Source organism: Nonomuraea sp. 3N208, assembly GCF_052245935.1.
Lineage (GTDB): Bacteria > Actinomycetota > Actinomycetes > Streptosporangiales > Streptosporangiaceae > Nonomuraea.
Window position 1 is genome coordinate 1 of the sequence record NZ_JBQQBR010000009.1, and the last position, 113,321, is coordinate 113,321.

Sequence of the window (113,321 nt, forward strand, 5' to 3'; positions counted from 1 at the left end):
CCACTCGCTCCGCAGGGACCGGCAACGTGCCCTCACGGAACCAGCGGTACGCAGTACGCGGGGCGATCCCCTGTGCGCGTGCCCATTCCGTCAGGTTCATGCACAAGATCATACAGCACTCGTGACACCTAAAAGACACTCATGGACACTTATCCGAGAGCAGTTCCTAACCCCGTTCCGGGTGATCGGGAGCGCAGCTTCTCGGAACGTAGGTACGTAGGTTCTCCGGAATAGGTACCTATATGGGGAGTTCTCACGTCTCGTGGTGGCACCTCACCGAGGCATTCTCGTGGTGTGAGCAATCAGCTCACTGGAAGCGAGGACCTAAGAGACACCATGGATCAGCATCAGCGCCGAATCCAGCCGACCGACGATCTCGATCGCGAGAGCACGTCGGGCGTGGTGCTGTGCGACCGGACCGCCTCGTGGTCGCTCGCACCCGACCTTCGCTCGGTGCGCTGGGCGCGCCGGCTGACCCGGGCGACGCTGGCCGAGTGGGGTTTCGAGGACCAGGTGCAGGTCGCGGAGCTGCTGGTGAGCGAGCTGGTCGGCAACGCCGTTGATCACGCGTACGGGCAGGTTCGCCTCGGCTTCTCCGCTGCGGATGGGCTGCTGCGGTGCGAGGTCGAGGATGAGGACCCTGAACTGCCGAGCATGCGTACCGTCGACGTGGACGCGGAGAGCGGGCGCGGGCTGTTCCTGGTCGACATGCTCTCCAACCGCTGGGGCGGTGTTTCCACGGCTCGGGGCAAGGCCATCTGGTTCGAGCTCCCGGCCTTCGCCGACGCCCCCGTCGAGTCCCTGGACGCTCTGGCGGCGGTCGCCGCCTGAGGCCCCGCCGTACGTACCTAGGCTTCCAGAATCACCTTGAGCCGTGTGACCTCGAGCTTCACCACCGCTCGTGCAGCCAACGCAGCGACGCCCGGGCGAGAGCGACCATCATGTCGAGCAGATAGCGATCCGCCATCCGCCCTGCCATGACGGCGGTCTTGAACAAGAACCCCGCCTGCAAAACCAACAGGTCGTCGATCTGCGCCGGAGCAAGATGACGGGTGAGCGGATGGGCGTCGGCAAGAGGTTGCGGATCCACGCCGCTCAAACGCGCGCTCGACAGCAACGTGACGACGTCACAGTACGGCGCTCCGACCCACGCATGCGGCCAATCGACGACCACCACGCGATCGCTATTCACCAAGATGTTGAACGGATACAGGTCCCCGTGGAGCAGTGTGTCTCCGGCGAAGGGCGACTCCGCCGCAGCCTCCACCGCGACCAGGTCATCGAGATGGTTCACCGCCCACGGCGCCACCGCCGCCAAGGCGTCGCGCTCGCGGCGAGGCGTCAACGCCTGCCACCCACCCAGCCGGGGCTGGGCCAGGATCCCCCGATCGATAGGGGACGGCGTGAGCAGTGCCACCAACTCGCCGACCGTCTCCAGAACCCGCTGCAACTCCTCCCCACGCCACGGCTGCGCGGGAAGATGGCCGGCGATCTCCTCGAAGGCCAGGGCGACCCAGTCGCCGTCGTCGTACGTGCCCAGCAAGCGTGGCACCGGCGCCTGCTCGGGAAGCCGCTCAGAGATCGCCGCCTCCCGGCGGTGGAACCCTGCCGCCGCCGGTGCCCGCGCCGACTGCGCGGCCTTGACGAACGCACCCCTGCCGTCGGCCAGCCGTACGCGAGCCGCCAACCCTTCCGAGAAGCCCCCTGACTGACCGGCTGCGGCGATCACCGTGGCGCCGAGCAGCCGCTCAACACCCACGACGACCTCGGTGGGCAAGTCCGCCCACGCCAACCTCCGACCCCCGGTGGCACGTGGCATCTCCAGACGCGGCCGGTCCCGATCTTCCCCCCACAAGGCGTCGGCCATCTCCACCCATCCCAGACACGCATACAGCTCACGAACACGAGCAGACCCATTCCACCAGCGGGAAACGATCATTTCCACGGCGCTCCTGACGGTGCCAGCCATTTCGGGGCGCGAGGTAGCGGCAGCGTCGGTGAACATCCCCCGCAGCATCTGGGCATTGTCAGCCGCCGGCATGCCCGGCGAGCCTGATCCCGCGCCAGATGGGGTAGCCGATTGCGGTGAGCGTGGTGAACAGGGGTGCGGCGTGCCCGAAGACGGCCTCGGCGAGCAGCAGATCCAGCACCGGCGCCAGCATCGTGAGGCGAATGACCCACCGGGGCGGTAGAGGGACGTCAAGGCGTGCTTCCGCCCATGGGGTGCGTTTCCACGGCTTTGCCACTGATAGCCAGGCCTGGAAGGCGATGGCCGAGGCCATGAGCACTGTGGCGACGAGCAGAGCGGGGTCGGAGCCGTGTACGCCCTCCGCCAGGGCGGTGAGCCGAGGGCTGAGGAGGAAGATGGCCGCGTAGAGCTGGGACATCGTGATGGCGAACTTGGTCAGCACCCACCAGTACCGGAAGAAACCCCACCTGGTCATCGCCGACAACATGATCCCGGTCAGGATCGACGCGTTGGCCAGATGGAGCAGCACGTGGGTGTCGAGCACGTGTGCCATCTCGTACCCGCTGCGATCGCCCGTGAGCGAGCTGTGGAGGGTTGAGCCGGCCGTTCGGCGGAGGTCGTCGCAGGCGCCCCCTTCATGCAGACCTCCGCGCCGGTCTATGGCACCTGGATGGACCGGTCCGCCGACTGGCTGCGTTCCCTCGGCCTCCTGGGCTCGCCATAACAGAGCTGCGGCTCCCCACCGGAAAATGGGAGCATGATCCGGTGACGACCACCTGGGACGAGACGTTCGCGAGCCACTACGAGGAATGGTCGGCTCACATGACGGCCGACGTCGCGTTCTACGTCGATCTCGCCCGCGAAGCGGACGGGCCGCTGGTCGAGCTCGCGGTTGGCAACGGGCGGGTCGCGATCCCGGTCGCGCAGGCGACCGGCCGGCGGGTCATCGGCATCGACACCTCGCCGGCGATGCTCGCCCAAGCCCGGACCCGTGCGGCCGACGCAGGAGTGGAGCTCGACCTGCGTGCGGGCGACATGCGCGACTTCGCGGTGGACCAGCCGGCCGCGCTGATCTACTGCCCGTTCCGATCGCTTCAACATCTGCCGACCTGGGCCGACCGCCGCCGCACCTTCGAGCGTGTCGCCGCCTCGCTCGCGCCGCAGGGACGCTTCGCTTGGAACGCCATCGCCTTCGACCATCGCATCGCCGCCCAGTTGGACGGCGAGCACCAGGACGAACCCGTACCGCACACGATCCGCTATGCCGTGGGCGACAACCGCATCGACATCGTCCTCGACGACGGCGCGACGAGCTCCTTCTGGTGGGGGACGAAGAACGAGTGGCTCGGGCTGATCGACATCGCCGGTCTCGAGCTGGAAGCGCTGTACGGCGGCTTCGCGCACGAGCCGTTCACCGAGGAAAGCCGCGAATACGTGTTCATCGCCCGCCGCCGGGAGCCGTGAATGTCGCACGCGGTACGCCTGGCCGCCTACCAGGCCGTTTCCACCCGGCTGTCGCTGCTCAGCGACCGCCAGATCATCGACCTCGTGAACGCCGCCACGCCGCACGGCTCCGGGATCGGCGGCAGATCGGCGGAACTGGACGTCGACGGCAGGCAGGTCTTCGTCAAGCGGGTCCCGCTGACGGACCTCGAAACCCGGCCGGAACACCTCCGATCGACGGCCAACCTCTTCGACCTGCCCACCTTCTACCAGTACGGCATCGGCTCGGCCGGATTCGGGGCCTGGCGGGAACTCGCGACCCACACCATGACCACCAACTGGGTCCTCGGTAACACCTACGACGGTTTCCCGCTGATGTACCACTGGCGGGTCATACCCGATTCCCCTCCGGCGGGATTCGCCGACGAGTTCGGGGGCATAGACGGGGCGGTCGAGCATTGGGAAGGCTCCCCTGCCGTGCGCGAGCGACTGGAGGCCATCGGCCGGTCCTCGCTCAGCTTGGTGCTCTTCCTCGAGCACATCCCCCAGACACTGGGCGCCTGGCTGCGCGACCGCCAGGACGGTGACGCGTACGCCTGGGCAGAACGTGCTCTCGCGCGCGGAACCGCCTTCATGGGCGCCAACGGCCTCGTTCACTTCGACGCGCATTTCCACAATGTCCTGACCGACGGCCGCCTCATCTATTTCGCGGACTTCGGGCTCGCGCTCTCTTCTCGATTCGACCTCTCGGCAGGCGAGGCCACGTTCCTGTCTGATCACCTCGCCTACGATCAGCACTACACCGCGGCCCATCTGCTGCGTTACCACCTCCCCGGTGGCGCTCAGGACCAGGCGTTCCTCCGCGACTGGATCGCGGGCGACACCCGGCCTGCGCACGTCCCGTCCGCTCTCGCCGCGATCATTGACCGGCAGGCCAGGACGGCACTCGTCATGAACGACTTCCACCGCCGCCTCATCACCGAGACCAAGCGGACGCCGTACCCGGTCGAGGAACTCAAGCGAGCTGCAGGACAGTGAGTGGACCGACGCCAGGCGATCAAGGTTGCGGTCAGGCCGTGAAGTGCTCCTTGGCGATGACTCCGTGCACGCCGGTCGTCCGGTCCACGACCTGCGACACCTCGAAATCGGCGGCGGCGGACAAATAGGCGTAGGCGACGGCGCGGTCCATGCCCTGGTCGTGTTCGAGGAAGTCGAGTGCGTTGACGACCGCCCGGCGCATGGCGATGTCGAGGTCGTTCACCTGCCCGTGCTGAGAGCCGTCGGGGTCGGACAGGCCGATCGGCACCCACGCCTGCGGGGTCTCGGCGAACGGGTAATGGAAGGCGACCGACGGTGCGTCGCCGGAGCCGGGCTTGCACACCGTGAGCCGGAACGTCGTACGCAGCGAGCCCTCCATCGCGGTCAGCGCGGCCTCGCCGCCGCCCATCGCGTGGTGCGGGTCGCCGGTGTAGAAGAGCGCGCCGTCGGCGAACACCGGCAGGTAGAAGGTCGCGCCCACGCCGAGCAGGTTGATGTCGATGTTGCCGCCGCCGAGGGTCGGCGGGATCGAGTTGAGCGCTGGATCGGTCGGCCGGTCCGCGGAGGCGAAGGCGACCCCCATCATCCCCATGAACGGGCGCAGCGGGAACGTCACCTCGCCGGAGGTTCCGCGTTTCATGACGCCGCTCGGCGCACCTTTCCGCCCGCGGCGTACCGGCGTGAACACCGACACGTTGCCGTAGCGGGTCGGGTCGCCGGTCGGTCGTCCGTCCGTCGCCACGGGCGGCATGACCTCGTCCACGGTGATCCCGTCCGGTGCCCCGCCGTTGGACGTGCGGGCCAGCGCACCCTTGCCGTGCCGGCTGGACACGACCCCGTACGGGACGCGGGGCAGGATCGACAGCATTTCGATCTTGAGTACGTCGCCGCGCTGCGCACCGTCCACGTAGATCGGACCCGTCACGACATGCGGCCCGTCGACGTCGAAGTTCCGTGTCGTCCGCGAATAGTCGCGGGCGATCGTGATCGCGTCCTGGAGTACGTTCGCGCGGGGCACGCCGTGCTCGCCGAAGTACGCGATCGGGTCGCGGCCCTGGTCCTCCAGGATGCCCTCGTGGGAGACCGAGTCGATGGTGACCGTCTCACCCGACTTCATGCGGAGCACCGGCCGGCTGCCCACGGCCGGCACATATCCCCACAGGACCTGCTCGACCGCGGACGGCAGGTAGTGCTTGCCGTGGATCGGGCCCTTGTGAGGCTGGAGTATTTCCCTGGGCAGGCTCGTCGGCGGGGTGGCAGAGGCGGCGGAACGCGCGCCGAGCAACGCCCCGCCGGTACCGGTGACGACTGCCGCGGCGCGGAGGAAGTGCCGCCGCTCCAGCCTCGCGATCAGGGCCTCGCGTACGTCGGTCGGGCTCTTCGGCACTCTCATGTCTCTCCTCGCAATGCGGCCGCCACCGATAGTGGAGGACGCCGGTTACATCCCGGTATGCAGGACGTTTCCGCGAGCGCGAGGAGTGCTTAGCGGACGTCCGGAGAGAGGCGGAAGACGCGGAGTTCGCGGCCGGAGCGGTCGGTGTAGCCCTGGTAGAGGGGCCAGAAGCCGGTAAGCGCCTGCCAGGCCTGCTCGCGTTCGGCGCCCGCCAGCAAGGCGGCCGTCACGGGGATGACGCGGCCATGGAACCTCACGGTGGCCTGCGGGGTCTTGAGGAGGTTGCCGCTCCAGGCGGGGTGGTGCTCCCTGCCGAAGTTGCTGCCGACCACGAGGAACGTGCCGCCGTCCTCGGGCAGGCAGGCGAGCGGGGTCTCGCGGGGCTGCCCCGACTTGCTGCCGGTCGTGGTGAGCAGCAGATGGGGGATCAACTGGTCGCCCATGAGGGCGCGGCCGCCGGTCATCCGGTTGACGAGGCGGTCCAGGGGCGGCACGATCTTGGGCGCGATCAGGGCGAAGCCCCTGGTGCCCGCGAGCCACTGGAAGAACGGGCGCAGCGCACTGCTGACGCGTGCTTTGAACCCGCCGCTGGACTGCTGCTGCTCGACCACGGTGACCTCACGTCCGGATCCGGTAAGCGCTGGTGAGGGGCCAAGGATAGTTCCCTAGCAAGCGTTTGGTCTACTCAGACTTGCCCGCTTCTTGCGCCGCCTGCTCCAGGCGGCTCCGGTACGTCTCCCACCACGTCTCATCGCCGGACGGTAGGTTGCTGCTGTCCGCGCGCAGTCCGGTGGTGCCATCGATCAGTTCCCTGACGATGTCGGCGTGGCCCGCATGGCGGTTGGTCTCGGCGATCACGTGGATCATGATCCGGTTCAGGGTGGCTTCGCGACGTTCGGCCGGCCACCATGCGACGCGGCCGATCGTGTCCAGCGGCAGCGCGTCGATCGTGGCGTCCGCGTGCGCCCAGGCCCGGTGGTACAGGCCGATGATCTGCTCGCGGGACTCGTCGGGCGTCGCCCACATGTCCGCGTTGGGCTCCGCGTCGTCCTCGAACCAGGGCAGCGGCTCACCGGACGGGCGGCCGAAGGTGTCGCCGAAGTAAGCGAGCTCGACGCTGGCCACGTGTTTGATCAGGCCCAGGAGGTTGGTGCCGGTCGGGGTCATGGGGCGGCGGACGTCGTACTCGGAGAGGCTGTCGAGCTTCCACAGCAGGGCCTCTCGGGCGAGCTGCAAATAGCGGTGGAGGTCAGCTTTGGGGTCCGATACCGTCATGCCGATCATTGTGTCATTTCGGGGGATGGGCTTCGTGCGAACGCGACAGGGTGCCGGATGGGCCGCGCGTGCTGCGTGCGTGAGCGCGTGTCAGCGGCGGGGCCACATCGCGTTGAGGCGGTCCGCGGTCGCCTGGTAAGCCTCCTCGACCGCCGGCGTGAGCACCACGTCGGCGCCGGGGCCGGCGGCGGCCAGGCGTTCGCGCAGCACGATGGACTCGGCCGTGTCGGCCAGGTCCAGCAGGCCGCTGATGCTGGCGGCGGTGGCGACCAGATCGGTGCCGGACGGGTTCGCGCCACCGGCTTCCAAGGCGTCGCGTACCACGCCTGGGCCCGCCGCGCTCATGCCCAGCGCGGCGGCGGCGGCTGACAGCGTCACCACGTCGATCGGGTTGACGTCCACCAGGCGCAGGGGAACGTGCTCCGTCCGGCCGCCCGGCGCGTACAGCCGGCCCGCCATTCTGGCGGCCGCGGCGCGCTGGCCCTGGGTCGGGGCGAGTGCTCGCCACAGCCTGCGCAGTGCGGTCAGCGCGGTGCCGTTCGCCAAGGGGCCGGGTAACGTCGCGCCGGCGTCCTCGGCGGCCTGCAACGTCAGGAGCAGCCGCTCCAACTCCTCGATCGCGCGCGCCAGGTCCTCACCCAGATCGGGGACCAAGGCCACGCGCGTGCCCACGCCGGTCATGCGCCGCTCCGGGTGAGCGTGTAGGCAGGCGGGCCATCGCAGGGCAGGAGTGCAAAAGCGGGGTGGGCGTCGCCGGGCAGGAGTGCGCGAGCGGGGTGGGCGTCGCCGGGTGAGGGTGCGGCGGGGCCATTGGCTAAGTGCGAGCGAGCCTCGACGGCAGCGCCGGCCGGCGGGTGTGCCGGGGACAGCGGGTGCTGAAGGGGGGTCACATTCGCGAGGGTACGCCGCACTTCGGGCGTTCGCCTGGTTCTGTGGTGGATTGTGTTGGTTGTTCGCGTTCAGGACTCCGCAGCGGAGGGCGGAGTGACCGGGGCTCAGGGGTCGTGCGCCCGATCCCGTCCTGCATGCTCGGCGTCGTACGCCGCCACGGCGCGCTTGCCCGCCGTCATCCGCCACGCCTGCTCCAGCAGTGCGCCGATCTCCGCCCAGTCGGGCTCGACCTCGTGCAGGTCCACGCCGACCCACGACTTGACATAGGCGGGCCGGAAGTAACGTGCCGGGTCGGCGGCCATCAGCGTTTCCAGCTCGCCTGGCGGCGCCTTCACGGCGAGCGTCAGCCGCCCGTCCCCGTGGTGGTCGATGAGCACCCACGCGATCCGCTTGCGTCCCACCATGAACCCGACGTGCCCGAAGGAGTCCTCTGCGACCACTCCGGGCAGCCCGCCGACCAGCTCGGTCAGCCGCCCGCACACCCGCTCGACGTCCGCATCCGTCCAACCGTCTGCCATGCCAGGCAGCCTAGAACCCGGCACCGACAGTTCACGCCCCGGCGCCCAGCGCGATCGGCCAGACCACGAGCAGGTACGACTCGCCGGGCCGGTTCGACGGCCGCTCGCCCCGGCGCGAACGGCCGTGGACGCGCAGGCCGTAGCGGCCGGCGCCCTGGTAGGTCAGGTTCGGCGGCTCCTCGTCGTGGTAGGTCGACATGCCCTCGACCCGCATGATGCCGGTCGTCGTGACGAACTCGATCTCTTCGGCCTCCTCCCACCTCGAGACGGGCCTGCCGGCCCCGGACTGCTCCCACCGCACGTGCACTCCCACCATGCCCCGGCCCTTGAGCGTCCTGATGACCACCGCGTCGGGCACCGCGCCGACCAGCCCCTCGGGCAACGCCGGCTCGGCGGCCGGGGTCTGGTACGGGTTGGCGATGCGTAACCGATGCTCCGACGCCCTGGCCATGCCGAGGACGGGCGAGGGCGGCGGGGGACTTGAGGTCTCCCTGGCGCGGCGTCCCGGCTGGTGCTCCGGTTGAGCGTGCTCGCTGGCCCACCGCCGGATCTCGCTGCTCTTGTCCGGCAGCCCCAGCTCTTCGGCGACGCCCACGCCGAGCTTGGCGCGCGCCTGCGCCCCCACCTCGATGGGCCAGACGGTGACCAGGTAGAACTCGAACGGCACGGCCGGCACCGCGGCGGGATCGAGGTCGCGGCCACGGACGTGGACGCGCATGCCGTAGCGACCAGGCCCCAGCGGGGTGAGGTTGGGGAGCGCCTCCGGCAGGTCACTCATCAGGCCGCACACCCGCATCTCGCCGGTGAAGGTGATCAGCTCGACCTCCTCCACCTCGTCCCATCCCTCGGCCGTGGTGGCAGGAGGCGAGTCGGTGAGCTGGACCGTGACGTCCACGACCCCGGTATGAATGCCGGTAAGGATCACGGCCGCTCCGGGGGCCGACGCCGTCAGCCCGTTGGGGACGCGCGTGGGGTGGTCCGCGCCCGACCTGTCCGTCACGAGCATCTGGTGGTAGCTCACGTGCACGTCCGCCCGGGCGGATTTGGGAGATGGCGTGCTCATCCAGATCCCTTCTCGAGGTGAGGTGGACGAGCGTGCCAGGCGGATCCGACAGAAACGGCGCGGGCTCAGAGCCGGCCCATGTCGCGGGCCCGGCGGACGGCGGCGTGGCGGTTCTCGACGGCCGGCTTCACCACCTGCCGAGGGCAGGCAGTTACATACCGTAGGGAATTTCGCGGGGATCAGGGATGACATTTGTCATGGCCGCGAAGGCTCAGCCGGGCCGTACCGGAACAGCTCGAGCGGCATGGGCCAGAAAATTGCATCTAGCATTCGTTACCGCCGGGGCCCTATTCTCACGCTTCGTGAAACTATTGAAGAGCGCTGCGCTGGCCTGCGTCCTGACGGCGTCGATCGCGGTCACGGCCCCCACCTCGGCGGCCGCGTATCCCGTAAAAGACCCCCAGCTCACCAAGAACCCGCTCTACGAGGCAGGTGCGCTGCCGACGACCACGTGCGAGGAATCCGAGCTCAAGCGGAACAATCTCAAATTGGCCCGCGCGTATCTGGACGCGGTCGTCGCCTGCCTGGAAACGACGTGGGAGCAGCATCTCACGAACGCCGGACTGAGTTACGAGAAGGTCAAGGTCCGGCACATGAGCCGGATTCCCAAGAACTACTGCGGCTTCGACATAGGAAAAGAGGACTCGCAGGCGTGGTACTGCGGCCGTAATGGCACGCTGGTCTTCCAGCTCGGCAAGGGATGGCTCGAGGACCCTTACGACCTGTGGCTGTTCAACACGGCGTCCTCCATGTATGGCTACCACGTGCAGAAGCTCCTCGGCATCTCCGCCGCCTACGACAAATTGCGCTATCGCAACAAGACGGAATACGACGAGCAGGAGCGCCGCCAGAGCCTGCAGGCTGAATGCCTCGGTGGCGCGTTCATGAAGAGCGTGTGGCCGATCGAAGGCAGGACCACGAACGACTGGAACGAATTGCTGGACATCGTCCAGGGTGACGAGCCCGGCGACAGGCGGTGGTTCGGCAAGACGTCCACCATCAAGTCGTGGATGAGGCGTGGTTTCGCCACCGGCGATCCGGGATCGTGCAACACCTGGACCGCGCCGTCGTCCAAGGTAGCGTGATCCTCAGCCGGCCTTCGCGGGAGGAGCGGGCATGCGTGCACTGGTCGTGTGGCTGCTCGCCGGCCTCATGACGGTCGCGGCCTGTGGTGACGACCCGCCCTCCCATCCCGGCTTACGCGCCGAGCTGCTGCAGATGTTGAAGGTCGACCAGGAGGTCCGGACCCTGGAGGCGTCCGAGGAGGACTGGAACCGGGTGGAGAAGGCCAACACCGACCGCATGCGCCAGATCCTCGACGCGCACGGCTGGCCGGGCCACTCGATGGTTGGCAAGGACGGCGCGCACGCCGCCTGGGCGCTGATCCAGCACGCCGACCGCGACCTCGACCTGCAGCGCCGCGGCCTGGAGCTGATGCGCCAGGCCGTGGAGAAGGACGAGGCGGATCCCTCCGACCTGGCCTATCTCGTGGATCGGGTGCGGGTGGCGGAGAAGAAGCCGCAGGTCTACGGCACGCAGTGGGAGACAGATCCGCAGGGGAACTGGCGCCCCCGCACCCCGATCGAGGACGAGGCGGAGGTGGACGAGCGGCGCGCGGACGTCGGGCTGAAGCCGCTCAAGGAGTACGTGGAGGAGCTCAAGTCGCTCGAGTGACGGCTAATATATAAGTGCTGTTACATTCGTGGAGAGGAGCCATCCGCTTGTATCCCCCGATTGAGCCGTACGACCACGGCATGCTCGACGTCGGCGACGGCAACCTCGTCTACTGGGAGGTCTGCGGCAATCCCGAGGGCAAGCCCGCGCTCGTCGTGCACGGCGGGCCGGGCTCGGGCTGCTCGGTCAGCATGCGCAAGACCTTCGACCCGGAGCGTTACCGGATCGTCCTGTTCGACCAGCGCAACTGCGGCCGCAGCCGGCCGCACGCCAGTGACCCGGCGACCGACCTGACCGCCAACACCACGCATCACCTGATCGCCGACATGGAGCGGCTGCGCGAGCATCTGGGCATCGGCAAGTGGCTGCTGTACGGGGGCTCGTGGGGCTCGACGCTGATCCTGGCCTACGCCGAGGCGCATCCCGGGCGCGTGTCGGAGATCGTCATCCCCTCGGTGACGACCACTCGCCGCTTCGAGATCGACTGGCTCTACCGAGGCGTCGGCAGGTTCTTTCCCGAGGAATGCGAGCGGTTCTGGCAGGGCGTTCCGGAGGGCGACCGCGACGGCGACACCTTCGCGTTGCTGGCGGCGTACTCGCGGCTCCTGGCCGACCCGGACCCCGCCGTCCGTGAGAAGGCCGCCCGCGACTGGGTCATCTGGGAGGACACCGTGATCTCCCTGGAGACCAACGGCAAGCCGAACGCCTACAGCGACCGGCCCGCCGAGGCCGTGATGGCGATGACGCGGATCTGCTCACACTACTTCTCCAACGGCGCCTGGCTGGAGGAAGGCGTGTTGCTGCGCGAGGCCGGGCGGCTGGCCGGGATCCCCGGCGTGCTCATCCACGGCCGCCTGGACCTGGGCGGGCCGGTTGACACGGCATGGCACCTGGCCCAGGAGTGGCCCGACGCCCGGCTGGTCGTGGTGGACGACTCCGGGCACACCGGCAGCGAGACGATGCGAAAAGAGATCTTCGCGGCGCTGGACGCCTTCGCCGACCGGTGAAATGGGGAACCCTGCGGCTCGCGATCATCTGAGGGCTGAGGACGGTGCCCGGTGACCATCGCCGCGCCGTCGGTCGATTCCGTACGGTGAGCCGCGGGTTCGCACGATCACGACGGTAATCGCGGCCCCCATTCGGCCACCACCTATTTAACGTTTCCGGCTCGTACGGCGACCGGAAGGGGCCTGCAGTGTCTTGAAAATGTCGCATATTGTGTCTCGAAATCAAGGCCCGGAAAGATGCCGGTAGAGCGTCGCGCGGGAGACGCCGAGCCTGCGGGCGATCTCGGCGGCGGTGTGCTCGCCTGAGGCGTGCATGCGCCGAGCCGTCTCGACCGCCTCCGGGCCCAGCGCCCCCGGCCGGCCGCGCCTGCGTCCTGCCGGCCGTGGGGTCGCGCGGCTCGGGGGCGGCTCTTCCATCAGGCGTTTCACCCCTGACAGGACGGCGGGTCGCAGCAAGTCGGCGGGTAGGTCCGCGAACATCACGACGGGGTCGCTGAGCATGGCGAACGCCTGCACCGCCCGGATCCTCACCACGTGATCGGCGAGCGGCCCGGCGATGATGTGCTCGGCCAGGACGGCGGCGTCTCGAAAACGCTCGAAGATGGGCTCCTCTGACGCCAGCGCCAGGTCCCTCAGTTGCAGCCTGAGCAGGTACCGGTGGGTCAGCCACACGTCCAGGAGGCCCTCGATGACGGCCCACCGCCGCCGGTGCTCGTCGCCGGCCGGCAGGCGGTTGGCCGCGTCGAGCGCCGCCTCCATGTCGGTCAGCATCGGCTCGGCCAGCGCCGCGATGAGGGCGCCCTTGCTGGGGAAATGGTAGAGAACCGCGGTCTTGGTCAGCTCCAGGCGCTCGGCGATCTCGCGGATCGAGGTGGCGTGGTAACCGCGCGCGGCGAACAGGTCGAGCGCCACCTGGAGGATCCGCGAGCGGGTGTCGTCCGTCACGCCGCCGATTCTACGCACTTGCCTGACCCCGGGTCTGGAGCCTAGAGTGACGCACTGACCGATGGTCAGGGAGGAAACGATGAACGGGCGAATTCTGATCGCAGGGGCGAGCATCGCGGGGACGACGCTGGCGTACTGGCTGGCCAGGCACGGGCTGCGGCCCACTCTGGTCGAGCGAGCCCCGGAGCTGCGCACCGGCGGGCAAGGAGTCGACCTGCGGGATCAGGCGATGGCGGTGGCCGAGCGGATGGGGATCATGCCGCGGGTCGTGGAGACGGCGGCGGACGTGCGGGGCATCAAGTTCGTCGACGCCGACGACCGGGCCGCGGCCCGCATCGACATGCGACGTCTGCAGAGCGGGGGCGGCGAGGTCGAGATCATGCGCGGCGACCTGGTGAGGCTGCTTCACGAAGCGGGCGGATCGGGTGTCGAGCACCTCTTCGGCACCGCGGTGCAGGGCATCGAGCAGGACCAGGACGGGGTGACGGTGTCCTTCGACAGGGGCGTGCGCAGACGGTTCGACCTGGTGGTCGGGGCGGACGGGCTGCACTCCACGGTGCGGCGGCTGGCCTTCGGGCTCGAGCGCGGGTTCATGCGGCACATGGGGCACTACTTCGCCTTCGCCAAGACGGACGCGGCGCTGGGGGAGGACCGTTACGTGACGATGTACAACCTGCCGGGGAAGATGGCGGGCATCTACCGGTCGGGCACCCACACGCAGGCCATGGCGTACTTCATGTTCCGGTCGGGGCCGCTGACCTACGACCACCGCGACGTGGGGGAGCACAAGCGGCTGGTACGGGAGGCGTTCGGGCACGAGACGTCGTGGCGGGTGCGCGAGCTGCTGGCCGCCGCGCTCGACGATCCCGACTTCTACTTCGACGCGCTGAGTCAGGTACGCATGCCGTCGTGGTCGTCGGGGCGGGTGGTGCTCGTCGGCGACGCCGCCTACTGCGCCTCGCCGGCCTCGGGGGCGGGAGCGGAGCTGGCGATCGTGGGGGCGTACCGGCTCGCGGAGGCGCTCGCGGCCGTCCCCGACCACACGGCGGCCTTCCGGCGCTACCAGGAAGGGCACCGGGGCCTGGTCAGGAGCAAGCAACGGATCGGACCCAACGTGCGGATGATGGTGCCCAAGAACCGCCTGGGGATGTGGACCAGGAACGTGCTGGTCCGGTCGCCGCTCGTCAGCAGGAGCACGTGAAAGGCCCGTCAGAGCGGGGCCAGGCGGGCGGCGAGCAGGGCAGCGAAGACGATCAGGGAGAGCCCGCAGGCACCCTCCAGGAGGCGTACCGCCAGCGGCGGCAGCGCTCGGCGGAGCAGGGCGATGAGGCCCGCGGAGATGAAGCACCAGGCCAGAGAGGAGGTCATGAAACCAGTGAAGAAGACGGCGAGTCCGGTCACGCCCGCGTCCCGCCCCAGGACGGAGCCGACCGCCCCGGCCGCTCCCGACCAGTAGACGACGTTCCAGGGGTTGCCGAGCGACATGGCCGCGCCGACGGAGAGCGCGCCCCGCCGTGACGGGCCACTGGAGGCCGCCTCGGCACGCGGGAAGGCGGCGTCCCGCAGGGCCGTCACCCCGAGCCAGCCCAGCAGCAGGCACCCGGACACCGTCAGCGGGACGCGCAGAGCAGGCACCGCGAACAGCGCCCCGACCCCGGCCAACCCGAGCAGCGCCCATACGGCGTCGCCCGCCAGCGACCCGACCTGCACGGCGAACGCCGGACCGAACCCGCCTCGCACGCCCCGCCGCAGCGACTCGCTGAAGACCGCACCCGGTGCCGCGTTGAACAACAACCCGACCCAGAAGGCCAGCAGGAAGATCTCGGACATGACGTTCAATCTGGCGGTAACGGCCTCGGGGCGTCTTGTCAGATGTTGACGCGACGGTAGCGGCCGGGGGTGACGGCGTACGCGGCCGCGAAGTGCCGGTGGAAATGTGCCTGGTCGGCGAACCCCAAGGCGTGGGCCACGTCGGCGACCGGCTCGCCGTGCCGCAGCCGCCGACGCCCCTCCGCCAGCCGCGCCTGCAGGTGCCAAGCGTACGGCGGGCAGCCGGTGGCCCGGGTGAACGAGCGGATGAGGTGTTCACGGGACATTCCGGCGTCCTCGGCGAGGGCGGCCAGGGACGGCGGGCTGGACAGATCGCCGCGGAGCCGGTCGAGCACGGCCGCGATCCTGGCGTCGCCGGAAGCGGCCCCGTCGCCGGCGGCCCAGTTCCCGGCGCCGCAGTTCCCGGCGCCGCAGTTCCCTGCGGCGCCGGAGCCGCGACGGCGGGCGGCACTCGTTCCGGTGAGGTCCAGCAGGCGCAGCAGGAGCACGGTCAGGCGTTCCTCGATCAGCGCCGGGTCGCCGCCCGGCAGGTCCCTCGCCGCCCGCAGCAGCTCCGCACGCAGCGGGGCGGAGCGGACGAGCGGGCGCTCGAAGTCCACCGGTACGCCGCCGGTCAGCGCGGTGAGCATGGCAGGCGGCACGTACCAGCTCACGCACGCGAACGCCGTCCCGTCAGGCGTCCGCGTCGTGCAGGACTGGACCTGGCCGGGGTTGTAGACGGTCACCTCGTCCAGGTCCACGTCGAACGAGGCACGGTCCAGGCGCACCGCCTCGCGGCCGCACAGGTTGGTGCTGATGACGTACTCGTCGTGGCTGTGCCGCGGGAACCCGCCGGACGCCGGCCTGACCACGGCCAACTGCGTGCCGTTGACGTCCCTGACCTGCTGCATATCGGAAAGGTTAGGTCATATGGGAGGAACCAGGACGAAGTAGCGATCGATCAAGTCCTTGTCGCCCTGGACGTCGAGGTCGCCGGCCGGGATCCGCTGCCAGAGGTACAACATCAGGTCCGACGCCGTACCGGCCAGCTCGACGTCGAAGCCGCCGTCCATCAGGCGTACCTGCTCGCCCTCGAAATGCACCGTCCACAGACCTGGCCCGTCCGTCCGGCGGAACCGATACCGCTCGCCCGCTCCGGCGGGTGCTTGTTTCCAGGCCCGCCGAGCCGGCGCCATGACCTGGAACGTCTGCGTGACCGCGTCCGCCGCGACCTCGCCGGGGATCGGCGCGGGTGTGCCGATCGTGTTCTCGGCGTCCCAGCGATGGATGGCGGCCTCGATGATCTGCATCCGTACCCAGAACCCGACCGTCTGCTCCTCGGACCAGGTCCACACGGGCTCGTCGGGCGCGCTGTCCCTGAGCAGCGTCCCGAGCCGGTCCGCCCCCTCCTCGAACCAGTTCAGCAGGCTGTCCGGGATAGGCCCGAGGTTGGGTGCCCGCTCGGGCGCGGGCCAGCCGCGGCGACGTTCGCAAACCCCTGGAGCCGGTCCCTGATGATGACGTCCACGCCGCGGTGGACGTTGCCCAGGTGAAGCACCAGGTCGGACATCGACCAGCCGGGACAGGACGGCACCGTGGGCGCGCCGCTGCCCTTGGCCGCCTCGCGGGCGGCCGCTTGGAACGCTCTGACTTCCCGCTGGAAATACGAGATACGGTCCATGGCTTTCACTGTGCCCCCAGGGCTTGATCGGTCTCCACCTGATTACCACCCTCGCGCCGCGCCGAGCGCCGACCGGTGAGTGCGGCGCCACCGGCCAGGAGCAGCGCGGCGATCACCAGCAGCGCGCTGACCCACAGCGGCGACCGGTAGCCGAACCCGGCGCCGATGGCCAGGCCGCCGAGCCAGGGACCCGCCGTGGCGCCCACGTTGAGCGCGGCCGTGGCGGACGCCCCGCTCAGGGTGGGGGCGCCGGTCGCCGCGTACAGTGCCTGCGAGATCAGTGTGGAGCCGACGGCGAACGACAGCGTTCCCTGGACGAAAATGAGCACGAAGGCGGCGGCCGGGACTCCGGCGACCAGCGCTAAGGCGGCCCAGCCGAGCGACAGGGCGGGCCCGCCGATGACCAGGAGCCGCACGGGCCGCACGTCGGCGATCCGGCCGCTGATGGTCACCCCGGCGAACGAGCCCAGCCCGAACAGCGCCAGCATGGCGGGCATCCAGGCCGACTCGAGACCGGTGACCTCGGTGAGCAGCGGCGCGAGGTACGTGAACGTGCAGAAGGTCGCGCCGTTCACCAGAGCGCCCAGGACCAGCATCACCAGCAGCCGTGGCCGGCGCAACGACCGCAACTCCGCACGCTCGCTCGCACGGCGCTCGCTCGGATGGCGGGCGCTCGGATGGCGGGCTTCCCCCGGCTCTCCCGAATCTCCGCCCGCGTCGGTGCAGGCCGGAGGACCGTCGGTGGGCACGGATTTCAGCACCGCGATGATGACCGGGATTAGGGCGATGGACACCGCCCAGAACGCCGACCGCCACCCCCACACCTCCCCGAGCACCGCACCCCCGGGCACGCCAGCGACGCACGCCATCGTGATCCCGCCGAGCAGGACGGCGGTGGCCCGCCCTTTGGCGTTCGGCGCGACCATGCCGATGGCGGTCGCCATGGCCACGGCCAGGAAGCCGGCGTTGGCCAGCGCCGCGACGACCCGAGTGACGAGCAGCACGCCGTAGCTGGTGGTGACCGCGCCGACGACGTGGACGAGAAGGAACGTGACGAGGAACACCAGCAACGCGTTCCGCCGAGGCCAGCGCAGGCCGAGCACCGCCATGAGCGGCGCCCCCACCACCATCCCGGCGGCGAAAGCCGAGGTCAGCAGCCCCGCGGCCGGGATGGACACGTGCAGGTCCCGCGCGATCCCGGGCACCAGCCCGGACAACATGAACTCGGACGTCCCTTGGGCGAAGATCGCTAGTCCGAGCAGGTAAACAGCGAATGGCATGAGAAAGACTCCGCGACCACATCGTGGATCGACGACAAGGAAGCGGGCAGGCCGGATGGACGTCGCCCTGCCGCGCTGGAAGAACCCCGGGAAACGGTGATCCGAGTGGCGAGAGCGGTCGCGAACGGCGAGAAGCCCGGCCTCAAGGGCGGGCGCGCCTGCGGGGCGACAACGCGAGATCAGCCACCGGACGACCGGTGGCTAGCGTCTTGACGCCTCGGGGCTGGACATGGAAGCACCGTAACACTCGGGCCGGCCCGAGTGCCGCCCGTTTATCGCGCTTGAAGTATCGCGCTTGAAGCGCCGCCCCATCGCGATCGCGGACGCCGCGATGGTGTCGTGTTCCAGCCAGGTGACTTGAACTCGCCACCCCCGAGGCAACCCATGCCAGACCGGCCCGCGGACGGAAAAACCGCAGCTAGCTGCCCCTTTTTGGGGCTCACACGGAGAGAGGAGCCCTTCGGTCACGAATGTTAAATCTCGTTTCCCGCTCTTGCGACCGAACACATGATCCACTCACGATGCTGCCCGGTGGGTTCACAAGATCCCACCAACACCCGAGGGCACTCTTCAAGGAGATCGTGTGTTCATTTCCCGGCCTTGGCGAGCGCTCCTGATCGGGACCGCGCTCGCCATGACGGCCATCCAGACCCCCGCGGTCGCACAGGCCCCACCGGAGTCCAGCAAGATCGATCGGGCGGTCCAGGCCGATCTGGCCGCCGACGACAAGGCCACCTTCTGGGTAAGGCTGAAGGACAAGGCCGATCTGCGATCGGCGCGTACCGCCAAGACCAAGGCCGACAAGGGCCGGCAGGTCTACCGGATGAAGACGGAGACCGCCACCGCCTCCCAAGCCAACGTGCGCAAGCTGCTCAAGTCGGCGCGCGCCGATTTCACCCCGTTCTGGATCGTCAACACGATCAAGGTGACCGGTGACGCCGCTCTGGCGGCCGAGATCGCCAAGCTTCCCGAGGTGGAAGAGATCACCCCGGACGAGGTCGTCGAGTTACCGGAGCCGAAGGCAGGTGTCGCCCAGGCGACGGCCGGCTCGGTCGAGTGGAACGTCGACCGCGTCAACGCCCCCAAGGTCTGGGACGAGCTGGGCGACCGCGGCGAGGGCATCGTCGTCGCCACCCTCGACAGCGGCGCGCAGTGGGACCACCCGGCATTGATGGCGAGCTACCGCGGCACGCGGGCCGACGGCACCGTGGACCACAACTACAACTGGTACGACCCGGCCGGCGCATGCCCGGACCGGACGCCCTGCGACGACCGTACCCACGGCACCCACGTCATGGGCACCATCGTCGGCGCCGAGGGCATCGGCGTGGCGCCCGGCGCCACGTGGATCACGGCGAAGGCGTGCGGCGTCGGCGGCTGCCCCGGCTACACGTTGCTGGCGGCCGGCGAGTGGATTCTCGCCCCCACCGACCTCACCCTCCAGAACCCGCGCCCTGACCTCGCGCCCGACATCGTCAACAACTCCTGGGGCAGCGTCGGCCTGAACCTTTGGTACAAGGAGATCGTCGAGGCGTGGGTGGCCGCGGGCATCTTCCCCGCCTTCTCCAACGGCAACAACGGGCCCGAGTGCACCACCACCGGCTCGCCCGGCGGCTACGCGGCCTCCTACAGCGCGGGATCGTTCGACGTCAACGGCGCCATCATGCCCGAATCCTCCCGCGGCCCCGGCGAGAACGGCGAGATCAAGCCGAACATCTCCGCGCCCGGCGTCAACGTGCGCTCGGCCGTGCCTGGCAACGCGTACGGGATCAAGAGTGGTACCTCAATGGCCAGCCCGCACGTCGCCGCGACGGTGGCGCTGATGTGGTCGGCGTCCCCCGCGCTGCGCAATGACGTCGAGGCGACGCGGGTGCTGCTCGACGGCACGGCCTCCGATGTCGACGCCACGTATTGCGGCGGCACCGCCGCCGACAACTTCATGTGGGGCGAGGGCAGGCTCGACACTTATGCCGCTGTCAAGGCGACCCCGGCCGGCGAACTCGGCACGCTGACCGGCAAGGTCACCTCCGAGGGATCCCCTGTGGCCGGGGCGACCGTCAGCGTCTCAGGGCCGCTGGGTCGTACGGTGCCCACCGGCCAGGACGGGACGTACACGCTGCCCCGCCTGCTGAGCGGCGAGTACCAGATCACCGTCAAGAAGTTCGCCTACGACGACGCCGCCGCAACGGTCACCGTCGCCGACAACCAGACGTCCACCAAGGACCTGACGATGACACCGCAGCCCTTGAGCACGGTGTCGGGCACGGTCTCCAGCACCGGCGCGCCCGAGGCGGGCGCCACGGTGAAGGCGGTCGGCACCCCGGCGACGGCCGTCACCGACGTCGGCGGCCGCTACGAGCTCAAGCTGCCTCACAAGGAATACGACCTCAACGTCACGCCGGCCTCCCGATGCTCGAACGAGAAGACCGTGCCGGTCGCGGTGACCGGGGCGATGACCAAGGACATCGAACTCCCCGCCAACGCCGACGCCTTCGGCCACACGTGCAGGAGCGGCAAGGAGCCGTATGTCGAGGCGACCGACCAGCAGCCGCTGACCGGCGACGACGACGTCCAGACGGTCGACCTGCCGTTCGCCTTCCCGTTCTACGGCAAGACCTACACCAGGGGCACGGCCAGCACCAACGGATACCTGGCTTTCAGCCCCCATTGGCACTCCTTCCCGAACAACGCCCCGCTGCCGACCACGAACGATCCCAACACCGGCATCTACCCCTATTGGGACGACCTCGCCTTCGACGAGAAGGGCGGCCTCTACACCGCCACGCTCGGCACCGCGCCGAACCGCACGTTCGTCATCGAATGGCGCAACGCGCGCTTCTACAACGGCAACGAGTGGTTCTCCTTCGAGACGCTGCTCGGCGAGGACGGCTCCGTCGGGTTCCGCTACCGCGGGATCGCCAGCACGCGTGCGGCCGGTGAGGGCGCCACGATCGGCATCGAGAACGGCGACGGCACCGACGCGCTGCAGTACTCCGCCGACCTCGCCGCCATCGCCGACGGCCAGAGCCTCGGCTTCGCCGCACGGCAGCACGGCCTGGTGAGCGGCACTGTCACGGACGCCAACGACGGCAAGCCGCTGGCGGGCGCGACGGTCAAGGTGGGCGGGGCCGCCTCGTTCACCACCGGAGCCGACGGCACGTTCCTCGGCCAGGCGCCGGCCGGCGACCATCTGGTGGAGGTCGGGGCGGACAACTACGGCACCCTCGCCAAGGAGGTCACGGTCAAGGCGGGCGAGCGCAACCTGCTCGACACCGCGCTGACCACCGGCCGGGTGAGCGCCTCCACGGGGCAGCTCACCCTGGTCATGCCGGCCTCGGCGAGCAGGAAGGGCACCGTCGAGCTGACCAACACGGGCGCGGGCACGACGTACACGATCGAGATCGATCCCGGCCAGAGCGGCTGGCTGAGCGTAACCCCGGCGAGCGGCGAGATCGCGGCGGGCAAGTCCGCGGCCCTGGAGGTCACCGCGTCCAGCGCTGGCATGGAGCCTGGGAGCGTGCGTACCGGCGTGCTGGTGGTGCGCTCGGCCAGCGGGCGAAACCCGGCGTTCCCGGTGCTGGTGTCCGTGGTCGTGCCCAAGCACCAGGTGGCCGTGGACGCGGGTGGCGGCCGGAGCGTGACCGACGCGGCCGGCGACACCTGGACGGCCGACCGCAAGTACACCGCCGGCGGGCACGGCTACCTGGCCGCGTCCGACAGGACGAGCACCACGGGCAAGACGATCGAGGGCACGAACGAGCAGAAGTTGTTCGGCAGCGTGCGTGAGGGCATGCGTGAGTACCGCTTCGACAACGTCCCCGACGGGGTCTACACCGTCGAGCTGGGTTTCGCCGAGATCCGGCACAAGGTGCCCGGCAAGCGGGTCTTCGACGTCGCCATCGAAGGCGCGCCCGTCATGTGGGCGTTCGACCCAGTCCGCGAGGCCGGTCCGAACACCGCGATCAGCCGCCAGTTCACGGTGAGGGTCGTTGACGGGCACCTCAACGTGAGATTCCACGAACGGATCGGCGACCCCAACCTGAGCTTCATCCGGGTCACCGAACGTCCTGACAAGGCAGCCTCCTAGAATTCCGGCTCCCGTGGCCCGTCCCTCCTGAGGGGGCGGGCCACGCTCGTTCAGCGCCGTGTACCAGGTGATGGGAGGGGGTAGCAGGCGGCTGTAGCGCCAGTACAGCCACCCGTCCGCCCGCTGGGCCTGGACACCATTTCGGCATGCTAACTTGGAATAATCGTTCCAAGATTGGGAAGAGCCGATGCCGGATGTGAAGCACTTCGATCCCGATGCCGTGCTGGGGCAGGTGGAGCGCCTGTTCTGGCAGCGCGGCGCCGCGTCCACGGGGATCGCGGAGGTCGTGGCGGCCACCGGGCTCAGCCGCTCCAGCCTGTACGCCACTTTCGGCGGCAAGCAGCAGTTGTACGTGAAGGCGCTGCGCCGCTACGTCGAGCGGCGCTCGCAGCCGGCTTTCCAGGCCCTGGCCGACGACGGGCGCGGCCTGGCGGCCGTCGAGGGCTTCTTCGACCGGCTGATCGAGGCCCGGTGCGCCGGCGAGCACGCCCGCTGGGGATGCATGGTGTCCAACGCCCACGCGGGCGGGGAAGGCGGCGACCCGGAGGTGCGTGGCGTGCTGGACCAGCACCAGGACCGGCTGCGCACGGCGATGCGCGCCGCCCTGGAGTCCGCGGACCTCCGTCCGGACCTGGACCTCGACGCCACCGCCGAGATGCTCGCCCTGCTGGCTTACGGAGTGAACCTGCGCTCGCGTGCCGGCGCGGATGCGGCCGCCCTGCGGCGGGGCGTGTCCGCGTCCATGGTCGCGCTCCGGCCGCACTCGATTCGCTGAAAGACCCCAAGGAGCAGAGATGACCAGACCGCAGGCCGTGATCTTCGACGTGAACGAGACGCTCACCGACATGGAGCCGCTGCGGGCCAGGTTCGAGGAGGTCGGGCTGCCCGGCCACCTGATGGACACCTGGTTCGCGAGCGTGCTGCGCGACGGCTTCGCGCTGACGGCGGCCGGCGGGTACGCCGAGTTCGCCGCGATCGCACGGGACGTGCTCATGGGGATGAGTTTGGAGGACAAGGCGATCGGCCACGTGCTGAGCGGGTTCGCCGAGTTGCGGGTGCATCCCGACGTACCGGAGGGGATGCGGATGTTGCGCGAGAGCGGCATCCGGCTGTTCACGATGACCAACGGGGCCGCGGCCATGACCGAGGGCATCCTGGGCCGTGAAGGGCTGCTCGACCTGGTGGAGGCCAGGCTGGACGTGAGCGGCCCGAGGGTGTGGAAGCCCGCCCGCGGCGCCTACGACTACGCCGTCGGCCGCGCGGGCGTGCGCCCCGAGCAGGCGGCTCTGGTCGCGGTGCACCCCTGGGACATCGACGGAGCCCAGCGTGCCGGGCTGGTGGGTGCGTATCTGGAGCGGCGCGGCACGCCGTACCCGGGCGTGATGGGCGCCCCGGCGGTGTCCGCCCCGGATCTGCGGGCACTGGCCGCGCTCTGGAGCTGACCTTCACGGCCTGCCGGGGAAGAAGTCCGCACCCTGGACGTACTCCATCGCCTTGGTGAACTCCGGGTCGCTCCAGCGGCGCGTCAGCTCCTCCGGCGTGAGGTCCTCGATGTGGGTCTGGATCCACCACAGGTTCCCGAAGGGGTCGCGTACCCGGCCCACCAGGTCGCCGAAGGCCAGGTGGGTGACCTCGGTGACCGACGTGCCGCCGGCCTCGACGGCCCGGCGGTGGGTGGCGTGGGCGTCGGGCACGTACAGGCGCAGGAATCCCGGCGTCGGCGGCCAGTCCGGGTTCGCGTCGAACAACATCACGATCGCGTCCGCGATCCGCACCTCGGCGTGCCCGATGCGGCCCTGGTCGTCGGTGACGCGGCCCAGCTCCACGGCGTCGAAGGCGCTCTTGATCCAGTCGATGAGCCCGGCCGTGTCGTGCGAGATGAGCCACGGCGTGACGGTGGTGTAGCCCTCGGGGATCGGCTTGACGGTCATGTTTCCTCCTGGAAGGTGCGATGCCATCACGGTATTTCGGGAGTAGGTCAAGACCTGTCCTACATGGCACGGCATTCTGGGTTCCATGAGCGAATCCCGCCTCCTCAGCCTCCTGTCGCTGCTCCAGACCCCGCGCGAGTGGCCCGGCGGCGAGCTGGCCGAGCGCCTCGGCGTCAGCCGCCGCACGATCCGGCGCGACATCGAGCGCCTGCGCGCCCTCGGCTACCCGGTCGAGGCCACCATGGGCGCCGACGGGGGCTACCGCCTGGTCGCCGGCACGGCCATGCCGCCGCTGCTGCTGGACGATGAGGAGGCGGTGGCCATCGCGGTGGGGCTCGCCACCGCGGCCAGGCATCCGGTGCAGGGCATCGAGGAAGCGTCGGTACGGGCGCTGGCCAAGCTGGAGCAGGTGCTGCCGTCCCGCCTGCGGTACCGGGTGAGATCCCTGGGCGGCGCCACCGTCCCGCTGCCCGCTTTCGGGACGCCCGAGGTCGATCCCCAGCAGCTGACCACGCTGGCTACGGCCGTGGCCAACCGGGAGCGGGTGCGTTTCGGGTACCGGTCCAACGACGGCGTCACCAGCACGCGCCTGGTCGATCCGCACCGGCTGGTCGTGGCCGGGCGGCGCTGGTACCTGCTCGGGCACGATCGCGACCGCGACGACTGGCGGATCTTCCGCATCGACCGCATCGCGGACCTGCGGGCGACCGGCGCCCGGATCGTGCCACGCGAGCCGCCTGCCGAGGACGCCGCCGCGTACGTGATGGACAAGCTGTACTCGACGGCGCCCACCTACGAGGCCGTCGTCACGCTGCACGCGCCGGTCACAGAGGTGATCAGGGGAATGGGCGAGGTCACCCCGGTCGGTGACCGGACCTGCCGGCTACGCATGCCCGGCGACACCCTGGACTGGCTGGCGTTCCGGCTGCTGGCGCTGGGCTGCGAGTTCGAGGTGCACGAGCCGCCCGAGCTGGTCCCGCACCTGCGCGCGCTGGCCGGCCGCCTCACCCGAGCGACCGGCTAGCGCGGAAAAGTCCGGGCATGATGTCCGGTACGCCGTCCCGGCTCCGACGTCCCTCGTGAAAGCACCGAAGAGAGGACACCAACCCATGAAGTACATGATTCTTTCCTACGCTTCCCAGCAGGACTACGACGGCATGTCGGGCAAGGACGCCGGCGACGTGCCCGCATGGTCGCCGGAGGACATGGCGGCCATGGCCGAATTCATGACGACCGTCAACAAGGAGCTGGAGGAGTCCGGCGAACTGGTCGAGACCCGCGGCCTGGCCGCGCCCGTCCACACCCGCAGGCTCGGCTCCCGCGACGGCGTGCCGTTCGTCACCGACGGGCCGTACGCCGAGACCCAGGAAGTGCTGGCCGGCTACTGGGTCGTGGAGTGCGAGAGCATCGATCGGGCCACCGAGATCGCCGCCCGCCTCGGCCAGTGTCCCTATCCGGGCAACACCTACGACAACGCCTACGCCGACATCAGGCCCATCGCCGAGTCGGCCGAGGACATGGGGTTCTGATCGACGACTCTCCGGCCGAGGACCTGCTGCGCGAGCTGGCGCCGCAGGTCCTCGGCGCGCTCGTCCGGCGTTATGGGCATTTCGCCACCGCTGAGGACGCCGTGCAGGAGGCGTTGCTCGCCGCCGCCGTCCAGTGGCCGAAGGAGGGCAGGCCGGACGACCCGCGCGCTTGGCTGATCACGGTGGCCTCGCGCCGGCTGACCGACCTGCTGCGCAGCGAGCAGGCCCGCCGGCGGCGGGAGGACGCCGTGGCGGCGTGGACGCTGCCCGGCGATTGGCTGGCGCCCGCTGCCGACCAGCCGGCCGCCGCCGCGGACGACACGCTCGTGCTGCTGTTCATGTGCTGCCACCCGTCGCTGACGCCGCCCTCCCAGATCGCGCTCACGCTCCGCGCGGTCGGCGGTCTCACCACGGCGGAGATCGCCCGGGCGTTCCTGGTTCCCGAGGCGACGATGGCGCGCCGCATCACGCGGGCCAAGCAGCGGGTCAAGGACAGCGGGGTGCGGTTCCGCCTGCCGCGCGAGAACGAGCGCGCCGAACGGCTCGCCGCAGTGCTGCACGTGCTCTACCTGATCTTCAACGAGGGGTACGCCAGTACGTCCGGGCCCGATCTGCAACGCGCGGAGCTGGCCGCCGAGGCGATCAGGCTCGCCCGCATGGTCCACCGGCTGCTGCCCGGCGACGCCGAGGCGGCCGGGCTGCTCGCGCTCATGCTGCTCACCGACGCCCGCCGCCCGGCCCGCACCGGCTCCGACGGCGCGCTGATCCCGATGGCGGAGCAGGACCGCAGCCTGTGGAACGCTGCCCAGATCGAGGAGGGGGTCGCGCTCGTCACGGGGGCGCTCGCCCGGGGCAGGGCCGGGCCGTACCAGCTGCAGGCGGCCATCGCGGCGGTGCACGACGAGGCGCCGAGCGCGAAGGAGACCGATTGGCCGCAGATCACGGCACTGTACGAGCTGCTGATGCGCATGTCCGACAACCCCATGGTGGCGCTCAACCACGCCGTCGCCGTGGCCATGTCCCAGGGCCCGGCCGCCGGGCTGTCCCGGCTCGAACGGCTGGGCTCCGACGAGCGGATCGCCGGCGACCACCGGCTGCACGCGGTCCGGGCGCACCTGCTGGAGATGAGTGGGGACCACGCGGCCGCTGGGGAGGCGTACGAGGAGGCGGCCAGGCGCGCCATGAGCCTCCCACAGCAGCGTTACCTCCACGCCAGGGCCGCCCGCTTGAAAGGCTCAGGCTGATCCGCCCGGGCCGCTCGGCTGAATCGCTCAGGCTGATCTGCCGAGGCCGCTCGGCTGAATCGCTCAGGCTGATCCGCCGGGGCCGCTCGGTTGAATCGCTCAGGCCGAGCCGTCCGTCGCGGTGAAGGCCGTCAAGCTCTTCAGCTCGTGCCGCTTCACCTCGTCGAACAACTCCGACAGCCCTTCCTGGATCCGCACCAGCTTGTCCTCGGGCAGGCGCAGGCTGCGGGCGATCCTGGACGGGTCTCGGCCGCCGTGCCAGGCGATGACCACCCGGCCGCCGGGACGGGTGACGCGGCGCAGCTCCCGCAGGCCGTCCATCAGGTCCGGCCAGATGGCCACGGTGTTGACCGTGACCACGCAGTCGAAGCTCCCGTCGGGGAAGCCGATGTCGGAGGCGGTGCCCAGCCGCAGGTCGGCGCCGCCCGCCCGGCGGGCCGCCAGCTCCCGCATCTCAGGCGAGGGGTCGACCCCGCAGACCTGCCCTGCGCCGGTGCGGCCGAGCAGCCGGACGAGGGCGCCGGGGCCGTACCCGACCTCCAGGACGTGCTCTCCCGGACGCAGGTCCAGCAGGGCCAGGATTTGCTCCTGTCGGTTGGTGAAGAACATGAACCACCCCGCCAGCCGGCCGAGCAGTCCGGAAGGCGAGGCGAAGGGCGAGTTGACGGGGCCGCCCGTGACCCACGATCTGGTAGCCATACCTTTCACCCAAGCGGTTCAAGCCGACTTGACGTCAAATGGGGACATGGATCTCGTTCCCATCGGGGAAGCTGCCCGCCTCTTGGGCATGAATGCCTCCGCGCTGCGTTACTACGAGGAACGCGGCCTGGTCACCCCCGTGACCCGCAGCGGGGGCCGCCGGATGTACGGCAGGCAAGAGCTGCGACGCCTGGCCTTCCTACGGACGATGCAGCAGCTCGGCATCTCGCTGAACACCGCGGGAGCCGTGCTGGACGCGCCAGGGGAGGCGTGGCGGGCGGCCGCGGCCGAGCAGATCGACGTGCTGGAGGAGCTCGTCAACCGCGCCAGAGCGGCGCAGTGGGTGTTGCGGCACGCGATCGAGTGTCCGGCCGAGCACCCCGCCCGGGAGTGCGAGACCTGGATCGGCATGGTGGACCAGCTGCTCGAGGGCTACACGTTCGCCCAATTGGCGGCCGAGCACTTGACGGAGTGAATCGCCTGGCTCGGCGCGGTGGCGGGGCTGCTCGAGTTCGCCGCCGTCCTCCTCATGCGCGACGTCACCGTCATCGGCCCTGCCCGCGCGTAAGCCGCCGGAAAATTGTGCGGCGGGGCGGGGAATGTTCCGCCGCGGGGTGTGGTTACATAGATCGTGACCGGTGTGTCCAGTGTCCCCGGGCCTCACCTATTGCCTTCGCGGATTACCGTTCGGCTGGAGCCGCGTTGTGCCTTTCGCCGAGAGGCGACCTGCACACCGGTACGCACTCGTTGAGCGCCCGCCCTCCCAGAGGGCGGGCGCTCTCGTGTGTTCACGTCGAACGTCGGTTTCGTGAACGCAGATCGACTACTCTACGTAATCGGATAGCTCCCAGGGATCGTGCGCGCAGAAGACGGCGACTCCGTGGTCGTGGGCGAGCGCGCGCAGGCGTTCCTGGCTGGACACCCGGCGCTCGGCGTCTACCTGCGAGTCGAGCTGCACGATGTCCATCAGCGGATGGGACTGCGGATCTTTGGAGATTTCGCCGTGGTGGAAGTACGCGTCGCCGGCGTGCAGCAGCCACCGGTCACCGTCGTGGACCGCGACCCCGGCGTGCCCCTCCGTGTGCCCGTCGAGCGGCACGAGCAGGATCTCCTCCGGCAGGCCCGTGAGCGGCCTGACTCCCTCCACGCCCAGCCAGCGGGTGCCCGTACCGGGATAGGTGACCCAGTGCGGCCCGTGCGCCCAGTGGCCGGGCCGGTAGCGACGGCTCGGCGCCTGCGTGAGCGCGGCCTTCAGCTCCGCCTCCATGACGTGCACCTGGGCGCCGGGGAAGTCCGGCAGGCCGCCGCTGTGGTCCACGTCCAGGTGGGTGAGCACGATGTGGCGCACGTCGGCGGGGTCGTGGCCGAGCTCGGCGACCTGCCGCACGGCGGTCTCGGCAGGCGACAGGACCGGCTCGACGAGCTCCGTCCATTCGTGTTCAAGCAGCTCGCCCGGCCGGGTCACGTCGTCGGTGCCGAGCCCGGCTTCCACCAGCACCAGCCCGGAGGCCGGGGTCTCGATGAGCAGGGCGTGGCATACGGCCCGCGCGGCCGGGCCGCCGTCGAGCGCGTGGATCTCGCGCATGGAGCCGAGATTCAAATGGTGAATTCGCATGCGGCTAGACTGCGACTTGAAGCGCGGTTCAAGTCAAGGAGCCCAGATGGACACGTTGCTCGACATCGGCGAGGTGGCCAGGCGCAGCGGGCTGGCCGCCTCCGCGTTGCGGTTCTACGAGCGCAAGGGCCTCATTGAAGCCGACGGACGCAATGGGCTGCGGCGCGCTTACCGCCCGGAGACGCTGGAGCGCCTGGCGCTGATCACCTGCGCCCGCGACGCCGGGTTCACTCTCTCCGAGATCGCCGCGTTCCTGCGGGCCCGGCCGTCGGACACGCGGCTGCGCGAGCACCTGGCGGCCAAGGAACGTGAGGTGGACGCGCGGGTCGCGCAGCTGACCCGGCTGCGTGACAGCCTGCGCCACGCGGCGGTCTGCGAGCACGACCCGCTGGTCGAATGCCCCGAGTTCAAGCGGGCGGTCCGAAGGGTTCCAGAAGGTTGATCACCCAGAGCTCGTGCGCCGTCCCGAGCTGACGTACTTGCGCGGGCGCAGGGCATGGACGCGCAGGGCCGCCAGGGCGGCGAGTTGCCCCGGCCGGTCCATCCGGACCACCAGCTCGTCGCTGAACGCCAGCCCCAGCGCGGTCAGCTGGGCGACCAGGTCCACCACCGGCGCGGCGACGTCCTGCAGCCCTCTGGCCGGATGCCAGCCCTCGCCGCCGACCACCTCCGCGACCCGCTCGTGCAGCTTGGCCGGCGACATCAGGGTGCCGTCGGCGAGCAGCATGAGCGCGGCCTCCCTGGCCGACACCTCGAACTCGTGCTCGCCCTTGGCCAGCAGCAACCTGGTGACCGCCGACCACATGGCCTCGGGCGAGGTCAGCAGCCGCTTGCCATGGTCGGTGATGACCAGTTTCGCGCCGTCCCGGCTGATGGCGCCCAGCTCTCGCTCGGCGAGCTCGCGCAGCCTGAGTGCCTCGGGCGACGGCGCCAGCCGCAGCGGCAGCGTGCCCTCCCTGGCCGCCAGGGACAACAGCGCGTGCAGGGCGGGCAGGGGCTGCGGGGTCACGGGCGCGTGCAGGCGCACCTCGAACGGCTGGGCGAGTTCCCGCCTGGCCGGGCCGCGGCCCAGCACCCAGCGGTTGAGCCGCTCGCCGTGCACCCGGTTGAGCCAGCTGTCGCCGCCCAGCTCGGCGCGCGGCTCGGTGAGCCAGCGGCGGGTCAGCGCGGACCGGTCCACCGTCTCGCCGGAGACGATGGCCAGCTCCAGGGCCGCGGCGCAGGCGACGTGCGCGCCCAGCTCCTCCGGTCCCATGATCATGCTCCACTGGAGTTCCGGCACGTCGGGCGGGAGCACGCCCGTTGCGTCGAGCGCCTGCTGGTAGGCGCTGGTGCCCGCGTCCTCGCCCTCGCGGGCGTAGGTGCGCAGGATCTGCACGGTCGTCGGGGACACGCACATCGCGGCGTACCGCTCCATCCCACCCAGCTGGAGCAGTCGCCCGAGGGAGCGTGCCAATCGCTCGTGGTCGCCGCCGACCTTCAGCGGCAACGTGTACCAGAGGAACTCGCAGACGTCGAGCTGGGTCACCGTCTCGAGCGGCTCCCCACCCGTCAGCCAGCCGACGGCGGTCCTGGCATCCTCGGCCAGCTCCGGGTGAGAGCGCTCCAACTCGGCGAGAAGGGCGGTGACATCCGGTGCACTCATGCCTGGAAGTTTGCCGTATCGACCCCTGGCCTGACGATGACCGAATCCGGTCCTTATTGGGTCTTGCACAGCGACTACCCTAAGAAAGCACTATACGACAGGAAGTAACCGGATTAGATCCATCGTTTTTCGAACAACATGCGGGCCTTCCACTCCGTGTACGGGATCAGTTCGGCGGTCAGGATCGGATGCAGCCACCAGAAGTTGATCAACGCTAGCAGGGCGTAGGCGCCCACGATGGCCGCCCCCCAGGTGCGCCGCGCCGACACCAATCCTTCGGCCGTCCGCGTGGAAGGGCCTATCAGGAGCCCGGCGCACAAGGTGATGGCCAGCACCATGAACGGCACCATCGGGATGGCGTAGAACAGGAACATCGTGCGGTTGTCGGCGATGGCGAAGTAGAACCACGGCAGCCAGCCCATCGCGTAGGCCAGCAGCACGGCCCCGGCCCGCCAGTCCCGCGTGGAGACGTACCAGGCGATCAACGCCACGAGCGCCGCCACGGCACCGAACCAGATCACCGGCGTGCCGACGCCCAGCACCGCCTCCGAGCAATCCTTGACGCCGCAGGCGTTCTGCTTGCCCTCGTAGAAGAAGGCGACCGGGCGCAGCAGCAGGGGCCACTGCCACGGCTCGGACATGTACGGATGCGAGGTCTCCAGGTCGCTGTGGAAGGAGAAGACCTGCCACTGGTATTGGATCCACGACCGCATCGAGTCGAAGAGGAAGAAGAGCGGATTGTCCGCCGAGGTGGCCCGCTCCCAGTTGCGCCCATAGCCGGTGTCCGTCCCGAACCAGCCGATCCAGGTGGCCATGTACGCCACGAACGGCACGATCCCGAACGCCAGGACCCCCTGCGGCACGTCCTTGTTGAACGCGCCCGCGTACGGATGCCGCAACCCCACGGCCCGCCGCGCCCCGAAGTCCCACAGCAGCGACATGATCGCGAACGCTACCGCGAACGCCAGCCCCGACCACTTGACCGACATCGCGAAGGCCAGGCACACACCGGCGGCGATCCGCCACGGCCTGGCTCCCAGCCACGGGCCCTGTGGCGAGACGGGGGAGTTCTCGTACCAGGTGACCAGCCGCTCGCGGGCCTGGTCCCGGTCCACCACGAGGCACGCGAACGCGGCCAGCACCCAGAACATCAGGAAGATGTCGAGCAGCGCCGTCCGTGACAACACGAAGTGCAGTCCGTCCAGCGCCAGCAGCAGTCCGGCGAAGCAGCCCAGCAACGTCGAGCGGGTCATCCTGCGCGCCACCCTGGCCAGGATGAGGATGGACAGCGTGCCGATCACTGCCGCGCTGATCCGCCAGCCGATCGGGTTGAGCCCGAACAACCACTCGCCGACGCCGATCATCCACTTGCCCAGCGGCGGGTGCACCACGTAGGAGGCGCACTTGTCGAGCGTCTCCTGCGTGCACGACTGCCAGATGTTCGTGTTGCCGGCCAGGATCGCCTTGTCCGCGTCCTTGATCGTGACCCGCTCCACGCCCCACGTGATCAGCGAGAACGCGTCCTTCATGTAGTACGTCTCGTCGAACACCACGGCCTTCGGGTAGCCGAGGTTCATGAAACGCAGGAGCCCGCCGAAGGCGGTTACCAGCAACGGCCCGATCCACCCCCACAGCACACTGCCGCGCATCGGAGGTATGACCCGATCACGCACGGAGCGAGTCGGTGGCAGGCTCTCGCCGGCCTCCGACGTCTCGTAGGCCTGGTACGGGGAATCGGTCACCGCCATTCGGCCATCGTACGGGGCTCAAGACGTTAGGTAAGTCGAAACACGGTCTAATTGGGATGCCCTGCCACAATGGGCAGGTGGCAGGAGACGGCAAGTTGGTGCTGGCAGGGGCCCCCATAGGTCAGGCAGGCGACGTCTCTCCGCGGTTGCGCGAGGTGCTCGGGAGCGCCGACGTCGTGGCCGCGGAGGACACCAGGCGGCTACGCAGGCTCGCGGCCGAGCTGGGCGTCGTGATCGAGGGCCGGGTGGTGTCCTATTACGACCAGAACGAGGCCGGCCGGGCCCAGGAGCTCCTGGAGGTGCTCGAGCAGGGCCGCACGGTCGTGATCATCACGGACGCAGGCATGCCGGGCGTCTCCGACCCCGGCTACCGGCTGACGCGCCTCGCGGTCGAGGCGGGCATCACGGTCACCGCGCTGCCGGGGCCGAGCGCCGTCACCACCGCCCTGGCCGTGTCAGGGCTGCCCAGCGACCGGTTCTGCTTCGAGGGGTTCCCGCCGCGCAAGCCAGGCGACCGGGCCCGCCGCCTGGCGGCGCTGGCCGGCGAGGAGCGGACGATGGTCTTCTTCGAGGCCCCGCACCGGCTGGCGGACTCGCTGGCGGCCATGGCCGAGGCGTTCGGGGCGGACCGGGAAGCCGCCGTGTGCCGGGAGCTGACCAAGACGTACGAGGAGGTGCGCCGGGGCGGGCTCGGCGAGCTGGCCGAATGGGCGGCCGCGGGCGTCAAGGGCGAGATCACGATCGTGGTCGCCGGCCACGTGCACGTGGCCGGCGAGACGGACCCGGACGAGCTGGTCGCGGAGGTGGACCGAAGGGTGGCCGAGGGCGCGCAGCGCAAGCTGGCCATCGCCGACGTGGCCAAGGAGGCTGGCATCCCCAAGCGGGAGCTGTATGACCTGGTTCACAAACGCCTATAGTGCGCATCGTGAGGAACAGGGGGGTTTCGCCACAGCGGCTAGTCCCACCCTTTCAGGGGTCCGTCTTGCTGGGCTGGGTGGGGCCGCTCGTGGTCGCGTTGTTCGGCGGGATCCTGCGCTTCGTCAGGCTCGGCGAGCCCAAGGCCGTGGTCTTCGACGAGACCTACTACATCAAGGACGCGTACGCGCTGCTCAGGTACGGCGTCGAGCGGACCACCCTGGGTGACGCCAAGAATCCCGTCGCCGACAAGCGCTTGATCACCGGCAACCTGGACATCTTCCAGCAGTGCCCCGATCCGGTCGACTGTGCCTCGTTCGTGGCGCACCCGCCGCTGGGCAAGTGGATGATCGGCGTCGGCGAGTGGCTGTTCGGCATGAACCCGTTCGGCTGGCGCTTCGCCGCCGCCCTCGTGGGCACGCTGTCCATTCTGATCATCGCCAGGGTGGCGCGCAGGATGACGCGCTCGACGTTGCTGGGCTGCCTGGCCGGGCTGCTGCTGGCGCTGGACGGGCTGCACTTCGTGTTGTCGCGGACGGCGCTGCTGGACATCTTCCTGATGTTCTGGGTGCTGGCCGGGTTCGCGTGCCTGGTGGCCGACAGGGACTGGGCGCGGCGGCGGCTGGTGGACTGGTACGAGAGCGCGCCCATCACCGGGCTAGGCCCGCGGCTCGGGGCCCGGCCGTGGCGGCTGGCGGCTGGGGCCTGCCTGGGCGCGGCCTGCGCGGTCAAATGGTCGGGGATCTTCTTCCTCATCGCGTTCGCGGTGCTCAGCCTCATGTGGGACATGGGGGCCAGGCGGGCGCTGGGACTGCGGCAGCCGCACCGGGGGGCGCTGACGTACGACATGCCCGGCGGGCTGGCCGCGATGGCCCTCGTGCCGGCGGCGGTGTTCCTGGCGAGCTGGACGGGCTGGTTCGCCACCGCCGGCGGATGGGGCCGCAACTGGGAGCCGGCCACCTCGGCGAACAATCCGCTCTTCTTCGTCATCGACTCGATGCGGTCGTGGTTGGAGTACCAGAGCCAGGTCCTCGGCTACCACAGCGGCCTGGACGACTACCACCCCTACATGTCGGACCCGTGGACGTGGCCGCTGCTGTTGCGGCCTGTCTCGTTCCACTACCCGTCGAACCTGCCGTCGTCGGCATGCGGTGCCGACACGTGCTCCGAGGCCGTGCTCGGCGTCGGCACCCCCGCCCTGTGGTACGGCGCCCTGCTCGCCCTGCTCGGCCTCATCGCCTGGTACGTGTCCTCGCGCGACTGGCGGGCCGGGGCCGTGCTGCTGGCGTTCGCGGCCGGCTGGCTGCCGTGGTTCTACTACGCCATCGTCGGCAACCGCACGATGTACCTGTTCTACATGATCCCCGTGGTGCCGTTCATGGTGCTGGCGATCGTGCTGGTGGCCGGGCTGATCCTGGGCAAGGAGAACGCGCTCCCGGCCCGGCGGGCGACCGGGGCCGCGGCGGTCGGCGCGTTCGCGCTCATCGTGCTGATCAACTTCTGGTGGCTCTACCCAGTGCTGACCGCCGAGACCCTCACACAGGCAGAGTGGTGGGCTCGGATGCTGATGCGCTCCTGGGTGACCGCCGCCCCCAAGTGACGCCCTTGCGCAGCGTGATCGCCGCCGCGATGCAGGCCAGGGGGACGGCCGGAAGCACGTAGCGGTAGTCGAACTCGGCCGTCGCCGCCGGGGCCAGCAGCAGGCCGACCGCGCCCAGCCACGGCAGCACCACGGGGCCGCCGAACTTCCGCCAGCGCACGACGATGCCGTACAGGCCGATGAGCAGGATCCCGCCGAGCATGATGCCGCGCAGGTGGAACACCTTCTGGTAGCCACTCATGATGTCGGCCCACGGGTGCACGATCCGCGTCTCCGGCGGGCCCTGCTCGTAGCTGAACGCGTCGGTGTCGGTGAACCCGCCCCCGTATGAGGACCACTTCGGCAGCCGCTTGGGCCAGCCGTTCTCGTCGAGCGCCACGTACGGCTTGAACTGGTACATGTTGTACGTGTTCTCGTCCGGGAAGCGAGGCCGGGACCAGTGGAACGAGCGGAAGAAGTCACGCGCGACCACCTTCAGGTAGTCGCCGGGCTGCGAAAGGATCGCCCGGGTTGCGAACTTGCTCGCCGCGTCGTTGGTGATCTCGCTCCACTTCTTGTTGACGCCCCACCGGTGCAGCACCTCGCCGGTGGCCTCGCCGTTGTGGCTGCCCTGGCCCCAGAGGTACCACTGCGCGTACTCCTTGCGCTGGCTGACCGGCTCGTTGATGCACAGCAGCAGAAGCTGGACCTCTTTGTACTTGTCGATGTCCATCTTGTTGCAGTCGGCGAAGATCGCCGTCCGCATGTACAGGATGAGGCCGTCGCTGCTGGTCATCGCGAACTTGCCGTTCGCCGAGGCGAACCAGCCCATGTAGGCCATCACCGGGATCGCGCACGCCGTGATCACCGCCGTGATCGGCCGCCAGCCCGTCCGCTTGACCAGCAGGTAGAGCACCACCAGCGCCAGGATCGGCAGGCCGATCGAGCGCGTCAGCCACGTCAGCGCCAGCAGGAAGCCGACGACCGCGCCCGCCTGCCACGACAACCGCCGCTTCCACAACACCAGCGTGATCACGCCCACGACGAGCAGCGTGAACATGCTGTCCGACATCACCAGCTGCTCCAGCTGGATCTGGTAGGCGTCGAACAACACCGGCGCCGCCGCCAGCGTGGCGCCCCACTTCGGCAGCCGGAACTTGATCCGCAGCAGCGCGTAGATCAGGCAGGCCGTGGCCAGGCCCATCAGGTGCTGGGTGAACGTCACCAGCGCGAAGCTGTGGAACGGCTTCAACATCATCAGCCAGAAGCTGTAGCCGTCCGGCCTGATCGGGTGCGGCCTCGGGTGCAGCGCCACCGAGACGTACTCGTAGGAGTCGTTGAACCACATGGCCGGGCCGTATCCGAGCATGGTGATGAGCCGCAGCACGGCGCCCACGCCGAAGGCCGCGGCGAACACGCGATGCCGGCGCAGGAACGACAGCCAACGTGCTGCCCGGCCAGGAGCGGAGTGGTCCACAGGGGTAATCTCCGCGACGCTCACCATGATGTAAAGAATGCCAGTCGTTTTTGGGTCTTGACGCGAGCAGGCTCGGGCAGAGGGCATGATGGTTCACTGGAACAGCCTTAACTGAAGGGTAGACACGTGGAACTGACGGTGGTCATGCCCTGCCTCAATGAGGCGGAGACCGTGGAAGTCTGTGTACGCAAGGCGCTGGCGTGCATGGAGGAGCACGGCATCGAGGGCGAGGTCCTGATCGCCGACAACGGCAGCACGGATGGCTCTCAACAGCTTGCCCGCGACGCCGGCGCCCGCGTGGTCCACGTCGAGGAGAAGGGCTACGGCAACGCCCTCTTGGGCGGCATCAGGGCAGCGCGCGGCAAATTTGTCATCATGGGCGACGCCGACGACTCCTACGACTTCACTTCGCTGCTGCCGTTCGTCGAGCAGCTGCGTGACGGCGCCGACCTGGTCATGGGCAACCGGTTCAAGGGCGGCATCGCACGCGGGGCCATGCCCCCGCTGCACCGCTACCTGGGCAACCCGGTGTTGTCGTTCATCGGCCGGCTGTTCTTCCCGTCGGCGATCGGCGACTTCCACTGCGGCCTGCGCGGTTTCCGGCGCGACTCGATTCTGAAGCTGCAGCTGCAGACCGGCGGCATGGAGTTCGCCTCCGAGATGGTGGTCCGCTCCACGCTGTCCGGGCTCGACGTGCGCGAGGTGCCCACGACCCTCTCACCCGACGGCCGCTCCCGCCCGCCGCACCTGCGCTCCTGGCGCGACGGCTGGCGCCACCTGCGTTTCCTGCTGCTCTACAGCCCGAAGTGGCTGTTCTTCTACCCCGGCGTGCTGATGATGATCATCGGCCTGGTGGCGGGCACCGCGCTGACCTTCGGCCCCGTGGAGATCGGCGAGCTCGCCTTCGACGTCGACACCCTGGTCGGGTCGTCGGCGCTGGTGGTGATCGGCTTCCAGGCGGCGTTGTTCGCGCTGTTCACGAAGGTTTATGCGGCCGAGGAAGGATTCTTGCCGGAGTCGCCGCGGATCCGAAAGATCATCGATATCGTGACACTGGAGAAGGGGCTCGTCGTCGGTGGGGTGCTGGCGCTGGCCGGTCTGGTCGGACTGGTGATGTCGCTGGTGCACTGGCAGGTGCGCAGCTTCGGCGAGCTGGACCCGCGCGAGTCACTGCGCCTGGTGGTGCCGTCGGCGACGGCGTTGATCATGAGTTTCCAGACGATCTTCGCCACGCTCTTCGTCAGCATCCTCGGCATCCGGCGGTCCCGCGAAACCCCTATCGACCGCGCCGCCGCCGCCGCTGAGGAGGCCGCGGAGGCAGTTTCACGAGCAAAATCAAAAGCATAAGGATCTTTTACGCGCTGCCGTGGCCCGGCCAGTCGCCGCCGCTGGCTCGCGTCTGTCCAGGGAAACGGCCTCTGACCGGTCAGTGGCGCACCACCGTAACGACGCGCATCGTTGACCGAGTTCCGTGGCTCACCCCGGCCGCCAGCGACATGGCGCCGGACCCGCCCGCTCTCCGCCGACGCGGCGCTTGGTGGGCGGGGGGCCGTTGGTGCGGGATGGCGGGGCCGTTGGTGTGCGCCAACAGGCCACGGGCAGCGCGGAAGTCGGTTAACGTGGGCTCGCGTAACGGCGGGTGACTTGTGAAGGGTCAGAGGCCGTTCCCTGGAGGGCCATCAGCCGAAGTGTGGCGAGTGGCCGGCCACGGCAGCGCGTAAACAATGGTGAAGTTAGAGTCCCTTAGGCTAAGACCATGTCCCAGCACATTTTGACCGCCGTTGCTTGGCCGTATGCGAACGGCCCTCGTCACATCGGGCACGTGTCAGGTTTCGGCGTGCCGTCCGACGTTTTCAGCCGCTACCAGCGGATGGCGGGCAACAAGGTGCTGATGGTCTCCGGCACCGATGAGCACGGCACGCCCATTCAGGTGCAGGCCGACAAGGAAGGCGTCAGCGCCAGAGAGCTGGCCGACCGCTACAACCGCGTCATCGCCGAGGACCTCACCGGCCTGGGGCTGTCCTACGACCTGTTCACCAGGACCACCACGAACAACCACTACGCCGTCACGCAGCAGATCTTCAAGGGTCTCTACGACAACGGCTACATCTTCCCTAAGACCACGATGGGCGCCATCTCGCCCTCGACCGGCCGCACGCTGCCCGACCGCTACATCGAGGGCACCTGCCCCATCTGCGGCTACGACGGCGCGCGTGGCGACCAGTGCGACAACTGCGGCAACCAGCTGGACCCGATCCAGCTGATCAACCCCAAGAGCCGCATCAACGGCGAGACCCCGATCTTCGTCGAGACCGAGCACTTTATGCTCGACCTGCCCGCCTTCGCCGAGGTGCTCGGCTCCTACCTGCAGTCCAAGCAGGGCGAGTGGCGGCCCAACGTGCTGAAGTTCGCCCTCAACCTGCTCGGCGACCTGCAGCCGCGGGCGATCAGCCGCGACCTCGACTGGGGCGTGCCGATCCCGCTCGACGGCTGGCGCGACCAGCCCAACAAGCGGCTGTACGTGTGGTTCGACGCGGTCATCGGCTACCTGTCGGCCTCCATCGAGTGGGCCCGTCGCTCTGGCGACCCGGACGCCTGGCGCCAGTGGTGGCAGAACCCGGACGCCCGCGGCTACTACTTCATGGGCAAGGACAACATCGTCTTCCACGCCGAGATCTGGCCGGCGATGTTGTTCGGCTACAGCGGGCAGGGCGCCCGCGACGGCTCGCCGGGCTCCCTCGGTGCGCTCAACGTGCCGTCCGAGGTGGTCTCCAGCGAGTTCCTGACGATGGAGGGCAAGAAGTTCTCCTCCTCCCGCCAGGTCGTCATCTACGTTCGCGACTTCCTCGCGCGCTACGACGCCGACGCGCTGCGCTACTACATCGCGGTGGCCGGGCCGGAAAACCAGGACACCGACTTCACCTGGCAGGAGTTCGTCAACCGCAACAACGGCGAGCTCGTCGCGGCATGGGGCAACCTGGTCAACCGGTCGATCTCGATGGCGGCGAAGAACTTCGGCGCCGTCCCCGAGGCGGGCGACCTGACCGACGCCGACCGGGCGCTGCTTGAGCGCTCGCGCAACGCGTTCGGCCCAGTGGGCGCCGAGCTCAACAGGTCCAGGTTCAAGAACGCGATCACCGAGGCGTTCGACGTGGTCCGCGAGGCCAACAAATACCTGGCCGAGCAGGAGCCGTGGAAGCTCAAGGAGGACCCGGAGCGGCAGAAGTCGATCCTGCACGTCGCGCTCCAGGTGGTCGACGACGCCAAGACGCTGCTCACGCCGTTCCTGCCCAACTCGTCCAATAAGGTCTTCGCCATGCTCGGTGGCGAGGGCGTCTGGTCGGGCATGCCGGAGATCCACGAGGTCGACGAGGACGGCGGCAAGCCATACCCGGTGATCACCGGCGACTACGACGACGGGGCCCGCTGGGAGCACCGGCCGATCAAGCCGGGCACGCAGCTCGCGCCGCCCGTGCCGCTGTTCAAGAAGCTCGACCCGAAGGTCGTGGACGAGGAGCTGGCCCGGCTGGGCGAGTAACCACGTGAGCAAGATTCCCGCCGCCCCTGAGCCGCTTTCCGCACCCGTGTTCGACAGCCACTGCCACCTCGACATCATGGTCGGTAACCGGCAGGCATCCTCTGGCGACCCGGTGGCGCAGGCGGCTCAGGCCTCCGCGGCCACCGTACGGGGCATTCTGGAGGACGCCAGGGCGGTCGGCGTGACCAGGCTCGTGACGATCGGCTACGACCTGAAGTCCTCCCGGTGGAACGCGGAGACGGCGGCGGCGCAGGAAGGCGTGTACGCGGGGGTGGCGATCCACCCGAACGAGGCGCACGAGGCGACTCCCGACGTGCTGGCCGAGATCGAGGCGCTGGCGGGGCGGCCGGAGGTGCGGGCGGTGGGGGAGACCGGGCTCGACTACTACCGCGACTGGGCGAGCAAGGACGACCAGCACGCCAGTTTCCGCGCGCACATTGAGATCGCCAAGCGCACCGGCAAGGCGCTGGTCATCCACGACCGGGACGCGCACGACGACGTGCTGAAGGTGCTGGCCGATGAGGGCGCGCCGGACGAAGTGGTGTTCCACAGCTTCTCGGGCGACGCCGCAATGGCGAAAAAGTGCGTTGAGGCCGGATATTTCATGTCGTTCTCCGGGCCGGTCACCTACAAGAACGCCGCCTACCTCCGCGAGGCCGCCGCCGCGGCGCCCCTCGAGCTCATGCTGGTCGAGACCGACGCCCCTTACCTGCCGCCGGTCCCGCACCGCGGCAAGCCCAACGCCCCCTACCTCATTCCGCTCACCCTCCGCTGCCTCGCCGAGGTCAAAGGGATCCATCCGGACCAGTTGTGCGAGGCGATCAGCGCGAACGGAGTCACGGTCTTCGGCGAGTGGTGACCATGTTTTGGTGAACCGGTGGCTGTCGAAGCGTGCTCACGGCTAGCGTTCGGGCGGTCACTTACCGGAGGTGGTCCGTGCGAGGCAGGAGGCGCGCGCCGCGTCCGCCGATCCCGTGGCGTTCCTCATGGACGCCGGTGGTGTGCCTGGCGGGCGCCGTTGCCATAGGCGCGCTCGTGGCGGTGTCGTTCCTGGTCAAGGATGTGACCGTGGTGGTCGACGGCCGACCGATGGCGGTACGGAGCTTCGCCGGCTCCGTGCGCGAGGCGCTCGACGACGCCGGGGTCGCGTTGAGCTTCGGCGATGTCGTACAACCGAACACAGAAGAGGACGTCGCCGACGGATCCAGGATCGTGGTGCGCCGCGCCCGTCCCCTGGTCCTGACCCTGGACGGCCGCACCACTCAACACCTGGTCACCAGCACGAATGTCGCCGACGCCCTCAACGAGCTCGACATCCCGCCGACGGCCGGAAAGATCTCGGCGCCCCGCGACGGGGCGGTGCCCCTGTCGGGGATGTCGCTGACCGTCTACACCAGGCGCAAGGTGTACGTGGTCGCAGGGTCCACCCGGATCGCCTCCCGCACCACCGCCCGCACGGTACGCGAGGTGCTCCGCAGGAATCGAATCATCCCGAACGACGGTTACCGGGTGAGCCCGCCGCTCGGCAGCTTCCCCAAGGACGGCACGGTCATCACGGTCACGCCGCTCAGAACCACGCCGATCCAGCCGGACGTCCTGCGGCTGAACTGGCCGGCGCTGGCCGCGTGCCAGTCGGGCGGCAACCCGCTGGCATACAACCCGGAGGGGCCGTATTACGGCATGTACCAGTTCAGTCCGTCCGTGTGGAAGGCGGTCGGCGGCATGGGCCTGCCGAGCGCCTGGCCGGTGGAGGAGCAGACCTACCGGGCCCAGCTCCTCTACCAGCAGGTGGAGGGCAGATGGCAGGGGCCGTGGCCGAGCTGCGGCCACCGCCTGGCCGGCTGACGCGATTCAGCCGCCGCTAGCCCGACACGGACACCCCGAAGTCAGCGCCCTTCTGCGGCTGGAGCGGCTGGAGGCTCTCGGCGTTCCGCCCGGCCACCGCGACCTTCCCATACGGCTGCGCGTCCGGCTGCCCCACGAACAACTTGTTGCCGCTGAAGGCCACCGACCAGCCGAACAACCCGTCACCGGTCGTCAGCTTCCTGTCCTCGGAGGCGCTCTTCCACGACACGACCCGTACGCCGCCGCCGTACGGGGCGCCGATGGCCAGCCGGCCGTCCGCCGAGGCGGCCAGCGAGAACCCGAACGCCTGCCTGCCCCCCTGTGTCACCGTCCTGATAGGCTTTTTCGCGGGGTCGAGCAGCTGCACGGAGCCGGGTCCCGGGGAGCTCACGGCGTAGCCGGAGCCTTCGGAGTAGGCCACCGCGTACCCGTACCTGTCGCCGGAGGCCTTGGTCGGCGAGTCCAGCTTCAGGCTGGTGATCTGGGACGCGAACACGTCGTCGATGAACACGGCCGAGCCCGAGTCGATCTTGCCGGCCTCGATCTGGCGGCCCGCGCCGTCGTCGTTCTCGTACGGGACCCCGACCAGCAGCGCGTTCCCGGACCCGAACGCCATCGACCAGCCGAACTGGTCGCCCACCTCGCTGTTGCCGCGCACATCGACGCTCTCCTGGCTGATCCTGCGGAGCTCGCCCGTGCCCTTGCGCACGTAGATCGCGCCCACGTCGAGGAGCTGCCCCTCGTCCTCGTACGGAGCCCCGATGGACACCAGGTCCCCCCTGGCCGCCAGCGACCAGCCGAAGTGCGCGAACCGCTGCGGTTGCGCGGCCGTCAGGCGCTGCGGAGGCTTGGCGCCGCCGCCGTAGACCACGTACGCGGCCCCGGCGTCCTCGACGCCGTCCACGTCCGCGTACGGGACGCCGACCACCACGTCGGCACAGGCGTCCCCGTCGACCTTCGCCAGACGCGCCGCCCAGCCGAAGGCGTCACCCCTGACCAGGCCGGGCACGGAGACGGGGAGGACCTTGTTGCCGGACAACACGTGCACGGCGCCCTTCTGATCGTCCGCGAACGGGTCGCCCACCACCACGTCGTCCACGCCGTCACCGTCGAAGTCGACGGCGCCCGCGCAGGCCGCGGCGGCTGGCCCCGCGGCGGCACGCCCCACGGCGGCCGTGGCAGCGGTGGTCGGCGCCGCCGTCACGCCGGCCGCGAACAGCAGCGCCATGAGCGCCCCTCGGACCCTCACAGCGCCACCTCGATCTGCTTGCCGTTCTCGAGCATGGTCGCCGTCAACTTCACGGGCTTGCGGTAGTTGGCCAGGTCGAACACGAAGGCGCTGTCCACGCGGGCGCCCGGCAGGATGGCCGGGGGCAGCGTGACGGCGGCGGGGTCGTGCTCGGCGCCGCGGTCGTCGACCATGGTGACCACGGGCTGGATCAGCACTTTGCGCTCACCGCCCGGGTTGAGCATCGTCCAGCGGATCACGCAGAGCTGGCCCTGGGTCGCGGTCTTGCCCTCGTACTCCTTCAGCCCGCACTCCGGGGCGGCCGCCACGATCGCGACCGGGTCGTCGAAGTTGTTGCCCAGCGCGAACCTGCGGCCCACATCGTTGGGGCCTGCCGTGGTGGCGGCCTGGGACGGGTTGCCGGAGGTGGAGGTCACCGTGTTCCGGCCGGACGTGACGATCAGGACGGCCACCGTGACGACGATGGCCAGCACGGCCGCCGCGGCGGCGATGAGCCACCGGGTGCCCGAGGTCCTGGTGCCGCCTAAGGTATCGGGCTCACCCGGGAGCAGTTCCGGGGTGATGCGGATCGCCCGATCGCCCGGCCGCGTCTCGACGGCCGGCTGCCCGGGCAACGACGCTTGCCGCTCCTGCTGCCGCGATGGCCCTGCCGGCCCGCGCTGCGACAGCGGCTCCTGACCGGTTTGCCGCAGCGGCGTCTGGGACCCTTGCGCGTGCGCGCCTTGCGCCGACTCGCCTTGTGCCTGCGTCCCTTGTGGCTGGGCGCCTTGTGGCTGGGCGCCTTGCCCGGGAACCCCTTGAACGCCGGGGGCGGCCGTTTGCCGCGGTTGCGCCTCGGGCGCCGTAGGAGGCGCTTGCCGCATTTGCTGCTGCGCCTGGGCGTCCGGCGCTCCGGGAGCCGCTTGAGGCGTCTGAACCGGCCGTGCCTTCTTCCGATCACCTCGCCGGAACAGCCCACGGGGCCGAGCGTTCTCCTGACCAGGCGCTCCGCCCTGGGCCTCAATGGGCCAGCGGGCCAGCTCCTCCTTGGCCGCCTGCTCCTCCCTGCGCGCCAGCTCCTCGAACGACGTCGGGCCGCTCGCCGCCCTGCCCATGGTGTCGCTCGGCGGCGGCGTCGTGAACGTCGCCGTGATGTCGGGCTTGTCCACCACGTTCTGCGGCGGCTGCCAGTCGGTGAGCATCTCGTTCGCGACCAGAGTCGGCGGATTGACCGACGGTGGCGGCGTATTGCCTCCCACCAGCGCGATCAGCAGGTCCTGCGCCGTCGGACGCGACGCGGGATCCATCGAGGTGGCCTGCCGGGCCAGCTCATTCAGCGGCGCGGGCAGCGCACCCAGCTCCGGCGGGGCGTTCAGCACGCGGTGGGCCATCGTGATGGGGTCTCCACGGCCGAACGGGTGCCGCCCGGTGCCCGCGTACGCCACCAGGCAGCCCCAGGCGAAAATGTCGGCCGCCGGGCTGACCATCTCACCACGTACCTGCTCAGGCGCCCACCACCCCGGGCTGCCCAGCAACTCACCGGAAAGCGTGAACCCCGTCTCCCGGTCGAGCGCCCTGGCGATCCCGAAGTCGATCACCCGTGGCCCGGACAGCGAAAGGATCACGTTCGCGGGCTTGAGATCCCTGTGCACCAGCCCCGCCACGTGAATCGCGGCCAGCGCCGCCGCGACTCCCAGCCCGACACCGTGGAGCGGTCCCGGGTCCAGAGCCCCAAATTTGGCGATCTGATCGGACAGCGGGGTGCCCGCGATGTACTCGGTCACCATGTACGGCCGCCCGTCACCGGTGTTGCCGTTGTCCAGCACCTGAGCCGTGCAGAACGACGCCACCCGGCGAGCGTTCTCCACCTCCGCATGGAACCTGGCCGCGAACCCCTCCTGGTTGGCGAACTCCGCCTTCACGACCTTGAGCGCGACAAAACGACCCGTCGGCGCGCGTGCGAGGAAGACGGTCCCCATCCCGCCTTCGCCGAGCCTCCCCAGCAGGCGGTATGGCCCGATCTCCCGCAAGTCCGTCGGGCGGAGCGGCGCGGCGCCCGTTGGCTCCATGAGGGACGTCCCTTCCTGTTCCACGCCATCCTCTCCTTTGGTCTCCCCATATGCCATTGCACGTTCTTCGATGCGGGAGACTGGTTGGATGATGAGGCTGTTGGGCCCTGCAGAAATACGTATTTTGGCGGATAAGCTAGATCTTCGTCCCACAAAAAAGCTAGGCCAGAACTTCGTGATCGACGGCGGGACCGTCCGGCGCATCGTCCGCGTGGCCGATCTGGCGGAGGATGACGTGGTCATCGAGGTGGGACCGGGGCTCGGCTCGCTGACCCTCGCCCTGCTGCCGTCGGCCTCCCACGTGGTCGCCGTCGAGATCGACCCGGTGCTCGCCGCCCAACTCCCCATCACGGTCGCCGACCGCGGCCTGTCCGACAGGCTCACGGTCGTCAACGCCGACGCCATGAAGATCACCGCTGACGACCTGGCGGGCTTCGTCCCCACCGCCCTGGTCGCCAACCTCCCGTACAACGTGGCCGTCCCGGTGGTGCTCCATCTCCTGGAAGTGCTCCCGTCCCTGCGCAAGGGCCTGGTCATGGTGCAGTCCGAGGTGGCCGACCGCCTCGCCGCCGGACCCGGATCGAAGGTGTACGGGGTGCCGTCGGTCAAGGCCGCCTGGTACGCGGACGTACGCCGGGCGGGCGCGGTCGGGCGTACCGTCTTCTGGCCTGTGCCCAACGTCGACTCGGGCCTCGTCTCCCTCACCCGCCGCGAACCACCTGCCACGTCGGCCTCGCGAGAGAAGGTCTTCGCCGTGGTGGACGCCGCGTTCGCCCAACGCCGCAAGACCTTGCGCGCGGCTCTGGCGTCGTGGGCAGGCAGCGCGGCCGAGGCGGAGAACATCCTCAGGGCGGCCGGTGTGGACCCGTCGGCCCGCGGCGAGCAACTCGACATCGCCGCCTTCGCGCGCATCGCCGAGGTCCGCGCCTGACGTTGTCCACAGCGCCCACAGCCTCCACCCTCCCATCCACAGAACCACGTTCGGCCCACCCGGCGCTCAGCCTCGCGCACGATGCTGGCCTTCCTCATCCACCCGCCACGGACGGACCCGGAAGGCCACCCATGACGCACCCCTTCGCTCTCCTCTCGCTCACCTTCACGAGCGGCTTCTTCGCAACCTTCACTCCCCTCACCGGCACAACAGCCCCCACCGCCGGCCCCCATGCGGCAACCCAGATCTCGCTCCCGCAGCAGCAGGAGACAAAGCAGAAGAAACAGAAGGGGGGAAGAAAAGAGAAGACCACTCCCGGCGACATCGCCGCCTCCGCCGCGCTCGACCAACTAGGCGTCTCCTTCTCCTGGGGAGGAGGGTCGGCAAAAGGACCCACCCTCGGCATAGGCCGAGGAGCGAGCACAAGAGGCTTCGATTGCAGCGGCCTGACCCTCTACGCCTGGTCCAGGGCGGGGGTGACCCTGAGCCACTACACCGGCGCCCAGTTCCGCCAGGGCCGCAAGATCGCAGCCGGCGCCCGCCGCGTAGGCGACCTGCTCTTCTTCGGCGGCGGCACAGGCGACCCCACCCATGTTGCCCTCTACCTGGGCGGAGGACTCATGATCCACGCCCCCAAGACCGGCGACGTGGTCAGAAAGACCAGCTTCCTCACCTCGCCCTACTTCCGCGCCATATACCGAGGCACCGTACGCCCAGGCTGACCCTCACCGGCGGGCACAGGCCTGCACCAATCCGGCCAGGAGCCCGGACAGCAGTTCCCGATCCTCGTCCCGAGCGGGCGCGTACTCCATGAGCCCGAGCCCGACCACCTCAAACCGCTCCGCAATGGCCGTCACCGTGGAAAGGAGCCGCTCAGGATGCAACCCTCCTGGCACAGGACTCCCCTCACTCCGAAAGATCTCCGGATCCAGCACGTCGAAGTCGATGTGGACATACAGAACGGCGTCGGCACCGTCTGCCGCGGACGCGATTGCCTCCACAACGGCGTCCGGGTCCGCCCCACTCACTTGGGGGATTCCAGCGGCCGACACGAACGCGGCCTCAGGGGATCGAGATCCCGCACGCCTGCCAGCACGATCCGCCGCGGATCCACCGGCGTCTCGGGCGCCGCCACGGGCTCGAGCCCCATCGCGCAGCCGTTCTGCCGTACGCGATCCGGACCCTCGCCATCGCCCTACCTCGACAACCGGCACCCCGGACAAATGACCGCCAACCTGACTCTCCGTGTTGGGGAATTGATCGTTGCCCACGTCATGTTTCAAGAACAGCATGTCAGAGCTACATGCCCCGATAACATCGTGCGGGGTCAAGGACACTCGGTCACTCGCTCCCCGATCTGAAGGCTGAGGCCCAACGGCTTCGCTTACACCACCAAGAAGGAAGAACATCGGTGCGCACCCTGACGGCGGTTCGCCTGGCGACAAACCGCCTTTTCCTCCCCCGCCACGCGGGAGTCGGTTTCCTCTCCGGCCTCCAGACCGAAGTATCCACGGAGAAGGTCCGATGACTTCGGTGGCCGTACGTGTGCCAGCGAAGGTCAACGTGCAGCTTGCTGTCGGCCCGCTCAGGGAGGATGGCTACCACGACCTGGTCAATGTCTTCCACGCAGTGTCGATCTTCGATGAGGTGGTAGCGAAGGAGTCCGAGTCAATCTCGGTGTCGGTCACCGGGAAATGGTCCGATCAGGTGCCGGTCGACGACAGCAACCTGGCCATCCGGGCCGCCCGCGCGCTCGCCAAGCACGCGGGACGCACCTATGGCGCCGACCTGATCATCCACAAGGACATCCCGGTCGCGGGTGGGATGGCCGGCGGCAGCGCGGACGCCGCCGGAGCTCTCGTCGCCTGCAACGAGCTCTGGGGGCTGGGCCTGCCCTTCGACGACCTCATGGAGATCGCCGGAGATCTTGGCAGCGACGTGCCGTTCTCCCTGCTCGGCGGCACCGCGGTCGGCACCGGCCGGGGCGAGCAGCTGAGCGAGCTCCCCACCGGCGGCACGTTCCACTGGGTGTTCGCCTTGGCGAAAGGCGGCCTGTCCACAGCCAGTGTGTACGCCGAATGCGACCGGCTCCGCGCCGCCGAGGCGGCCGAGGTCCCCTGGCCCCAGCTGAACGACTCGCTCCTGGAGGCCCTGGGCACCGGTGACGCCTACGCCCTGGGCTCTCACCTGAGCAATGACCTCCAGCCCGCCGCGCTCAACCTCCGCCCAGAGCTGGCGCCGACCCTGGACGCCGGTCGCCAGCACGGAGCCCTGGGCGCGATCGTCTCCGGCTCGGGCCCTACCTGCGCCTTCCTGGCCATCGACGCCCTCCACGCCCGGGACCTGGCCCTCAGCCTGACAACCACGGGCGCCGCCCACACCGCCGTCCCCGCCCACGGCCCCGTCCGCGGCGCCACCCTCGTGTAGCCCCTTGCCTCCACGGGCCCCCATTGGTGGCGAGAACCCTCCTCCGGCCATCGCCCAGTGGCGGGACCCTCGCCCTGACGCAACGCCTCCACCGGCCCGGTCAGTGGCGGGACCCTCGCCCTGGCCCAACGCCTCTACCGGCCCGGTCAGTGGCGGGACCCTCGCCCTGACCCGACGCCTCCACCGGCCCTCGGGCCGGGGGTGGGCGGGCTGAGAGGACGGCGGGGTGTGGGCCGGGGAGCCTATACCCTGAGGGAGTCATGAATCTGGTCAATCTTGAGTCGGTTTCCCATGCCTACGGGCCCAAGCCGCTCCTCAGCGACGTGTCCCTAGGTGTTGAGGCCGGGGACAGGATCGGCGTCGTCGGGCGCAACGGGGGCGGCAAGACGACCCTGATGTCCGTCATCGCGGGCGACGTGCGCCCCGACAGCGGCCGGGTCACGCACACCCGTGGACTGCGGGTCGCATTCCTCTCCCAGCAGGACACGCTCGATCCGGCCGCCACCGTAGGAGAGACCGTCCTGGGCGGGATGGCCGAGCACGAGTGGGCTGGGGACCAGGGGGTTCGGGAGATCCTGGCCAACCTCATCGGGGATCTCGACCTCCACGCCACGGCCGGCGACCTCTCGGGTGGTGAGCGCAGGCGTACGGCGCTGGCGAAGCTGCTCATCGACGACCACGATCTGATCATGCTGGACGAGCCCACCAACCACCTCGACATCGAGGCCATCGCGTGGCTGGCCGGGCACCTGGCGGCCAGGAAGAGCGCACTGGTGGTGGTGACGCACGACCGGTGGTTCCTCGACGCCGTCTCCACCCGCACGTGGGAGGTCGTGGACGGGCGCGTCGAGCGGTACGAAGGAGGCTACGCCGCCTACGTGCTGGCCAAGGCCGAGCGGGCGCGCATCGCCCAGGCCGCCGAGGATCGCCGCCAGAACCTCATGCGCAAGGAGATCGCCTGGCTGCGCCGCGGCCCGCCCGCCCGCACATCCAAGCCGAAGTTCCGCATCGAGGCCGCCCAGACCCTGATCGCGAACGAGCCGCCGCCGCGCGAGGCGGTCGAGCTCATGCGGTTCGCCGCGGCCAGGCTCGGTAAGACCGTGTACGACCTGGAGGACATCACCCTGCACGCCGGCGGGCCGGCCACCGGCCCGCTGGTGCTCGACCGCTGCACGTGGCAGTTCGGGCCGGGCGATCGCATCGGGCTGATCGGGGTCAACGGGTCAGGTAAGTCGTCGGTGTTGCGGCTGCTCGCCGACACGATCAAGCCCGACTCCGGCCGCGTGGTCAGGGGCAAGACGGTACGTCTCGCGCACCTGTCCCAGGAGCTGGCCGAGCTCGATCCGACGCGGCGGGTGCTGGAGTCGGTCGAGGCAGTACGCAAGTACCTGCAGGTCGGCAAGAGGGAATGGACCGCCTCCCAGCTCCTCGAACGCCTAGGCTTCCGCGGCGACGCCCAGTGGAAGGTCGTCGGCGACCTGTCCGGTGGCGAACGCCGCCGGCTCCAGCTGCTCATACTGCTCATGGACGACCCCAACGTCCTGCTGCTCGACGAGCCGACCAACGACCTCGACATCGAGACGCTCAACGAGCTGGAAGACCTACTGGACGGCTGGCCCGGCACGCTGATCCTGGTGAGCCACGACCGCTACTTCCTGGAGCGGGTGACCGACCGCTCCGTCGCGCTGCTGGGCGACGGCAAGCTGTCGTTCCTGCCCGGCGGGGTGGACGAATACCTGGAACGCCGCGCGGCGGGCACCGCCCTGACCGCACGCCTGGCCTCCGCGACCGCGACGGGTGGCGGGTCCGGTTCTGCCGGTGTCGGCGGTGGGCCGGTGCCGGCATCGACCGCGGGGCCGGCGTCCGGCCAGATGCCGTCGGGGCTGTCGGCCAAGGAGGAGCGGGAACTCCGCAAGGAGCTCAACCGCCTGGAACGCCAGCTCGACAGGCTGACCGACCAGGAGACCCGCCTCCACACCGCCATGGCGGAGGCGGCCAGCGACTACGCCAGGCTGGGCAACCTGGACGCCGAACTCCGCGAGATCGCGGCCCAGAAGGACACCATCGAATCAGAGTGGCTCGACCTAGCCGACCGCCTCGGCAGCTGACCACCGCTCTTCCTGCGATGGCCGTCTTCCCCTACGGCCGTCTTCCCCCACGCCCGCCTTCTCCTACGGCCGTCTTCCCCCACGCCCGTCTTCCCCTACGCCCGCCTTCCCCTACGGCCGTGCCACGCGGACCGCACGTGCCACCAAGACAATCCTCCTTTTACGGCGGTGCCAAGTTGCCCGCACGCGCCGACGCTGGTTTCCGTCTGTCATGGCCAGTTGTGAAGGCTCACGGGGTTCTCGCCGTTACGAGCGCATTGTGGGCCGTCTTCTTCGCTGATCCGGCGGCCGTCCGGGGGATGGACGGCCGCTTGCCCTATGGCAGGACGGGGGGGCGGCGCAGATCAGAGGGGAGAGTCGAAGGGGGTGAGGAGCATGCGGAGGAGAGACGCGAGGGCGCGCTGATCGCCCAGGCCCAGCCCGGACAGGAGCTCACGCTCACGCCGCAGCAGGTCGGAGAAGGCGGCGTCGACGCGGGCCAGACCCGTGTCCGTCAGGGACACCAGCACGCCACGCCGATCCTCGGGATCGGGCCGCCGGCGGACGAGCCCCGCCTGGGCGAGGCGGTCGATGCGGTTGGTCATGGTCCCCGAGGTGACCAGTGTGGCGCGGAGCAGCGCTCCAGGGCTGAGCTCGTATGGCTTCCCGGCGCGTCGGAGCGCCGTCAGCACGTCGAACTCCCAGGGCTCCAGATCGTGCTCGGCGAACGCGGCACGGCGGGCCCGGTCGAGATGCTTGGCGAGTCGTGACACTCTAGAGAGCACCTGGAGCGGCTCGACGTCGAGGTCGGGGCGTTCCGTCCGCCAAGCCGCGACGAGGCGGTCGACCTCGTCTCTCGCATCCTCCGTCATGACACAGAAGTGTACTGTCTTGACATCGAGATATATCTCTCGATATCAATTATCTTCATGTCAAGAGATATCTGGGACCCGGTAACCTACGCGGTCTACGCTGACGAGCGGTCGCGGCCGTTCATCGAGCTGATCTCCAGAGTGGGGGCGGTCAACCCCGATTATGTCGTGGACGCCGGCTGTGGCAGCGGTGAACTCACCGTGGAGCTGGGCAATCGCTGGCCCGACGCGACGATCGAGGGCTTCGACTCCTCACCAGCGATGATCACCAAGGCTCGTCAGCTGAAGACCTCCGCCAGGTTCGCGGTCGCCGACGTGGCCACCTGGCGGCCGGACCGGCCGATGGACGTGATCGTCTCCAACGCCGTCCTGCAGTGGGTGCCCGCGCACCGTGACGTGCTGGAGCACTGGATGGAGGAGCTGGCACCGGGCGGCTGGCTGGCTTTCCAGGTGCCGGGCAACTTCGACGCGCCGAGCCACGTCGCGATCCGCGAGCTGTGCGCCTCGCGGACCTGGTCGGACAGGCTCAGCGATGTCATCAGGAGTAACCCGGTCGGCGACCCCGCCGAGTACCTGGACCTGCTCAACCAGGGCGGCACCCAGGTGGACGCCTGGGAGACGACGTACGTGCACGTGCTCCAAGGCGAGAACCCAGTGCTGGACTGGGTCTCCGGCACCGCCCTGCGCCCGATACTCGACCGGCTGGACCCGGACGAACAGCGGCGGTTCAAGGCCGATCTGGCCGGGCCGCTCGCCGATGCGTATCCGTCCAGGCGCTACGGCACGCCGTTTCCCTTCAGGAGGATCTTCGTGGTGGCCCAGAAATGATCAAAGCGCTGCATCACGTCCAGCTTGCCGCGCCCAAAGGCAGCGAGCCGCTCCTCAGAGAGTTCTACGCGGGCGTGCTCGGCCTGCGCGAGGTGTCAAAGCCGCCGGAACTCGCCGAACGCGGCGGAGCCTGGTTCCGGAGCGACGGCGTGGAGATCCGCCTCGGCATCGAGGACGACTTCAGGCCCGCACGCAAGGCCCATCCGGCCTTCCTGGTGGACGACCTCGACGCGTACGTCGCCAAGCTTTCCGACGCGGTCCCCGATGACCTTTTCCCGGGTTATCGGCGGATCTTTGTCTCCGATCCAGTCGGGAACAGAATCGAACTCCTGCAATTAGTGTGATGTTTACCTGGTGGTGGCATCATTGTCCGAAATCGGACACTTGTGAGGTGCAGTGGGCATCGAGATCGAGGACAAGTTTGACGTTCCTCAGGATTACGTGATCCCGGATCTGAGTGGTCTGGCCGACGTCGCGGGCCCGAAGAGCTACCAGCTCGTGGCCCTTTACTATGACACGCCCGACCTGCGGTTGGCCGCCCGAGGCGTGACGCTCCGGCGACGACGAGGCGGCGACGACCCCGGCTGGCACCTGAAGCTGCCCAAAGCCAAGGGCGTGCGGCAGGAGATCACCCATCCGCTCACCCGCAGCACCAAAATCGTGCCTCCGGAACTGGCCGAACTCGTCCGCGCCTACACCCGAGGCGCCGATCTCCAGGTGGTCGCCGAGCTTGACACTCGCAGGACGGTCACGGTCCTGCAAGACGGCGAGACCAAGCTGGTCGAGATCGCGGACGACCGCGTCAAAGGCACCGTCTACGCCCGCGAACCAGCCGAAAACGAGCCGGCCAACGGCAAGTCGGCCATAGCCGAACCAGCCGAAGAGGGGCCTGCCAAGAACGAAGACGCCGGCGTCAAAGTGGTGCGGTGGCGGGAGGTCGAGGCGGAGCTGCTCGACGACACCAAACTGGCGCTGCTGGCCAAGGTCGGTAAACGGCTCAGGAAGGCCGGCGCCACCCCCTCTGAAGCCACCAGCAAACTCGCCAAGCTGCTCGAACCCACCCCACCCGCCAGAGCCCATACTGTCCCGGGCTCGGCCGGCGAGACCGTCGTCGACTACCTGGCGAGCCAGGTGGCCGCGCTGCTCTCGCAGGACCCTCGGGTACGCCGGGCCGAGGACGACGCCGTGCACCAGATGCGCGTGGCGTGCCGCCGGCTGCGTAGCGCGCTGAAGGCGTTCAAGACCGTCGTCGTCGACACCGGCCAGCTCCAGGAGGAGCTGCAGTGGCTCGGTAACGTGCTCGGCGAGGCCCGCGACCTGGAGGTGACCAGGGCCAGGTTCGCCAAGCTGCTCGCTCGCGTGGCCCCCGAGCTGATCATCGGCCCCATCCACACCAGGCTCGGCTCGGACCTCCTCAAACGCGAGGAGGAGTCCTACGTGCGGATCAAGGAAGCGCTCAGCGGCGACCGCTACTACGCGCTGCTCAACGCGCTCGACGAGCTCGTCGCGGAGCCGAATCTGGGCAAGGCGGCGGCCAAGCCGGCACAGGAGCGGCTCAGCGCCATCGCGGCGGCCGGCTGGAACAGGGTGACCAGAGCGTACGACTTCGCCCAGGCCATCGAGGACCTCGAACGCCGCGAGATAGCCATGCACGACGTGCGCAAAGCGGCCAAACGCGCTCGATACACCGCCGAAGCGCTGCAACCCACCCTCGGCAGGGACATGGCCAAGCTGGCTAAGCTGGCGGAGGACATCCAGGAAGTACTGGGGACGCACCAGGACGGCGTGGTCGCACAGGAAACGTTGGCGAAGGAGGCGGAAAGCGCCCGTCAGGCAGGTGAGGACACCTTCACGTACGGGCTGCTGGTCGGGATAGAACGCAACATCGCAGACCGGGCACACGCCGACTTCCCCAGGGTATGGGCGGAAACTGTCAAAGCAGTGGGGAAGCTTCTATGAGCGATCTTCCGGTCATTCCCTTCGAACGCAGCGGCCTTCTCGAGGTGCCCCCGGCATACCGGGAGCTCCGCATCAAGGAGGGCATCGCCAAAGTACGCACCCGCATGGGCGACGAGGTCTGGCTCGTCAGCGGGTACGAGGACGCCCGCAAGCTGTTCAACGACAGCCGGCTGGGACGCTCTCATCCGGAGCCGGACAAGGCCGCACGGCTGTCGGGCTCGGCCCTGCTTGGCGGCCCGCAGGGCGACATCGCCACAGAGAAGACCGAGCACGACCGCATGCGCAAGCTGTTCGTGCCGGCGTTCTCGGCCCGGCGCATGAAGGCGCTCACCGATCACGTGGGCTCGCTGGTGGACGAGCGGCTCGACCACCTCGCCAAGCTGTCGCCCCCGGCGGACCTGCACGCGGAGTTCTCCTTCCCGCTGCCGGTGCTGGTCATCTGCCAGCTGCTCGGCGTGCCGTACGAGGACAGGGAGTACTTCGGCGGCGTGTCGCAGCGCATGGGTGACATGCTCGACCCGAACAAGAGCCAGGCCGCCAGGGAGGAGCTGAGCACGTACATGGCGGGCCTGATCGAACGCAAGCGGCACGAGCCCGCCGAGGACGTGCTGTCCGACCTGGCAGGCGAGCTGGACGACGACGGCAAGATCGCGGAGCTGGCCGGCGCGCTGCTGTTCGCCGGACACGAGACCACGGTCAACCGCATCGACTTCGGCGTGCTGCTCCTGCTGGCCAACCCTGATCAGCTCGAGCTCCTCAAGGCCGACCCCGGGCTGGCGCCGGGGGCGGTCGAGGAGATCCTGCGCATGGTCGTGACGAGCCTGCACGGCCTGCCCAGGTACGCTCACGAGGACATCGAGGTCGACGGCTGGACCATCCGCAGGGGCGAGGCGGTGGTGATCCTTCCAGGCGTGGCCAACCGGGACGAGCGGGTCTATCCGGATCCGGACGTGTTCGACATCAGACGCCCGCAAACGGACCCGCACCTGAGCTTCGGCTACGGCCCGCGCTTCTGCATCGGGGCCAGCCTGGCCAGGGTCGAGCTGATCGCCGTGTTCAGCAGGCTGTTCGAGCGCTTCCCTGATCTGCGGCTGGCGGTCCCCGCCGAGGACTTGCCGCGCACGGCGGGGAGGATCGCCGACGGGTTCGCGAAACTGCCCGTCACCTGGTGAATTACCTGCCCCAGAGCTTCCGGTACGCCTCGCGGTAGCCCTTCGGATCCCAGGAGGAGCCGCCGTCGCTGTTGGCCGCCCTGCTTGCCTGGCGCACGCAAGGCGGGGCGGCCGAACGAGGCCTTCGAGCCGGCCGCCGACCCGGCCCTCTCCTGCACGGTCCTGCTCGACTTCACCGCTCCCGGCGCGGCGTGACCAGGCCGCCCGCCGGTCCGGGTACCCCTGGTGGTAACCCTGAAGCTCTCGATGAAACGGAGCAGAGCATGTCCGGCACGCCCGCACCCCGCCCGCGCCTCGCGGTCTCCCGCGCCGACCTCCCGGGAGCCGCCGTCGCCCGGCTGACCACCCGCTACGACGTCACCGTCTGGGAGGGGACGGCGCCGCCCGCCCCTGCCGAGCTCGCCGAACTGGCCCGCGGCTGCGATGCCCTGCTCGCCGTCGGCAACGACCGGATCGACGCCGAGTTCCTGGACGCCGCCGGCCCGCGGCTGCACGTCGTGGCGCTGGCGTCGATGGGGTACGACAGCGTTGACGTGGCGGCGGCCGGCGAGCGCGGCGTCGTCGTCACGCACACGCCGGACGTGCTGGCCGACACCACCGCCGACGTGGCGATGGCGCTGATCCTCATGGCCCGGCGCCGCCTCGTCGCGAGCATGGACATCATGCGCCGCGGCGAATGGGGCTCGGCCGACACGAGCGTGTTCTTCGGTCTCGACGTCCATGGGGCGACTCTTGGGCTGATCGGCTACGGCCAGATCGCCCAGGCCCTGGCGCGCCGGGCGGCCGGGTTCGGCATGCGCGTGCAGCACCATCACCCGAGGCGCAAGGAGGATGACACGCTGTCGCGCTGGGTCCCTTTCGACGAGCTCCTGTCGACCAGCGACGTGGTCTCCATCCACACGCCACTGACGCCCGAGACCGCGGGCATGATCGGCCCTGCGGAGCTGGCTCGGATGAAGCCGACGGCGACCCTGGTCAACACCGCGAGGGGCGGGATCGTCGACGAGGACGCCCTGCTGTCGGCTCTGCGCAGGGGCGAGCTGCACTCGGCGGGGCTGGACGTGATGACCGCCGAGCCGCGTACGGACCCCGGCGATCCGCTGTTCGCCGAGCCGCGCCTTGTGGTGCTGCCCCACGTGGGCTCGGCGACCGAGGCGACGCGGGCGGCGATGACCGACCTCGCGGCTCGCAACATCGAAGCCGTACTGAACGGTGAGGCCGCACCGACCCCGCTGCCGGGAACCCGGAGCCGGCCGGGCCGTTGACTCCTCTCCGTTCTGCCAGATCGCAGTATGCGAGCCTGCCCGTCACCTGATGATCGATCAGGCGGCGTAGCGCTCCACGCTCACGACCTGCCCGCCCGTCTTGTGCAGCACGGCGAACGCGCCCTTGCGCAGGTGCACCTTCTTGCCGCTCAGCGCCTGGATCAGCTCAGGCAGCACCTTGCCGTGGCTGCACACGGCGGCGGGCACCGTGATCTCCCTGACCAGGGCCGGCGTCTTGTGCGGGTCCTGGCTCTCCTCGCTGAGCAGCGGCTCGACCTTGATCTCGCCGTCGGTGGCGTCACCGTACGGTTCTAACGTCTGCAGGCAGCGGGCGCTGGGCGAGCTCATCAGCATCTCGGGCCGGTAGGCGGGCAGCGCGGTGGCCAGAGTGGCCGCCTGGGAGCGGCCGTCGGTGTCCAGCGGCCGCAGTGCGTCGTCGCCGGTCCACTCGCTCCTGGAGCCGGCCGAACCGTGCCGGACGAGGACGAGGGGCACGGTCTCGAGCGGCGCCACCGTCAGGGCCCGCAACAGCCCCGCGTCCCATTCGTACGTCAGCAGTGCCTTGGCCTCCTCCAGCGGCATCCAGTGCAGCTCGTCCACTTCTTCGCCGGGAAGGAACCCGTCGTCGGCCACCGCGTGGGCGGTCCAGTAGTCGACCCGCTTGAGCCGGCCCCTGCTGATGTAGTGGACGGGCGGCAGGGCGCGGCCGAGCGCGACGGTCATGCCGGTCTCCTCGTGTACCTCGCGGAGGGCGGCGGCGATCACGTGTTCCCCGGTCTTCAGCTTGCCCTTGGGGAAGGTCCAGTCGTCGTAGGCGGGGCGGTGAATGACAGCGACCTCGGGGCTGCTCTCCACGCCCCTCCAGACCACGGCTCCGGCTGCGCGGAGCAGGTCAGTCATCAACGGTCCTCCAGCGGCGCGTACCGATGAGATGGCTCTGCAGGTCATCGCCGCGATGGCGGGCCCACGTGCCATCGGAGTTGAGCCACCACACGTTCGTGGTCTCGGCCATGGCCTTGTCCATCAGCTCGATGAGGTAGGCCTTGTGTTGCTGCGACGTCACCTTGACCAGGGCTTCGACGCGGCGATCGATGTTCCTGCGCATGAGGTCGGCGCTGCCGATCCAGACCTCGGGCCGCCGGCCCAGGCCGAACTCGTACACCCGGGAGTGCTCGAGAAAACGCCCCAGAATTGACCTTACGCGGATATTTTCGGACAGGTCCGGGACGCCGGGCCTGAGGATGCAAATGCCGCGCACCCACAGGTCCACCGGGACTCCCGCCCGGGACGCCCGGTAGAGCGCGTCGATGATCTGCTCGTCCACCAGCGAGTTGGTCTTGATCCGGATCCTGGCGGGGCGGCCGGCCTGCTGGTGGGCGATCTCCCGCTCGATCCTGGCCAGCAGCCCGGTGCGCATGGAGTGCGGCGCGACCAGCAGCCTGCGGTAGGCGGAGTGGTTGGAGTAGCCGGTCAGGTGGATGAACAGGTCGGTGACGTCCTCGCCGACCAGCGGGTCCGCCGTGAGCAGGCCGAAGTCCTCGTACTGACGGGCGGTCTTGGGGTTGTAGTTGCCGGTGCCGATGTGGCAGTAGCGGCGCAGCTCGCCCGAGGCCTCCTGGCGGACGACGAGGGCGAGCTTGCAGTGGGTCTTCAGGCCGACCACGCCGTAGACGACGTGGCAGCCGGCGCGCTCCAGCTTCCTGGCCCAGGAGATGTTGGCGTGCTCGTCGAAGCGGGCCTTGATCTCCACGACCACCACGACCTGCTTGCCTGCCTCGGCCGCGTCGATCAGGGCGTTGACGATGGGGGAGTCGCCGCTGGTCCGGTAGAGGGTCTGCTTGATCGCGAGCACCCTGGGGTCGTCCGCGGCCACCTCGATGAAGCGCTGCACGCTGGTGGCGAACGAGTCGTACGGGTGGTGCAGCAGCACGTCGCGCTCGCGCAGGACGGCGAAGAGGTCGTCCTCTGCGTTGATCACCTCCGCGGGCACGAAGGGCCGGTAGCTGAGCTCGCCACGCTCCAGATCGGCGATGGCGTGCAGGCCCGACAGGTCGAGCGGCCCGGACAGGCGGTAGATCTCGTGCGGCGCGAGCTCCAGCTCCTCCACGAGCGGTGCCAGCACCTCGGGCGTGATCGTGTTCTCGACCTCCAGCCGCACGGGCGGGCCGAAGCGCCGCTTGAGCAGCTCCTTCTCCAGGGCCTGCATGAGGTTCTCTGTGACGTCCTCGTCGACGTCGAGGTCCTCGTTCCTGGTCACGCGGAATGCGTGGTGCTGGAGGATCTCCATGCCCTTGAAGAGCTGGCCCAGATGGGCCGCGATCACGTCCTCCAGGGGGACGAACCGGTCCTTGGACGCTGGTACGAACCGCGGCAGCTGCGACGGGACCTTGACCCGCGCGAAGACCGTGTGATCAGTCACCGGGTTGCGCACGAGGACCGCCAGGTTCAGGCTGAGCCCGGAAATGTAAGGAAAGGGGTGTGCGGGGTCCACGGCCAGGGGCGTCAGCACCGGCCTGATCCGCTCCCTGAACAGCCTGCGCAGCTCCGTGCGCTCCTCGCGGCCCAGATCCTCCCACCGGACGATCTCGATGCCCTCGCCCGCCAGCTCCGGGGAGATCTTGTCGTGGAAGACCGCCGCGTGCCGCCTGGCCAGCTCGTCCGCGATCGCCGCGATCCTGACCAGCTCCTCGCGCGGCTTCAGCCCGCTCTTGGTCCGCAGCAGCAGGCCGGTCGCCATCCGCCGCTTGAGTCCGGCCACCCGCACGCGGAAGAACTCGTCCAGGTTGCTCGCGAAAATCGCCAGAAACCGTACCCGCTCGAGCAGCGGGAGCGTCGGATCTTCGGCCAGTTCCAGTACCCGCTCGTTGAACTGGAGCCAGCTCTCTTCACGATTGAGGAACCGCTCCTGTGGCAGCGGCAGGTCGTTGGTGGATTGCAGCGGTTCGGCGGACATATGACCTATATTGCCCTTATTGGTTGAACAGAACGTTAACGGAGTAGCAACGGCGCGCTCCTGTCGGTCATTCCCGACCGGCCACTCATGTCATTCTGACAGCGCGTGCGCTCCATGCCGTTACTCCGGCTGATCAACCTGTTCAAGACGGGCGGCGCGCTCGGCCAGCCTGGCCTCCCGCTGGCGGATCTTCTCCTCGCGATCGCGGACCTTCTCCGCCTCCTTCAAGAGCCGCTCGCGCTCCTTCAGCTCGCGCACCCGGGCCTTTTCCGCCTCCTTGAGCTCGCGCTGGCGGATCTTCTCCGCCTCCTTGGCCTCCTTCTCACGGGCCTTCTCGAACTCGCGCAGCTCCTTCTCGCCGGCGCGGGGCTTGGCTGGCGCGGGGGATAGCTCGCGGCTGACCGCGGTGATGGTGGGGTTGGCGTTGAGCCCGGTCAGGCCGTTCCAGGCCAGGTTGACGAGGTGGGCGGCGACCTCCTCGCGGCCCGGCTTGCGTACGTCCAGCCACCACTGGCCGGTCAGTGCCACCATGCCCACCAGCATCTGCGCGTACATCGGCGCGAGCTTGGGATCGTAGCCGCGGGCCGCGAATTCGTCGGCCAGGACGTCCTCGACCTGGCTGGCGATCTCGCTGATCAGACTCGCGAAGGAGCCGGTGCCCGACGCGGCGTGCGAGTCGCGCACCAGGATGCGGAAGCCCTCGCTGCTCTCCTCGATGTACTGCAGCAGCGCCAGCGCGGCGCGCTCCAGCTTGATGAGAGAGTGGGACGCTGCCAGGGCTTCGGTGATCATGGTGAGGAGCTTTTGCATCTCGCGGTCGACCACGACCGCGTAGACGCCCTCCTTGCCACCGAAATGCTCGTATACCACGGGTTTCGACACCTGTGCGGTAGCGGCGATTTCCTCGATAGAGGTCCCGTCGAACCCCTTCTCCGCGAAGAGCGTGCGGCTGATGCGGATCAGCTGCTCTCGTCGCTCGCTACCGGACATACGCCTGCGAGATCGGGGTTCGGTCACGGTTTCCATAATGACGGCCACAGATCCATGACCGTTCATCGGATTATTGTCGTCAGGCAATGCGCTTCGCCGCCAGGCGCTCCGGTGTCGGCCAGCGGACGTCGTACACCCAGCCCAGCTTCTCGAAGATCCTGATCAGGCCGGCGCTCAGGTCGATCTGGCCCTTGAGCGCTCCGTGGCGGGCGCAGGTCGGGTCGGAGTGGTGCAGGTTGTGCCACGACTCGCCGAAGGACGGGATGGCCAGCCACCACACGTTGCGGGACTTGTCGCGTACCTGGAAGTCCTCCTCACCGAAGACGTGGCAGATGGAGTTGATCGACCAGGTCACGTGGTGCAGCAGACCGATGCGGACGAGCGTGCCCCAGAACAGCGCGGTCAGCGCGCCCTGCCAGGACCAGGTGATGAGCCCGCCCAGCACGCCGGGCAGCACCATCGAGGCGATCGCGAGCCGGGGGAACCACTTGTGCAGCTTCTGGACGTCCTCGTCCTTGCACAGGTCCGGCGCGTACTTCTCCCTGTTGGTGCGCTCGCTCTCGAACAGCCAGCCCATGTGGGCGTAGAGCAGGCCCTTGGCCATATTCTTGAAGCCAGGGCCGAAGCGCCACGGCGAGTGCGGGTCGCCCTCCTTGTCGGAGAACTTGTGGTGCTTGCGGTGCGTGGCCACCCAGTCGAGCACGGACATCTCCAGCGACAGGCTGCCGGCGATGCCGAGTGCGATCTTCAGCGGCCGCTTGGCCTTGAACGAGCCGTGCGTGAAGTAGCGGTGCAGCCCGACGGTGACGCCGAGCCCCGAGACCATGTAGAAGACGAACGCGATCGCGATGTCCGTCCAGCCGAGCCCCCATCCCCACGCGAGCGGCACGGCGGCGGCGATCGCGATCAGCGGCAGTCCGACGACCAGACCGAAGATGATCACTTCTGAGCGGGATTTCGGCTCGGGTTCGAAGTCGGGCTTCGGGTTAGGTGCGGAACGCTCGGCGAGAACGGTCATGGGCGACCTCCAACGACATGTATGAGGATGAATGTCCGGGCTACGCAACCGTAACCTACGCCATCGTAAGTAAGGAAGACCTAAGCGAGCATGAGAGGAACGTGACGGTTCGCCGCGCAAGGCGAGTGGGGGTTCGTGGCTTGCCGCCTTAAGGGCGGTCTGTTATGGGGGTTCCTGTCGCCACCTGGGGAGTTCCGGCGTGGAGGTAATTACGGGCGCGCGCCGGGGTCCGGGATCGGTATCGTAGGGGTGTGTCGGACGCCACCTGTCCGAACTGTCCCGGATCGTCTAATCGGCAGGACAAGTGGTTTTGGTCCACTTTGTAGGGGTTCGAGTCCTCTTCCGGGAGCCTTGAGGTCGTCCCCGAGAGAATGTTTCGGGTTCGGCCAGGTATCCTCACGGTGTCGGGAGGGTAGCGGTGCGGTAGCCGTACCAAATGCCCTGATCCGTCCAGTCACAGGGAGCCTCAGTCCGTGAGTGTGCCGCGCCCGGCAGCTGTCATCGTCCTCGCCGCGGGCGAGGGCACCCGGATGAAGAGCCAGACCCCGAAAGTCCTGCACGAGCTGTGCGGCCGCGCACTGGTGGACCACATGCTCGCCGCCGCCCGCGACCTGGGGCCCGAGCGCCTCATCGTCGTCATCGGGCATGCGCTCGAGCAGGTCGGTGGTCACCTGGCCGCCACCAGCCCCGACGCGCGCGCCGTCGTCCAGCAGGAGCAGCGCGGCACCGGCCACGCGGTCCGCACCGTGCTCGAGGAGGTCGGCACGATCTCCGGCACAGTGCTGGTCACGTACGGCGATGTGCCGCTGCTGCGCACCCAGACCCTCGCCGCGCTGCTCGAACGGCACGCCGCCGACGGCAACGCGGTCACCGTGCTGACCGCCGAGGTGCCCGACCCGACCGGCTACGGGCGGATCATTCGCGACCAGAGCGGCGCCGTCCTGGAGATCGTCGAGGAGAAGGACGCCACGCCGGAGCAGCGTGCCCTCAAGGAGATGAACTCCGGCATCTACGCCTTCGACGGCGAATTGCTCGCCGACGCCGTCAAGCGCGTGTCCACCGACAACGCCCAGGGCGAGGAATACCTCACCGACGTCCTGTCCATCCTGCGCGGCGACGGCCATCGGGTCGGCGCCTGCGTGGCCGGCGACCACGTCGAGGTCGAGGGCGTCAACGACCGCGTACAGCTCGCTGCCGCCCGCAAGGTGCTCAACCAGCGCCTGCTCGAGGACCACATGCGGGCCGGCGTCACGATCATCGACCCGGCCAGCACGTGGATCGACGTGGGCGTGCGCATCGCACCCGACGCCGTCATCCATCCCGGCACGCAGCTGCACGGCGACACCGTCATCGAGACCGGCGCCGAGGTCGGCCCGGCCACCACGCTGACCGGCACCCGGGTGGGCGAGCGGGCCGTCGTGCGCAACGCCGTCTGCGACAGCGCCGAGATCGGCCCAGAGGCCAGCGTCGGCCCGTACGCCTACCTGCGGCCCGGCACCGTGCTCGGGCACAAGTCCAAGGCCGGCACGTTCGTCGAGATGAAGAACGCGAAGGTCGGCGACCGCTCGAAGGTCCCGCACCTGACCTATGCGGGCGACGCCACGATCGGCGAGGACGCCAACATCGGCGCCGCCACCGTCTTCGTCAACTACGACGGAGTCAACAAGCACCACACCACCGTGGGCGACGGTGTGTTCGTCGGCTGCGACACCATGCTCGTCGCCCCGGTGACCGTCAACGACGGCGCCTACACGGCGGCGGGCTCGGTCATCGTGGACGAGGTGCCCCCGGGCGCGATGGGAGTGGCGCGAGCGCGGCAGCGCAACGTCGAGAAATGGGTCTTGCGCAGGCGCGCGGGCACGAAGTCTGCCGCGGCCGCCGAACGGGCGCTGGCGCGGCAAGAGCAGCAGGAGAAGGAATCATGACCGAGCTTGCCGAGGTCATCAATAACAGCACCTCGGTCAGGAGACCGCCGAAGGAGGTCTCATGACCAGCATCAAGCAGCCAGGCGAGAAGAACCTCATGCTCTTCTCCGGGCGGGCCCACCCTGAGCTGGCGGAGGAGGTCGCCCGGCACGTCGGCGTCTCACTCACTCCCACCAAGCTCGTCGACTTCGCCAACGGCGAGATCTACACCCGCTACCTGGAGTCCGTACGCGGCTGCGACGCCTTCGTGATCCAGAGCCACACGGCCCCCATCAACAAGTGGATCATGGAGCACCTCATCATGGTCGACGCGCTGAAGCGGGCCTCCGCCAAGCGCATCACCGTGGTCATGCCGTTCTTCGGCTACGCCCGCCAGGACAAGAAGGGCCGCGGCCGCGAGCCCATCACGGCCCGGCTGATGGCCGACATGTTCAAGACCGCAGGCGCCGACCGGCTCATGTCGATCGACCTGCACACCTCGCAGATCCAGGGCTTCTTCGACGGCCCGGTGGACCACCTGTTCGCCATGCCGGTCCTGGAGAGCTACCTCAAGAACAAGCTGGACCTGGAGCACACGACCGTCGTCTCGCCCGACACCGGCCGCGTCCGCCTGTCGGAGCGCTGGGCGGACACGCTGGGCACGCCCATGGCCTTCATCCACAAGCGCCGTGACCTCGACGTGGCCAATCAGGTGAAGGTCAACGAGGTGGTCGGGGACGTCCGCGGCCGCACCTGCGTGGTGATCGACGACATGATCGACACCGCGGGCACCATCTGCAAGGCCGCCGACGCGCTTTACGAGCAGGGCGCCACCGACGTGATCACCGCCGCCACCCACGCGGTCTTCTCCGACCCCGCCGTGGACCGGCTGAAGAACTCCAGGATCTCCGAGGTCATCGTCACCAACACGCTGCCGTTGGCGCAGGCCAACAGGTTCGACAAGCTGACGGTCCTGTCCATCGCGCCGCTCATCGCGCGCGCCATCACCGAGATCTTCAACGACGGCTCGGTGACGAGCTTGTTCGAGGGCGACACCTGAGCTGACGTCCATCACAGCGCTTCGAGCGAAGCTGGGCAAGAGACGCAGTAGACTGAACAGGTTGTGCTCGTAACGCCTTCCGCTAGGGCGGGTGAGGGAGAGCGCGCACCACATCGATCCCCGATGCATCCCTAGGAGATGTCGTGTCTGAAGTACGTATCGCCGCCGAGTCCCGCACCGTGTTCGGCAAGGGCGCCGCTCGCAAGATCCGCCGCGCCGACAAGGTGCCCGCCGTTCTCTACGGGCACGGCATCGACCCCAAGCACCTGACCCTGCCCGGCCACGAGGTGCTGCTCGCGCTCCGCACGCCCAACGTGCTGATCCACCTCAAGGGTGAGGGCGTGGACGAGCTGGCCCTGCCCAAGGGCGTCCAGCGCGACCCGATCAAGGGCTTCGTCGAGCACGTCGACCTGCTCCTGGTCAAGCTCGGCGAGAAGGTCACCGTCGAGATCCCGGTCACCACCATCGGCGACGTGCACTCCGACGGCCTGCTCGACCAGCAGCTCGTCCAGGTCGCAGTGGAGGCCGAGGCCACCCACATCCCGACCGGCGTCGAGGTCGACGTCGAGGGCCTGGAGATCGGCACCGCCATCACCGCCGCCCAGCTCCAGCTGCCGCAGGGCACCACGCTGGTCGCCGACCCCGAGACCGTCATCCTTCAGGTCATCGGCAAGCCGGTCGAGGCTCCCGAGGAGGGTGAGGAGGCCGCCGCGGTCGAGGCCGCGGAGGCCGCCGAGGGCGAGACCGCCGAGGCCCCGGCCGCCGAATAACCACCGAAAACGGGGCGGCCGGCACACGGCCGCCCCGTTTTCGCGATCCAAGGGGAGCGCATGGACCGCTGGCTGATCGCCGGACTGGGCAACCCGGGGCCCGAATACGCCGGCAACCGGCACAACGCCGGATTCATGGTGCTCGACGAGCTGGCCGCCAGGGCGGGCGGGCGGTTCAAGGCGCACAAGAGCCGGGCCGAGGTGTGCGAGACCCGTGCCGCCATCCTGGCCAAGCCGCTGACGTACATGAACCTGTCCGGTGGGCCCGTCAAGGCGCTCTTCGACTTCTACAAGATCGGCCCGGACCGGCTGATCGTCGTGCACGACGAGCTCGACGTGCCCTATGGGGCGTTGCGTGCCAAGCTCGGCGGCGGCGACAACGGTCACAACGGTCTCAAGTCGATCACCAAGGTCCTGGGCACCCGCGACTACCTGCGGGTCCGGTTCGGCATCGGGCGGCCGCCCGGCCGGATGGACGCCGCGAGCTTCGTGCTGAGGGACTTCGCCACCGCCGAACGCAAGGATCTGCCCTTTCTCGTCGACCGGGCGGCCGACGTCGTGGATTCGCTGATGGCCCGCGGCCTGGAGACCACGCAGAACGAGTACCACCGGGCTGATCTGCACATTTCCGGCCCTCCTCGCTGACCACCGCATACGTTCTTTCGCCGGTTCTCGGCATTGCGTGTCGCTACGATCGGTGACTGTCTGCTCATGAATGGTCACCTTGGAGGCGTGCGTGCGCGGTGGGGGACTCATGACCGTCAGCCATGTGGTCTCATGGCGGGCCGGTCCCCGCACGCCTGCCTGGATCCGCTCCTATCGCCTGTGTGCCGTCGCGGCGGACCTGTGCGGCGCCGGCATCGGGTCCGCCGTGGCCTTCTGCGTTCGCTTCGGCGGGCTCACGCCGTACGCGCTGCCGTACCTGCTGGTCAGCCTGGCGCTGCCGGTGGCGTGGGCGTGCGCGGTGGCGCTGAACCGGGCCTATGAGCCGCGCATGATCGGCGTCGGCTCCGAGGAGTTCCGCAGGATCCTGCAGTGCGGAGTGGCGCTCACCGCCGGCACCGCCATCGGGTCCTACCTGACCAAGACCGACGTCGCCCGTGGCTACGTCGTGCTCGCGCTGCCCCTGGTCACGCTGCTCACGCTGGTCTTCAGGCACGCGTTGCGGCGCGCGCTGCACCGGCGCAGGGCGGCCGGCGCATGCATGCGCAAGGTGGTCGCGGCCGGCCACGCGGCCTCGATCGCCGAGCTGGTCGCGTTGTTCCGCAAGGAGCGTTACCACGGGATGGACGTCGTGGCCGCCTGCGTGCCGGAGCTCGCGCAGGCCACCTCCGGCGAGCGGGTGGCCGGAGTGCCGGTCGTGGGCGACCTCAGCGACGTACCGCTCGCGGTGGCACAGTTCGAGGCCGACACCGTGGCCGTGCTGGCCTGCCCCGAGATGGACGGGCAGGCGCTGCGGCGGCTGGCCTGGCGGCTGGAACGCACGCACACCGAGCTCGTGGTCGCCCCCGCGCTGATGGACGTGGCCGGGCCGCGCACCATGATCAGGCCCGCCGCCGGGCTGCCGCTCCTTCACGTGGAGCATCCCGAGCTGGGCGGGGTCAGGCAGCTGGTCAAGAACGTCTTCGACCGGCTGGTCGCCGTCGCGCTGCTGCTGCTGCTCGCGCCGGTGCTGGCCGGGCTCGCGGTGGCCGTACGCGTGACGAGCCCCGGACCCGCGTTGTTCCGGCAGACCCGGGTGGGCAGAGACGGGAAGTCGTTCACGATCCTGAAGTTCCGCACCATGCGGCGCGGCTCGGAGCAGCAGAAGATCACCCTGGTCAGTGACGGTGAAGGGGTGCTGTTCAAGATCCGTAACGATCCACGCGTCACGCCGCTCGGCACGCGGATGCGCCGCCACTCGCTCGACGAGCTGCCCCAGCTCATCAACGTCGTGCTCGGCCACATGTCGCTAGTGGGGCCCAGGCCGCCGTTGCCGGAGGAGGTCGCGCGTTACGGTGACGACGTGCGCAGACGGCTCCTCGTACGTCCTGGGCTGACTGGACTGTGGCAGGTCAGTGGTAGATCTGACCTATCTTGGGAGGAATCCGTACGTCTCGACCTGCGTTACGTGGAGAACTGGTCCCTCACGTTGGACTTGCAGATCCTGTGGAAGACTTGGTCGGCTGTCGCCCGCGGGCAAGGAGCATATTGATGACGATTCGCGACGACCACGCGCTCGCCGGCGACCTGGCGAGCGAGGCGGGCGAGCGGCTGCTGCGGATTAGGGAGCGTCTGGGGTTCGGCGACGCGCCCGCACTCAAGGCGGAAGGCGACCGGGCCTCCCACGTCTTCCTCATGGAGTCCCTGGCCCGGCTGCGGCCCAGTGACAGCGTGTTGTCGGAGGAGGCCACCCGCGAGGAGCGGCTAGACCCGCGCAGGCTCACGGCCGACCGCGTGTGGATTGTGGACCCGCTTGACGGCACTCGGGAGTTTTCGGAGCGGCGAGTAGGCCCCGGAAGCGGCAGCTTGCGTAACCAAGACGGGGCCGTAGGGAGCGCGACCATAAGCGCAGCAGAGGGCCGGAGCGACTGGGCGGTGCATGTGGCGTTGTGGGAGCGCGGGCGGCTGACCGCCGGCGCCGTGGCGCTGCCCGCCCAGGGCCGCACGCTGACCACCGCCGACCCGCCCAAGCCCCCCGCCTACGACGGAGGCCGCTTCCGCATTGCGGTCAGCCGCACCAGGCCGCCCGAGTTCGTCCAGAAACTCGCCATTCTCGTGGGCGCCGACCTCGTGCCGATCGGGTCCGCCGGGGCGAAGATCTCCGCGGTGCTCACCGGCGAGGTCGAGGCGTACGTGCACGCCGGTGGCCAGTACGAATGGGACTCCGCCGCGCCCGTCGCCGTCGCGCTGGCCGCCGGGGCCCACGCGAGCCGAATCGACGGCTCGGAGCTCACCTACAACCAAGCCGACCCGTCACTACCCGATATTCTGGTTTCCCTACCGGAGCTGGCGGCATCCCTGCTCGCCGGGATTCGGGACCTGCACCGCTGAAACGCCGGAGGAAGCACCCATGCTCCAGCGCGACTACACGACGTCGCAGCTCGACGTGCTCGAAGCCGAGGCCATCCACATCATGCGAGAGGTGGCCGCCGAGTTCGAGCGTCCGTGTCTGCTCTTCTCCGGGGGCAAGGACTCGATCGTCATGCTCCGCATCGCGGAGAAGGCGTTCTGGCCCGCGCCGATTCCGTTTCCCCTCATGCACGTGGACACCGGCCACAACTTCGACGAGGTCATCGAGTTCCGCGACCGCCGATCCGCGGAGCTGGGCGCGCGCCTGATCGTGGCCAGCGTGCAGGACTCCATCGACCAGGGCCGGGTCGTGGAGGAGACCGGGCGGCGCGCCTCGCGTAACCGGCTGCAGACCACCACGCTGCTGGACGCGATCGAGGAGCACGAGTTCGACTCCGTGTTCGGCGGCGCGCGCCGCGACGAGGAGAAGGCCCGCGCCAAGGAGCGGGTGTTCTCCTTCCGCGACGACTTCGGCCAGTGGGACCCGAAGAATCAGCGCCCCGAGTTGTGGAACCTCTACAACGCGCGCATCCGCAAGGGTGAGCACATCCGCGTCTTCCCGCTGTCCAACTGGACCGAGCTCGACGTCTGGGACTACATCAGGCGCGAGGGCATCGAGATCCCCTCCATCTACTTCGCCCACACCCGCAAGGTGTTCGAGCGCGACGGCATGCTGCTGCCCGACTCCGACGTCGTGCAGCGCGGCGACGACGAGCCGCTGTTCGAGGGCGTGGTGCGCTACCGCACGGTGGGCGACATGACCTGCACCGGCGCGGTGCAGTCCACGGCCGCCACGGTCGAGGAGATCATCGAGGAGATCGCGGCCACCCGGATCACCGAGCGCGGGGCCACCAGGGCCGACGACCGCTCGTCCGAGGCCGCCATGGAGGATCGCAAGCGAGAGGGCTACTTCTAAAATGGACATTCTTCGCTTTGCCACGGCGGGAAGCGTCGACGACGGCAAGTCCACCCTCATCGGACGCTTGCTCTACGACTCCAAGGCGATCTTCGAGGATCAGCTCGAGGCCGTCGAGCGGACCTCGCGCGACCGCGGCACCGAATACACCGACCTGTCGCTGCTGACCGACGGGCTGCGGGCCGAGCGGGAACAGGGCATCACGATCGACGTGGCCTACCGCTACTTCGCGACGCCGCGCCGGAAGTTCATCATCGCGGACACGCCGGGGCACATTCAGTACACCCGCAACATGGTCACCGGCGCCTCCACAGCCGACCTGGCGATCATCCTCATCGACGCCCGGAAGGGCGTGCTGGAGCAGTCGCGCCGGCACGCGTTCCTGACGTCGCTGCTGCGGGTGCCGCACCTGGTGCTGGCCGTCAACAAGATGGACCTGGTGGACTACTCACAGGAGCGGTTCGAGGAGATCAGGGAGGAGTTCACGGCGTTCGCGTCCAAGCTCAACGTCTCCGACCTGACGTTCATCCCGATCTCCGCGCTCAACGGCGACAACGTGGTCTCCCGTTCGGAGAACATGCCTTGGTATCTCGGCACGTCGCTGCTGCACCACCTGGAGAACGTGCACATCGCCTCCGACCGCAACCTGACCGACGTGCGCTTCCCCGTGCAATACGTCATCCGCCCCCAGCGCGCCACCGATCAGGCCTTCCATGACTATCGCGGCTACGCCGGCCAGGTGGCGGGCGGCGTACTGAAGCCGGGCGACGAGGTGGTGCACCTGCCATCGGGCTTGACCACCCGGATCGCCTCGATCGACACGTTCGACGGTCCGGTGGAGGAGGCGTTCGCGCCCATGTCGGTGACGCTGCGTTTCGAGGACGACCTCGACATCTCGCGCGGCGACATGATCGCCCGGCCCAACAACCAGCCGCACGTGGCGCAGGAGGTGGAGGCGATGGTCTGCTGGATGGCCGACGGACTCAAACTGACGCCGCGGTCCAAGCTGACCATCAAGCACACCACCCGTACGGCCCGCGCCCTCGTCCGTGACCTGCACTACCGGCTCGACGTCAACACGCTGCACCGGGACGAGGAGGCGACCTCGCTCGGCCTCAACGAGATCGGGCGGGTGTCGCTGCGGATCACGCAGCCGCTGTTCGTGGACGACTACGCGCGTAACCGGTTGACGGGCGGCTTCATCCTGGTGGACGAGGCCACGAACGGCACCGTCGGCGCCGGAATGATCATGGATGTCCGCTGAACGGTAGATCTTTTCGCTCTTCCCTTACTCACTGATTACTCTCAGCGATATGGTTTTCGCGTTCCGTGTTCGCGACGCGAAGGCCCTCCTCTGTGACCGACCCCGCAACCATCACCCGGGTGATCTACTTGGGCGGTTTGGGCCGTAGCGGCACCACTCTGCTCGAGAGGCTCCTTGGCGAGCTGCCCGGCGTGGTCGCGCTTGGGGAGGTAGTGCACCTGTGGGAGAGGGGAGTGCTTGCGAAGGAACCCTGTGGGTGCGGCGAGCCTTTCCCCGCCTGCGCCTTTTGGTGTCAGGTCGGGGAGCGTGCGTTCGGTGGTTGGGCGAGCGGGACGGCAAACCGGGTCCTGATGCTCCGGCGCCGGGTCGACCGCACCCGCAGGATCCCCCGCATCGCCCATCGCGACCTGGCCGAATACGTGCAGGCGTACCGGCTGGTCTATGCCGCCACCGGCGCCCGCGTCGTGATCGACTCCAGCAAGCACGCCTCCCTCGCCTGGTGTCTGGTGACGAGCGGCGTGGACGTCCATGTCGTCCATGTGGTCAGGGACCCCCGTGCCGTCGCCTACTCGTGGGGCAAGGCCGTGGCCCGGCCTGAGGACGGGCGGCCCATGACCCGCTGGGGGCCCGCCCGCACAGCGCTGCACTGGACGGCACAGAACGCCGCGCTGGAGCTGCTCGCACGGCGTGGGGCCCGCGTGACGACGGTCCGTTACGAGGACCTGCTGGCCACCCCTGCGCGCACGCTCACGGAGCTGGTCCGCGAGCTCGGGCTGACAGCCGTCCCCGAGCTCCCGTTCGTCGACGGCCACGCCGCCTGGCTGGGGCCGTCGCACACGGTTTCCGGCAACCCGATGCGGTTCCACGTGGGACGGGTGGAGCTACGGCGAGACGATTCGTGGGCGACAGGGTTGGGCGATGGCGACCGGCGGGTGGTCAACGCGCTGACATGGCCGCTCAGGGCCAGGTACGGCTACCGGAGGGCGGCGGGGTGACGCGGCTGCCATCCGTGGGCGTGGTGATACCCACGCGCGGCGACCGTCCCGGGCCTTTGCGTGAGGCCGTTGAGGCCGTGCTGGCTCAGGACTATGAGGGGGAGCTGGCGTTGGTCGTCGTGGCGGACACCACGACGACTCCAGGCGCGGTCGCAGGCGCGGGCCCTTCCACACTCGTTGTCCTGCCGAACACGCGCACCCCAGGGCTCCCGGGGGCTCGCAACACCGGCATCGCCGCCTGCGACACCGATCTCGTGGCCTTCTGCGACGACGACGACGTCTGGCTGCCTGGCAAGCTCACCGCCCAAGTGCAGGCGCTGCGGGACGTCGGCGGCGAGTTCGCCAGCTGCGGCATCGAGGTCGAGCACGGCCACCGCCGCGTGGCCCGGCTGGCCGGCGCCCAGTCCATCACCGCATACGATCTTCTGCGGTCGCGCATGGTGATGGTCCACTCCTCGACGTTCCTGTTCGTGCGTGGCGCGCTGTGGGTCGACGAGAGCGCGCCCGCGGGACAGAACGAGGACTGGGACCTGGCGCTCCGAGCGGCCAAGCGGCGGCCGATCGCGCACGTCGACCGACCGCTCGTCCGGGTGCGCTGGGGCGGGTCCCACTACGTCGCCCGCTGGGCGGACCGCATTGCCGGGCTCGACTGGATGCTCGCCCGGCACCCCGAACTGGCCGTGGACCCGCGCGGCGCGGCACGGGTCTACGGCCAGCTTGCCTTCAGCCACGCCGCGCTGGGGCGCCGGCGCGAGGCCGTGCGCTGGGCGCTGCGCACGTTCGCGGCCCGGCTCGCAGAGCCTCGGGCGCCGATCGCCCTGGCGGTGGCCGCCGGTCTCGTCTCGGCGCCGACCGTGCTGTCGATGTTGCACGACCGAGGACACGGAATTTGACCTTGCCGTACACAGAGATCGGGCCTTCGCCGGCTTCGGGATCCGGCGCGGTGGCACGCGAGGCCGCGTCCGACGTGCCCGAGTCCGGCACCATGTCCGCCAAGCGCGCCGCCGGCGGGCGAGTGCGGGTGGGCGGGGTCGCGGTGGATGCGCTCACCGAGGAGCAGGTGGTCCAGCGGGTGGCCGGCGAGCTGGAGTCAGGTAGCGGCGGCCGGATCGTCACCCCGAACGTCGACATTTGCCGGATCGCCGCCACCTGCCCCGAGCTGAACGCCCTGGTGTGCTCGGCCGAGCTGGTGGTGGCCGACGGGATGCCGTTGGTGTGGGCGGCCCGGCTGCTGGGCACGCCGCTGCCCGAGCGCGTCACCGGAGCCGACCTCCTGTGGGCGCTCAGCGAGCTGGCCGCCCACCGAGGCTGGCCCGTCTACTTGCTCGGCGGTGGCCCTCCAGACGTCCCGCAGCGGGCTGCCGGCGAGCTCATGAGCCGCTATCCACGGCTACGGGTCTGCGGCGCGCACGCGCCGCCCTACGGCTTCGACGCCACCCCGGAAGGACGCGAGCTCGTACGCCGCAGGCTCATCGCCGCACAGCCGCGGCTCGTCTTCGTCGGTCTCGGCTTCCCACGGCAGGACCAGCTCATCGTGGACCTGCGGAAAGAGCTGCCCGGGGCATGGTTCCTGGGATGCGGGGCGGCGATCGCCTTCGCGGCGGGCGCGGTGCCGAGAGCGCCGGGATGGATGCGGCAGACCGGGCTGGAGTGGGCCTATCGGCTGGCCGGCGAGCCGGGCCGGCTGGCGCGCCGCTACGTGGTCGACGATCTGCCGTTCGCGGCGGGGCTGCTGGGCCGCTGCATGGCGACCCGCCTCATGAGAAGAGCCGATCCAGCCCGCACGTGAGGGCACGGACGCGGGCCGCGTCTTCGTCGCCGAGGCCGCGGGCGGCCCCGTCGAGCGCGCGGCGCGAGTCCATGCGCCGGTAAGCCGTACGCGACAGGCCCGACCAGGCGAAAGCGCCCGTGACCCGCCCAGAGCCCCCTGTGCACGCCTTGGCGATGCGGCGTTCGGCGGCAGGCGTCCAGGGCAGGTCCGCGTAGGCGTACAGGCGGCGGAACCCGGCGATCGGGTCGGCGGCCAGCGACTCGTACGAGGTCACGAGCACGCCGGGCGCCCGGGTCAGGATCGTGTGGGCGACCCGCCACAGCGTGGCGGCTGTGGCGATGCGGTCATCCGAGCCGGTGAGGGCACGCAGCTCCAGCACCTCCGGATGGTCGCGGACCAGCAGCGGCTGGTCCAGGAGCTCACGAACGTCGATCGTCCACCCCAGCCGCTGCCAGCTGGCCACGAACGACACCGGATCCCGTACCAGCGCGACCACCCGGCACCCCAGCCGCCGTGCGAACCACCCCGCGCTCAGCACCGCGAACGGGTCGTCGAGCAACGCGCGCCGCCCCGCCAGGCGGCCCAGCGCGAAAGAGGTCCCGTAGCAGAGCAGGCGGGCCAGATCGTAGGGCGAGCGGTTCGCGCGCAGCTCGGCCAGCCAGTGGTAGCGCAGGGCAACCGTATCCCTGAAGGCAGGCAGCCAGGCGCCGGCGTTGTCGTCGCAGATGTACTGGAACCGGTGCGTCACCTCGGCCCTGAGCACACCTGGGCAGCGGCCGGGCGGGTGTTGCGGGTTGAGCGGCTCGTTCACGTAGACGAGGTCGCCGCCGGCCGTGAGCATCTTGCCCGTCCAGCTGGTGCCGCTGCGTGGGAGCCCGGTGACGAGGACGGGCGCGCTCATGCCGCCGCCCACCCACGCGACCGCAGCGCCGCCAGGGTGTGGCGGCCGAACGGGTGCAGCCCGTAGCGGCGGTGGAGCTGCCACAGCGGGAGCAGGTTCTTGACGAGCACGCCGCCCGACCAGCCGGCGACCGCGCCGAGCGCCCCGTGGGCGGGGATCAGCACCAGGTCCAGCGCCAGCGTGCACGCGACGGCCGCCAGCAGGTTGAGGAGGCTCGTCCCGGTATGCCCGGCGGCGGTGAGCACGACGTCCACCATCCCGCAGGCTGTGGCCACCATCATCGTCCCGGCCAGCACCAGCGCCACCGGCGCCGCCGACCCGTACGAGGGGCCGAACAGCCGCAGCAGCCACGGCGCCAGCGCGGCGTAGCTGAGCCACACCGGCCACGTCAGCAGGACCAGCCAGATGGTCGCGGCCTGGTACAGCTCCCGGGCGCGCGCAGACTCCCCGCTCGCGAGCGCGCCGACCAGCCGAGCCTGTACGGCCTGCGCCAGGCCTTGGTTCGCCAGCTGCCCGACGACCTTGAACCGCGTGGCGGCCGTGTAGACGGCGGCCTGCGCGGGCCCCGCGAGCAGCGCGACGACCACGATGTCCACCCGCTGGAACACCGCCTGGACCGCCCCCGCCACCGACCGGGGAGCCGTGTAGCGCCACAGATCCCGCCCCGTCCCCGGCAGGTACGGCCTCCGCGGCGCCCGCCCCCGCATCCCGGCCGCGGCCAGGACCAGCACCGGCACGTACGGCATCGCCCACGCGACCGGCAACCACTCGACCGCCCCGCCCACGGCCACCCCGGCGACCAGGACGAGCTGGGCGGCAGGCAGCAACATCCCGTCCAGGAGCACGGTCGGGCGCATGGTCCCGAAGCCGCGGGTGGCGGCCAGCAGCACATCCCCCAGCACAATGATCGGCACGACCACCGCCACCACCCCCACCTGCGGGTACAGCAGCGCCGCCGCGGCGCACGCCGCCACCGCGCAGGGCACGAGCGCCGCCCTGATATATCCGGAAATGCCGAGATAGCCGTACGTCTCCGCACGGGCGATGAAGTACACGAGCCCGTTGCCCACATCCAGCTTGGCGACCCCCGCCGCCATGAGCACCACGGCGGTCGCCGCGAAAAAGCCCCCGGCCTCCGCGGCCGTGAACGTCCTGGTCACGAGCATCACCAGCGCGAACTGCGCCAACGCGGAGAAGGCCGCCGCCACGACCCCCGCGATCCCGGCCCGCCCCGGCCCCTCGACCCGGTCCTGGGTCAGCGCCGCCACGATGGCTCCTCGCCCAGCCATCGCACCAGCCGCGCGTCGTACGGCTCGAAGCGCTCCCGCAGCGCCCGCCCGAGCGCAGGGGGCACCGGCCGCGGCAATGCGCGCCCGTTGTGCTGCTCGAACACCGGATACCCCAGATGCGGCACCCCCAGGAACTCCAGCACCCGGTCGTAGACCTGCTCCGGGTCTTGGAAGAACCGGTGGCTGTCCAGCACCAGCATCCGGTCCCGCCCGATCAGCGGCTCCAGCCGGTCGAGCTGGTCGGCGTAGCGGCCCCGGGCCACGTATGCATGATGGCGGTGCGAGTGGTGCAGCGCGTACGGCGACGCGCGCAGCAGCTCCTCGGCCCCCGCCAGCCGTCCTTCCTCCAGCTCGATCGCGTACTCGAGGTGCGACTCCGTCTCGAACCCCCTGGCCAGCTCGTGGGCGTGAGCCGAGCAGGCCCGCTCCACCGGATCGCGGACCAGGACGATCAGTTTCACCCCAGGCAGATCGGCCGCGATCCGCTCCCCGGCCAGCGGATGGAACAGGTAGTAAGGGGACGACTCGAACGCCAGCGGATGGCCGCCGTACCGGCGTCCGACCAGCGCCGCCCCCACCCGCAGCGGAAAGTGCCCCTGATACCAGGACAGCCCGTGCCAGTAGGCGACGTCGAAGTAGTGCACGCCCTTGTGCAGCACCGGCTTGAGCAGCAGCGGATGTTGCGCGAGCGCCCGGTACAGGGACGTGGTGCCGCACCGCTGCGCCCCCCCGATCAGGAACGACGGCAGCACACGTGCACTGGACGTGAGCCTGCCCGCGCCCCGCGACAGCGACAGCGCGGACCGCTTGGTGGTCCTCATGTCAGCAGCTCCTCGTGGTCGACGGCCGGATTGAGCCAGGTCTGCGGCGGCCCCAGCGGCGCGTGCCCGTCCGCGGCGTGCCGGTCGGCCAGCGCGATGAGGTAGCGCAGCGCGGTCTGCCTGGCCGTGGCCGCCGACAGCCCCAGGGGGGCCAGCTCCCGTGCCGCGCGCGCCACGCACGCCCGGGCCGCCGTAGGCGGATCCATCCTGTGCAGCGCCCGCTGGAAGAAGTGGTGCACGGCGTCGAACCCGTAGGGCACGTCGATCTCGTAGCGTTCCCAGTCCCACACGAGCAGCCGCCCGTCGGGCGCCGGGCACACGTTCCACGGCGCGAAGTCCCCGTGCCAGGCCGGGGTGCGCCCGCCGGTACGCGCGATCTCCGCGATCCCGGCCAACAGCAGCGGCTGGGGCACGCGGCGGCGCCGGACCGGCAGCGGCGACAGCACCAGCACCGCCAGCCCACGCCAGTCGCCGTGGTGGAGCACAGCGGGCGGGATCACGGTCCTCAGCCCGAGCCCCGCCAGCCTGCGTAGCGCCGCGGCCTCGGCGGTGATCAGCTCGCGCGCGCGGGGGCTGTCGCCGATCTTCACGAACGCGAGCGGCCGCCCGCCGGAGCGGGCCTCCAGTATCGGCTTGCGGTTGGCCCGCAGCGCGGGACGTACGTGGAGAACGGTCTCCACCGGCCGGTCGAAGACCTCGCTCAAATGTGTCGTGATGGATCCCCCACCCGGCACCACGACCTCGGACCACAGGTGCCACCAGCGGCGCGGCGCCAGCCGGCGGGGCACGGCGGCATGCGGCAGCAGGGTGTACGCCCGGGGCGAGCCAGGCCCCGGATACAGCAGCCGGACGGTCTCGGAGAGGTAGTCGAGGCGCGCGGCGGCATCATTCATGCGCCCTCCTTCGTCGGTCGCATGAATGACAATCGGCTGTGTTTGATCGGTCGCTCGCTTTGCGGGCTCATGCGTTCCTCCACAGCAGAGCAAACGAGACGAGGTAGAGGCCGAGCGGCGTGACCAGGCCGTCGTAGACGAACATGTAGAGCAGCACGAGTCCCATCACCAGCACCCCCGCCAGCCCGATGGGGCTGCGGTCGGACCAGTGGCGGCGGATGGCGCCGAGGAAGAACGCCACGTACAACGCCGCCCCCGTGAACCCCTGCGTGATGATCAGTAGCCAGAGTTGCCCGTCGCTGCCGAGCGGCGGGTGCCCACAGGTCGTGCACCACGCGGTACGGCCCGTGGTGATCGTGCGGTGGTTGCCCATCGCGTTGCGGGTGTTGCCGTAGCCGATCACCGGCGAGTGCCGAGCGGCCGCGAGGGTGGCGGTCACGGTGAAGGCTCTGATGTCGTTCGAGTGCGGCTTGTCCAGCCGCTGCGCGACGAGCGCGGCGAGCGGGCTGAGCGCGAACGCCAGCGCGGCCGCCGCCACGGCCCCGCACAACGCCACTCTGGTACGCCCGCCGACCCGGACGATCACGTAAACGACCGCCAGGCCGAGGCCGATCCACAGGCCGCGGTTGAGCGAGTACACGATGGGGATCGCGGCCAGGGCGATCGCGCCGGCCACGAAGAGCTTGTGCCGTGGCCCGCCGTACACCCACCAGCCGACCACGGCCCAGACCAGCAGCACCGACACGTTGCTGCCCCACGCGTTCGCCCATTCGAACGGGGCCTCCGGCCTTGGCATGGCGTAGCCGAGCACCTTCTGCGTCTGGGCGGCCGTGGGGTGGATCAGGTTCTGTACGAACGGGTTGTCGCCCAGCCACCGCGGCAGCAGCCACTCGACCGGCGAGGTGTAGGAGAAGCCGGGCAGGAACACGCCGAGCAGCCCGCCCGCGACCGTCGTGACGAACAGCACGCCGAGCATGCGCACCAGGCGGAGTTGCGGCAGCTCGCGCTCGGTCAGGTTGCCGAGGTAGAGCACCATGATCAGGATGGACGTGTACAGCGCCAGCCGCATGGCGTAGCCGACGATCCGGCCGGTGCCGAGCTCGCCGAACGTGCCCGGCGGCGTCTCGGCCAGCATGATCGCGCTCACCAGGTAGCCGGCGAGCAGCAACAGCCACAGCCCGAACCCGGGCGGCACCCTGATCGGGCGGCGCCGCCACAACAGCACCGCCATCGGCACGGCCAGGACGACCACCGCCAGGCCGCCGAAGCCGAGCGCCCACCAGAGCGGGTAGCCGACCAGCAACGCCGCGATGGGCCAGGCGGGTCCCCTCACGTCGGCTCGCCGGCCCGGGGCGGGCGCAGCGCCTGCATGGGCGTGGTCTCCGCCGACACACTCACCCCGAACTCGCCGGTGGCGACGAGCTTGCCGAGCGGCGTGTGCGGGCGCGGCTCCAGCAGCGGGACGAACGACGGCACCGCGTCGGCGGCGGTCACCACGCCGATGATCGGCACGCCGTGCCGGGCCAGGCGACCCGCGGCGGCCGTGACCTGGTCCGCGGTGACCCGGCCGAGCCCCACGAGCAGCAGGGCCGCGTCGGCCTTGGCAAGGTCGCGTACGTCAGAGCCGTCGAGCACCGACAGCGGCGCGCGGACCTCCAGCGGCTCCGCGGCGAACGCGGCGCCGAGGTCGGCAGGCAGCGACTTGACCAGCAGCCGCTTGCCCGGGCACGCGGCGACCACGGCGCAGGCCAGATCGTGCGCCACACCGTGCTCGCGTGGGCCCGACAGGTCGCCGAGCACGGGCAGGCCGGTCAGACGCTCGACGTCGGCGGCCGTACGCAGCCGGGTGTCGAGCCGGTCGCGGGCGTATGCGGCGGCGGAGCCGGTCAGAAGCCCTGCCATCAGCCCGGTGCCGAGGTAGAGCGGCAGGCTGGGGGAGCTGGGTGCGGCAGGCGGTGCGGCCCGGCTGATGATCGCGCCGGGCGTCACAGCGACCGTGCGCAATGCGTCGTACTTGAGCGCGAGGCTGGCGGCCTGCCGGTTGAGCACGCCCTGCCGCTGCAGCGCGATCGCCCGCTCGGGGCTGCCTTTGGGCAGTTGGACGAGCCCTTTGATGCCCGCGTCGATGCCGGCGTTGACCTGCTTGAGCTTGGTCAGCACCGCCTGCTGCTGCGCGGCGAGCGCGGCCAGCGCGCTCTCGCGCCGGTGCGCGAGGTAGGCCTCGGCGTAGGCGTGGGACTGGGCGGCGGAGACGGCGGGCTCGGCGGCGGTCACCGAAATCCACAGGACCGCCGAGTTCGGCGGCACCGAGACCGCGGCGGGCTCGGCCGCCTCGACCCCCAGTGCCTGCGCGGCGCGGGCGGCGACCACGGCCGACTGCGCGACCTGAGCCTCGGTGTCGAGGTTGAGCGGCTCGCGCTGGCGGGCGGTCACCGGGTTGCCCGGCTCCTGCGGCCCGACCGGCATGACGTGCACCTGCGTGACGGCGGTGTAGGCAGGCGGGGTGAGGCGCATCAGCGCGAGCCCGGCCGTGCCGCCGACGACCAGGCAGCCCACGAGCAGCAACCACCGCCTGCGCAACAGCGAGAGATGCTCGTCAAGGTCGGCGCCGGGGCGGCGGGCCTGGACGTCCGGCGACTGACTCATGGGGGCGGTCTCCTGGATGGTGTGCGTATTGTCGTCAGTTGACGACTCTGCGTCACATGCCGAGGCGTGCGCCCACTATAGGGCGCACGATCAGGGACCCAGGTCGAATACCCAAGATTTTCTCCTGTACGGCCGGAAAGAAGGGCCGTCATAAATCGAAATAGCGGGAAAATCCGGGCGCACTGTCACCCGGCGTGAACTGCGAAGACTTCCACGCAGGCGGCAATGACATGGCAAGGTTCAGGTGTGACAGGGCGGGGGTCCTTCGACAAGGGGGTTGAACGGCTTTGCTGCTACGGGGAATTAGGAATAGAACGACCGGGCTCGTCGTGGTCGCGGCGCTCGCCGCCTGCTCCGGCGCCGAGGGATCCGAGGCCTGGGCGCCGGTGACCCCAACCATCAAGGACAAGATCGCAGGGGTGCCGGCCTGCACAGCCACCGCCAGGCTCATCCCGTCGTGCGGCGCGTGGTGGGGCCTGGCGCCCGAGGTCTTCACCGGCGCCCCGGTCGAGCAGGCGCTGCGCGGGGCCGAGGCGCGCATGGGCGCTGCCGCGGACGTGCTGCACATCTACCACCGGGGCAGCGAGTTGTTCCCCACCCAAGCCGAACTCAGGCTGGCCCGCGATCCGGCGCGGCCGCGGCTGCTCATGATCAACTGGAAACCGTCGTTCGACCACACGTGGGCCGAGATCGCCGACGGGGCGCTGGACGGCAGGATCGACCGGCTGGCGGAGTACCTCCGGAGCACGTTCCCCGAGCGGTTCTTCCTCACCCTCCACCACGAGCCGGAGAACGACGTGGACGCCTCGTCCGGGTCGGGCATGCGGGCCGCCGACTATGCCGCGATGTACCGGCACATCGTGTTCAGGCTGCGCGAGCAGGGGGTTCGCAACGCCGTCACGGTCATGACGTACATGGGGGCGCCCAACTGGGCGGCCGAGCCCTGGTTCGAGGAGCTCTATCCGGGCGACGACGTGGTGGACTGGGTCGCCATGGACCCCTACGCCGACGATCGAGTCCAGAACTTCGACGGGCTGGTGAACAAGACCCGCGAGGAATACGCGCAGTGGCCGGGCTTCTACCGGTGGATGCAGATGCGCTTCCCCGGCAAGCCGGTCATGGTGGCCGAGTGGGGGGTGTTCGAGCGGTCCCGGGACCCCGGGTTCAAGCGGAAGTTCTTCGAGTCGGTGCGGCGGCAGGTCAAGCGCTATCCCCAGATCAAGGCGCTGCTGTACTTCGACTCGCCACGGGCGCCGCGCGGCGACACCAGCTTCGACTCCAATGCCGAAGCCGATCGGGCGTTCACCCGGCTCGCGCGCGATCGGTACTTCCGCTCGACCCCCGTCCCGCGCCCATAGACCGGCGCGCGGGAAGCGGCCCCTGCGGACGTGCGCTCAGTGCGTGCTCACGGTCTCGCCTTGCGGGGCGACTCGGTTGCCGGGGAGAAGGCGCCGCCACCTCCAGCCCGCGATGGTGATCGCGGTGGCCGCCACAAGCGCTCCGACGGTGAGCGTGTTGCTCGCGTCGAGCAGCTTGAGCGCGGAGGCGAGCAACACGATCGCCAGCAAGGACCTGATCAGTCCGCCCGGGGCGCGTGAGGAGATCCTGGCGCCGAGGTAGACGCCCGGGATCGAGCCGATGAGCAGCGACACGGTGAGGTCCATCTGGAAGTCGCCGAACAGCAGGTGGCCGAGCGCGGCCGCGGTGACCAGCGGCACGGCCTGGACCAGGTCGGTGCCGACGAGCTGGTTGGCCTTGAGCGCCGGATAGAGCACGAGCAGGGCCACGATGATCAGCGATCCCGAGCCGACGGATGAGACGCCGACCACCAATCCGCCTATCATACCGACCAGTAGGGTCGGAATTGGGCGCACGACGATGTCGTGGGCGCTCGTCGAACCTCCCCGCGTGCCGAGCCACGCCTTGACCGCCATGCCCGCCACGGCCAGCAGGAGCGCCACGCCCAGGGCATACTTGACCGCGTCGCTGACCGCGAACGCCCGCGCCAGGAACACCCCGCAGAACGCGGCCGGCACCGACCCCGCGCACAGCCAGCCCACCAGACGCAGATTGACCGTGCCCCGCCGCATGTGCACAACGCTCCCGACCGGTTTCATCACGGCGGAGGCGACCAGGTCGCTGGAGACCGCGGCCAGCGGCGGCACGTTGAAGAACAACATCATCATCGGCGTCATGAGGGCCCCGCCGCCCATGCCGGTCAGCCCGACCACAATGGCGACGAGGAAGGAGCCGGCGATCAGGGGGAAGTCGATCAACGGACCCAGCCTCCAGACCGCAGCGTCCCCAGCACCTGGGAGACGGCCGCGTCGATCGTCATGTGCGTGGTGTCGATCACCAGGTCGGCGTCGTCCGGCTCCTCGTAGGGGTCGGAGATGCCGGTGAACTCGGGGATGAGCCCGGCGCGGGCCTTGGCGTACAGGCCCTTGCGGTCGCGCCGCTCGCACTCCTCCAGCGGCGTCGCGACGTGTACGAGCAGGAAGTCGGCGCCGACCGACTCGACCATCTCGCGTACCTCGGCGCGGGTGGTCGCGTAGGGGGCGATGGGCGCGCAGATGGCCAGCCCGCCGTGGCGTGCGGCCTCGGCGGCCACGAAGCCGATGCGCCGGATGTTGAGGTCGCGGTCGCTCTTGGAGAACGTCAGGCCCTTGGACAGCAGCTGCCGGACCACGTCGCCGTCGAGGTAGGTCACCGTGCGGCTGCCGAGCTCCAGCAGCGCGTCGCGCAGGCCACGGGCGATCGTGGACTTGCCCGAGCCCGACAGGCCGGTGAAGAACACCACGAGCCCGCGCCGGTGCGGCGGCCCGGGGATGCTCACCGGCTCGGGCCCGGCCAGGTGCTCGGTCGCGCCGTAGGCGGTGGCGACGTGCTCGCGCAGCTCCAGGTCGATCTCGGGCTCGGCGCGCGGCGCCAGCGGCACGGAGACCACGATGGCGCCGTCGGGGAGCTGGTCCTTGGCGCGGAGCGCGGCGCGGACGACCGCGGGGCCGGGCTCGCCGTACGAGAGGGCGAGTAGCATGATCACCGCGTCGAGTTCCTTCGCGGTGTCGACGATCTCGGAGAGGTCGTCGAGAGGGCCCCGCATGGTGACGGCGAGCCCGCGACGTCCGCCGAGCTCCTCCTTCACCTCTGCCGGAGTACGCCGCAGGCGTGCGAACGGCCCGTGCTCAGGCGTGCCGAGGGGCTTGACGGGCCCGGCGGTCAGCCCGTCGGACTCCTGCGCGGTCACCGTGAGCACGGCGAGCGGCAGGCCCTCCGGGTCCAACAGCGTGACCTCATCGCCGGGGGAGACCTCGACCGGCAGATGGAGCGTGACGGGCGCGGGCCACGGGGTGCCGTCGGCGAGCGTGCCGCGCTCGTGGACCGTGTGGAGGTCGTCGTGGCCCAGGAACCCGGTCAGCGGGTCGAACGCCCCGGAAAGCAGCAGCTCGAGGTCGGCCAGCTCGTGCGGCTCGGGGGTCCACTCCACGGTTCCTGCATCCCAACTATTCCGATTGAATTGGTAGAGAATTGTAGGAAGAAGAGTCTACCCACTGGTGCCGGTGTGTCGCTAGATGACCCGGGCGAAGTGGTGCTGCGGCTTCCTGATCACCATGGTGATCTCGTCGTGGGAGGCGGGGTAGCGGCCGCTGGTCAGGCTGGCGACGGCTCTGACCGCCGCATCGGCGAGCCGGCTCTCGCGCGCAGGGCCGCTGACGTTCCGCTCGTCGTCGGTGATCATGAGGCCGCGGCTGAGGCAGAACGCGTGCATGCCGTCGCTCGACACCAGTGGCTCGTACACCTTCGGCAGCGGCCCTGGCGTGCCTTGGGTGACGAGCGGGCGCCACAGCAGGCGGCGCAGCCACGACGGCGTGATCCGGTCGAGGAGGCCGTACGCGGACCTGCGGTCGCGCATGCGCAGCAGGACCAGCCCGCCCGGGCGCAGGGACTGCAGGAGGCGGTCGAAGACGAGCTCGGCGTGCTTGACCCGCTCCAGCAGGAACGACACCTGGATCACGTCGTACGCCCTGGGCGGCAGCGGCACGCAGCGCAGGTCGCCCAGCGACCATGCGACCAGGTCGGGACGCTCCTCCACCGTGGCCCTGATCGCGGGGTGGTCCTCGTCGACTCCGGTGGCCCTGGTCTCGATCCGATCCAGCGTCAGCGGCTCGTCGTGGGCGCAGCCGGCGACCAGCACGTCGAGCCGTCTGCAGAGCTGGCTGGTCCAGTGCTCACGGAGCCGCTGTCCGAAGAGATCGCCTCGATGGGCGATGGATTGCACCTCACACATGTCACCTACAGTAGTCATTCGATCGGTATGAGTAAGGTATTTCCCTGCTAGCGTCCTGGTCTGTGAGCGATCACATCTACGTGGGCAACGCGGGCGTGGACGCGTCCGGCGACCGCGGGTGGCTGCTCGGCCATTTCAAGCCCCCTGGCGATCCCCGGCACAGCGACGAGGTCGAGATCAAGTGGGGCGTGCACCCGCCGGGCGATGAGCGGGCGCAGTGGGTGCGCGGGGAGGAGCGTACGGCCCTGCTCGTCCTCATCAGCGGCCGGTTCCGGGTCGAGCTGCCGGGTCGCAGCGTGCTGCTGGCCGAGCCGGGCGACTACGTGGTGTGGGGCAAGGGCGTCGACCATTCGTGGCGGGCGGAGGAGGCCTCCACCGTCCTGACCGTGCGCTGGCCGTCCGTGCCTGGTTACAGAGTCGGCTGAGGCTCGCGGCTAGTACTCTTGAAGAGGAACCCCCGCGACCTGAGAAGGCCGGGGGTAGTCGTGTTGCCGCATTTTGGGGCTGTGGGCGTATCTGATGAGTCTTTCCGGACTGCTTGACCTTGTTCGTGCTGACCCGAAACTGACCGCCGCGCTCGAAGAGGGCGGCGACGTCTCTCTGATCGCGCCGTCCGCATTGCGGCCGTTCGGCGTGGTCGCGCTGGCCGCGCACGACCAGCGGACCGTGCTCGCGGTCACCGCGACCGGGCGCGAGGCGGAAGACCTCGCCGCGGCACTGACCAGCCTGATCGAGCCCAACTCGGTGGCGGTGTTCCCGGCGTGGGAGACGCTGCCGCACGAGCGGCTCTCGCCGCGCAGCGACACCGTGGGGCAGCGGCTGGCCGTGCTCAGGAGGCTGGCGCACCCGGTCAAGGGTGACGCGGCGGCCGGGCCGCTCAGTGTGATCGTGACGCCGGTCAGGGCGCTGCTGCAGCCGATCGTGAAGGGTCTGGGCGACCTGGAGCCGATCAGGCTGCGCGCGGGCGACGACGCCGATCTCGAAGACGTCGTGGACCAGCTCGTCACCAATGGTTACCACCGGGTGGACATGGTGGAGAGGCGCGGCGAGGTGGCCGTGCGCGGCGGGCTGCTGGACGTGTTCCCGCCGACCGAGGAGCATCCGCTGCGGCTGGAGTTCTGGGGCGACACGGTCGAGGAGATCCGCTGGTTCAAGGTGGCCGACCAGCGCTCGCTGGAGGCGGCCGAGGACGGGTTGTTCGCGCCGCCGTGCCGTGAGCTGCTGCTGACCGGCGAGGTCAGGGCAAGGGCGCGGGAGCTCGCCGAGGAGCACCCCGCGCTGGCCGAAGTGCTCGACCAGCTCGCCGACGGCACGCCCATGGAGGGCATGGAGGCGTTCGCGCCCGTGCTGGCCGGGGAGATGGACCTGCTGCTCGATCACCTGCCGGTCAGGTCCGCCGTGTTCGTGTGCGACCCCGAGCGGATCAGAGGGCGGGCCGAGGAGCTCGTACGCACCTCGCAGGAGTTCCTGGAGGCCTCCTGGATCAACGCGGCGGCCGGCGGCGAGGCGCCGATCGACCTGGGCGCGGCCGCGTTCCGCTCGCTGGAGGAGATCCGCGACCACGCCGACGCGCTGGGGCAGCCGTGGTGGACGATGGCGCCGTTCGGCGGCGGGGTGGAGCTGGACGCGCAGGACTGCGAGGCTTACCGGGGCGACACGGCCAAGGCACTGGCCGACATCAAGGGCTGGCTGGCCGACGAGAAGGCGGTCGTGCTGCTCAGCGAGGGCCACGGGCCCGCTGAGCGCATGGTGGAGCTGCTCAAGGGCGTGGACGTGCCCGCCAGGCTCCAGCAGTTCCTGGACAAGGCGCCCGAGCCCAAGGTCGTGCACGTCACGACCGGCCTGATCGAGCATGGTTTCATCACGCCCAGCCTGGCCGTGCTCACCCATCTGGACCTGGTCGGGCAGAAGGCGTCCACCAAGGACATGCGGCGGCTGCCCTCGCGCCGTCGCAACATGGTCGACCCGCTCCAGCTCAAGGTCGGCGACCACGTCGTGCACGAGCAGCACGGCGTGGGCCGCTACGTCGAGATGGTGCAGCGCACGGTGCAGGGCGCCACCCGCGAATACCTCGTCATCGAGTACGCCAAGGGCGACCGCCTCTATGTGCCCACGGACCAGCTCGACGAGGTCACCCGCTACGTCGGCGGCGAGGCGCCCACGCTCAACCGCATGGGCGGCACCGACTGGGCCAAGGCCAAGTCGCGGGCGAAGAAGGCGGTCAAGGAGATCGCCGGCGAGCTGATCAGGCTCTACTCGGCCCGCATGGCCTCGCCCGGCCACCCGTTCGCCGACGACTCGCCGTGGCAGCGGGAGATGGAGGACGCCTTCCCGTACGCCGAGACCGGCGACCAGCTGGCGGCCATCGACGAGGTCAAGCGCGACATGGAGCGCGGCGTGCCGATGGACCGGCTGATCTGCGGCGACGTCGGTTACGGCAAGACCGAGATCGCGGTGCGGGCGGCGTTCAAGGCCGTGCAGGACGGCAAGCAGGTCGCGGTGCTGGTGCCGACGACCCTGCTGGTGCAGCAGCACATGTCGACGTTCACCGAGCGGTTCTCCAGTTTCCCCGTCACGCTCAAGCCTGTCTCCCGCTTCCAGAGCGACGGCGAGGTCAAGGGCACCCTCGAGGGGCTCAGGGCGGGCGCGGTCGACGTGGTGATCGGCACGCACCGGCTGCTCAGCCCCGAGGTCAGGTTCAAGGACCTCGGCCTGATCATCATCGACGAGGAGCAGCGGTTCGGCGTCGAGCACAAGGAGGCCATGAAGCACCTGCGCACGCAGGTGGACGTGCTGGCCATGTCGGCCACGCCGATCCCGCGCACGCTGGAGATGGGCCTGACCGGCATCCGCGAGATGTCGACGATCCTCACGCCGCCGGAGGAGCGGCACCCGATCCTCACGTTCGTGGGCCCGTACGAGGAGAAGCAGATCGGCGCGGCGATCAGGCGCGAGCTGATGCGCGACGGGCAGATCTTCTTCGTGCACAACCGGGTGGCGTCGATCAACAGGGTCGCCGCGCGGCTGCGCGAGCTGGTCCCCGAGGCCCGCATCGCGGTGGCGCACGGGCAGATGAACGAGCACCAGCTCGAGAAGATCATGGTGGGTTTCTGGGAGCGGGAGTACGACCTGCTCGTCTCCACCACGATCGTCGAGTCCGGCCTCGACGTGCCCAACGCCAACACGCTGATCGTGGACCGGGCCGACAACTACGGCCTGTCGCAGCTCCACCAGCTCAGGGGCCGGGTCGGGCGAGGCAGGGAACGCGGGTACGCGTACTTCCTCTATCCGCCGGAGAAGCCGCTGACCGAGACCGCGCACGAGCGGCTCGCCACGATCTCGCAGCACACCGAGATGGGCGCGGGCATGTACGTCGCGATGAAGGACCTGGAGATCCGCGGTGCGGGCAACGTGCTCGGCGCCGAGCAGTCGGGCTTCATCGCCGGCGTCGGGTTCGACCTGTACGTGCGCCTGATGACCGAGGCCGTGCAGGAGCAGAAGGCCAAGCTCGAGGGCAAGGAAGTGCGCGAGGAGGTGCACGACGTCAAGGTCGAGCTGCCGATCAACGCGCACATCCCGCACGACTACGTCACCTCTGAGCGGCTGCGCCTGGAGGCGTACAAGCGGATCGCGGCCATCGCCGGGGAGAGCGACATCGACGAGGTGCGCGAGGAGCTCACCGACCGCTACGGCAAGCCGCCGGTGGAGGTGGACAACCTGCTGGAGGTTGCCAAGTTCCGGATCAAGGCCCGGCGGGCCGGGCTCACGGACGTCACGTTGCAGGGGCAGAACATCAAGTTCGGCCCGGCCAGGCTGAAGGAGTCGCAGCAGGTGCGCCTGGACCGGCTCTACAAGAAGGCCATCTACAAGCAGGCCGCCGAGACGTTGCTGGTGCCGGTGCCCAAGACCAAGCCGCTGGGTGGGCAGCCGCTCCGTGATCTCGATCTGCTCAAATGGTGCGGTGACCTGGTCGAGGCGATGTTCCTCGAGCCCGCACGGGTAAGCTAGCGGCGGTTTTCGGTCGAAAGGGACACGTACGTGAAGTCGATACGAGTGGCTGTGGCCGCCGTGGCGGTGGGCATAACGCTGACCGCCTGCTCCTCGCCCATGCACGCCGGCGCCGCGGCCGTGGTCGGGAGCGAGCGCATCTCCGCAAGCCAGCTGAACGAGAACACGCAGGTCTATGTCACCGCGCTGAGGAACGCCAAGCTGGACGAGCAGACGAAGGCCGCACTCGCCGGCACCACTCTGGAACAGGCCGCGCTGCAAGGCACGTCGGCCAGCCAGGTCGTGCTGCGGAACATGGTTGAGATCAGCGCGTTCAGGCAGCTCATGGCGCGTTACAACGTTCAGGTGAGCCAGACGGAGATCGACAACGCGCTCAAGGATCCCGGCCAATACCCGTCCGCTGAGATCAGACTGCTGTTCAGCGGTGTTTCGCCGCAAAACGCGCGCGAATACGGCCGGGTGGTGGTCGGCGTGTCGAAGTTGCAGCAGCAGTTCGGCGGCGAGAGCGGACAGGAGCGGCTCGTCAAGGAGTTCAGCGCGTTCCAGCCGGTCTTCAGCCCTCGCTACGGCGTGCTCAACCCGCAGCGTTCGCAGGAGAACCCGGCGATGTTCCTCGACACCGGCAGGTTCGGCAAGCTCACCCCGCCACAGCCACAGCCACAGCCACAGCCACAGCAGCAGGGCTAGCCGATGCCGCTGATCCTCGTCACCTCCTCGCCCAGGGTCGCGCCGGGCCTGCTGAGCCACCAGGCCTGGCAGGCGCTGCGCTCGGGCCCGGTGCTGACCGGCTCCGCCGCGCACCCTCAGCTGCCCTATCTGGCCGAGGCCGGGGTCGAGGTCGAGGTCGTCGAGCCGGACCCGCGCGGGCTGGCCGCTCGGGCGGTCGGCGAGACCGTCGTGTGGCTGGCCGAGGATGATGAGGGCTTCATGCGCGCCGTGGGGCACGCCGCGGTCGCGCTCGAGGAGCCGCCGCTGATCGAGGTGGTGCCGGGCTCGTACGACCTGCCGGGCGCGCGGGTGCTCGACCTGGTCGCGGTGATGGACCGGTTGCGTACGGAATGCCCGTGGGATCGTAAGCAGACCCACGAGTCGCTGGTGCCGTACTTGCTCGAAGAGGCTTACGAGGTGCTGGAGACCATCGAGCAGGGCGACTATCCCGCGCTCCGCGAGGAGCTGGGCGACCTGCTGCTGCAGGTGGTCTTCCACGCCCGGGTGGCCGAGGACTTCGACATGGACGACGTGGCGGCCGGGATCGTGGAGAAGCTGGTGCGCCGCCATCCCCACGTTTTCGGCTCGGTGCGGGCCGAGAGCGCCGACGAGGTCAACGACAACTGGGAAGCGATCAAGGCGGCCGAGCGTGCGTCCAAGGGGCGCGAGTCGGTGCTCGAGGGCGTTCCCATGGGACAGCCGGCCCTGTCGCTGGCCGCGCAGCTGCTGCGCAGGGCCGGACGGGCGGGTGCACCCGAGGCGCTGTCCGCAGGGGTCGGCCAGGGCGTGGCGCGAGAGCTGTTCGACCTGGTGCGCCGCGCCGGCGACGCCGGAATCGACGCCGAGGCCGAGCTACGCGCGGCGGCTCGCGCGTACCGAGACCGCGTTCATTCGTGGGAGACGGGGACCGATAGGCTCTGAAGGCATATTGCCTTTCGACTTAGGAGCGCATCCCGTGGCTACCATCGAGGTCGTTTACGCTCGCGAGATCCTCGACTCCCGCGGCAACCCGACCGTCGAGGTCGAAGTGGTCCTCGACGACGGCAGCAGCGGCCGCGCGGCCGTGCCCAGCGGGGCGTCCACCGGCCAGTTCGAGGCGGTCGAGCTGCGTGACGGCGGCAAGCGTTACGGCGGCAAGGGCGTCGAGAAGGCCGTGCTCGCCGTGACCGACCAGATCTTCGAGGAGATCAACGGCATCGAGGCCGAAGACCAGCGCATCATCGACCAGATCATGATCGATCTGGACCGCACGCCCAACAAGGCCAACCTCGGCGCCAACGCCATCCTGGGTGTCTCGCTGGCCGTCGCGAAGGCCGCCGCGGACAGCGCCGACCTGCCGCTATTCCGCTACGTGGGCGGCCCCAACGCGCACGTGCTGCCGGTCCCGATGATGAACATCCTCAACGGCGGCGCCCACGCCGACACCAACGTCGACATCCAGGAGTTCATGATCGCGCCGATCGGGGCGGAGACGTTCCGCGAGGCCGTGCGCATGGGGACCGAGGTCTACCACGCGCTCAAGGGCGTGCTCAAGGAGAAGGGCTACGCCACCGGCCTGGGCGACGAGGGCGGCTTCGCGCCCAACCTGCCGTCCAACCGCGACGCGCTCGACCTGATCCTGGTCGCGATCGAGCGGGCCGGCTACACGCCGGGCGAGGACATCGCGCTCGCGCTCGACGTGGCCGCCTCCGAGTTCCACAACGACGGCGTCTACACGATCGACGGCAAGGGCCTGTCGGCATCCGAGCTCATCAACTTCTACGAGGACCTGGTCGCCAACTACCCTCTGGTCTCCATCGAGGACCCGCTCAACGAGGAGGACTGGGAGGGCTGGAAGGCCATCACCGTCTCCCTCGGCGACAAGGTGCAGCTCGTCGGCGACGACCTGTTCGTCACCAACCCCGAGCGGCTGGAGCGCGGCATCAAGGACGGCGCGGCCAACGCCCTGCTGGTCAAGGTCAACCAGATCGGCACGCTGTCGGAGACGCTCGACGCCGTGGATCTGGCTCACCGCAACGGCTACAAGTGCATGATGAGCCACCGTTCCGGCGAGACCGAGGACACGACGATCGCCGACCTGGCGGTGGCGGTCAACTGCGGCCAGATCAAGACCGGCGCGCCGGCCCGCTCGGACCGGGTGGCGAAGTACAACCAGCTGCTGCGCATCGAGGAGCTCCTCGATGACGCCGCTCGTTACGCGGGTCGCGCCGCGTTCCCGCGTTTCCGGCGCTAGTTTCGAGTACGGCTCGCGGTAACCCTCGCGTCTGACGACCGAGCCGCCTCACGGAGTGAGGCAAGTGGATACTGCGAGCCGTACCTCGAAGGGGGTGTGCAGCAAGTGGCGAAGAGACCGCAGCTGACCGGGCGGGCCGCCATCCTGGCCGTCGTGGTGTGCGCGATCGCGATGAGCCTGGCCTACCCTGTGCGCGAGTACATCAGCCTGCGTCGCAGCATCTCCGAGCTGCGGGCGGAGAAGGCCAGGGTCGAGGCGGAGAAGCAGGCGTTGCTGGCCCGCGACCAGCAGAGCAACGACCCTAACTGGATCAAGAAGACGGCCAAGGAACGGCTGCATTACTGCGGTCCCGGCGAGAAGTGCTTCGTGGTGATGGAGCCCGAGCAGGACAAGGCACAGGCGGCCGTGAAGCAGGCCGCGACGGTGCCGCCGTGGTACCAGACGCTCTGGGAGTCCGTGGAGGCCGCCGACAAGGGGACCGGGCGCAGGGCTGTCACGGGGAAGGAAAGTGTTGGAAAGTAACGACGTCGAGGTCGTGCGGAAGCAGCTCGGGCGGCCGCCCCGCGGACTGCGCGGGGTGGCGCATCGCTGCCCGTGCGGCAACCCCGACGTGGTGGAGACCGCGCCGCGGTTGCCCGACGGCTCACCCTTCCCGACCCTCTACTACCTGACCTGCCCCAAGGCGGCCTCGGCCATCGGCACCCTGGAAGGTTCCGGCCTGATGCGGGAGATGCAGGCCAGGCTGGCCACGGATCCCGACCTGGCCGCCGCCTACCAGGCGGCGCACGACGACTACGTGGCCAGGCGCGACAAGGCGGCGCAGGAAGAGGGCATGGCGCCGCTCCCGCGCAACATGCAGAGCACGGGCGGCATGCCGCAGCGGGTCAAGTGCCTGCACGCGCTCGTCGCGCACGAGCTGGCGGCGCCGGGGGTCAACCCGTTCGGCAGGGAGGCGCTCGACGCCCTCCCCGACTGGTGGAGTGACGGACCATGCGTGTAGCCGCCGTCGACTGCGGCACCAACTCCGTACGCCTGCTCATCGCGGACGTCGGCGACGAGCTGATCGACGACGTCGAGCGGCGGATGGAGATCGTCCGCCTCGGCCAGGGCGTCGACCGGACCGGCAGGCTCGCCCCCGACGCGCTTGAGCGCACGTTCAAGGCCATGCGGCACTACCGCGAGCTGATCGAGCGGCAGGGCGCCGTCGCCACCCGGGTCGTGGCCACGAGCGCCACCAGGGACGCGGCCAACCGGCAGGAGTTCGTGGATGGGGTACGCGAGATCTTCGGCGTGGAGCCGGAGGTCGTGTCGGGCGCCGAGGAAGCCGAGCTGTCCTTCGTCGGCGCGACCAAGGGCCTGCTCAGGCTGTCGCCCGAGACTGAGGTCCCGCAAGGGCCGCTGCCTCCCTACCTGGTGGTGGACATCGGCGGCGGGTCCACGGAGTTCGTGCTCGGCGCCGAGCACGCCGAGGCGGCGCTGTCGGTGGACATCGGCTGCGTACGCCTCACCGAGCGGCATCTCAAGGACGCCGGCGACCCGCCGTCCGCGCCCGCGCTGGAGGCCGTGGTGGCCGACATCGAGGCGGCGCTCGACCGGGTCCAGGCGGAGGTGCCGGTCCAGCGGGCGCACACGCTCGTCGGCCTGGCGGGATCCGTGACGACGGTCGCGGGCATGGCGCTCGACCTGCCGGCCTACGAGCCGGCGCGGATTCACCACTCCCGCATATCGGCCGAGCAGGTCCACGACGTTACGCGGCGATTGCTGGCGATGACCCATGGTGAGCGCGCCGCCGTTCCGGTCATGCACCCGGGGAGGGTTGACGTGATTGGCGCTGGTGCGCTAATTCTTGACCGGATCGTCCGTCGTTTCGCGTTTTCGCAGGTCGTTGTGAGTGAACACGACATCCTCGACGGCATTGCCTGGTCGCTGAGCCGATAGGGTGCCTAAATTCGGACATTTCCGATCTACGTCCTGTGTTGAGTGTGCAATCATTATTGTGCTTAGGTAATGGGGCATTACGGGGGCTTTGCCATATCGCTGTGTACGGAAGGTACTGGCGTGGCGACCGTTCCCGAGCGTGTCTTTTCCCTCACGGAATGGAGCACTCTCACATGAAGTTTGCTGGGTTAGCAGCACGCAAGGCGGCGGCCTTCGGCGCGTCCGCCGCTGTGCTGGCCGCCCTGACCGCGGGCCTGGTCGCCGGCCCCGCGCAGGCGGCGACCACGGCCAAGGGCGGACCGAAGGTCTCGGCGTCCGCGCCCAAGGCCACACCGAGCAAGTACGAAGGTTCCTGCCCGGTCAAGGTCAACTTCTCGGCCAAGATCAAGGTGCCGGTCAAGGGCAAGACCGAGCTGGCCTACCGCTGGCTGCACGGTGACGGGTCCAAGGGCAAGATCAACGTGATCAAGCTCAAGGGCAAGGGCGTCAAGACGGTGACGGTCAAGCAGTCCATCACCTTCAAGGAAGACGTCAAGGGCTGGGAGGCCGTTCAGGTCCTCGGGCCGAAGAAGTACACCTCGAAGAAGGGCTACTTCTCCGTCTCCTGTGAGAAGCCGGCCGAGCCCACGCCGGACGCGCGTACGCACCTGGACGTGTCGGTGTCGGCCCACGCCTGGGCCAGCCCCGACTCGTACGTCGGCGAGTGCACCCCGGGTGACAAGATCGACTTCACTGGCCTGATCAAGGTCAACCGGCCGAGCTGGGTGCGTTACCGCTGGGTGCTCAACGGTGACGTGGTCGACTACGGCAAGGTGAAGGTCTACGACGCCCGCAAGGTGGGCTTCGGCATCTCCCCGCGTCACAGCCAGCGCGGCTGGGCGCAGCTCGAGATCCTCGGCCCCGACAGCGCCTACTCCAACCGGGCCTACTACAAGGTCTGGTGCAAGGACCCGGCCCCCGCTCCCGTCACGAAGGTTTCGGCCTCCAGCCTGGTGACCGCTACCAACCACGACGGCTGCAAGGTCGGCGCCCACGCCACTGTCAGCGCGACCGGTGCCGCGAAGGTCCAGTGGACCTGGGCGGTGAACGGCTCCTCCGTGTCCAAGGGCGAGGCCGCCTTCAGCGGAGCAGGGTCGCAGACCGTCGCGTTCTCCGACATCCCGCTGACCGGTGACGCCGTCAAGGGCGGCACCGTCACGCTGACGGTCACCGGGCCGAACAACGGCGACGTGATCACGCAGAGCTACGCCGCGTGCAACGTCCCGGCTCCCGCCGCCCCGAGTGGCACGCCGAGCCCGTGAATGAGGGTCTGACCGAGTAACAACCGGGTGACGCTTCAACGCGTCACCCGGTTTTTCTTGTCGCGCCCTTTCTTGTTGTGCGGGTTCTTGTTGTGCGGGGCCCGGCCCCGTGAGCAGGGAAGTGGTGAACATCGGGCACCATCGATGTCATGAGCTTCGTACCTCCCGGCACCGGCTGGCCCGGCGACCCGGCGACCGAGGACACCCCGGTCGCGCTCGACCCCGCCGACGTGCGCCGTCTGGCCGCGGACAGCGGCACTCTCGCGGAGCTCACGGCCCGGCAGTCGGTCTGCCGCGCCTGCCCCCGCCTGGTGGAATGGCGGGAGAGGGTCGCCGGCGAGAAGCGGCGTGCGTTCGCGGACGAGACCTACTGGGGCCGTCCGGTCCCCGGCTGGGGTGACGAGCACCCGCGGATCATGCTGGTCGGCCTCGCCCCGGCCGCGCACGGGGGTAACAGGACCGGGCGGATCTTCACCGGTGACCGCAGCGGCGACTGGTTGTTCGCCTCGCTGTACCGCAGCGGCCTGGCGGCGCAGGAGACCAGCACGCACGCCGGCGACGGGCAGAAGCTCTTCGGCACGCGCGTGCTCGCCTCGGTGCGCTGCGCGCCGCCCGCCAACAAGCCCTCGCCGTCGGAGAAGAGCACCTGTTTCCCGTGGATGGCCCGTGAGCTGGCGCTGGCCGCACCGACCGTACGGGTGGTCGTGGCGCTCGGCGGATACGCCTGGCAGGCCATGTGGCCGGCGCTGAAGGACGCGGGCTACGAGCTGCCGCGCAGCCGGCCGCCCTTCGGGCACGGCGTCGAGGCCGAGGCCAAGCACGCCGGCGCCCCCGTCACGCTGATCGGCTGCTACCACCCCAGCCAGCAGAACACGTTCACCGGCCGCGTCACCGCCCAAATGCTGGACGACGTCTTCACCAGGGCCAGGTCACTGGCTGTGTGACGCGTTGCACCACGCCCGGATTGGATTCATCGAGTGTGCTTGACGTAAGCTTGTGAATGCTTTCACAAGCATTCCACGAGGGATGGGGCCTCAGGATGAACAAGCACATATTGATCGTCGGTGGCGGATACGTCGGTCTGTACACGGCGCTCCGGCTGCAGCGCAAGCTCCATCGGGAGCTGCGCGGTGGCGAGGTGCGCATCACGATCATCGACCCCCAGTCCTACATGACCTACCAGCCCTTCTTGCCTGAGGCGGCCGCGGGTAACCTGTCGCCCCGGCACCTGGTTGCCCCGCTGCGGCGGATCCTGCCGAAGGCACGCATACTCAACGGCATGGTCACCAAGGTCGACCACAACGAGCGCACCGTCACCTTCCAGCCGCCCGAGGGCGAGCCGCGCCAGATCGCCTACGACGTGATCGTGATGGCCGCCGGATCCATCTCGCGGACGCTGCCCATCCCCGGCCTGACCGACATCGGCATCGGCTTCAAGACCGTGGGGGAGGCCATCGCGCTGCGCAACCGCGTGCTGCACCTGCTCGACGTGGCCGAGTCCACCGACGACCCCGAGGTGAAGCGCAGGGCGCTCACGTTCGTCGTCGTCGGTGCGGGCTTCGCGGGTGTGGAGGCGCTCGCCGAGCTCGAGGACATGGCCAAGGACTCGGTGCGCTACTACCGCAACATCGAGCCGTCCGACGTCCGCTGGGTGCTCGTCGAGGCCACGAACCGGGTGCTGCCCGAGGTCGGCCCCGAGATGGGCAAGTGGACGCTGGAGCAGCTGCGCGAACGCGGCATCGACGTCAAGCTCGAGACCCGGCTCGAGTCGTGTGAGGGCGGGCGCGTGGTGCTCTCCGACGGCTCGGAGTTCGACGCGGAGACCCTCGTGTGGACCGCGGGCGTCAAGCCCAGCCCGGTGGTCAAGGAGGGCGACCTGCCCCTCGACGAGCGGGGCCGCATCAAGACCACCACCATGCTCACCGTCGCGGGAACGCGGGACGCCTTCGCCGCCGGCGACGCGGCGGGGGTGCCCGACGTGACGAACCCGGGACAGTACTGCGCGCCCAACGCCCAGCACGCGGTCCGGCAGGCCAAGGTGCTGGCAGACAACATCATCCGGCACCTGCGCGGACAGCAACTGGTCGAATACCGGCACAAGTATGTCGGATCGGTTGCCGGATTGGGCCTGCATCAGGGCGTCGCCAATGTCTATGGCGTCAAGCTTCGCGGATTCCCTGCGTGGTTCATGCACCGCACCTACCATCTGTCGCGGGTGCCGACGCTGAACCGCAAGGTCCGTGTCGTCGTCGACTGGACCCTGGCTCTGTTCTTCAAGCGAGAGACGATCTCGCTGGGTGAGATGGAGCACCCGCGCGAGGACTTCAGGGCCGCCGTCGCGACGATGCGCCGCTAGCCCGGGTACGGCAGCGCCCCGGTGATCCTCGCCGGGGCGGCTCGGCGCCCCCTGCGGCAAGCGGAAGGGGTAGCACGGGTGGGGCTCTCAGCGGTGACGGTGCTCGGCGTGGACAGGCCCGGCGTGATCGCCGCAGTCACCGGTTCGCTCGCCGACTGCGGGGCGAACATCCAGGACTCGACGATGACGCTGCTCGGCGGCCACGTGGCGATGATGCTCCTGGTCTCCGGCGACCTGGATTCCGCCGAGCTGCTCAAGCGGCTGCGGGCGCCCGACCTGGTGGTGACCGCCTCGGCCATCGAGGCCCGGCGCCACTTCTGCGAGGACGGGGGTGGGCTCGGCTACGTGCTGACCGTGCACGGGCCCGACCGGCCGGGGATCATCTCGGCTATCAGCGCCGTGCTGGCCGCGGACGGCGGGAACATCACCGGCATGAGCACTCGGCTCTCCGGGCGGCTGTACGTGCTCATCGCCGACGTCGAGCTGCCGAAGGAGGTGGACGTGGCGGCGCTCATGCGCAGGCTGGCGGCCGTCGGCGCCAGCCTCGACTCGGAGATCACCTTCCGCCCCGTCGAACCGGACTTGCTGTGAGTGAGCGGAGCGAGCGAACGAATAGACGCACCAGTGTGCTCACAGGACCGATGAAGGAGGGCCTGTGAGTGAGCGGAGCGAGCGGGCCATCAGACGCGGGAACGGGCCCCGGGGGACGCCGCGTGAGGTGCTCAGCGCTCCCCATCCGATCCTGTCCGCCGTGGCCGAGCCGGTGGACCCGACGGACCCCGATGTCGTGGCGGCCGCCGCCGATCTGCTGGCCACCCTCCGCCACGTGCCGTCCACGACCGGCCTGGCGGCCCCTCAGATCGGCCTGAGACTGCGCCTCATCGCCTTCGATACCCGGGTCCACCCCCGCGGCCGATCGTCGGCTGGAGAGCTCGTGGTGGCCAATCCGCGCCTCGCCAGAGCGTCCCACTGGGATCATGGACGGGAGGGGTGCGCCTCGATCGTGGGGCTGACGGCCGACGTCCTGCGAGCCACGCGTATCACCGTACATGGGCATTTGCCAGGCACGGGCGAGGCAGTCACCATCGAAGCTGATGCCTTCGAAGCCCGTTGCATTCAGCACCAACTGGACCATCTGGACGGTCTACTCTTCTTGGACAGAGTGCCAGGAGCCCTATCGCTTCACCGCAGACTTCACAGTTGTGACGCCTGATACGAAGTTGTGCTCCTCGGAAGCATGGTCCGTTTCGTATGATTGCGGCGCCCCCGTAGCCCAATGGCAGAGGCAAACCCCTTAAAAGGGTTGTAGTGCGGGTTCGAATCCCGCCGGGGGCACCTGCCCTTCTACCATTGGAAATGCGTTTTCCGTAGCCTGCATGACCTTGGGAACTCTCCGGTGGCCACGTTCGTTGTCAACGCTGCCGACGTCCCAAATGGACATCGATCTGAGCGCGAGTTGACCAAGGTGCCACCGGGCCCCTTAGGCTCGGTGTCACAGGAGGCAGCGATGGAGAGCAAGAACCCCGTATTCAGCAGGTCACGTCAGCAGGCGGGGGGTTGGGCGGGGCCCACCCCGTCTCCCGACCAGCTGCAGAACATGTACGACTCCCCGTCGTACGCCCCCCCGAGCCGGCCCGCGTACCGGGCCATGACCCTCGACGACGTAGTGGTGCGCGGGTTCATCACCCTCGGCACCCTCGTCGTTGCCGCCGCCGCGGCGTGGATACTGGAGGTCCCACCGACGGTCGCGATCGGCGCCGCGATCGTCGCGATGATCCTCGGGTTGATCGCCTCGTTCACGCAGAGCACCAACCCGGTCCTCATCCTGGCCTACGCGGCGTTCGAGGGCGTGTTCCTCGGCACGATCAGCCGCCTCTTCGATAGCTACTTCGGAGGCAGCGGCAGCATCGTGCTGCAGGCGGTCCTCGGCACGGCATTCGCCTTCGGCGCCGTGCTGACCGTTTACGCCCTACGCATCATCCGCGTGACACCCAAGCTGGTGAAGTATGGCATCGCCGCGGCGATCGCCGCGGTCGGGCTGATCCTCGTCAACCTGCTCGTCGGCATCTTCAACGGCGTCGGGCTCGGCCTGCGCACCGACAGCCCGCTCGGCTGGATCTTCAGCATCGCGATGATCCTCATCGGCTGCTTCTTCCTGCTGCTCGACTTCGACTCCATCGAGCAGGGGGTCAAGCAGGGCGCTCCGGAGAAGTTCGCCTGGCAGTGCGCGTTCGGGCTGACGCTCAGCCTGGTCTGGATCTATCTCGAGATCCTGCGCTTCGTCAGCTATTTCAGCAGCAGTGACTGATCGTTAACGCCAGCGTAACCACGGAGGGCCTCGCCGTTCAGGCGGGGCCCTCTCTTTGTGCGACCGAAAATCTACGTGCCGTCACGAAATGATGCCTGGTTGGGGGCTTGCTATTCGGACGGACGTGTTGCACTGTCAAGCAAAGGACCTTATCCGCGGAGGTGCCCATGTCCTTGAACCACTCACCGGAGATGCAGACGAAGCTCATCGCAAGGGTCCCGGCCATCACGGGACGCGAACTCCCAGAGTGGTTCCAAGCACTTGACAACGGCCCAAGCTTCCTGAGGTGCGACGAGCGGGCCAACTGGCTAGCCGACGAGCACGGGCTGACTCACGGCTACGCCGCCGCGATCGTCCTCGAGCACGAGCGGCAGCGCCGTAACCGCATGGGCTTCATCTAAGCCAAGCCCAGCCCATCCCCGCGCCCGTGCTCCAAGCACGGGCGCGTCATTATGAGGGGATGGATCTCGACAAGGCTCTCGCCTTTCTCCGCGCCAACCACAACGCCGTCCTGCTCACCCGGCATCCCGATGGGCGCCCGCAGCTGTCGCCGGTGACGGCCGGGGTTGAAGACGGCCGCATCGTCGTCAGCACCAGGGAGACGGCGGTCAAGGTCCGCAACGCCCGCCGCGACCCGCACGTCTCGTTGTGCGTCTTCACCAACGCCTTCTACGGCGACTGGATCCAGGTGGACGGCACGGCCGACATCATCTCCCTCCCCGAGGCCATGGACCACCTGGTTTCTTACTATCGCAACATCTCGGGCGAGCACCCTGACTGGGAGGACTACCGCGCCGCCATGATCCGCGACCGTCGCGTCATCCTCCGCATCACCCCAACCCACGCAGGCCCGGACCACCACGGGTAACGCGCCAGCGGTGCTCGGCGCATGGCGGTCGGCGCTCAGGATGGGGCACGGCACGGGGCAACGGGTCGCCACGGAAGCCGGGCAACGGGGGCTCGCGTAGCGGCGAGTCACCGTCACCCGGTCAGAGGCCGTTTCCCTGGACAGACGCCGGCCCACGATGGCGGGTGGCCGGCCACGGCAGCGCGTAAAATATGATCTTCTAAGAGAGACGCTCGACGATCATCGCCATCCCCTGGCCGCCGCCGACGCACATCGTCTCGAGCCCGATGCTCTTGTCGTGGTGGTGGAGGCTGTTGACGAGCGTGGACGTGATGCGCGCCCCGGTCATCCCGAACGGATGCCCCACCGCGATCGCGCCCCCGTTCACATTGAGCCGGTCCAGGTCGATCCCCAGCTCCCGATACGACGGGATCACCTGAGCGGCGAAGGCCTCGTTGATCTCGATCAGGTCGACGTCCTCGATGGCCATCCCCGCCCGCGACAGCGCCTGCCGGCTGGCCTCCACCGGCCCCAGCCCCATGATCTCGGGCGACAGCGCGGACACCCCGGTGGACACGATCCGGGCGAGCGGCGTGATCCCCAGTTCGGCGGCCTTGACGTCGCTCATCACGATCACGGCGGCCGCCCCGTCGTTGAGCGGGCAGCAGTTGCCGGCCGTGACAGTGCCGTCGGGCCGGAAGACCGGCTGCAGGGTGGCGACCTTCTCGTACGTGGTGCCCGCCCGCGGCCCGTCATCCTTGCTGACCACGGTCCCGTCGGGCATGGTCGCGGGCGTGATGTCCTTGGCCCAGAACCCGTCGGCCAGCGCCTTCTCGGCCAGGTTCTGTGACCGCACGCCGAACTCGTCCTGCTCCTGCCGGCTGACGCCCTTGAGCTGCGCGAGGTTCTCGGCGGTCTGGCCCATCGCAATGTAGATGTCCGGGATGGACCCATCTTCGCGCGGGTCGTGCCAGGTCTGCCCGCCCTCGGTGAACTTCTTGGAACGGGCCAGCGAGTCCAGGAAGATCGGGTTGTGGGTGTCAGGCAGCGAGTCGGAGCTGCCCTTTGTGAAGCGCGAGACGGTCTCCACTCCTGCGGACACGAACACGTCGCCCTCGCCCGCCTTGATCGCGTGGAAGGCCATCCGCGTGGTCTGCAGCGACGAGGAGCAGTAGCGCGTCACGGTGGTGCCGGGCACGTCGTCCAGGCCGAGCATGACGGACACCACCCGCGCCATGTTGAAGCCCTGTTCGCCGCCAGGCAGCCCGCAGCCCAGCATGATGTCGTCGATCGTGTGGGGGTCGAGCTGGGGCACCTTGGCCAGCGCCGCCTTGATCATCTGCACGGTCAGGTCGTCGGGCCTGATTTCCTTCAGCGAGCCCTTGAAGGCTCGTCCGATGGGGGAACGCGCGGTTGCGACGATGACTGCCTCGGGCATGGCCCCTCCTTTGTCGGCGCTAATAGTAGAACTATATTCCAGTCCTGCTGAAAAGCCCCGCGGGGTGGCCGGTCATACGCGACGTCGCTACCCGTACATGCCCGGCGCGGGCGCCGTCTGGTCGTTCACGGCATGCAGCGCCCCCTTCTCGTCCCGCCACAGCCGCCAGCCGTCCTGGCTGCCCGTGAACCAGGGCGGCGGCGCGCTCGCGGGGGAGATCCGCTTGCCGGTGCCGAGGTCGTACTCGCAGATGGCCGCCGTCGAGTAGAAGCCCGGAGGCTGTCCGCGCAGCGCCAGCGGCTTGGGGTCGGTGACGCAGAAGGACCAGCCGCGCTCCTTCTCCGCGGGCACGGCCTTGCCGGAGACCAGGTCGAAGGCCGTCCCCTTGGTGTTGTGCTTGAGGAAGCCCAGCTTGTCCATCCGGTCGGGGAAGGCCAGCCACCAGCCCGAGCCCGGCACCTCGGAGGCGGTGATCTGCCCGACCACCCGGCCGGACCCGGAGTCGAGCCGGGCGAAGCCGCCGTAGGCGCCCTGCCGGTCGACGGGGCGCACGACCGGGGCGTAGCCGGGGCTGCCGCTGGGATAGACGCGGACGACCGAGGGCCGGATCCAGTTGATCGTCCCGTCGGAGATCTTGACGGAGAACAATCCGAAGGTGGAGATCTTCTTCGTCTGGGTGTTGGTGTACGGGGCGACGTACCCGACCAGATTGTCCCCTGCCGCGCCGAACGCCCAGCCCCCCGACAGATCGACGCCGGGCCCGAGGGCCTGCTCGATCGGCTGCTGCCACTGCAGCTTGCCGGTCTTGAGCTCGTACGACTCGATCACGGGGTTGGCGGACAGCCTGAGCAGCAGCACCCGGGCCGGGTCGGACCATTCGACCTCGGAGATCCCGGGCAGCTTCCACAGTTGTTTCCCCGTGGCCGGATCGAGCACCACCATGCGTGCCTTCGCCAGGGCAGTGTGCTCGGACAGGCAGACGTAGGGGCCGCAGCGCTGCGGCCCGAACGTCGAATGCACCGGCCTGGTCCACTTCTGCACCCCGGAGTGAGCGTCTCGGGCGATGAGGGTGGCGCTCCACTGGTCTTTCTTGGCCGGGTCGAGCGCGACGACCACGCCCTGGTCCTTGCCCGTCTCCACGATCGCGGGGGCGGAGACGCCCATGCCGGGCAGGCGACCCACCATCGTGGCCGGGTAGGCCCACAGGCGTCTGCCGTCGCGCAGGCCGATCGCGACGGTCTCCAGCGTGCCGTCGGGCTTCATCGAGGTCGTGGTGACGACCCCGCCGGCCACCGCCATGCGGCTGACCGCGTTGACTTGGGTGTTGTGCCAGGTCGGGAACGTGTCGGTAGTGGCCGCGTCGCTGCCGGAGCAGGCGGCGGCGGCCAGGGTTCCGGCGAGGGCAATGGACGGTTTCCAGAGGGGCCTGAGCACGGGCAATACCCTCCAAAGGGACGATTAGCGACGACTTGGACGCAGAGGGTGACCGAGGCTGGGCGTCGTCGAGCGCTCGCCAAGCCTGAACCGGGGTCCGGACTCGCTGAATCCTCTTGGGGGTCAGGACTCGTTGAGCTGCTCGCCGAGCCGTCGGCGGAGCAACGACGCCCACTTCCCGTGCAGGCCCGTCGCTCGCCCGTCGACCCGGGTCGCGGTGACCTCGGTGCCGGGCTCCTCCGCGGCCGTAGCCGCCGCAAGGTAGATCGGTTGCAGTGCCTCGCCGCGCGCGGGGTGCGGCTCAGGCCACAGCTCCAACGCAGCGCACACTGAAGGTAGCACCGCGTAAGCGGCCTGCGCGTAACCTCGGGCAGATGGATGGAAACGATCCGGTCCGAACATTTCTGTCGGATTTGTCGCGAACTCCGGGCCCAGGACGTCCGCGAACGCGACCGTACGCCCGCCCGCGTCCACCACCGCCACCGTCTGCGCCGCCGCCAGCTGGCGGCTCCAGCGCCGGGCCACCCAGCGCAGCGGCTGTGAGATCGGGCGCACCGTGCCGAGGTCCGGGCAGGTGCCCACGACCACCTCGACCCCGGCGTCCCGCAGCCGCCGCACGGCCTTGGTCAGATGCCGTACGGCGATCGCGGGCGGCGTCTGCGTGATGATGTCGTTGGCCCCCACGAAGATCACCGCCACGTCGGGCTCCATGGTCAGGGCCTGATCCACCTGATCTCCCAGCTCGGCCGACGGGGTGCCCGACTTGGCGGCGACGAGCAGGCGCACCGGGCGCTCGGAGACCTCGGCCAGGCCGTTGGCGAGCAACACGCCGGGGGTGTCGGCCGGATCGGTCATGCCGAGGCCGATGGCCGTGGAGTCGCCGAGCATGGCCAGCTTGAGCGGCTCTCCGGGGAAGTCGCCGTACATGCCGTCGGACGGCGGGCCGTCCAGGCCGTGCGGTTGGCCTATGGCCTTGCGCGCGAGCAGCCCCTCGGCGATCAGCAGTGCGTACGCCGTGGCGCCGAGCGCCGTCAGCCCGCCCCCTCCGAGCGCTGCCGCAGTAGCGATCTTACGTGCCGCACGCGCCATCCCAGCTGGCCAGACCACCTGCGTGCCTCCCCCGGTCGAACTCGGCGGTAGCGTTTGCTTGAAAAACTAGCCGAGGGCCTGCCACCCCCACTGGATCTCGGCCACAGGCAAGCTGATCAAGCTTTGGCAAAGAAGGTGAACACCTCGGTGCGCGTTTACGATTCCCTGGTTGATCTGATGGGGAACACCCCGTTGGTTCGACTGCACAAGGTTTCCGCGGGACTCCCCGCCCAGGTGCTCGCCAAGGTCGAGTACTTCAATCCAGGCGGCTCGGTCAAGGACCGCATCGCGGTACGCATGATCGAGGCCGCCGAGAAGTCGGGCGAGCTGCGCCCCGGCGGCGTCATCGTCGAGCCGACGTCCGGCAACACCGGCGTGGGCCTGGCCATCGTGGCCCAGCGGAGGGGCTACCGGTGCCTGTTCGTGGTGCCGGACAAGGTGGCCCAGGACAAGATCGCGGTGCTGCGTGCGTACGGCGCCGAGGTCGTGGTCTGCCCGACCGCCGTCTCGCCCGACCACCCCGACTCCTACTACTCGGTCTCCGACCGGCTGGCCCGCGAGGTGCCCAACGCCTGGAAGCCCAACCAATACTCCAACGTCAACAACCCCGACTCCCACTACCACTCGACGGGTCCCGAGGTCTGGGAGGATACCGAGGGCCGGGTCACGCACTTCGTGGCGGGCATCGGCACCGGCGGCACGATCAGCGGCACGGGCCGCTACCTCAAGGACGTCTCCGGCGGCCGGGTGAAGATCATCGGCGCGGACCCGGTGGGCTCGGTCTACTCCGGCGGCTCCGGACGGCCGTACCTGGTGGAGGGGGTCGGCGAGGACATCTGGCCGGACACCTACGACACCACGATCTGCGACGAGATCATCGCGGTGTCCGACAAGGACTCCTTCAACATGACCCGCCGGCTCGCCCGCGAGGAGGGGCTGCTGGTCGGCGGCTCGTGCGGGATGGCGGTCGTGGCGGCGCTGGAGGTGGCGGCCAAGGCGGGCAAGGACGACGTGGTGGTCGTGCTGCTGCCCGACGGCGGCCGCGGCTACCTGTCGAAGATCTTCAACGACGACTGGATGGCCGACTACGGCTTCCTGACCGAGACCTCCGACGAGGGGCTGGTCGGCGACGTGCTGGCACGCAAGAGCCGCGCGATGCCGGAGTTCGTGCACGCGCACCCGCACGAGTCGGTGAGCACGGCCATCGCCATCATGCGCGAATACTCCGTGTCCCAGCTGCCGGTGATGAAGGAGGAACCGCCCGTCATGGCGGCCGAGGTCGTCGGCTCTATCGTCGAGCGCGATCTCCTCGAAGCCCTGTACCACGGCAGGCTCTCCTCCGACGACCCGATCGCCGACCATATGTCAGCACCGCTACCCACGATCGGCAGTGGTGAACCTGTGGCCCGTGCGGTAGAAGCGCTGGAGAAGGCCGATGCGGCCGTCGTGCTGGAAGAGGGCAAGCCCGCCGGGCTGATCACCCGGCAGGACCTGCTCGCCTTCCTCGCCAATCACTAGGGGCCTAGGGCTTCCTGATCGACTCGATCACGGTGCCGAGGCCCTCGTGGCCGCGGCCCTCGGCGTCGGCGCGCTCGAAGAGTCTCTTGAGCGCGCTCGGCACCGTCGTCTCGACACCGGCCTCCTCCAGCGCCTCGACGGCGTGGCCCAGGCCGACCGCCTGCATGTGCAGGGAGTTCTGCTCGCCCGGATACGTCTGGGCCTCGAACTCCTCCGCCAGGATCTTCGCGTAGCCCATAGGGCCGTCGCCGCCCAACTGCGTGAAGGTCTCCTGGACGAACGGCAGGAGCTCCAGCGGTGACACGCCCGCCGTGCGCAGCATGGCCATGGCGTGCATGTGGCTGGTCAGGCTGGACCAGAAGATCAGCAGCTGGGCCTGGTAGTACATCATCGCCAGGCCCTCGTCCTGGCCCACGTACGCGATCTCGCTCAGGGCCTCGAGCGTCGACGCATGCTGGTCGAGCACGTCTTTGGGGCCGCTGTAGAACGTGTACGCCCCGGGCTGCCCGATCCCGGGTGGCGGGACCATGATGCCGCCGGTGATCAGCGTGCCGCCGTGCCCGGCCACCCACCTGGCCGCCTCACGCAGCCGCTCCGGGCTGTCGGAGCTGAGGTTGACCACCACTTTCCCGTCCAGACGGGCGTCGCCGAGGCTGTCGTACATCGCCTGATAGCTGATCTGGCTGACCACCAGCAGCGCGCCGTCCACCGCTGTCGCCGCCCGCCCGGCGCCCTTGGCCAGCAGCGCCTCTGCCTTGCTCGCCGTGCGGTTCCACACCTTGACCTGGTGGCCCGCGGCCAGGAACGTCTCGGCCATCGTCGACCCCATCGGGCCGAGCCCCACAACCGTCACTTCACTCATGCCCCCACCTTGGGACACGCCGCTACGGAAATCCTTCCGGCCGGCTACGGGTTAGCAATGGGGTGGTGCGTTTCGGAGTGCTGGGGCCGCTGACCGTATGGGTGGACGGGCGGCCCGTTCACGTGGCCGAGGCCAAGGTCCGCGCGCTCCTCGCCGACCTGCTGGCCCATGGGGGTGGGCCGGTGCCGGTCGACCGGCTGGTGGAGGACCTGTGGGGTGCTCGGGCCGGCCGCAACCCGGTGGGGACCCTCCAAGCGCGGGTCTCCCAGCTGCGTCGCGCGCTCGGCGACCCCTCGTTGATCACGCATGGTCCCGCCGGGTACCGGCTGTCGGCCCACGACTGTGACGCCGCCCGCTTTCACGCCCTCGTCAGCCGGCGTTCGCCGGATCCCGCCACCCGGGCGGCGGAGCTGGAGCAGGCCCTGGGGCTGTGGCGCGGGCCCGCGTACGCCGACTTCCCGGACGCGGACTTCGTACGCGCCGAGGCCGCGAGCCTGGAGGAGACGCGCCTGGCGGCGCTGGAGGAGCAGGCGGAGGTAGGGCTGTCGCTCGGCGAACGGGTCGACCTGGCGGAGCTGGTCGCCCTGCATCCGCTGCGGGAGCGGCTGCGTGCCTCGTACATGCTGGCCTTGTACCGGGGCGGGCGGCAGGGCGAGGCGCTGGCCGCGTACGAGGATGTGCGGGAGCGGTTGCGGGACGAGCTCGGGGTGGACCCGTCGGCCGAGCTGAGCCGGCTGCACCAGGCGATTCTGCGGCAGGACCCTGCCCTGGACACGCCGGCGTTGCCGCGCACCAACCTGCCCGCGCCACTGACCCGGCTGGTGGGGCGGGAGGCGGCACTGGCCGAGGTCCGTGCGCTGCTCCGGCGCGGCCGGCTGGTCACGCTCACGGGTCCTGGAGGTGTCGGGAAGACCCGCCTGGCCCTGGCGGCCGCGGCAACCTGGGAACCGCCTACGGCGGCCGGCACCGTGGAGGCGGTCGCGCACGGCGCCTACGCCGGTGCGATCTCCCGAGCGGCAGGGTTCGGCGGAGGGGTGTGGCTGGTGGAGCTGGCCGCGTTGCGGCCGCACGCCGGGATCGACGAGGTGGCGGAGGCGATCGGCGGCGTCCTTGGGTTGCGGGACGATGTGGCGGGGTCCATGGCCGATCGGCTCGCCACAGCACTGCAGGGCACGCAGACGTTGCTGGTCCTCGACAACTGCGAGCACGTCGTGGAACGGGTGGCCACGCTGGCCGCGCGGCTGTTGCGGGCGGCGCCCGGGCTGCGGATCCTGGCCACCAGCCAGGAGTCGTTGCGCATTGAGGGCGAGAGCTTCTGGAGCGTGCCGCCGCTGGGGCCGGAGGCGGCGGTGGAGCTGTTCACGGCGCGGGCAGGGATCGAGCCGGACGCGGACGTGGCGGACGTCTGCGCCAGGCTGGACGGGCTCCCCCTGGCGTTGGAGCTGGCCGCCACCCGGGTGCGGGCACTGGGGGTGCGTGGGCTGGCCGATCGGCTGGACGACCGGTTCCGGGTGCTGACGGCGGGAATGCGGGACGCGCCGGAGCGGCAGCGTACGTTGCGGGCGATGATCGACTGGAGCTGGGAGCTCCTCGGCGAGGCCGAACGGGTGGTGTTGCGGCGGCTGGCGGTGCATGCGGGCGGGTGCACGCTGGAGGCGGCCGAGCAGGTGTGCGCGGAGCCCGGCGTGGAGGTGCTGGACACGCTGGCCCGGCTGGTGGACCGGTCACTGGTGGTGCGGGCGGGGCCGCGCTATCGGCTACTGGAATCGGTGGCCGCCTACTGCCGGGAACGGCTGGCCGAGGCGGGCGAGGACGACCTGATCAGAGCGCGGCATGCCCGCTACTACACCGAGCTGGCCGAACGCGCGCACCTCAGAGGGCCGAGGCAGCGGGAATGGTTCGCCCGGCTCGACGCCGAGCGCGCCAACCTGCGGCTCGCGCTCGCGGGGCCGGACGGGCTGCGGCTGGTCAACGCCCTCGCCTGGTACTGGATCCTGCGTGGCAGCCTCAGCGAGGCACGCAGGTCGCTGGCGACCGCCCTGGCGGCCGGCCCCGCCGGCGAGACGGACGACGCCCTGGCGGCGCGGGCGTCCGTCTGGCTGGCGGGGATCGAGTCGCTGCTCGGTGAGCCCGTCTCGCCGGTGCGCCGTGAGGGGCTCGATCGGGCGGGCGCGGCGCTGGCCGACTGGCTGCTGAGCCACGTTCGCTGGGCGTACGGCGACAGGGCGGCGCACGAGGCGGCGGCGGAGCGGGCGTTGGCAGCGTACGAGGAGATGGGTGATCGGTGGGGTGTGGCGGCGGCGCTGTGCTTGCGTGCCAAGCTCGCCGTCGGCCGGGCCGACCTGGTGGCGATGGAGCGCGACGGGGAGCGGGGGCTCGCGTTGTTCAGTGAGCTGGGCGACGAGTGGGGGCAGATCGAGGCGATGGACGTGCTCGATCGGGCGGCCGAGATCCGCGGCGACTACCGGAAGGCCGCGCGGCTGCGCGAGGAGGCGCTGCGCCTGGCCGAGGAGCTGGGCTTCGAGGTCTCGTTCCGGCTGGCGGCCATTGGGCGGATCGCGTTGCTGGCGGGCGACTACGAGCGGGCCGACGACTACCACGAGCGGGCCAGGCGGCTGGCGGTCGCGCAGTCCTACCGGTCTGCGGAGGAGAACGCGCTGCTCGGGCTGGCCATGAGCGCCCGGCGGCAGGGCCGGTACGAGGCGGCGGAGGCTTTCCTGCGGCCGGTGCTCGACTTCCTGCGGCGGGTGCGGGGGACGCCCGGGATCGCGTTCGTCATGGCGGAGCTGGGCTTCGTCGCCGAGCAGCGTGGTGATGCGGAGACGGCGCTGGCCAGGCAGCGGGAGGGGTACGAGGCGGCGCGGGCGACCGGCGACCCCAGGGCGATCGCGCTGTCCCTCGAAGGGCTGGCCGGGGCCCTGTCGCTTGGAGCACTGACCGAGGCCGGTTCGCTCCCGCCCATCGGCCAGGTTCCGGCGGGAGGCCCGGTCACGGAGGCGGCACGGATGATCGGGGCCGCCGTCGGCATCAGGCGGGCCGTTGGCGCGCCTCTACCCTCGGGTGAGCGGCGGGACGTGGATCGGATCATCGGCCGGCTGCGGGCGGCGATGGGGGATGACGCGTTCGAGCGGGCGTTCACCGAAGGCGTGGGCTCCGGCTTGGGAGAGCCCGGCTCAGGGCTGGGCAGATCCGGCTCGGAGGAGGGGGAACTCGGCGGCCACCTCCCAAGCGCCCTCCGGGGAGGGGCCGGCGTAGAGCCGGCCGCCCAGCGCCTCCACCCGCTCGCCCATGCCGACGAGCCCGAAGCCGCCACCAAGGTCGGCCACCCGGGGATCTGATGCGGAGGCCCCGAAGTTCCGCACCCGTAGCACCACGACCTTCTCGTACCTCCGCAAATCCGCCTCCACCCAGGCGGAGCGGGACGCGTGCTTGCGTACGTTCGTGAGCGACTCCTGCAGCACCCGGTGCAGGGTGGTCATGACCTCCGGCGGCAGCGTGCGATCGTCCAGTCCCTGCCCGATCTCGAACGCCACCTTGGGCCCGTCGGCCGAGAACCGGTCGGTCAGGATACGCAGGTCGGCCAGCGTGGTGCCGGGCTTGCGGCCCGCTTCGTCCTCGGTACGCAGAACCGCCACCATGCGCCGCATCGAGGTCAGCGCCTCCGACCCGGCCGTGGCGATTGCGTCGAGCGCGGGCGCCACCGCCTCCGGGCTGGTCTGCGCGACCGTGCGTGCGGCCTGGGCCTGGACCACGATGCCCGTGATGTAGTGGGCGACCAGGTCGTGCAGCTCCCTGGCCAGCTCCAGCCGCTCCGCCCGCCGTACGGAATGCACCGCTTCCGTGCGGCGCTCCTGCTGGAAGCGGAGGTAGCCGCCGATGCCGGCGGCCATCGACCACCCCGCGAACAACACGAACGAGAGCAGCAGCCCCGCACTCTGGTAGTCGCGGGCGATGCCCTCGGCCATCAGGACGATCAGCCCGACGCAGGCCAGCACCGCCGCCCGCCGTACCGGCTCGACGTGCCGCAGCACGCCGATGCTCAGGATGAGCAGCGACCCGGTCTCCGCCATGCCTGGGGCGCCGTCGAAGCCGCCGGCGCCGATCGTGAGGGAGATGCCGAACGACAGCGCCAGCATGATGCTGAACCCGTCCAGGCGATGCTTGCGCCGCAGCACCACGGCCGCGATGCCGCACGCCCCGCAGAACGGGACGAGCCACTGGAAGCCCCCGATGGTGGCGGCCAGCACGAGATCGAGCATGAGCAGCATGCCCAGCCAGCCGAGCATGGCGATCTCGCTCAGCCTCCGGATCCAGTACACGAGCCGCTTGGAATCACCCACGGCCCGAGCCTAGGCCGGAAGTCGGACAAGTCGTATCAACCGTTCGGCCGAGTGGGCCTGCCACAGACCCGTCCTTCAGTGGAGGCGGCGGCCTGGGAGATCGCGGATGCTGGATATATCGGAAAGGGGACAGAAATGGTTGCCATCGGGTTAGCACTACTGGGAGTCGGACTGGTCGTCGGGGTGCTGCTGGCGCTGGCCGACCCGGTGCTGCTCTCCCGCATCAACGGGGAGCCCGCGGAGGGCGGCAGCGGCCGATTCGTCAAGGCCGATCCACATAAGTCGCTCGTACGGCTGGCGCCCAGGTCGAGCGGGGGAGAGCGCCACGAGCCCAAGGCGGCCTGAGGATCCGGCTCGCGCGGGCATGGTGCGCGAGCCTCGCGGGCGGCCGTTGGGGGACGGCGCCCGCGCCGGCGGCCCGTGGTCCGTTGGGGAGCGGACCGCGGGCCGTACGGTCGGGACCGGAGCCCACGTGGTCTTCCGTTAACGTTGCCTCTATGAGCAACGGTTTTGAGACCCTGGCCATCCACGCAGGTCAAGAGCCCGACCCGCTGACGGGTGCGGTCGTGCCGCCGATCTACGCGACGTCCACGTACAAGCAGGACGGGGTGGGCGGCCTGCGTTCGGGATATGAGTACAGCCGCTCGGCCAACCCCACCAGGACCGCGCTCGAGCAGGCGCTGGCGGCCGTGGAGGGGGGAGCGCGCGGGCTCGCGTTCGCTTCGGGGCTGGCCGCCGAGGACACCTTCCTGCGTACGGTGTGCAAGCCGCAGGACCACGTGATCATCCCGAACGACGCGTACGGCGGGACGTACCGGCTGTTCGCCAAGGTCCACGAGCGGTGGGACCTCCACTACGACCCGGTCCCGCTGCACAACCTCGACGCCGTGGCCACGGCCATGACGCAGAAGACCAAGGTGGTCTGGGTCGAGACCCCCACCAACCCGCTGCTCGGCATCGCCGACATCGCGGCGCTCGCCCAGATGGCCCACGACAACGGGGCGTTGCTGGTGGTGGACAACACGTTCGCCTCGCCGTACCTGCAGCAGCCCTTGGCTTTGGGGGCGGACGTCGTCGTGCACTCCACGACCAAATACGTGGGCGGGCACTCCGACGTGGTCGGCGGGGCCCTGATCGCGGCCGACGCCGGGCTCGGCGAGGAGCTGGCTTACCACCAGAACGCGATGGGCGCAGTGGCCGGGCCGTTCGACGCCTGGCTGACGCTGCGCGGGCTCAAGACCCTGGGTGTGCGCATGGACCGTCACTGCGACAACGCCGAACGCGTCGTCGACCTGCTGCTGGCGCACCCGCGCGTCACCGAGGTGCTCTACCCGGGGCTGGCCGAGCACCCGGGGCATGAGGTGGCGGCCAAGCAGATGAAGCGGTTCGGGGGCATGGTGTCGTTCCGCGTCGCCGGCGGTGAGGCGGAGGCCGTGGAGGTGTGCAACCGGGCGAAGTTGTTCACGCTGGGCGAGTCGCTCGGCGGTGTCGAGTCGCTCGTCGAGCACCCCGGCAGGATGACCCACGCGTCGGCGGCGGGTTCGCCGCTGGAGGTGCCCGCCGACCTGGTGCGGCTGTCGGTCGGCATCGAGACCATCGACGACCTGCTTGCCGACCTCACCCAGGCGCTGGCCTGAGGACGCTGGAGCGGACCTGAGGACGCTGGAGCGGCCCCGTCATCCGGCGGGGCCGGGGACCACCATGAGGAACAGGATCACCAGCCAGATCACGGACAGCAGCCCGCTGATGGCGGCGATCCGCCCGTTCTGGACCTTGGCGTCGTCGGACGTGTCCTCGCTCCCCAGCACCCGTACGGCGGTGCGCAGGTCGCGGTCGATGATGACGAGCATCACGGCGGCCACGATGAACAACGTCATCGAGGCCGTCATGTACCACCGGCCCAGGACCCCGTTGCCGAGGACCGCGCCGAGCGCCAGCCCGAACACGAACACGCCGATCGAGCCGAGGCTGTAAACCCTCGTCATGCGCTGGATGTTCTGCAGCGCGGGCACGTTCTTGTTGCGGATGACGCGGGGCGCGGCCATCGTCGCGGCGGTGACCGGGCCGATGGTGAAGATGGCGAAGGCGATGTGCAGCCAGAGAAGCAGGGACGACATGCGGGAGAGACTAGTCCCCGGCGATCTCGGCGGGGGACTCGACACTCTCTTTACTCCGGGTGGAGCACCGCATGCAGAGCTCTGTGGCCGCCACCGCGACGACCATCAACACGATGAGGAGAATCGTGGCAATCATGGGCTCCCCTCCTTCCCCGTGCCGGACGTAAATATCGTCCTGAATGACTAGACGCTTGTGCAACGGAATAAGTTCGGTGCCGGTATGGTTGTTCACCGTCTCGTTTTTCTTACCGTTAGGGCACAAGGGGGTGCCGTCCGTGGCCATCAGGCACGTCGAGCCGTACACCGACGAGTGGCTGCAGCAGCCGATCAGCTACGTGCGCCAGGTCGTCGACCGGCTCGGAGCCGAGGTCGTGGATTGGTGGGAAGGCCCCTGCGACCCGCGTGACGCCACGCTCAAGCTGGCCGACGGGAGCGCGCTGGTGTGGGACGAGGAGAGCGGCTGGCGCCTGGGCAGATTCGTCTCGGGCGGCCGTGGTGACCACACCGAGCTGACCGGCGTCCGCTACCTGGGCCACGGCCTGCTCCCGAAACCGGAGCGCGTCCCCTCGGCCCTGGCAGAGGCGCGAGCCGGACTCGGCGCCAGCTCGGCCTGGCGCC

Annotated in this window: 106 protein-coding genes, 2 tRNA genes and 2 pseudogenes (1 of these 110 running past the window's edge); 65 read left to right on the forward strand and 45 right to left on the reverse strand. The window is 69.6% G+C overall.

Annotation, left to right across the window (positions count from 1 at the left end; genetic code table 11):
• Positions 1-100 (reverse strand): annotated as a pseudogene (locus ACTWPT_RS15205) (IS607 family transposase); the annotation flags it as partial.
• A 236-nt stretch (positions 101-336) separates the two neighbouring features.
• On the opposite strand from ACTWPT_RS15205, the gene ACTWPT_RS15210 reads away from it, so the two are divergent.
• Entirely contained in the window at positions 337-831 is a 495-nt protein-coding gene (locus ACTWPT_RS15210; RefSeq protein ID WP_443178005.1) for an ATP-binding protein, read from the forward strand.
• Positions 832-889: 58 nt separating this feature from the next.
• Here the strand turns inward: ACTWPT_RS15210 and ACTWPT_RS15215 are convergent, their stop codons facing one another.
• On the reverse strand, positions 890-2,041 hold the full coding sequence (locus tag ACTWPT_RS15215; RefSeq protein WP_443178006.1) for a phosphotransferase family protein: 1,152 nt from the start codon (positions 2,039-2,041) through the stop codon (positions 890-892).
• On the reverse strand, positions 2,028-2,513 hold the full coding sequence (locus ACTWPT_RS15220) for a hypothetical protein (protein WP_443178007.1): 486 nt from the start codon (positions 2,511-2,513) through the stop codon (positions 2,028-2,030). Before ACTWPT_RS15220 ends, ACTWPT_RS15215 begins: the two co-directional genes overlap by 14 nt.
• Before the next feature lie 221 nt (positions 2,514-2,734).
• Here ACTWPT_RS15220 and ACTWPT_RS15225 point away from each other — a divergent pair, with 221 nt between their 5' ends.
• Positions 2,735-3,433: a class I SAM-dependent methyltransferase gene (locus ACTWPT_RS15225; protein WP_443178008.1), complete on the forward strand. Its 699-nt coding sequence runs from the start codon at positions 2,735-2,737 to the stop codon at positions 3,431-3,433.
• Complete coding sequence (locus ACTWPT_RS15230) at positions 3,434-4,450, forward strand: protein kinase family protein (RefSeq protein WP_443178009.1); 1,017 nt, start codon at positions 3,434-3,436, stop codon at positions 4,448-4,450.
• A gap of 31 nt (positions 4,451-4,481) precedes the next feature.
• Here the strand turns inward: ACTWPT_RS15230 and ACTWPT_RS15235 are convergent, their stop codons facing one another.
• From ACTWPT_RS15235 to ACTWPT_RS15260, 6 genes are all read right to left on the reverse strand, one after another.
• On the reverse strand, positions 4,482-5,843 hold the full coding sequence (locus tag ACTWPT_RS15235; RefSeq protein ID WP_443178010.1) for an acetamidase/formamidase family protein: 1,362 nt from the start codon (positions 5,841-5,843) through the stop codon (positions 4,482-4,484).
• 89 nt (positions 5,844-5,932) lie between these two features.
• The gene (locus tag ACTWPT_RS15240) at positions 5,933-6,454 is read right to left on the reverse strand and encodes a nitroreductase family deazaflavin-dependent oxidoreductase (protein ID WP_443178011.1); all 522 of its coding nucleotides are present in this window, start codon (positions 6,452-6,454) and stop codon (positions 5,933-5,935) included.
• 70 nt (positions 6,455-6,524) lie between these two features.
• Entirely contained in the window at positions 6,525-7,118 is a 594-nt protein-coding gene (locus tag ACTWPT_RS15245) for a DinB family protein (RefSeq protein WP_443178012.1), read from the reverse strand.
• A 90-nt stretch (positions 7,119-7,208) separates the two neighbouring features.
• On the reverse strand, positions 7,209-7,799 hold the full coding sequence (locus ACTWPT_RS15250) for a hypothetical protein (RefSeq protein WP_443178013.1): 591 nt from the start codon (positions 7,797-7,799) through the stop codon (positions 7,209-7,211).
• Between the two features lie 314 nt (positions 7,800-8,113).
• Entirely contained in the window at positions 8,114-8,527 is a 414-nt protein-coding gene (locus tag ACTWPT_RS15255) for an MmcQ/YjbR family DNA-binding protein (RefSeq protein WP_443178014.1), read from the reverse strand.
• A 31-nt stretch (positions 8,528-8,558) separates the two neighbouring features.
• A complete protein-coding gene (locus ACTWPT_RS15260) occupies positions 8,559-9,590 on the reverse strand; it encodes a hypothetical protein (RefSeq protein ID WP_443178015.1) in 1,032 nt (343 codons plus the stop codon).
• 185 nt (positions 9,591-9,775) lie between these two features.
• Here ACTWPT_RS15260 and ACTWPT_RS15265 point away from each other — a divergent pair, with 185 nt between their 5' ends.
• From ACTWPT_RS15265 to pip, 3 genes are read left to right on the forward strand one after another with little or no spacing between them, the layout of a single operon-like run.
• Complete coding sequence (locus ACTWPT_RS15265; protein ID WP_443178016.1) at positions 9,776-10,675, forward strand: neutral zinc metallopeptidase; 900 nt, start codon at positions 9,776-9,778, stop codon at positions 10,673-10,675.
• A 31-nt stretch (positions 10,676-10,706) separates the two neighbouring features.
• The gene (locus tag ACTWPT_RS15270; RefSeq protein WP_443178017.1) at positions 10,707-11,264 is read left to right on the forward strand and encodes a DUF6624 domain-containing protein; all 558 of its coding nucleotides are present in this window, start codon (positions 10,707-10,709) and stop codon (positions 11,262-11,264) included.
• 47 nt (positions 11,265-11,311) lie between these two features.
• The gene (pip, locus tag ACTWPT_RS15275; RefSeq protein WP_443178018.1) at positions 11,312-12,271 is read left to right on the forward strand and encodes a prolyl aminopeptidase; all 960 of its coding nucleotides are present in this window, start codon (positions 11,312-11,314) and stop codon (positions 12,269-12,271) included.
• Between the two features lie 222 nt (positions 12,272-12,493).
• Here pip and ACTWPT_RS15280 read toward each other — a convergent pair whose 3' ends face one another.
• Entirely contained in the window at positions 12,494-13,216 is a 723-nt protein-coding gene (locus ACTWPT_RS15280) for a TetR family transcriptional regulator (RefSeq protein WP_443178019.1), read from the reverse strand.
• 79 nt (positions 13,217-13,295) lie between these two features.
• Between ACTWPT_RS15280 and ACTWPT_RS15285 the strand changes: the two genes are divergently transcribed.
• Positions 13,296-14,417: an FAD-dependent monooxygenase gene (locus ACTWPT_RS15285; RefSeq protein WP_443178020.1), complete on the forward strand. Its 1,122-nt coding sequence runs from the start codon at positions 13,296-13,298 to the stop codon at positions 14,415-14,417.
• 8 nt (positions 14,418-14,425) lie between these two features.
• Here the strand turns inward: ACTWPT_RS15285 and ACTWPT_RS15290 are convergent, their stop codons facing one another.
• Genes ACTWPT_RS15290 through ACTWPT_RS15310 form a run of 5 tightly spaced genes read right to left on the reverse strand, consistent with a single transcriptional unit; the run spans position 14,426 to position 17,986 of the window.
• On the reverse strand, positions 14,426-15,046 hold the full coding sequence (locus ACTWPT_RS15290) for a LysE family transporter (protein WP_443178021.1): 621 nt from the start codon (positions 15,044-15,046) through the stop codon (positions 14,426-14,428).
• A gap of 38 nt (positions 15,047-15,084) precedes the next feature.
• Complete coding sequence (locus tag ACTWPT_RS15295) at positions 15,085-15,936, reverse strand: helix-turn-helix domain-containing protein (RefSeq protein ID WP_443178022.1); 852 nt, start codon at positions 15,934-15,936, stop codon at positions 15,085-15,087.
• 15 nt (positions 15,937-15,951) lie between these two features.
• Positions 15,952-16,464, reverse strand: a complete 513-nt coding sequence (locus tag ACTWPT_RS15300) for a maleylpyruvate isomerase family mycothiol-dependent enzyme (RefSeq protein ID WP_443178289.1) — start codon at positions 16,462-16,464, stop codon at positions 15,952-15,954.
• Entirely contained in the window at positions 16,446-16,706 is a 261-nt protein-coding gene (locus tag ACTWPT_RS15305) for a maleylpyruvate isomerase N-terminal domain-containing protein (protein ID WP_443178290.1), read from the reverse strand. The genes ACTWPT_RS15300 and ACTWPT_RS15305 overlap by 19 nt, the downstream gene beginning before the upstream one ends.
• Positions 16,707-16,711: 5 nt before the next feature.
• Complete coding sequence (locus ACTWPT_RS15310; protein WP_443178023.1) at positions 16,712-17,986, reverse strand: MFS transporter; 1,275 nt, start codon at positions 17,984-17,986, stop codon at positions 16,712-16,714.
• A gap of 583 nt (positions 17,987-18,569) precedes the next feature.
• On the opposite strand from ACTWPT_RS15310, the gene ACTWPT_RS15315 reads away from it, so the two are divergent.
• The 3 genes from ACTWPT_RS15315 (at position 18,570) to ACTWPT_RS15325 (ending at position 23,515) form a co-directional block, all read left to right on the forward strand.
• Positions 18,570-22,073, forward strand: coding sequence for a S8 family serine peptidase (locus tag ACTWPT_RS15315; protein WP_443178024.1), 3,504 nt, complete (start codon positions 18,570-18,572; stop codon positions 22,071-22,073).
• A 187-nt stretch (positions 22,074-22,260) separates the two neighbouring features.
• Positions 22,261-22,848, forward strand: a complete 588-nt coding sequence (locus tag ACTWPT_RS15320) for a TetR/AcrR family transcriptional regulator (RefSeq protein ID WP_443178025.1) — start codon at positions 22,261-22,263, stop codon at positions 22,846-22,848.
• A gap of 19 nt (positions 22,849-22,867) precedes the next feature.
• On the forward strand, positions 22,868-23,515 hold the full coding sequence (locus ACTWPT_RS15325) for a haloacid dehalogenase type II (protein WP_443178026.1): 648 nt from the start codon (positions 22,868-22,870) through the stop codon (positions 23,513-23,515).
• Positions 23,516-23,518: 3 nt separating this feature from the next.
• Here ACTWPT_RS15325 and ACTWPT_RS15330 read toward each other — a convergent pair whose 3' ends face one another.
• On the reverse strand, positions 23,519-24,004 hold the full coding sequence (locus ACTWPT_RS15330; protein WP_443178027.1) for a VOC family protein: 486 nt from the start codon (positions 24,002-24,004) through the stop codon (positions 23,519-23,521).
• An 85-nt stretch (positions 24,005-24,089) separates the two neighbouring features.
• On the opposite strand from ACTWPT_RS15330, the gene ACTWPT_RS15335 reads away from it, so the two are divergent.
• From ACTWPT_RS15335 to ACTWPT_RS15345, 3 genes are all read left to right on the forward strand, one after another.
• Positions 24,090-25,028, forward strand: coding sequence for a helix-turn-helix transcriptional regulator (locus ACTWPT_RS15335; RefSeq protein WP_443178028.1), 939 nt, complete (start codon positions 24,090-24,092; stop codon positions 25,026-25,028).
• Between the two features lie 85 nt (positions 25,029-25,113).
• A complete protein-coding gene (locus tag ACTWPT_RS15340) occupies positions 25,114-25,533 on the forward strand; it encodes a YciI family protein (protein WP_443178029.1) in 420 nt (139 codons plus the stop codon).
• Complete coding sequence (locus ACTWPT_RS15345) at positions 25,449-26,777, forward strand: RNA polymerase sigma factor (RefSeq protein WP_443178030.1); 1,329 nt, start codon at positions 25,449-25,451, stop codon at positions 26,775-26,777. Before ACTWPT_RS15340 ends, ACTWPT_RS15345 begins: the two co-directional genes overlap by 85 nt.
• Positions 26,778-26,876: 99 nt before the next feature.
• On the opposite strand, the gene ACTWPT_RS15350 is transcribed toward ACTWPT_RS15345, so the two are convergent.
• Complete coding sequence (locus tag ACTWPT_RS15350) at positions 26,877-27,476, reverse strand: class I SAM-dependent methyltransferase (protein ID WP_443178031.1); 600 nt, start codon at positions 27,474-27,476, stop codon at positions 26,877-26,879.
• Positions 27,477-27,522: 46 nt separating this feature from the next.
• Here ACTWPT_RS15350 and ACTWPT_RS15355 point away from each other — a divergent pair, with 46 nt between their 5' ends.
• The gene (locus ACTWPT_RS15355) at positions 27,523-27,951 is read left to right on the forward strand and encodes a MerR family transcriptional regulator (RefSeq protein ID WP_443178032.1); all 429 of its coding nucleotides are present in this window, start codon (positions 27,523-27,525) and stop codon (positions 27,949-27,951) included.
• 348 nt (positions 27,952-28,299) lie between these two features.
• On the opposite strand, the gene ACTWPT_RS15360 is transcribed toward ACTWPT_RS15355, so the two are convergent.
• Positions 28,300-29,091, reverse strand: coding sequence for an MBL fold metallo-hydrolase (locus tag ACTWPT_RS15360; protein ID WP_443178033.1), 792 nt, complete (start codon positions 29,089-29,091; stop codon positions 28,300-28,302).
• Between the two features lie 46 nt (positions 29,092-29,137).
• On the opposite strand from ACTWPT_RS15360, the gene ACTWPT_RS15365 reads away from it, so the two are divergent.
• Complete coding sequence (locus tag ACTWPT_RS15365; RefSeq protein WP_443178034.1) at positions 29,138-29,533, forward strand: MerR family transcriptional regulator; 396 nt, start codon at positions 29,138-29,140, stop codon at positions 29,531-29,533.
• Here the strand turns inward: ACTWPT_RS15365 and ACTWPT_RS15370 are convergent, their stop codons facing one another.
• Both ACTWPT_RS15370 and ACTWPT_RS15375 read right to left on the reverse strand, forming a co-directional pair.
• Positions 29,534-30,736 carry a hypothetical protein gene (locus tag ACTWPT_RS15370; RefSeq protein WP_443178035.1) on the reverse strand — a complete coding sequence of 401 codons (1,203 nt, stop codon included), beginning with the start codon at positions 30,734-30,736 and terminating at the stop codon, positions 29,534-29,536.
• A 113-nt stretch (positions 30,737-30,849) separates the two neighbouring features.
• Positions 30,850-32,484 (reverse strand): dolichyl-phosphate-mannose--protein mannosyltransferase, encoded by a 1,635-nt coding sequence (locus ACTWPT_RS15375; protein ID WP_443178036.1) that lies wholly within the window; start codon positions 32,482-32,484, stop codon positions 30,850-30,852.
• 77 nt (positions 32,485-32,561) lie between these two features.
• Between ACTWPT_RS15375 and rsmI the strand changes: the two genes are divergently transcribed.
• Positions 32,562-33,401, forward strand: coding sequence for a 16S rRNA (cytidine(1402)-2'-O)-methyltransferase (gene rsmI, locus ACTWPT_RS15380; RefSeq protein WP_443178037.1), 840 nt, complete (start codon positions 32,562-32,564; stop codon positions 33,399-33,401).
• A gap of 65 nt (positions 33,402-33,466) precedes the next feature.
• Positions 33,467-34,999: a dolichyl-phosphate-mannose--protein mannosyltransferase gene (locus tag ACTWPT_RS15385; RefSeq protein ID WP_443178038.1), complete on the forward strand. Its 1,533-nt coding sequence runs from the start codon at positions 33,467-33,469 to the stop codon at positions 34,997-34,999.
• Here ACTWPT_RS15385 and ACTWPT_RS15390 read toward each other — a convergent pair.
• Positions 34,935-36,482, reverse strand: coding sequence for a hypothetical protein (locus ACTWPT_RS15390; RefSeq protein WP_443178039.1), 1,548 nt, complete (start codon positions 36,480-36,482; stop codon positions 34,935-34,937). The two genes, ACTWPT_RS15385 and ACTWPT_RS15390, sit on opposite strands and share 65 nt — an antisense overlap.
• 99 nt (positions 36,483-36,581) lie before the next feature.
• On the opposite strand from ACTWPT_RS15390, the gene ACTWPT_RS15395 reads away from it, so the two are divergent.
• The 4 genes from ACTWPT_RS15395 (at position 36,582) to ACTWPT_RS15410 (ending at position 41,838) form a co-directional block, all read left to right on the forward strand.
• Positions 36,582-37,802 carry a glycosyltransferase family 2 protein gene (locus tag ACTWPT_RS15395; protein WP_443178040.1) on the forward strand — a complete coding sequence of 407 codons (1,221 nt, stop codon included), beginning with the start codon at positions 36,582-36,584 and terminating at the stop codon, positions 37,800-37,802.
• A gap of 409 nt (positions 37,803-38,211) precedes the next feature.
• On the forward strand, positions 38,212-39,993 hold the full coding sequence (metG, locus tag ACTWPT_RS15400; RefSeq protein ID WP_443178041.1) for a methionine--tRNA ligase: 1,782 nt from the start codon (positions 38,212-38,214) through the stop codon (positions 39,991-39,993).
• 4 nt (positions 39,994-39,997) lie between these two features.
• Positions 39,998-40,852 carry a TatD family hydrolase gene (locus ACTWPT_RS15405; protein ID WP_443178042.1) on the forward strand — a complete coding sequence of 285 codons (855 nt, stop codon included), beginning with the start codon at positions 39,998-40,000 and terminating at the stop codon, positions 40,850-40,852.
• Between the two features lie 77 nt (positions 40,853-40,929).
• The gene (locus ACTWPT_RS15410; RefSeq protein WP_443178043.1) at positions 40,930-41,838 is read left to right on the forward strand and encodes a ubiquitin-like domain-containing protein; all 909 of its coding nucleotides are present in this window, start codon (positions 40,930-40,932) and stop codon (positions 41,836-41,838) included.
• 16 nt (positions 41,839-41,854) lie between these two features.
• Here ACTWPT_RS15410 and ACTWPT_RS15415 read toward each other — a convergent pair whose 3' ends face one another.
• Together ACTWPT_RS15415 and ACTWPT_RS15420 are read right to left on the reverse strand one after the other, a co-directional pair.
• Positions 41,855-43,087: a hypothetical protein gene (locus ACTWPT_RS15415; protein WP_443178044.1), complete on the reverse strand. Its 1,233-nt coding sequence runs from the start codon at positions 43,085-43,087 to the stop codon at positions 41,855-41,857.
• Complete coding sequence (locus ACTWPT_RS15420; RefSeq protein ID WP_443178045.1) at positions 43,084-45,159, reverse strand: serine/threonine protein kinase; 2,076 nt, start codon at positions 45,157-45,159, stop codon at positions 43,084-43,086. Before ACTWPT_RS15420 ends, ACTWPT_RS15415 begins: the two co-directional genes overlap by 4 nt.
• A 46-nt stretch (positions 45,160-45,205) precedes the next feature.
• Here ACTWPT_RS15420 and rsmA point away from each other — a divergent pair, with 46 nt between their 5' ends.
• Positions 45,206-46,066, forward strand: coding sequence for a 16S rRNA (adenine(1518)-N(6)/adenine(1519)-N(6))-dimethyltransferase RsmA (rsmA, locus tag ACTWPT_RS15425; protein ID WP_443178046.1), 861 nt, complete (start codon positions 45,206-45,208; stop codon positions 46,064-46,066).
• Between the two features lie 131 nt (positions 46,067-46,197).
• On the forward strand, positions 46,198-46,788 hold the full coding sequence (locus ACTWPT_RS15430; RefSeq protein WP_443178047.1) for an NlpC/P60 family protein: 591 nt from the start codon (positions 46,198-46,200) through the stop codon (positions 46,786-46,788).
• 3 nt (positions 46,789-46,791) lie between these two features.
• On the opposite strand, the gene ACTWPT_RS15435 is transcribed toward ACTWPT_RS15430, so the two are convergent.
• On the reverse strand, positions 46,792-47,094 hold the full coding sequence (locus ACTWPT_RS15435) for an arginase family protein (RefSeq protein WP_443178048.1): 303 nt from the start codon (positions 47,092-47,094) through the stop codon (positions 46,792-46,794).
• Positions 47,095-47,590: 496 nt separating this feature from the next.
• On the opposite strand from ACTWPT_RS15435, the gene ACTWPT_RS15440 reads away from it, so the two are divergent.
• Both ACTWPT_RS15440 and ACTWPT_RS15445 read left to right on the forward strand, forming a co-directional pair.
• Positions 47,591-48,493, forward strand: a complete 903-nt coding sequence (locus tag ACTWPT_RS15440; protein ID WP_443178049.1) for a 4-(cytidine 5'-diphospho)-2-C-methyl-D-erythritol kinase — start codon at positions 47,591-47,593, stop codon at positions 48,491-48,493.
• Positions 48,494-48,753: 260 nt separating this feature from the next.
• Entirely contained in the window at positions 48,754-50,601 is a 1,848-nt protein-coding gene (locus tag ACTWPT_RS15445; RefSeq protein WP_443178050.1) for an ABC-F family ATP-binding cassette domain-containing protein, read from the forward strand.
• Between the two features lie 344 nt (positions 50,602-50,945).
• Here ACTWPT_RS15445 and ACTWPT_RS15450 read toward each other — a convergent pair whose 3' ends face one another.
• Entirely contained in the window at positions 50,946-51,452 is a 507-nt protein-coding gene (locus ACTWPT_RS15450) for a MarR family winged helix-turn-helix transcriptional regulator (protein ID WP_443178051.1), read from the reverse strand.
• Between the two features lie 57 nt (positions 51,453-51,509).
• Between ACTWPT_RS15450 and ACTWPT_RS15455 the strand changes: the two genes are divergently transcribed.
• The 5 genes from ACTWPT_RS15455 (at position 51,510) to ACTWPT_RS15475 (ending at position 56,676) form a co-directional block, all read left to right on the forward strand.
• Entirely contained in the window at positions 51,510-52,280 is a 771-nt protein-coding gene (locus tag ACTWPT_RS15455) for a trans-aconitate 2-methyltransferase (RefSeq protein ID WP_443178052.1), read from the forward strand.
• Positions 52,277-52,624 carry a VOC family protein gene (locus ACTWPT_RS15460; RefSeq protein WP_443178053.1) on the forward strand — a complete coding sequence of 116 codons (348 nt, stop codon included), beginning with the start codon at positions 52,277-52,279 and terminating at the stop codon, positions 52,622-52,624. Before ACTWPT_RS15455 ends, ACTWPT_RS15460 begins: the two co-directional genes overlap by 4 nt.
• A 52-nt stretch (positions 52,625-52,676) precedes the next feature.
• Entirely contained in the window at positions 52,677-54,239 is a 1,563-nt protein-coding gene (locus ACTWPT_RS15465) for a CYTH and CHAD domain-containing protein (protein WP_443178054.1), read from the forward strand.
• Positions 54,236-55,411, forward strand: coding sequence for a cytochrome P450 (locus ACTWPT_RS15470; protein ID WP_443178055.1), 1,176 nt, complete (start codon positions 54,236-54,238; stop codon positions 55,409-55,411). Before ACTWPT_RS15465 ends, ACTWPT_RS15470 begins: the two co-directional genes overlap by 4 nt.
• Positions 55,412-55,674: 263 nt before the next feature.
• The gene (locus ACTWPT_RS15475) at positions 55,675-56,676 is read left to right on the forward strand and encodes a 2-hydroxyacid dehydrogenase (protein ID WP_443178056.1); all 1,002 of its coding nucleotides are present in this window, start codon (positions 55,675-55,677) and stop codon (positions 56,674-56,676) included.
• A gap of 57 nt (positions 56,677-56,733) precedes the next feature.
• On the opposite strand, the gene ACTWPT_RS15480 is transcribed toward ACTWPT_RS15475, so the two are convergent.
• The 4 genes from ACTWPT_RS15480 to ACTWPT_RS15495 all read right to left on the reverse strand — a co-directional run bounded on the left by ACTWPT_RS15480 (position 56,734) and on the right by ACTWPT_RS15495 (position 61,637).
• The gene (locus ACTWPT_RS15480) at positions 56,734-57,576 is read right to left on the reverse strand and encodes an NUDIX hydrolase (protein WP_443178057.1); all 843 of its coding nucleotides are present in this window, start codon (positions 57,574-57,576) and stop codon (positions 56,734-56,736) included.
• Positions 57,569-59,629, reverse strand: coding sequence for an RNA degradosome polyphosphate kinase (locus ACTWPT_RS15485; RefSeq protein WP_443178058.1), 2,061 nt, complete (start codon positions 59,627-59,629; stop codon positions 57,569-57,571). Before ACTWPT_RS15485 ends, ACTWPT_RS15480 begins: the two co-directional genes overlap by 8 nt.
• Before the next feature lie 120 nt (positions 59,630-59,749).
• Positions 59,750-60,655, reverse strand: a complete 906-nt coding sequence (locus tag ACTWPT_RS15490) for a TetR family transcriptional regulator (protein ID WP_443178059.1) — start codon at positions 60,653-60,655, stop codon at positions 59,750-59,752.
• Positions 60,656-60,698: 43 nt separating this feature from the next.
• A complete protein-coding gene (locus ACTWPT_RS15495; protein WP_443178060.1) occupies positions 60,699-61,637 on the reverse strand; it encodes an acyl-CoA desaturase in 939 nt (312 codons plus the stop codon).
• 277 nt (positions 61,638-61,914) lie between these two features.
• Here ACTWPT_RS15495 and ACTWPT_RS15500 point away from each other — a divergent pair.
• From ACTWPT_RS15500 to ACTWPT_RS15555, 12 genes are all read left to right on the forward strand, one after another.
• Positions 61,915-61,986, forward strand: a tRNA-Gln gene (locus ACTWPT_RS15500).
• A 124-nt stretch (positions 61,987-62,110) separates the two neighbouring features.
• Positions 62,111-63,562, forward strand: coding sequence for a bifunctional UDP-N-acetylglucosamine diphosphorylase/glucosamine-1-phosphate N-acetyltransferase GlmU (gene glmU / locus ACTWPT_RS15505; RefSeq protein WP_443178061.1), 1,452 nt, complete (start codon positions 62,111-62,113; stop codon positions 63,560-63,562).
• Between the two features lie 61 nt (positions 63,563-63,623).
• Positions 63,624-64,601 carry a ribose-phosphate diphosphokinase gene (locus ACTWPT_RS15510; RefSeq protein WP_443178062.1) on the forward strand — a complete coding sequence of 326 codons (978 nt, stop codon included), beginning with the start codon at positions 63,624-63,626 and terminating at the stop codon, positions 64,599-64,601.
• 143 nt (positions 64,602-64,744) lie between these two features.
• Positions 64,745-65,371, forward strand: coding sequence for a 50S ribosomal protein L25/general stress protein Ctc (locus tag ACTWPT_RS15515; protein ID WP_443178063.1), 627 nt, complete (start codon positions 64,745-64,747; stop codon positions 65,369-65,371).
• A 60-nt stretch (positions 65,372-65,431) separates the two neighbouring features.
• The gene (pth, locus tag ACTWPT_RS15520; RefSeq protein ID WP_443178064.1) at positions 65,432-66,016 is read left to right on the forward strand and encodes an aminoacyl-tRNA hydrolase; all 585 of its coding nucleotides are present in this window, start codon (positions 65,432-65,434) and stop codon (positions 66,014-66,016) included.
• Positions 66,017-66,125: 109 nt separating this feature from the next.
• Positions 66,126-67,565 (forward strand): sugar transferase, encoded by a 1,440-nt coding sequence (locus ACTWPT_RS15525; RefSeq protein ID WP_443178065.1) that lies wholly within the window; start codon positions 66,126-66,128, stop codon positions 67,563-67,565.
• Positions 67,565-68,404, forward strand: a complete 840-nt coding sequence (locus tag ACTWPT_RS15530) for a 3'(2'),5'-bisphosphate nucleotidase CysQ (RefSeq protein WP_443178066.1) — start codon at positions 67,565-67,567, stop codon at positions 68,402-68,404. The genes ACTWPT_RS15525 and ACTWPT_RS15530 overlap by 1 nt, the downstream gene beginning before the upstream one ends.
• Positions 68,405-68,423: 19 nt before the next feature.
• Positions 68,424-69,338, forward strand: a complete 915-nt coding sequence (cysD, locus tag ACTWPT_RS15535; protein WP_443178067.1) for a sulfate adenylyltransferase subunit CysD — start codon at positions 68,424-68,426, stop codon at positions 69,336-69,338.
• Position 69,339: 1 nt separating this feature from the next.
• Positions 69,340-70,602, forward strand: a complete 1,263-nt coding sequence (gene cysN / locus ACTWPT_RS15540; RefSeq protein WP_443178068.1) for a sulfate adenylyltransferase subunit CysN — start codon at positions 69,340-69,342, stop codon at positions 70,600-70,602.
• Between the two features lie 350 nt (positions 70,603-70,952).
• The gene (locus tag ACTWPT_RS15545; RefSeq protein ID WP_443178069.1) at positions 70,953-71,597 is read left to right on the forward strand and encodes a sulfotransferase; all 645 of its coding nucleotides are present in this window, start codon (positions 70,953-70,955) and stop codon (positions 71,595-71,597) included.
• On the forward strand, positions 71,552-72,490 hold the full coding sequence (locus ACTWPT_RS15550; RefSeq protein WP_443178070.1) for a glycosyltransferase family 2 protein: 939 nt from the start codon (positions 71,552-71,554) through the stop codon (positions 72,488-72,490). The genes ACTWPT_RS15545 and ACTWPT_RS15550 overlap by 46 nt, the downstream gene beginning before the upstream one ends.
• A gap of 50 nt (positions 72,491-72,540) precedes the next feature.
• Complete coding sequence (locus ACTWPT_RS15555; protein WP_443178071.1) at positions 72,541-73,386, forward strand: WecB/TagA/CpsF family glycosyltransferase; 846 nt, start codon at positions 72,541-72,543, stop codon at positions 73,384-73,386.
• Here ACTWPT_RS15555 and ACTWPT_RS15560 read toward each other — a convergent pair.
• The 6 genes from ACTWPT_RS15560 to ACTWPT_RS15585 all read right to left on the reverse strand — a co-directional run bounded on the left by ACTWPT_RS15560 (position 73,355) and on the right by ACTWPT_RS15585 (position 79,918).
• A complete protein-coding gene (locus tag ACTWPT_RS15560) occupies positions 73,355-74,269 on the reverse strand; it encodes a sulfotransferase (protein ID WP_443178072.1) in 915 nt (304 codons plus the stop codon). The genes ACTWPT_RS15555 and ACTWPT_RS15560 overlap by 32 nt on opposite strands.
• Positions 74,266-75,537 (reverse strand): lipopolysaccharide biosynthesis protein, encoded by a 1,272-nt coding sequence (locus ACTWPT_RS15565; RefSeq protein WP_443178073.1) that lies wholly within the window; start codon positions 75,535-75,537, stop codon positions 74,266-74,268. Before ACTWPT_RS15565 ends, ACTWPT_RS15560 begins: the two co-directional genes overlap by 4 nt.
• Positions 75,525-76,379, reverse strand: a complete 855-nt coding sequence (locus tag ACTWPT_RS15570; RefSeq protein WP_443178074.1) for a sulfotransferase domain-containing protein — start codon at positions 76,377-76,379, stop codon at positions 75,525-75,527. Before ACTWPT_RS15570 ends, ACTWPT_RS15565 begins: the two co-directional genes overlap by 13 nt.
• Positions 76,376-77,272, reverse strand: a complete 897-nt coding sequence (locus tag ACTWPT_RS15575; RefSeq protein WP_443178075.1) for a hypothetical protein — start codon at positions 77,270-77,272, stop codon at positions 76,376-76,378. Before ACTWPT_RS15575 ends, ACTWPT_RS15570 begins: the two co-directional genes overlap by 4 nt.
• Positions 77,273-77,339: 67 nt before the next feature.
• A complete protein-coding gene (locus ACTWPT_RS15580) occupies positions 77,340-78,605 on the reverse strand; it encodes an O-antigen ligase family protein (protein WP_443178076.1) in 1,266 nt (421 codons plus the stop codon).
• The gene (locus tag ACTWPT_RS15585; protein ID WP_443178077.1) at positions 78,602-79,918 is read right to left on the reverse strand and encodes a Wzz/FepE/Etk N-terminal domain-containing protein; all 1,317 of its coding nucleotides are present in this window, start codon (positions 79,916-79,918) and stop codon (positions 78,602-78,604) included. The genes ACTWPT_RS15580 and ACTWPT_RS15585 overlap by 4 nt, the downstream gene beginning before the upstream one ends.
• A gap of 329 nt (positions 79,919-80,247) precedes the next feature.
• Here ACTWPT_RS15585 and ACTWPT_RS15590 point away from each other — a divergent pair, with 329 nt between their 5' ends.
• Positions 80,248-81,276, forward strand: coding sequence for a glycoside hydrolase family 26 protein (locus ACTWPT_RS15590; RefSeq protein WP_443178078.1), 1,029 nt, complete (start codon positions 80,248-80,250; stop codon positions 81,274-81,276).
• A 36-nt stretch (positions 81,277-81,312) separates the two neighbouring features.
• On the opposite strand, the gene ACTWPT_RS15595 is transcribed toward ACTWPT_RS15590, so the two are convergent.
• The 3 genes from ACTWPT_RS15595 to ACTWPT_RS15605 form a co-directional block, all read right to left on the reverse strand.
• A complete protein-coding gene (locus ACTWPT_RS15595; protein WP_443178079.1) occupies positions 81,313-82,194 on the reverse strand; it encodes a sulfite exporter TauE/SafE family protein in 882 nt (293 codons plus the stop codon).
• On the reverse strand, positions 82,191-83,405 hold the full coding sequence (cysC, locus tag ACTWPT_RS15600; RefSeq protein ID WP_443178080.1) for an adenylyl-sulfate kinase: 1,215 nt from the start codon (positions 83,403-83,405) through the stop codon (positions 82,191-82,193). Before cysC ends, ACTWPT_RS15595 begins: the two co-directional genes overlap by 4 nt.
• An 81-nt stretch (positions 83,406-83,486) precedes the next feature.
• Entirely contained in the window at positions 83,487-84,206 is a 720-nt protein-coding gene (locus ACTWPT_RS15605; RefSeq protein WP_443178081.1) for a class I SAM-dependent methyltransferase, read from the reverse strand.
• Between the two features lie 62 nt (positions 84,207-84,268).
• Between ACTWPT_RS15605 and ACTWPT_RS15610 the strand changes: the two genes are divergently transcribed.
• The 17 genes from ACTWPT_RS15610 (at position 84,269) to ACTWPT_RS15690 (ending at position 99,926) form a co-directional block, all read left to right on the forward strand.
• Positions 84,269-84,631, forward strand: a complete 363-nt coding sequence (locus ACTWPT_RS15610; protein ID WP_443178082.1) for a signal peptidase I — start codon at positions 84,269-84,271, stop codon at positions 84,629-84,631.
• A 94-nt stretch (positions 84,632-84,725) separates the two neighbouring features.
• On the forward strand, positions 84,726-88,214 hold the full coding sequence (gene mfd / locus ACTWPT_RS15615) for a transcription-repair coupling factor (protein WP_443178083.1): 3,489 nt from the start codon (positions 84,726-84,728) through the stop codon (positions 88,212-88,214).
• Between the two features lie 30 nt (positions 88,215-88,244).
• Positions 88,245-88,901: a hypothetical protein gene (locus ACTWPT_RS15620; RefSeq protein WP_443178084.1), complete on the forward strand. Its 657-nt coding sequence runs from the start codon at positions 88,245-88,247 to the stop codon at positions 88,899-88,901.
• A gap of 3 nt (positions 88,902-88,904) precedes the next feature.
• Positions 88,905-89,843, forward strand: a complete 939-nt coding sequence (locus ACTWPT_RS15625) for a MazG family protein (protein ID WP_443178085.1) — start codon at positions 88,905-88,907, stop codon at positions 89,841-89,843.
• 34 nt (positions 89,844-89,877) lie between these two features.
• Positions 89,878-91,155 carry a phosphopyruvate hydratase gene (gene eno / locus ACTWPT_RS15630; RefSeq protein ID WP_443178086.1) on the forward strand — a complete coding sequence of 426 codons (1,278 nt, stop codon included), beginning with the start codon at positions 89,878-89,880 and terminating at the stop codon, positions 91,153-91,155.
• A gap of 105 nt (positions 91,156-91,260) precedes the next feature.
• Entirely contained in the window at positions 91,261-91,677 is a 417-nt protein-coding gene (locus ACTWPT_RS15635) for an FtsB family cell division protein (RefSeq protein ID WP_443178087.1), read from the forward strand.
• Entirely contained in the window at positions 91,667-92,155 is a 489-nt protein-coding gene (locus ACTWPT_RS15640; protein ID WP_443178088.1) for a DUF501 domain-containing protein, read from the forward strand. The genes ACTWPT_RS15635 and ACTWPT_RS15640 overlap by 11 nt, the downstream gene beginning before the upstream one ends.
• Positions 92,146-93,093 carry a Ppx/GppA phosphatase family protein gene (locus tag ACTWPT_RS15645; protein WP_443178089.1) on the forward strand — a complete coding sequence of 316 codons (948 nt, stop codon included), beginning with the start codon at positions 92,146-92,148 and terminating at the stop codon, positions 93,091-93,093. The genes ACTWPT_RS15640 and ACTWPT_RS15645 overlap by 10 nt, the downstream gene beginning before the upstream one ends.
• 173 nt (positions 93,094-93,266) lie before the next feature.
• Entirely contained in the window at positions 93,267-94,394 is a 1,128-nt protein-coding gene (locus ACTWPT_RS15650) for a hypothetical protein (RefSeq protein WP_443178090.1), read from the forward strand.
• Positions 94,395-94,543: 149 nt separating this feature from the next.
• On the forward strand, positions 94,544-95,338 hold the full coding sequence (locus ACTWPT_RS15655) for a uracil-DNA glycosylase (protein ID WP_443178091.1): 795 nt from the start codon (positions 94,544-94,546) through the stop codon (positions 95,336-95,338).
• Positions 95,339-95,433: 95 nt separating this feature from the next.
• On the forward strand, positions 95,434-96,750 hold the full coding sequence (locus tag ACTWPT_RS15660; RefSeq protein WP_443178092.1) for an NAD(P)/FAD-dependent oxidoreductase: 1,317 nt from the start codon (positions 95,434-95,436) through the stop codon (positions 96,748-96,750).
• A 78-nt stretch (positions 96,751-96,828) separates the two neighbouring features.
• Positions 96,829-97,341 carry a glycine cleavage system protein R gene (locus tag ACTWPT_RS15665; protein ID WP_443178093.1) on the forward strand — a complete coding sequence of 171 codons (513 nt, stop codon included), beginning with the start codon at positions 96,829-96,831 and terminating at the stop codon, positions 97,339-97,341.
• Between the two features lie 64 nt (positions 97,342-97,405).
• Complete coding sequence (locus ACTWPT_RS15670; RefSeq protein WP_443178094.1) at positions 97,406-97,963, forward strand: peptide deformylase; 558 nt, start codon at positions 97,406-97,408, stop codon at positions 97,961-97,963.
• Between the two features lie 49 nt (positions 97,964-98,012).
• A tRNA-Leu gene (locus tag ACTWPT_RS15675) sits at positions 98,013-98,085 on the forward strand.
• Between the two features lie 172 nt (positions 98,086-98,257).
• Positions 98,258-99,058, forward strand: coding sequence for a Bax inhibitor-1/YccA family protein (locus ACTWPT_RS15680; RefSeq protein ID WP_443178095.1), 801 nt, complete (start codon positions 98,258-98,260; stop codon positions 99,056-99,058).
• Positions 99,059-99,225: 167 nt separating this feature from the next.
• Positions 99,226-99,459 carry a DUF4287 domain-containing protein gene (locus ACTWPT_RS15685; RefSeq protein WP_127936493.1) on the forward strand — a complete coding sequence of 78 codons (234 nt, stop codon included), beginning with the start codon at positions 99,226-99,228 and terminating at the stop codon, positions 99,457-99,459.
• 59 nt (positions 99,460-99,518) lie between these two features.
• Positions 99,519-99,926 (forward strand): PPOX class F420-dependent oxidoreductase, encoded by a 408-nt coding sequence (locus tag ACTWPT_RS15690; protein WP_443178096.1) that lies wholly within the window; start codon positions 99,519-99,521, stop codon positions 99,924-99,926.
• Between the two features lie 199 nt (positions 99,927-100,125).
• On the opposite strand, the gene ACTWPT_RS15695 is transcribed toward ACTWPT_RS15690, so the two are convergent.
• From ACTWPT_RS15695 to ACTWPT_RS15705, 3 genes are all read right to left on the reverse strand, one after another.
• A complete protein-coding gene (locus ACTWPT_RS15695) occupies positions 100,126-101,343 on the reverse strand; it encodes an acetyl-CoA C-acetyltransferase (protein WP_443178097.1) in 1,218 nt (405 codons plus the stop codon).
• 87 nt (positions 101,344-101,430) lie between these two features.
• Positions 101,431-102,777, reverse strand: coding sequence for an outer membrane protein assembly factor BamB family protein (locus tag ACTWPT_RS15700; RefSeq protein ID WP_443178098.1), 1,347 nt, complete (start codon positions 102,775-102,777; stop codon positions 101,431-101,433).
• A gap of 123 nt (positions 102,778-102,900) precedes the next feature.
• Positions 102,901-103,884 (reverse strand): SGNH/GDSL hydrolase family protein, encoded by a 984-nt coding sequence (locus tag ACTWPT_RS15705; protein WP_443178099.1) that lies wholly within the window; start codon positions 103,882-103,884, stop codon positions 102,901-102,903.
• Positions 103,885-104,013: 129 nt separating this feature from the next.
• On the opposite strand from ACTWPT_RS15705, the gene ACTWPT_RS15710 reads away from it, so the two are divergent.
• Positions 104,014-105,384: a cystathionine beta-synthase gene (locus tag ACTWPT_RS15710; protein WP_443178100.1), complete on the forward strand. Its 1,371-nt coding sequence runs from the start codon at positions 104,014-104,016 to the stop codon at positions 105,382-105,384.
• A 4-nt stretch (positions 105,385-105,388) separates the two neighbouring features.
• Here ACTWPT_RS15710 and ACTWPT_RS15715 read toward each other — a convergent pair whose 3' ends face one another.
• Entirely contained in the window at positions 105,389-106,246 is an 858-nt protein-coding gene (locus ACTWPT_RS15715) for an NAD(P)-dependent oxidoreductase (protein WP_443178101.1), read from the reverse strand.
• Positions 106,247-106,311: 65 nt separating this feature from the next.
• Here ACTWPT_RS15715 and ACTWPT_RS15720 point away from each other — a divergent pair, with 65 nt between their 5' ends.
• Complete coding sequence (locus ACTWPT_RS15720; protein WP_443178102.1) at positions 106,312-109,584, forward strand: BTAD domain-containing putative transcriptional regulator; 3,273 nt, start codon at positions 106,312-106,314, stop codon at positions 109,582-109,584.
• Positions 109,585-109,869: 285 nt separating this feature from the next.
• On the opposite strand, the pseudogene ACTWPT_RS15725 reads toward ACTWPT_RS15720, so the two are convergent.
• Positions 109,870-110,532 (reverse strand): annotated as a pseudogene (locus tag ACTWPT_RS15725) (histidine kinase dimerization/phosphoacceptor domain-containing protein); the annotation flags it as partial.
• Between the two features lie 189 nt (positions 110,533-110,721).
• Here ACTWPT_RS15725 and ACTWPT_RS15730 point away from each other — a divergent pair.
• A complete protein-coding gene (locus tag ACTWPT_RS15730; RefSeq protein ID WP_443178103.1) occupies positions 110,722-110,931 on the forward strand; it encodes a hypothetical protein in 210 nt (69 codons plus the stop codon).
• Between the two features lie 152 nt (positions 110,932-111,083).
• On the forward strand, positions 111,084-112,223 hold the full coding sequence (locus ACTWPT_RS15735; protein WP_443178104.1) for a cystathionine gamma-synthase: 1,140 nt from the start codon (positions 111,084-111,086) through the stop codon (positions 112,221-112,223).
• 39 nt (positions 112,224-112,262) lie between these two features.
• On the opposite strand, the gene ACTWPT_RS15740 is transcribed toward ACTWPT_RS15735, so the two are convergent.
• Positions 112,263-112,703 carry a hypothetical protein gene (locus ACTWPT_RS15740; protein ID WP_443178105.1) on the reverse strand — a complete coding sequence of 147 codons (441 nt, stop codon included), beginning with the start codon at positions 112,701-112,703 and terminating at the stop codon, positions 112,263-112,265.
• A 10-nt stretch (positions 112,704-112,713) separates the two neighbouring features.
• Positions 112,714-112,839 carry a hypothetical protein gene (locus tag ACTWPT_RS15745; protein ID WP_443178106.1) on the reverse strand — a complete coding sequence of 42 codons (126 nt, stop codon included), beginning with the start codon at positions 112,837-112,839 and terminating at the stop codon, positions 112,714-112,716.
• Positions 112,840-112,978: 139 nt separating this feature from the next.
• Between ACTWPT_RS15745 and ACTWPT_RS15750 the strand changes: the two genes are divergently transcribed.
• On the forward strand, positions 112,979-113,321 hold the 5' portion of the coding sequence (locus tag ACTWPT_RS15750; RefSeq protein WP_443178107.1) for a DUF6292 family protein. 74 nt of this gene lie beyond the right edge of the window; 343 of the gene's 417 nt are visible here — the first part of the coding sequence; it begins with the start codon at positions 112,979-112,981; its stop codon lies beyond the right edge, outside the window.

Coding starts and splice junctions, on each gene's coding strand:
- ACTWPT_RS15210 (WP_443178005.1), top strand. CDS start 337: ATGGATCAGCATCAGCGCCGAATCCAGCCGACCGACGATCTCGATCGC.
- ACTWPT_RS15215 (WP_443178006.1), bottom strand. CDS start 2,041: ATGCCGGCGGCTGACAATGCCCAGATGCTGCGGGGGATGTTCACCGAC.
- ACTWPT_RS15230 (WP_443178009.1), top strand. CDS start 3,434: ATGTCGCACGCGGTACGCCTGGCCGCCTACCAGGCCGTTTCCACCCGG.
- ACTWPT_RS15235 (WP_443178010.1), bottom strand. CDS start 5,843: ATGAGAGTGCCGAAGAGCCCGACCGACGTACGCGAGGCCCTGATCGCG.
- ACTWPT_RS15245 (WP_443178012.1), bottom strand. CDS start 7,118: ATGACGGTATCGGACCCCAAAGCTGACCTCCACCGCTATTTGCAGCTC.
- ACTWPT_RS15250 (WP_443178013.1), bottom strand. CDS start 7,799: ATGACCGGCGTGGGCACGCGCGTGGCCTTGGTCCCCGATCTGGGTGAG.
- ACTWPT_RS15255 (WP_443178014.1), bottom strand. CDS start 8,527: ATGGCAGACGGTTGGACGGATGCGGACGTCGAGCGGGTGTGCGGGCGG.
- ACTWPT_RS15260 (WP_443178015.1), bottom strand. CDS start 9,590: ATGAGCACGCCATCTCCCAAATCCGCCCGGGCGGACGTGCACGTGAGC.
- ACTWPT_RS15265 (WP_443178016.1), top strand. CDS start 9,776: ATGACATTTGTCATGGCCGCGAAGGCTCAGCCGGGCCGTACCGGAACA.
- ACTWPT_RS15270 (WP_443178017.1), top strand. CDS start 10,707: ATGCGTGCACTGGTCGTGTGGCTGCTCGCCGGCCTCATGACGGTCGCG.
- ACTWPT_RS15285 (WP_443178020.1), top strand. CDS start 13,296: ATGAACGGGCGAATTCTGATCGCAGGGGCGAGCATCGCGGGGACGACG.
- ACTWPT_RS15290 (WP_443178021.1), bottom strand. CDS start 15,046: ATGTCCGAGATCTTCCTGCTGGCCTTCTGGGTCGGGTTGTTGTTCAAC.
- ACTWPT_RS15295 (WP_443178022.1), bottom strand. CDS start 15,936: ATGCAGCAGGTCAGGGACGTCAACGGCACGCAGTTGGCCGTGGTCAGG.
- ACTWPT_RS15305 (WP_443178290.1), bottom strand. CDS start 16,706: ATGGACCGTATCTCGTATTTCCAGCGGGAAGTCAGAGCGTTCCAAGCG.
- ACTWPT_RS15310 (WP_443178023.1), bottom strand. CDS start 17,986: ATGCCATTCGCTGTTTACCTGCTCGGACTAGCGATCTTCGCCCAAGGG.
- ACTWPT_RS15320 (WP_443178025.1), top strand. CDS start 22,261: ATGCCGGATGTGAAGCACTTCGATCCCGATGCCGTGCTGGGGCAGGTG.
- ACTWPT_RS15325 (WP_443178026.1), top strand. CDS start 22,868: ATGACCAGACCGCAGGCCGTGATCTTCGACGTGAACGAGACGCTCACC.
- ACTWPT_RS15330 (WP_443178027.1), bottom strand. CDS start 24,004: ATGACCGTCAAGCCGATCCCCGAGGGCTACACCACCGTCACGCCGTGG.
- ACTWPT_RS15335 (WP_443178028.1), top strand. CDS start 24,090: ATGAGCGAATCCCGCCTCCTCAGCCTCCTGTCGCTGCTCCAGACCCCG.
- ACTWPT_RS15340 (WP_443178029.1), top strand. CDS start 25,114: ATGAAGTACATGATTCTTTCCTACGCTTCCCAGCAGGACTACGACGGC.
- ACTWPT_RS15350 (WP_443178031.1), bottom strand. CDS start 27,476: ATGGCTACCAGATCGTGGGTCACGGGCGGCCCCGTCAACTCGCCCTTC.
- ACTWPT_RS15355 (WP_443178032.1), top strand. CDS start 27,523: ATGGATCTCGTTCCCATCGGGGAAGCTGCCCGCCTCTTGGGCATGAAT.
- ACTWPT_RS15360 (WP_443178033.1), bottom strand. CDS start 29,091: ATGCGAATTCACCATTTGAATCTCGGCTCCATGCGCGAGATCCACGCG.
- ACTWPT_RS15365 (WP_443178034.1), top strand. CDS start 29,138: ATGGACACGTTGCTCGACATCGGCGAGGTGGCCAGGCGCAGCGGGCTG.
- ACTWPT_RS15370 (WP_443178035.1), bottom strand. CDS start 30,736: ATGAGTGCACCGGATGTCACCGCCCTTCTCGCCGAGTTGGAGCGCTCT.
- ACTWPT_RS15375 (WP_443178036.1), bottom strand. CDS start 32,484: ATGGCGGTGACCGATTCCCCGTACCAGGCCTACGAGACGTCGGAGGCC.
- ACTWPT_RS15390 (WP_443178039.1), bottom strand. CDS start 36,482: ATGGTGAGCGTCGCGGAGATTACCCCTGTGGACCACTCCGCTCCTGGC.
- metG (WP_443178041.1), top strand. CDS start 38,212: ATGTCCCAGCACATTTTGACCGCCGTTGCTTGGCCGTATGCGAACGGC.
- rsmA (WP_443178046.1), top strand. CDS start 45,206: ATGCGGGAGACTGGTTGGATGATGAGGCTGTTGGGCCCTGCAGAAATA.
- ACTWPT_RS15430 (WP_443178047.1), top strand. CDS start 46,198: ATGACGCACCCCTTCGCTCTCCTCTCGCTCACCTTCACGAGCGGCTTC.
- ACTWPT_RS15440 (WP_443178049.1), top strand. CDS start 47,591: ATGACTTCGGTGGCCGTACGTGTGCCAGCGAAGGTCAACGTGCAGCTT.
- ACTWPT_RS15445 (WP_443178050.1), top strand. CDS start 48,754: ATGAATCTGGTCAATCTTGAGTCGGTTTCCCATGCCTACGGGCCCAAG.
- ACTWPT_RS15450 (WP_443178051.1), bottom strand. CDS start 51,452: ATGACGGAGGATGCGAGAGACGAGGTCGACCGCCTCGTCGCGGCTTGG.
- ACTWPT_RS15455 (WP_443178052.1), top strand. CDS start 51,510: ATGTCAAGAGATATCTGGGACCCGGTAACCTACGCGGTCTACGCTGAC.
- ACTWPT_RS15460 (WP_443178053.1), top strand. CDS start 52,277: ATGATCAAAGCGCTGCATCACGTCCAGCTTGCCGCGCCCAAAGGCAGC.
- ACTWPT_RS15470 (WP_443178055.1), top strand. CDS start 54,236: ATGAGCGATCTTCCGGTCATTCCCTTCGAACGCAGCGGCCTTCTCGAG.
- ACTWPT_RS15475 (WP_443178056.1), top strand. CDS start 55,675: ATGTCCGGCACGCCCGCACCCCGCCCGCGCCTCGCGGTCTCCCGCGCC.
- ACTWPT_RS15480 (WP_443178057.1), bottom strand. CDS start 57,576: ATGACTGACCTGCTCCGCGCAGCCGGAGCCGTGGTCTGGAGGGGCGTG.
- ACTWPT_RS15485 (WP_443178058.1), bottom strand. CDS start 59,629: ATGTCCGCCGAACCGCTGCAATCCACCAACGACCTGCCGCTGCCACAG.
- ACTWPT_RS15490 (WP_443178059.1), bottom strand. CDS start 60,655: ATGGAAACCGTGACCGAACCCCGATCTCGCAGGCGTATGTCCGGTAGC.
- ACTWPT_RS15495 (WP_443178060.1), bottom strand. CDS start 61,637: ATGACCGTTCTCGCCGAGCGTTCCGCACCTAACCCGAAGCCCGACTTC.
- ACTWPT_RS15510 (WP_443178062.1), top strand. CDS start 63,624: ATGACCAGCATCAAGCAGCCAGGCGAGAAGAACCTCATGCTCTTCTCC.
- pth (WP_443178064.1), top strand. CDS start 65,432: ATGGACCGCTGGCTGATCGCCGGACTGGGCAACCCGGGGCCCGAATAC.
- ACTWPT_RS15525 (WP_443178065.1), top strand. CDS start 66,126: ATGACCGTCAGCCATGTGGTCTCATGGCGGGCCGGTCCCCGCACGCCT.
- ACTWPT_RS15530 (WP_443178066.1), top strand. CDS start 67,565: ATGACGATTCGCGACGACCACGCGCTCGCCGGCGACCTGGCGAGCGAG.
- cysD (WP_443178067.1), top strand. CDS start 68,424: ATGCTCCAGCGCGACTACACGACGTCGCAGCTCGACGTGCTCGAAGCC.
- cysN (WP_443178068.1), top strand. CDS start 69,340: ATGGACATTCTTCGCTTTGCCACGGCGGGAAGCGTCGACGACGGCAAG.
- ACTWPT_RS15545 (WP_443178069.1), top strand. CDS start 70,953: ATGCTCCGGCGCCGGGTCGACCGCACCCGCAGGATCCCCCGCATCGCC.
- ACTWPT_RS15550 (WP_443178070.1), top strand. CDS start 71,552: ATGGCCGCTCAGGGCCAGGTACGGCTACCGGAGGGCGGCGGGGTGACG.
- ACTWPT_RS15560 (WP_443178072.1), bottom strand. CDS start 74,269: ATGAGCGCGCCCGTCCTCGTCACCGGGCTCCCACGCAGCGGCACCAGC.
- ACTWPT_RS15570 (WP_443178074.1), bottom strand. CDS start 76,379: ATGAGGACCACCAAGCGGTCCGCGCTGTCGCTGTCGCGGGGCGCGGGC.
- ACTWPT_RS15575 (WP_443178075.1), bottom strand. CDS start 77,272: ATGAATGATGCCGCCGCGCGCCTCGACTACCTCTCCGAGACCGTCCGG.
- ACTWPT_RS15585 (WP_443178077.1), bottom strand. CDS start 79,918: ATGAGTCAGTCGCCGGACGTCCAGGCCCGCCGCCCCGGCGCCGACCTT.
- ACTWPT_RS15605 (WP_443178081.1), bottom strand. CDS start 84,206: ATGTGTGAGGTGCAATCCATCGCCCATCGAGGCGATCTCTTCGGACAG.
- mfd (WP_443178083.1), top strand. CDS start 84,726: ATGAGTCTTTCCGGACTGCTTGACCTTGTTCGTGCTGACCCGAAACTG.
- ACTWPT_RS15625 (WP_443178085.1), top strand. CDS start 88,905: ATGCCGCTGATCCTCGTCACCTCCTCGCCCAGGGTCGCGCCGGGCCTG.
- ACTWPT_RS15645 (WP_443178089.1), top strand. CDS start 92,146: ATGCGTGTAGCCGCCGTCGACTGCGGCACCAACTCCGTACGCCTGCTC.
- ACTWPT_RS15650 (WP_443178090.1), top strand. CDS start 93,267: ATGAAGTTTGCTGGGTTAGCAGCACGCAAGGCGGCGGCCTTCGGCGCG.
- ACTWPT_RS15655 (WP_443178091.1), top strand. CDS start 94,544: ATGAGCTTCGTACCTCCCGGCACCGGCTGGCCCGGCGACCCGGCGACC.
- ACTWPT_RS15660 (WP_443178092.1), top strand. CDS start 95,434: ATGAACAAGCACATATTGATCGTCGGTGGCGGATACGTCGGTCTGTAC.
- ACTWPT_RS15680 (WP_443178095.1), top strand. CDS start 98,258: ATGGAGAGCAAGAACCCCGTATTCAGCAGGTCACGTCAGCAGGCGGGG.
- ACTWPT_RS15685 (WP_127936493.1), top strand. CDS start 99,226: ATGTCCTTGAACCACTCACCGGAGATGCAGACGAAGCTCATCGCAAGG.
- ACTWPT_RS15690 (WP_443178096.1), top strand. CDS start 99,519: ATGGATCTCGACAAGGCTCTCGCCTTTCTCCGCGCCAACCACAACGCC.
- ACTWPT_RS15695 (WP_443178097.1), bottom strand. CDS start 101,343: ATGCCCGAGGCAGTCATCGTCGCAACCGCGCGTTCCCCCATCGGACGA.
- ACTWPT_RS15715 (WP_443178101.1), bottom strand. CDS start 106,246: ATGAGTGAAGTGACGGTTGTGGGGCTCGGCCCGATGGGGTCGACGATG.
- ACTWPT_RS15730 (WP_443178103.1), top strand. CDS start 110,722: ATGGTTGCCATCGGGTTAGCACTACTGGGAGTCGGACTGGTCGTCGGG.
- ACTWPT_RS15735 (WP_443178104.1), top strand. CDS start 111,084: ATGAGCAACGGTTTTGAGACCCTGGCCATCCACGCAGGTCAAGAGCCC.
- ACTWPT_RS15740 (WP_443178105.1), bottom strand. CDS start 112,703: ATGTCGTCCCTGCTTCTCTGGCTGCACATCGCCTTCGCCATCTTCACC.
- ACTWPT_RS15745 (WP_443178106.1), bottom strand. CDS start 112,839: ATGATTGCCACGATTCTCCTCATCGTGTTGATGGTCGTCGCGGTGGCG.